Source organism: Campylobacter sp. CNRCH_2016_0050h (genome assembly GCF_025772605.1).
In the GTDB taxonomy this organism is placed as follows: Bacteria; Campylobacterota; Campylobacteria; order Campylobacterales; family Campylobacteraceae; genus Campylobacter_D; species Campylobacter_D lari_D.
In genome coordinates, this window is record NZ_JAKMSK010000006.1 from 1 (window position 1) to 92,524 (window position 92,524).

The 92,524-nt window shown below is 28.8% G+C and carries 90 protein-coding genes and 5 tRNA genes; 44 read left to right on the forward strand and 51 right to left on the reverse strand.

Translation table 11 applies throughout. The features are described from left to right. Positions 1-2,370, reverse strand: a 2,370-nt coding sequence (locus L8X28_RS04085; protein WP_263665609.1) for an inverse autotransporter beta domain-containing protein, incomplete at its 3' end; no start/stop codon positions are given. Between the two features lie 737 nt (positions 2,371-3,107). Between L8X28_RS04085 and L8X28_RS04090 the strand changes: the two genes are divergently transcribed. Then, entirely contained in the window at positions 3,108-3,275 is a 168-nt protein-coding gene (locus L8X28_RS04090) for a hypothetical protein (RefSeq protein WP_263665610.1), read from the forward strand. Between the two features lie 822 nt (positions 3,276-4,097). Continuing rightward, on the forward strand, positions 4,098-4,292 hold the full coding sequence (locus L8X28_RS04095; RefSeq protein ID WP_263662179.1) for a hypothetical protein: 195 nt from the start codon (positions 4,098-4,100) through the stop codon (positions 4,290-4,292). Positions 4,293-4,684: 392 nt separating this feature from the next. Here L8X28_RS04095 and L8X28_RS04100 read toward each other — a convergent pair whose 3' ends face one another. Together L8X28_RS04100 and L8X28_RS04105 are read right to left on the reverse strand one after the other, a co-directional pair. Then, complete coding sequence (locus tag L8X28_RS04100; RefSeq protein ID WP_263665611.1) at positions 4,685-5,209, reverse strand: hypothetical protein; 525 nt, start codon at positions 5,207-5,209, stop codon at positions 4,685-4,687. 108 nt (positions 5,210-5,317) lie between these two features. Beyond that, on the reverse strand, positions 5,318-6,142 hold the full coding sequence (locus L8X28_RS04105) for a KAP family NTPase (protein ID WP_263665612.1): 825 nt from the start codon (positions 6,140-6,142) through the stop codon (positions 5,318-5,320). Positions 6,143-6,463: 321 nt separating this feature from the next. On the opposite strand from L8X28_RS04105, the gene L8X28_RS04110 reads away from it, so the two are divergent. Both L8X28_RS04110 and L8X28_RS04115 read left to right on the forward strand, forming a co-directional pair. Then, the gene (locus L8X28_RS04110) at positions 6,464-6,679 is read left to right on the forward strand and encodes a hypothetical protein (RefSeq protein WP_263665613.1); all 216 of its coding nucleotides are present in this window, start codon (positions 6,464-6,466) and stop codon (positions 6,677-6,679) included. Beyond that, positions 6,679-6,879, forward strand: coding sequence for a hypothetical protein (locus tag L8X28_RS04115; protein WP_263665614.1), 201 nt, complete (start codon positions 6,679-6,681; stop codon positions 6,877-6,879). The genes L8X28_RS04110 and L8X28_RS04115 overlap by 1 nt, the downstream gene beginning before the upstream one ends. 2,465 nt (positions 6,880-9,344) lie before the next feature. On the opposite strand, the gene L8X28_RS04120 is transcribed toward L8X28_RS04115, so the two are convergent. Beyond that, positions 9,345-9,420 (reverse strand) — tRNA-Met (locus L8X28_RS04120). A gap of 13 nt (positions 9,421-9,433) precedes the next feature. Continuing rightward, positions 9,434-9,508: transfer RNA gene (locus L8X28_RS04125), tRNA-Gln, on the reverse strand. Positions 9,509-9,613: 105 nt separating this feature from the next. Here L8X28_RS04125 and L8X28_RS04130 point away from each other — a divergent pair. Next, the gene (locus tag L8X28_RS04130) at positions 9,614-10,636 is read left to right on the forward strand and encodes a bifunctional 3,4-dihydroxy-2-butanone 4-phosphate synthase/GTP cyclohydrolase II (protein ID WP_263665615.1); all 1,023 of its coding nucleotides are present in this window, start codon (positions 9,614-9,616) and stop codon (positions 10,634-10,636) included. Here L8X28_RS04130 and L8X28_RS04135 read toward each other — a convergent pair. From L8X28_RS04135 to L8X28_RS04155, 5 genes are read right to left on the reverse strand one after another with little or no spacing between them, the layout of a single operon-like run. Continuing rightward, positions 10,626-11,576, reverse strand: a complete 951-nt coding sequence (locus L8X28_RS04135; protein WP_318529632.1) for an SAM-dependent methyltransferase — start codon at positions 11,574-11,576, stop codon at positions 10,626-10,628. The two genes, L8X28_RS04130 and L8X28_RS04135, sit on opposite strands and share 11 nt — an antisense overlap. 2 nt (positions 11,577-11,578) lie before the next feature. Next, positions 11,579-12,385, reverse strand: coding sequence for a M23 family metallopeptidase (locus tag L8X28_RS04140; RefSeq protein WP_263665617.1), 807 nt, complete (start codon positions 12,383-12,385; stop codon positions 11,579-11,581). Further along, on the reverse strand, positions 12,382-14,376 hold the full coding sequence (gene glyS / locus L8X28_RS04145) for a glycine--tRNA ligase subunit beta (protein WP_263665618.1): 1,995 nt from the start codon (positions 14,374-14,376) through the stop codon (positions 12,382-12,384). The genes L8X28_RS04140 and glyS overlap by 4 nt, the downstream gene beginning before the upstream one ends. Positions 14,377-14,410: 34 nt before the next feature. Further along, positions 14,411-14,551 carry a hypothetical protein gene (locus L8X28_RS04150; protein ID WP_087685579.1) on the reverse strand — a complete coding sequence of 47 codons (141 nt, stop codon included), beginning with the start codon at positions 14,549-14,551 and terminating at the stop codon, positions 14,411-14,413. Further along, entirely contained in the window at positions 14,551-15,993 is a 1,443-nt protein-coding gene (locus tag L8X28_RS04155; protein WP_263665619.1) for an alanine/glycine:cation symporter family protein, read from the reverse strand. Before L8X28_RS04155 ends, L8X28_RS04150 begins: the two co-directional genes overlap by 1 nt. Positions 15,994-16,231: 238 nt before the next feature. Between L8X28_RS04155 and L8X28_RS04160 the strand changes: the two genes are divergently transcribed. Both L8X28_RS04160 and L8X28_RS04165 read left to right on the forward strand, forming a co-directional pair. Beyond that, the gene (locus L8X28_RS04160) at positions 16,232-16,969 is read left to right on the forward strand and encodes an amino acid ABC transporter permease (protein WP_412175524.1); all 738 of its coding nucleotides are present in this window, start codon (positions 16,232-16,234) and stop codon (positions 16,967-16,969) included. Beyond that, positions 16,962-17,690: an amino acid ABC transporter ATP-binding protein gene (locus L8X28_RS04165; RefSeq protein WP_263659972.1), complete on the forward strand. Its 729-nt coding sequence runs from the start codon at positions 16,962-16,964 to the stop codon at positions 17,688-17,690. The genes L8X28_RS04160 and L8X28_RS04165 overlap by 8 nt, the downstream gene beginning before the upstream one ends. On the opposite strand, the gene L8X28_RS04170 is transcribed toward L8X28_RS04165, so the two are convergent. The 4 genes from L8X28_RS04170 to L8X28_RS04185 all read right to left on the reverse strand — a co-directional run bounded on the left by L8X28_RS04170 (position 17,687) and on the right by L8X28_RS04185 (position 20,158). Further along, on the reverse strand, positions 17,687-18,154 hold the full coding sequence (locus L8X28_RS04170) for a tRNA (cytidine(34)-2'-O)-methyltransferase (RefSeq protein WP_133319272.1): 468 nt from the start codon (positions 18,152-18,154) through the stop codon (positions 17,687-17,689). The two genes, L8X28_RS04165 and L8X28_RS04170, sit on opposite strands and share 4 nt — an antisense overlap. Positions 18,155-18,168: 14 nt before the next feature. Next, positions 18,169-18,245: transfer RNA gene (locus L8X28_RS04175), tRNA-Arg, on the reverse strand. 42 nt (positions 18,246-18,287) lie between these two features. After that, positions 18,288-19,304 (reverse strand): sensor histidine kinase, encoded by a 1,017-nt coding sequence (locus L8X28_RS04180; RefSeq protein WP_263665621.1) that lies wholly within the window; start codon positions 19,302-19,304, stop codon positions 18,288-18,290. Positions 19,305-19,306: 2 nt separating this feature from the next. After that, a complete protein-coding gene (locus tag L8X28_RS04185) occupies positions 19,307-20,158 on the reverse strand; it encodes a DUF234 domain-containing protein (protein WP_263665622.1) in 852 nt (283 codons plus the stop codon). 59 nt (positions 20,159-20,217) lie between these two features. Between L8X28_RS04185 and L8X28_RS04190 the strand changes: the two genes are divergently transcribed. Next, positions 20,218-21,483, forward strand: coding sequence for an aminotransferase class V-fold PLP-dependent enzyme (locus L8X28_RS04190; protein ID WP_133319275.1), 1,266 nt, complete (start codon positions 20,218-20,220; stop codon positions 21,481-21,483). On the opposite strand, the gene L8X28_RS04195 is transcribed toward L8X28_RS04190, so the two are convergent. The 6 genes from L8X28_RS04195 to L8X28_RS04220 form a co-directional block, all read right to left on the reverse strand. Continuing rightward, positions 21,484-22,242 (reverse strand): basic amino acid ABC transporter substrate-binding protein, encoded by a 759-nt coding sequence (locus L8X28_RS04195; protein ID WP_263660600.1) that lies wholly within the window; start codon positions 22,240-22,242, stop codon positions 21,484-21,486. A gap of 190 nt (positions 22,243-22,432) precedes the next feature. Beyond that, positions 22,433-23,596: a putative lipid II flippase FtsW gene (gene ftsW, locus L8X28_RS04200; protein WP_220566762.1), complete on the reverse strand. Its 1,164-nt coding sequence runs from the start codon at positions 23,594-23,596 to the stop codon at positions 22,433-22,435. 69 nt (positions 23,597-23,665) lie between these two features. Beyond that, complete coding sequence (locus L8X28_RS04205) at positions 23,666-24,472, reverse strand: adenylosuccinate lyase (RefSeq protein ID WP_133319278.1); 807 nt, start codon at positions 24,470-24,472, stop codon at positions 23,666-23,668. 18 nt (positions 24,473-24,490) lie between these two features. Then, positions 24,491-25,210, reverse strand: coding sequence for an arginyltransferase (locus L8X28_RS04210; RefSeq protein ID WP_133319279.1), 720 nt, complete (start codon positions 25,208-25,210; stop codon positions 24,491-24,493). After that, a complete protein-coding gene (locus L8X28_RS04215; RefSeq protein WP_012661304.1) occupies positions 25,210-25,470 on the reverse strand; it encodes a hypothetical protein in 261 nt (86 codons plus the stop codon). Before L8X28_RS04215 ends, L8X28_RS04210 begins: the two co-directional genes overlap by 1 nt. Continuing rightward, positions 25,467-26,909 (reverse strand): acetyl-CoA carboxylase subunit A, encoded by a 1,443-nt coding sequence (locus L8X28_RS04220; RefSeq protein ID WP_220566761.1) that lies wholly within the window; start codon positions 26,907-26,909, stop codon positions 25,467-25,469. Before L8X28_RS04220 ends, L8X28_RS04215 begins: the two co-directional genes overlap by 4 nt. Before the next feature lie 118 nt (positions 26,910-27,027). On the opposite strand from L8X28_RS04220, the gene L8X28_RS04225 reads away from it, so the two are divergent. Further along, positions 27,028-27,104 (forward strand) — tRNA-Arg (locus L8X28_RS04225). 1 nt (position 27,105) lies between these two features. Here the strand turns inward: L8X28_RS04225 and L8X28_RS04230 are convergent. The 5 genes from L8X28_RS04230 to folD all read right to left on the reverse strand — a co-directional run bounded on the left by L8X28_RS04230 (position 27,106) and on the right by folD (position 32,091). Beyond that, on the reverse strand, positions 27,106-27,864 hold the full coding sequence (locus L8X28_RS04230) for a CorA family divalent cation transporter (protein WP_263665623.1): 759 nt from the start codon (positions 27,862-27,864) through the stop codon (positions 27,106-27,108). Further along, positions 27,858-28,979, reverse strand: coding sequence for a tRNA guanosine(34) transglycosylase Tgt (gene tgt / locus L8X28_RS04235; protein ID WP_220566759.1), 1,122 nt, complete (start codon positions 28,977-28,979; stop codon positions 27,858-27,860). The genes L8X28_RS04230 and tgt overlap by 7 nt, the downstream gene beginning before the upstream one ends. An 89-nt stretch (positions 28,980-29,068) precedes the next feature. Next, positions 29,069-30,235: a pyridoxal phosphate-dependent aminotransferase gene (locus L8X28_RS04240; protein WP_263662173.1), complete on the reverse strand. Its 1,167-nt coding sequence runs from the start codon at positions 30,233-30,235 to the stop codon at positions 29,069-29,071. Between the two features lie 162 nt (positions 30,236-30,397). Further along, the gene (gene lepB / locus L8X28_RS04245; RefSeq protein WP_220566758.1) at positions 30,398-31,246 is read right to left on the reverse strand and encodes a signal peptidase I; all 849 of its coding nucleotides are present in this window, start codon (positions 31,244-31,246) and stop codon (positions 30,398-30,400) included. Then, the gene (gene folD, locus L8X28_RS04250) at positions 31,243-32,091 is read right to left on the reverse strand and encodes a bifunctional methylenetetrahydrofolate dehydrogenase/methenyltetrahydrofolate cyclohydrolase FolD (RefSeq protein ID WP_133319286.1); all 849 of its coding nucleotides are present in this window, start codon (positions 32,089-32,091) and stop codon (positions 31,243-31,245) included. The genes lepB and folD overlap by 4 nt, the downstream gene beginning before the upstream one ends. Positions 32,092-32,172: 81 nt before the next feature. Between folD and L8X28_RS04255 the strand changes: the two genes are divergently transcribed. The 7 genes from L8X28_RS04255 to L8X28_RS04285 are packed head-to-tail and all read left to right on the forward strand — an operon-like array spanning position 32,173 to position 38,017. Continuing rightward, positions 32,173-32,517, forward strand: coding sequence for a c-type cytochrome (locus L8X28_RS04255; protein WP_263665624.1), 345 nt, complete (start codon positions 32,173-32,175; stop codon positions 32,515-32,517). Beyond that, a complete protein-coding gene (gene hemL / locus L8X28_RS04260) occupies positions 32,514-33,791 on the forward strand; it encodes a glutamate-1-semialdehyde 2,1-aminomutase (protein ID WP_133319288.1) in 1,278 nt (425 codons plus the stop codon). The genes L8X28_RS04255 and hemL overlap by 4 nt, the downstream gene beginning before the upstream one ends. Next, positions 33,788-34,066 carry an AtpZ/AtpI family protein gene (locus tag L8X28_RS04265; RefSeq protein ID WP_039641170.1) on the forward strand — a complete coding sequence of 93 codons (279 nt, stop codon included), beginning with the start codon at positions 33,788-33,790 and terminating at the stop codon, positions 34,064-34,066. The genes hemL and L8X28_RS04265 overlap by 4 nt, the downstream gene beginning before the upstream one ends. Next, positions 34,050-34,535, forward strand: coding sequence for a hypothetical protein (locus L8X28_RS04270; RefSeq protein WP_012661294.1), 486 nt, complete (start codon positions 34,050-34,052; stop codon positions 34,533-34,535). Before L8X28_RS04265 ends, L8X28_RS04270 begins: the two co-directional genes overlap by 17 nt. Next, positions 34,529-35,725 (forward strand): MFS transporter, encoded by a 1,197-nt coding sequence (locus L8X28_RS04275; protein ID WP_133319290.1) that lies wholly within the window; start codon positions 34,529-34,531, stop codon positions 35,723-35,725. The genes L8X28_RS04270 and L8X28_RS04275 overlap by 7 nt, the downstream gene beginning before the upstream one ends. Continuing rightward, the gene (locus L8X28_RS04280) at positions 35,715-37,724 is read left to right on the forward strand and encodes a flagellar hook-length control protein FliK (RefSeq protein WP_263665625.1); all 2,010 of its coding nucleotides are present in this window, start codon (positions 35,715-35,717) and stop codon (positions 37,722-37,724) included. Before L8X28_RS04275 ends, L8X28_RS04280 begins: the two co-directional genes overlap by 11 nt. Positions 37,725-37,726: 2 nt before the next feature. Beyond that, the gene (locus tag L8X28_RS04285; protein ID WP_133319292.1) at positions 37,727-38,017 is read left to right on the forward strand and encodes a FlhB-like flagellar biosynthesis protein; all 291 of its coding nucleotides are present in this window, start codon (positions 37,727-37,729) and stop codon (positions 38,015-38,017) included. Here the strand turns inward: L8X28_RS04285 and L8X28_RS04290 are convergent. Together L8X28_RS04290 and L8X28_RS04295 are read right to left on the reverse strand one after the other, a co-directional pair. After that, positions 37,992-38,801: a phosphatidylserine decarboxylase gene (locus L8X28_RS04290; RefSeq protein ID WP_263660591.1), complete on the reverse strand. Its 810-nt coding sequence runs from the start codon at positions 38,799-38,801 to the stop codon at positions 37,992-37,994. The two genes, L8X28_RS04285 and L8X28_RS04290, sit on opposite strands and share 26 nt — an antisense overlap. Further along, positions 38,802-39,932: a metallophosphoesterase gene (locus tag L8X28_RS04295; RefSeq protein WP_263665626.1), complete on the reverse strand. Its 1,131-nt coding sequence runs from the start codon at positions 39,930-39,932 to the stop codon at positions 38,802-38,804. It lies immediately after the preceding gene. Between the two features lie 70 nt (positions 39,933-40,002). On the opposite strand from L8X28_RS04295, the gene L8X28_RS04300 reads away from it, so the two are divergent. The 8 genes from L8X28_RS04300 (at position 40,003) to L8X28_RS04335 (ending at position 49,225) form a co-directional block, all read left to right on the forward strand. Next, entirely contained in the window at positions 40,003-41,940 is a 1,938-nt protein-coding gene (locus tag L8X28_RS04300; protein WP_263665627.1) for an ABC-F family ATP-binding cassette domain-containing protein, read from the forward strand. 131 nt (positions 41,941-42,071) lie between these two features. Next, positions 42,072-44,375 carry an autotransporter outer membrane beta-barrel domain-containing protein gene (locus L8X28_RS04305; protein WP_263665628.1) on the forward strand — a complete coding sequence of 768 codons (2,304 nt, stop codon included), beginning with the start codon at positions 42,072-42,074 and terminating at the stop codon, positions 44,373-44,375. A 101-nt stretch (positions 44,376-44,476) separates the two neighbouring features. Then, complete coding sequence (locus L8X28_RS04310) at positions 44,477-45,664, forward strand: M48 family metallopeptidase (protein ID WP_263665629.1); 1,188 nt, start codon at positions 44,477-44,479, stop codon at positions 45,662-45,664. Continuing rightward, positions 45,664-46,464, forward strand: coding sequence for a HemK/PrmC family methyltransferase (locus tag L8X28_RS04315; RefSeq protein ID WP_165955269.1), 801 nt, complete (start codon positions 45,664-45,666; stop codon positions 46,462-46,464). The genes L8X28_RS04310 and L8X28_RS04315 overlap by 1 nt, the downstream gene beginning before the upstream one ends. A 30-nt stretch (positions 46,465-46,494) precedes the next feature. Further along, positions 46,495-46,962 carry a DUF4149 domain-containing protein gene (locus tag L8X28_RS04320; protein ID WP_133319299.1) on the forward strand — a complete coding sequence of 156 codons (468 nt, stop codon included), beginning with the start codon at positions 46,495-46,497 and terminating at the stop codon, positions 46,960-46,962. Positions 46,963-46,995: 33 nt separating this feature from the next. Further along, positions 46,996-47,745, forward strand: coding sequence for a flagellin (locus L8X28_RS04325; protein ID WP_263665630.1), 750 nt, complete (start codon positions 46,996-46,998; stop codon positions 47,743-47,745). Between the two features lie 38 nt (positions 47,746-47,783). Beyond that, positions 47,784-48,659, forward strand: a complete 876-nt coding sequence (gene cmoB, locus L8X28_RS04330) for a tRNA 5-methoxyuridine(34)/uridine 5-oxyacetic acid(34) synthase CmoB (protein ID WP_263660585.1) — start codon at positions 47,784-47,786, stop codon at positions 48,657-48,659. Between the two features lie 2 nt (positions 48,660-48,661). Next, positions 48,662-49,225, forward strand: a complete 564-nt coding sequence (locus L8X28_RS04335; RefSeq protein ID WP_133319302.1) for a hypothetical protein — start codon at positions 48,662-48,664, stop codon at positions 49,223-49,225. On the opposite strand, the gene L8X28_RS04340 is transcribed toward L8X28_RS04335, so the two are convergent. Continuing rightward, positions 49,205-49,390 carry a hypothetical protein gene (locus L8X28_RS04340; RefSeq protein ID WP_263665631.1) on the reverse strand — a complete coding sequence of 62 codons (186 nt, stop codon included), beginning with the start codon at positions 49,388-49,390 and terminating at the stop codon, positions 49,205-49,207. The genes L8X28_RS04335 and L8X28_RS04340 overlap by 21 nt on opposite strands. 8 nt (positions 49,391-49,398) lie before the next feature. Then, a complete protein-coding gene (locus tag L8X28_RS04345) occupies positions 49,399-49,923 on the reverse strand; it encodes a thermonuclease family protein (protein ID WP_133319304.1) in 525 nt (174 codons plus the stop codon). A gap of 53 nt (positions 49,924-49,976) precedes the next feature. Between L8X28_RS04345 and L8X28_RS04350 the strand changes: the two genes are divergently transcribed. Further along, positions 49,977-51,245 (forward strand): M20/M25/M40 family metallo-hydrolase, encoded by a 1,269-nt coding sequence (locus L8X28_RS04350; protein ID WP_263665632.1) that lies wholly within the window; start codon positions 49,977-49,979, stop codon positions 51,243-51,245. A 134-nt stretch (positions 51,246-51,379) separates the two neighbouring features. Further along, positions 51,380-52,774 (forward strand): anaerobic C4-dicarboxylate transporter, encoded by a 1,395-nt coding sequence (locus L8X28_RS04355; protein WP_263665633.1) that lies wholly within the window; start codon positions 51,380-51,382, stop codon positions 52,772-52,774. A gap of 33 nt (positions 52,775-52,807) precedes the next feature. Here the strand turns inward: L8X28_RS04355 and L8X28_RS04360 are convergent, their stop codons facing one another. From L8X28_RS04360 to L8X28_RS04375, 4 genes are all read right to left on the reverse strand, one after another. Beyond that, positions 52,808-54,664, reverse strand: coding sequence for an aryl-sulfate sulfotransferase (locus L8X28_RS04360; RefSeq protein WP_263665634.1), 1,857 nt, complete (start codon positions 54,662-54,664; stop codon positions 52,808-52,810). Positions 54,665-54,685: 21 nt separating this feature from the next. After that, complete coding sequence (gene dsbI / locus L8X28_RS04365) at positions 54,686-55,423, reverse strand: protein-disulfide oxidoreductase DsbI (protein WP_263665635.1); 738 nt, start codon at positions 55,421-55,423, stop codon at positions 54,686-54,688. A 13-nt stretch (positions 55,424-55,436) separates the two neighbouring features. After that, positions 55,437-56,099 (reverse strand): thiol:disulfide interchange protein DsbA/DsbL, encoded by a 663-nt coding sequence (locus L8X28_RS04370; RefSeq protein ID WP_263665636.1) that lies wholly within the window; start codon positions 56,097-56,099, stop codon positions 55,437-55,439. 196 nt (positions 56,100-56,295) lie between these two features. Further along, entirely contained in the window at positions 56,296-56,946 is a 651-nt protein-coding gene (locus tag L8X28_RS04375) for a thiol:disulfide interchange protein DsbA/DsbL (protein WP_263665637.1), read from the reverse strand. Positions 56,947-57,119: 173 nt separating this feature from the next. Here L8X28_RS04375 and L8X28_RS04380 point away from each other — a divergent pair, with 173 nt between their 5' ends. Further along, a complete protein-coding gene (locus L8X28_RS04380; RefSeq protein WP_087699453.1) occupies positions 57,120-57,500 on the forward strand; it encodes a YbgC/FadM family acyl-CoA thioesterase in 381 nt (126 codons plus the stop codon). Here the strand turns inward: L8X28_RS04380 and L8X28_RS04385 are convergent. From L8X28_RS04385 to L8X28_RS04395, 3 genes are read right to left on the reverse strand one after another with little or no spacing between them, the layout of a single operon-like run. Next, the gene (locus L8X28_RS04385) at positions 57,478-58,695 is read right to left on the reverse strand and encodes a hypothetical protein (protein ID WP_263665638.1); all 1,218 of its coding nucleotides are present in this window, start codon (positions 58,693-58,695) and stop codon (positions 57,478-57,480) included. The genes L8X28_RS04380 and L8X28_RS04385 overlap by 23 nt on opposite strands. Next, positions 58,692-59,303, reverse strand: a complete 612-nt coding sequence (locus tag L8X28_RS04390; protein ID WP_263665639.1) for a uracil-DNA glycosylase family protein — start codon at positions 59,301-59,303, stop codon at positions 58,692-58,694. The genes L8X28_RS04385 and L8X28_RS04390 overlap by 4 nt, the downstream gene beginning before the upstream one ends. Continuing rightward, positions 59,303-59,776 carry a GNAT family N-acetyltransferase gene (locus L8X28_RS04395; protein ID WP_263665660.1) on the reverse strand — a complete coding sequence of 158 codons (474 nt, stop codon included), beginning with the start codon at positions 59,774-59,776 and terminating at the stop codon, positions 59,303-59,305. The genes L8X28_RS04390 and L8X28_RS04395 overlap by 1 nt, the downstream gene beginning before the upstream one ends. Before the next feature lie 141 nt (positions 59,777-59,917). Between L8X28_RS04395 and rpmH the strand changes: the two genes are divergently transcribed. From rpmH to L8X28_RS04450, 11 genes are read left to right on the forward strand one after another with little or no spacing between them, the layout of a single operon-like run. Further along, complete coding sequence (gene rpmH / locus L8X28_RS04400) at positions 59,918-60,052, forward strand: 50S ribosomal protein L34 (protein WP_012661270.1); 135 nt, start codon at positions 59,918-59,920, stop codon at positions 60,050-60,052. Next, positions 60,049-60,375 (forward strand): ribonuclease P protein component, encoded by a 327-nt coding sequence (gene rnpA, locus L8X28_RS04405; protein ID WP_082018444.1) that lies wholly within the window; start codon positions 60,049-60,051, stop codon positions 60,373-60,375. Before rpmH ends, rnpA begins: the two co-directional genes overlap by 4 nt. Further along, the gene (yidD, locus tag L8X28_RS04410; protein WP_039664776.1) at positions 60,363-60,746 is read left to right on the forward strand and encodes a membrane protein insertion efficiency factor YidD; all 384 of its coding nucleotides are present in this window, start codon (positions 60,363-60,365) and stop codon (positions 60,744-60,746) included. The genes rnpA and yidD overlap by 13 nt, the downstream gene beginning before the upstream one ends. Then, positions 60,710-62,293, forward strand: coding sequence for a membrane protein insertase YidC (gene yidC, locus L8X28_RS04415; protein ID WP_263665640.1), 1,584 nt, complete (start codon positions 60,710-60,712; stop codon positions 62,291-62,293). The genes yidD and yidC overlap by 37 nt, the downstream gene beginning before the upstream one ends. Next, on the forward strand, positions 62,277-63,122 hold the full coding sequence (locus L8X28_RS04420; protein ID WP_263665641.1) for a Jag N-terminal domain-containing protein: 846 nt from the start codon (positions 62,277-62,279) through the stop codon (positions 63,120-63,122). Before yidC ends, L8X28_RS04420 begins: the two co-directional genes overlap by 17 nt. After that, positions 63,119-64,447 carry a tRNA uridine-5-carboxymethylaminomethyl(34) synthesis GTPase MnmE gene (gene mnmE, locus L8X28_RS04425; protein ID WP_263665642.1) on the forward strand — a complete coding sequence of 443 codons (1,329 nt, stop codon included), beginning with the start codon at positions 63,119-63,121 and terminating at the stop codon, positions 64,445-64,447. Before L8X28_RS04420 ends, mnmE begins: the two co-directional genes overlap by 4 nt. Positions 64,448-64,460: 13 nt before the next feature. Next, the gene (purL, locus tag L8X28_RS04430; protein ID WP_263665643.1) at positions 64,461-66,638 is read left to right on the forward strand and encodes a phosphoribosylformylglycinamidine synthase subunit PurL; all 2,178 of its coding nucleotides are present in this window, start codon (positions 64,461-64,463) and stop codon (positions 66,636-66,638) included. Between the two features lie 2 nt (positions 66,639-66,640). Continuing rightward, positions 66,641-67,408: a DnaJ domain-containing protein gene (locus L8X28_RS04435; protein ID WP_133319317.1), complete on the forward strand. Its 768-nt coding sequence runs from the start codon at positions 66,641-66,643 to the stop codon at positions 67,406-67,408. Beyond that, the gene (gene purH / locus L8X28_RS04440; RefSeq protein ID WP_263665644.1) at positions 67,408-68,940 is read left to right on the forward strand and encodes a bifunctional phosphoribosylaminoimidazolecarboxamide formyltransferase/IMP cyclohydrolase; all 1,533 of its coding nucleotides are present in this window, start codon (positions 67,408-67,410) and stop codon (positions 68,938-68,940) included. Before L8X28_RS04435 ends, purH begins: the two co-directional genes overlap by 1 nt. Before the next feature lie 15 nt (positions 68,941-68,955). Beyond that, positions 68,956-70,548 (forward strand): methyl-accepting chemotaxis protein, encoded by a 1,593-nt coding sequence (locus tag L8X28_RS04445; protein WP_263665645.1) that lies wholly within the window; start codon positions 68,956-68,958, stop codon positions 70,546-70,548. Between the two features lie 17 nt (positions 70,549-70,565). After that, positions 70,566-70,979 carry an META domain-containing protein gene (locus L8X28_RS04450; protein ID WP_133319320.1) on the forward strand — a complete coding sequence of 138 codons (414 nt, stop codon included), beginning with the start codon at positions 70,566-70,568 and terminating at the stop codon, positions 70,977-70,979. Between the two features lie 10 nt (positions 70,980-70,989). On the opposite strand, the gene pyrF is transcribed toward L8X28_RS04450, so the two are convergent. The 6 genes from pyrF to L8X28_RS04480 are packed head-to-tail and all read right to left on the reverse strand — an operon-like array spanning position 70,990 to position 75,659. Continuing rightward, positions 70,990-71,673 carry an orotidine-5'-phosphate decarboxylase gene (gene pyrF / locus L8X28_RS04455; RefSeq protein ID WP_263665646.1) on the reverse strand — a complete coding sequence of 228 codons (684 nt, stop codon included), beginning with the start codon at positions 71,671-71,673 and terminating at the stop codon, positions 70,990-70,992. Beyond that, positions 71,670-72,068 (reverse strand): transcription antitermination factor NusB, encoded by a 399-nt coding sequence (gene nusB / locus L8X28_RS04460; RefSeq protein ID WP_220566732.1) that lies wholly within the window; start codon positions 72,066-72,068, stop codon positions 71,670-71,672. Before nusB ends, pyrF begins: the two co-directional genes overlap by 4 nt. Position 72,069: 1 nt before the next feature. Continuing rightward, positions 72,070-72,540 (reverse strand): 6,7-dimethyl-8-ribityllumazine synthase, encoded by a 471-nt coding sequence (ribE, locus tag L8X28_RS04465; RefSeq protein WP_263665647.1) that lies wholly within the window; start codon positions 72,538-72,540, stop codon positions 72,070-72,072. 12 nt (positions 72,541-72,552) lie between these two features. Next, a complete protein-coding gene (gene kdsA, locus L8X28_RS04470; RefSeq protein WP_220566730.1) occupies positions 72,553-73,356 on the reverse strand; it encodes a 3-deoxy-8-phosphooctulonate synthase in 804 nt (267 codons plus the stop codon). 19 nt (positions 73,357-73,375) lie between these two features. Further along, positions 73,376-74,737, reverse strand: coding sequence for a uracil-xanthine permease family protein (locus L8X28_RS04475; RefSeq protein WP_263665648.1), 1,362 nt, complete (start codon positions 74,735-74,737; stop codon positions 73,376-73,378). Further along, the gene (locus L8X28_RS04480) at positions 74,727-75,659 is read right to left on the reverse strand and encodes a DMT family transporter (protein WP_263665649.1); all 933 of its coding nucleotides are present in this window, start codon (positions 75,657-75,659) and stop codon (positions 74,727-74,729) included. The genes L8X28_RS04475 and L8X28_RS04480 overlap by 11 nt, the downstream gene beginning before the upstream one ends. A gap of 99 nt (positions 75,660-75,758) precedes the next feature. On the opposite strand from L8X28_RS04480, the gene der reads away from it, so the two are divergent. The 5 genes from der to L8X28_RS04505 are packed head-to-tail and all read left to right on the forward strand — an operon-like array spanning position 75,759 to position 82,236. Then, positions 75,759-77,141: a ribosome biogenesis GTPase Der gene (der, locus tag L8X28_RS04485; protein WP_263665650.1), complete on the forward strand. Its 1,383-nt coding sequence runs from the start codon at positions 75,759-75,761 to the stop codon at positions 77,139-77,141. Continuing rightward, positions 77,125-77,622 carry a shikimate kinase gene (locus L8X28_RS04490; RefSeq protein WP_263664758.1) on the forward strand — a complete coding sequence of 166 codons (498 nt, stop codon included), beginning with the start codon at positions 77,125-77,127 and terminating at the stop codon, positions 77,620-77,622. Before der ends, L8X28_RS04490 begins: the two co-directional genes overlap by 17 nt. Further along, positions 77,619-78,578 (forward strand): tryptophan--tRNA ligase, encoded by a 960-nt coding sequence (trpS, locus tag L8X28_RS04495; protein ID WP_263664759.1) that lies wholly within the window; start codon positions 77,619-77,621, stop codon positions 78,576-78,578. The genes L8X28_RS04490 and trpS overlap by 4 nt, the downstream gene beginning before the upstream one ends. An 11-nt stretch (positions 78,579-78,589) precedes the next feature. Continuing rightward, positions 78,590-79,825 carry a serine--tRNA ligase gene (gene serS, locus L8X28_RS04500; protein ID WP_263665651.1) on the forward strand — a complete coding sequence of 412 codons (1,236 nt, stop codon included), beginning with the start codon at positions 78,590-78,592 and terminating at the stop codon, positions 79,823-79,825. A gap of 8 nt (positions 79,826-79,833) precedes the next feature. Beyond that, positions 79,834-82,236, forward strand: a complete 2,403-nt coding sequence (locus L8X28_RS04505) for a tetratricopeptide repeat protein (protein ID WP_263665652.1) — start codon at positions 79,834-79,836, stop codon at positions 82,234-82,236. 103 nt (positions 82,237-82,339) lie between these two features. On the opposite strand, the gene L8X28_RS04510 is transcribed toward L8X28_RS04505, so the two are convergent. The 7 genes from L8X28_RS04510 to secA form a co-directional block, all read right to left on the reverse strand. Next, positions 82,340-82,414: transfer RNA gene (locus L8X28_RS04510), tRNA-Asn, on the reverse strand. Between the two features lie 67 nt (positions 82,415-82,481). Beyond that, the gene (locus tag L8X28_RS04515; RefSeq protein ID WP_263665653.1) at positions 82,482-83,390 is read right to left on the reverse strand and encodes a radical SAM protein; all 909 of its coding nucleotides are present in this window, start codon (positions 83,388-83,390) and stop codon (positions 82,482-82,484) included. Next, complete coding sequence (gene hemE / locus L8X28_RS04520) at positions 83,387-84,409, reverse strand: uroporphyrinogen decarboxylase (RefSeq protein ID WP_263665654.1); 1,023 nt, start codon at positions 84,407-84,409, stop codon at positions 83,387-83,389. Before hemE ends, L8X28_RS04515 begins: the two co-directional genes overlap by 4 nt. A gap of 14 nt (positions 84,410-84,423) precedes the next feature. Then, entirely contained in the window at positions 84,424-84,930 is a 507-nt protein-coding gene (locus L8X28_RS04525; RefSeq protein WP_087699510.1) for a YqhA family protein, read from the reverse strand. An 11-nt stretch (positions 84,931-84,941) separates the two neighbouring features. Continuing rightward, positions 84,942-85,958 (reverse strand): aspartate-semialdehyde dehydrogenase, encoded by a 1,017-nt coding sequence (locus L8X28_RS04530; protein WP_263665655.1) that lies wholly within the window; start codon positions 85,956-85,958, stop codon positions 84,942-84,944. 12 nt (positions 85,959-85,970) lie between these two features. After that, positions 85,971-87,260: a sigma-54-dependent transcriptional regulator gene (locus tag L8X28_RS04535; RefSeq protein WP_263659321.1), complete on the reverse strand. Its 1,290-nt coding sequence runs from the start codon at positions 87,258-87,260 to the stop codon at positions 85,971-85,973. Positions 87,261-87,268: 8 nt separating this feature from the next. Next, positions 87,269-89,860, reverse strand: coding sequence for a preprotein translocase subunit SecA (gene secA, locus L8X28_RS04540; RefSeq protein WP_263665656.1), 2,592 nt, complete (start codon positions 89,858-89,860; stop codon positions 87,269-87,271). A gap of 119 nt (positions 89,861-89,979) precedes the next feature. Here secA and lolA point away from each other — a divergent pair, with 119 nt between their 5' ends. Continuing rightward, positions 89,980-90,486 carry a LolA-like outer membrane lipoprotein chaperone gene (gene lolA, locus L8X28_RS04545; RefSeq protein WP_263665657.1) on the forward strand — a complete coding sequence of 169 codons (507 nt, stop codon included), beginning with the start codon at positions 89,980-89,982 and terminating at the stop codon, positions 90,484-90,486. Here lolA and L8X28_RS04550 read toward each other — a convergent pair whose 3' ends face one another. Together L8X28_RS04550 and L8X28_RS04555 are read right to left on the reverse strand one after the other, a co-directional pair. Beyond that, a complete protein-coding gene (locus L8X28_RS04550; RefSeq protein WP_263665658.1) occupies positions 90,487-91,137 on the reverse strand; it encodes a flagellar basal body-associated FliL family protein in 651 nt (216 codons plus the stop codon). After that, positions 91,134-92,486, reverse strand: coding sequence for an ATP-dependent DNA helicase (locus tag L8X28_RS04555; protein WP_263665659.1), 1,353 nt, complete (start codon positions 92,484-92,486; stop codon positions 91,134-91,136). Before L8X28_RS04555 ends, L8X28_RS04550 begins: the two co-directional genes overlap by 4 nt. Positions 92,487-92,524 lie beyond the last annotated feature (38 nt).

Below are 92,524 nucleotides of genomic sequence, written 5' to 3' on the forward strand. Positions count from 1 at the left end.
TTCTCCACTTACTTCTTGAGTGCTAGCTGCGCTTTGATTATAAGTAGCAATGATTTGTAATCTTTTAATATTAAAATCTTTTACTCCTTCAAATACTACCTTACTCTCACCTTTATCATCAGCTGTACTTTCTTTATCGTTACTAATTCTTAAAGTTTTATTGCTTTGTATATCTTTAGCCTTCCATAAAACTTTTGTTTTTGGCATTAAACCTTTAAGTTTTACTTCAAAGTCGCTTTTATAATCAATCATTCCTTTTTCAAAGTCTTGATGAGTCACAGGATCTTTTCCAGTAGGAAGCTCCATAGTGGCTGTATAATTTTTAATCTCTAAATCTTTACTTCTTTCTTTTACTAATTCATCACTCATATTCTTAGCAATGATTTTTACTTTTTCATTTCCACTAAGTCCTATAATTTCTACATTACTCTCACCTTTATCATCAGCTATTAAATTAAGCTCCTTAGTAGTTTTATCTTTATCAACAAATAAAGCATTATCTCCTTGTATACTCCATTTAACTTTTGTAGAATTAGCTTTTAAGTTTTTATAACTTGCATGAGTTTTTTCTTTATTACCTATAATAGCTTTATCTAAGATAATATCATTATCTCCATAAATTGCTATTTGAACAAATGTTTTTAAAGTAACTCCCAATACATTAGCAATGATTTCAGCTTTTTCTTTATCTTTCATGTTTACATCAGGTTTATAAATGATATTTGAATTTCCATCTTTATCAGTTTTATCTGAATTTGGCGTTTTTTCTAAACTTCCTTTACCATTTAATTTCCAATGAATTGCCAAATCGCCTGCTAAATCATTTCCTGTAAATGTGATTAGAGATTTTTCATATCTTTGTATATTAGAAGGTTTAGCAAATATCCTAAAGTCTTCTTTTGGAGCTATGATAGTAATAGGGAAACTTTCTTGAGCATTCCCTGCTTTAGCAATTAAATTGGTTTGATGGACTCCATAAGAATGGATTATTTTTACAAAAACTTTTCCATTACTATCAGTAATATAATGATTTCCATCTTTTAAGATTACACTTTTTTGTTCAGGAGTTACACTCATAGCAACATTTTTAACTGCTTGATTAAAGCCATCTTTAAGCATAATACAATGAGTATTACCTCCCAAATTTCCGCAATAAGAAATATGATAAGTATTGTTAATAGCTTTATATTCAAGCACTATAGAATAATCTCTATCTATAAAATGAGTTCTAGAGCCTTCAATGGTATTATTTATACCTGCTAATTTTGTATCAAAAGCGTGTTTGAAGGCATCTTTATCTAAAGGTATGTTAAAATTCATAGCTATATTTGTGCCTTGTTTATCACTTTCATTACTTTTTTTATGGCTTAGCGAAAAAGTTAATGCAGGACAGGGTGAGTAAGTAATACCTCCTTCATACACTAAAGGATTTTTTTCTAAATCTTCATAGCAGTTTACATTGCCAAATGGAGCTACTTTTTCTCCATACCATTTACTCATATTAGCAAAAACAGCTACATTGCTCATAGAAGGAAAAGCATATTTAATACCCATGTCCCAGCCATTAGCAGGGCGTTCTAAGAAAGTTAGATCATTATTTGCATTTTTAAAATCATAACTACTAATCCAATCACTTAATCTTTGATAAATATTAGCATGAAAAGCTAGTGTATCTAACATACTTTCAAAGCCCAAAGATATTCTTTTATGCTCTCTACTAAAATCATGATCATAAACTAAATTTAATCCTAGCATGATATTTCCTGAATTATCTAATGCTAGTGCATTAGGATAATATCTTATACCACCGCCAAAATGACCTATGATTCTATTATTATCATATCCACCTATACCGCTTTGTAGAAAATAAGATATTTTTGGATTATCTTCACTCATAATAGGTAAAAGAACTTTAGCATTACCACTTAAACCACCCCTATCATTATAGTTTAAATTAAACTCACTATTAATGGAGTGATTAAGAGTATGTAAATATTCTTGGATTAAAGTATTAGCTTGTAAGCTTAAATAATTGCTTGCTAAATCTCTTATAAGCTCATCTCTTTCTTTACTATCTTTGGCATTATATACATTACCTATAGTTTGAATAACATTAACAACCTTACTAGATAATTCTTCATCTTCTTTACTAAGATTAGAATCCTTCTTTGGTTTTTCTTCTAATAGCTTTTTGACTCTTGAGTCAATGTTATTATGTTCTTTAAGTATTTGCTTTTGATCATGGTTTACATGATTAAGTGCAAGAGTTTGATTGTTATCTATAATGATTTTATCTTGATTTTTTAAAATCATTATTTGAGAAAAAAGAAAAGTGTGAATGAGTAAAACAAATAAAAGCGTTTTTTTCATATCCCCCCCCCCCGAATCCTTTGCATAAAATTTTTTATTTGTGATGAGAATATGATAACACAAAAAATACAAAAGTGATAAAAAAGTTATAAAAATATTGAAAAATAGCCAAAAAATTAATAAATATAATAATTATTTATAAATTATAATCAAAATTACTTTTATTTTTTATTAAAAAAATGCAAATAGATTTATTATTATTTAAATATATATGAAAAAAACTTATCATTTACTTTTTAAAAACAATGAAAAATAAGCTTTTTGAATTTTTATATTTATATTTTATTATACTATTTAACATTTTTAAAAGTATTAGCATTTAGTATTTTAGATAACAGTGTAAGGTGTATTTATCATATTTGGTATATAAAGTATAAATACTAAGCTTATATATAGTAATAAATAAAGAGTATAAATACCTTATTATACTCTTTAGATAACTACAATATAGAGTTTTTGTATAAATTTGATAATAGTTGTTATAATCTTAAAATTACTTATTAAAAAAATATATTTAATTATAATTTGTATGTTTTTATAATTTGGATAATAGGTAAAAGAATATATATAATATTTAACAGAAAATAAAAAGTGATTAAATAAAGTTAGATATATAAAGATATTTATAGTTTTATATGTTATTTTTATAAATTAAAACAAACATATTTCACAATTAAGCAAGATTAGCACAACCAAGAATTATTTAGAAACAAAAATTTTTTGAGAAATATAAAAAAATGTCTTTAAGTAAAAAAGAATTTGCTAAAGTATTAGGCGTTTCTTCAGGAATTATTGATAATCTAAGAAGAAAAGGTAAAATACAATCTATGGAAGTATCTTGCTATGTATTATTTTCCATTGAAGAAATAGCTAAAGTTGTATCAGGGATTAAATCTTTAAAATGAGATTTAACTATACAAATTATTGAATTTTCAAAAGTATATGTTATTTAGATATTTAATTTCTAAAGTATGGATACTTAGGTGTTTGATTAATAAACCATACGCTTTCTAAATCCACCATTACTTCTCTATCACGAATTATTACCACAATTAAAATCTTTTGACAAATTAAAAAAAATATTTTTTGTACACACTTTAAAGGAAAATCAGTGATTAAGAGCTTAAAAAAATTTAACTGTTGATAAAAAACTTATATCAAAGTGCTTGTACTAAAAATTTATATATTGAAGCTAGGATTTTTCATGGAAATATTGATAAGAATTTTTATTTTAGATATAAACTTAATAAAAAGGGTATTCTTTTAAAATAGGAAAATATCCTATAACCATATTAACACGAGCGAGAGAGATTGCAAATGATTATAACGACATGCTATCATAAGGCATTAATCCAAAAGAACATATTCAAAAAGAAAATACTAAAAATCAAAATATAAAAAAGCACTTTATGGTACTAATAAAGTTCAAAGTCATAAAACTTCACAGATGAAGCAAGATTTAAAGAATTACTACTTGCGATTAATAAGTATTTTTACAAAAATTTCTTTGCAAATTAGTCCATATTTATTTTTTAAGAAGTGCTAATATTAGAAATTTAGAATAAAAAGAAGTAGATTTTGAGAAAAAAATTAATAAAGTTAAAGCAAGAGAGGATTTTATTATTCCGCTAAGTCAGAGTGTTTTAGGCTTGCTTTTATATGTTAAAAATTTTTCTTACTCAGATTCAAAATATGTTTTTTTCAAATGATATAAGTAAATCTAAAAAATGAGTAAAAACACATTAAATCAAGCCATTAAAAGATTAGGTTTTGGTGATGAAATACTATATCATGGTTTTAGAGCTACTGCTTCAACTTTTCTTTATGAGTATAAAAATATTCATAAACAAGATAGTGAAGTTATAGAACTATGTTTAGATCATAGGGAAAGAAATAAAGTAAAAGCGGTATATAAGACTTGATGATAGAAAAGAGAGTTAATGCGATGATGGAGTGATTTTATTGATAAATTAAAAAGAGATAAGTAGTTTAATTTTATAATGTTTGTAAATTATAAACACATAAGAACTTTTTAATTTTTGTAAATTTAATAGTATTTTATTGAATATCTTTAACGCAATTATTCTATTAGTAACTTTCTTAATACGCTATTTTGTGAATTTATATATTCTAAAACAATACTTTTTTTATTTTATTTTCATCTAAATTTAAAAAATCTAAATAAGCTTGGAATAAATTATTATTTAAATCATCGTCAAATTTATGACTTGCAACCATATTCATAGAAAAATGATTAAAAAATTTCTTACAAAAATTGTTATTATTTTTAAATAGCTGTATTAATTCTTCTTTTTTAAAAAAAATTATACTGTTTGATCGCTTCAGGATAAAAACTACTTTCTATATTTTCATAGCTATTGATAAAATCATTAATATTTTCATACTTGCTTGTTTTGTATTTTTCTTTGGTATCTTCATAATAACGCTTCCATTTTTCATCTTTTAATAATTTTAAAAGATCTTTATCTGATTTATAATCATCGCGAAAATCAAATTCTAATTCTTCCATAACAAGAGCTTCTATATAGTGCTGATTGATTTTTTCTTCTATGTTGCTTAATTTTTTCTTTGTAATTTGTGTGTAGGTTGAAAGTAAAATTTGATAAAAACCATAAGGAAAGTGTGTCATTCCATTTTTTAAATAAAAATCTATTTTTAAAAGTGAATTTTCAATATCTTTTACGAATTGCTCATCGTTTAAATTACCTACTAAATATTCTATCTTGCAGTTTTGAAGTTTGTAATAAAGATCAATTTTTAAAGTTTGATAAAAATCGCGTCTTAGTTGGTATTTTTCTTCTTTACTTAAATGAAACATATTTTTTAGGTATTTTTCGTAAAGATGGTAGTTTGAGGAAAAGTCATTTTTTTCTATTGTAATAGAAAGATTTTTTAATTTGAAATATTAATGATTTATAACTTAATTTTAGAGCATCTGAAAATGTTTTTTATTTTCATACTTGCAAAACAATAAAAAACATTGCGTATTAAAATAATCTATATGCTCTAACACATGATATAATAATCTTAGATTTCCATTGCATTGTTCTTTATATCTTTCGAAAATAATATTTTCAATAATATTTCTTATCTCATCTGTAATTTTAGTATATTTATTTATTCTATCTTTTATGATTGCTTTTGCTACTTCATCATTGTCTTTTATCGTTATTTCACAATCAATAACCTTCTCTTTGTATATTTGATACCAGTTTTTACTATTATATTGTTTGGCTTGTTCTTCTTTATTATTTTCAGTCAAAATGCCATCTTGTTCTTTTAATTCTTCCTCATGAAAAATCACAACAACATTACATTCTTTTTCTTCTTTAAGTAAATTTACAAGTCCTAAAATTTCTTTCAAAGAAAGATTATCAGATCTTCTTTCTATGTTATCAAAACACACAATAATATTATAAAAGTCTTCCTTTTTTAAAAAGGAAAAAATAGCATCACTATCTATATCTATTAAGCCGCCACTTATACTTTTAACCAAACCTTCTAAACCTTTAAAAGTTGTTTTGGTAATTTTATTATAATCTCCATGTAGGCTTACAACTATTTCTTCTAATATTTGCTTATAACTTTCTTTGTCAAAAAGATCTATATAAACAACTTTTTTATCTTTAGAAAGTTTATTTTCAACTTCTTTCCATAAATAAGTTTTACCTATACCCCAAGATCCATTTATAGCTAAACATTTTTTAGATTTTTTATTTAAAAAATTTGCGATAGTGTCAATCTTATTCATTATACACTCCTATAAAATATTTATGTAATTATATAAAATTATTTAAGTTTTCTATGTAACTATCCTCCAAACCTTAAAGCTATAGATAGTTACATATTCTTTTTAAAATACCCCTTACAGCTACGCACTCAGACAGCCTTTCTTTTTTTAAAAAATATATAAAAATACATACGCATACGCGAGAAAAAAAACAAAAAAAGTTGAGTAATTTTTTTTCAATGTTTAAACAAATTTTTGTTTTTTCTGTTATTTAATATTAAATTAATTTTTTGACTTTTATAATTATTCATATATCAAAAATAATCATAGAAAGACTCAAAAATGAAAAAAATTATCTTAGGTTTAGCAGTTATTGCTTCATTATCTAGCCTTGTTTCAGCTTCAAATCATAGTTATCATAGCAAGAAAAATTTTAATAATTCACAACAAGAATATATAGAAGGTAGAAGTATAACTTGTGCAACTTTTCATAATTGCCAAACAATACATCAACCTATTTATCAAGATGCTTTTTGCAAATGGACAGGATATTGTTAATGTTTGTTAATACTTGTCACGGCTTGGTAGATACCAAAGTAGAATATCGAGATAAACCTGCATTAGAAGAGGCGATTGCTAAACAGCAAGAAGATACAAAAAAAGTAGAAGCTGAAGCTAAAAAAGAAGAACAAAGTAATTCTACAAATACAGATAAAGCAGACAATAAAAAAGATCAGCTTTTAGATATATCTGTTTAATCTTAATATTAAGCGGCAGACTTTGTCCGCTTTCCGTGCTACACACTTAGACAACCCTAGCACCCATTTTAGTACAAAACATATAGCACCTATAAGGTGTATTTTATTTAGAGAAGAAAAGAAAAGGTGCTTCTTTTGAAAACCTTATCTTGCTTCTTCTCTTCTTCATCACGGTGATTGCTATTTAATGGCATTAAAAGCCGTATTTTTAAAAGTGTTTAAAAAAGATTTTCTAAATCATTCATTGGTGTAGTTTCTTTGATATTTACAACCGCACTCCATTTATAGTTTTTTACTTAAAAATTTTATCCTATAAGTTTGATATATTTTTCATAGCATTATTTATGATTTCATTTTTTAACGCAATTGTTTGTTTAAAATAACTAAGTGATGAAAATCTTTATTATGTTGGATTTGTATAAAATTGGATTTTAAAATTAATACTATATATTTATCTCATTGTCATGTTTGTCTATAATTATTTTAAAATAATTGATAATTTTTTCAGGATTTTTATTCCATTTCTTCAAATGTTTAAAAATCAAAACTACCATATTTATTTTAAGTTTCATTGCAATTGGTTTTAACAAGATCAAATCAGTGATTTACATATAAATATGGCTTAGTTATATCAATCAAGTGATGAAGAAGATCATATTTTTTAAAAAAGAAAGAATTTTACTTGTAGTTCATACTATATAGAAGGCAATACGGCATACATTATTTCAACATCAAACTTAATCAATATTTTTTAAAGATTATTGCAGTGGTTAGATATTTATTATCTTTAATATTCAAGAAGAGTATAAAATAAATATTATTTCATGTTATCAACTTAGAAAACAAGAGTATAATTTATTCTTATATCATTTAATGACTCATAAAAAAAGAGAGAGTAATCATTAAATAAATCTTGATTATTATTACAATAACATAATAATTGCTACAATATACCTTAGAATAATTATACAAAATATTTTAAAATTAATTTCTTATACTTATTTTATATTGCTTCAATGTGAAGATTAAAAACATCAAGATAAAATATTATCACACAAGTTCGAACACATTTGGCACTTTCTTAGTTAATAAAACTACTATCTTTTATTTACCAATCAAGAAATATTTGATTAATAAAACTAACTAAGGAATATTTATCCAAACAGATTATTTATTTAGATGTATAAAAGGATTTGCTAAATTAAGAGAATATAGTTATATTTTTGAAATAAAACATAAAATAATAGAACAAAGAATAAAAATTATATCTTTCATAAGCATCATGGTTTAAAAGCTACTTTAGAAGCTTTTAATATAGATAAAAAGACACTTTTTAGAAAACAAGAAATTTATCACAAAAATAATGATAATTTAAATACCCTAAATACAAAATACACTAAAGTAAAAAATATAAGAAGTTCTTTTGATTTGGAAATTACTTTAAATATTAAAATACTTAGGCATATTTATATAAATTTAGATAAAGAAAGATTGTATTATTTTTTAAAGCCTTTTTTATAATAAAACCTCCTAGTGTTTCCACCATAAGAAGAATCATCTCTAAAGATAAAATGAGAATAACACTTACAAGAATTAATTATCTAGGCCAAAATAAAAGCTACAAGAGAGAGTTAAAAATAGATAACTAAAAAAATCTTAAAACAACTCCTATGAATACTTGGGCAATAGATACTATAAAATATGTCGATAATAAAATAAAAATATATACTTACTATGATAGATTTAGTTACAAGAATTGATTATACTGTAGCTTTATCTCCTAAAAAGACAAGATATACTAGCATATCTTAAAAGTTTTGTTATTATCTTAAAAACTAATAATACTCATAAAAGAATTTAGTATACTCACAGATAATGGCTGTGAATTTAAAAAACTATGAATGTTTTATTAAAGAACTTAACACTACTCATTATTATACTTATCTAAAGAATCTTAGAATGAATATTCATAATGAAATATTTAATAAAACCTTAAAAAAAGCATTTGCTAATCATTATAAAGATTTATTATTTATAGATCTTAAAGAATTTAATCAAGAAATGATTAAGTAGTTAGCAGCTTATAATACTATCTTGTTATATCCAGCTTTAAAATATAAAGTTTCCTCATTTGCTCTTCATCAATTAAGAAATATTTTTCTTTGTTAGACTTTAAATCAATATTGTTTTTTCTTGCACTCTAAAAATTTTAATACATTACCTATTTAGCAAAAAAATATCATTCTTTTGCATTTTTACAATAAAATACAAAGCATGTGCAATATTAATTAATAAATCATACGCCTATTAAACTCGCCATTTATTCTTGTTAAATATATTTTATCTATTTTATTCTTTGTATTGTATTTTTAAAATTTCAATAATTTTAGAAATTTTAAATTAATTCGATTTCAATATTGCTAAAAAACATCTGTTGAAATAGATTATAAATTATTTTTATATAATGGTTGCGAAGGGGAGATTTGAACTCCCGACCTTCGGGTTATGAGCCCGACGAGCTAACCACTGCTCTACTTCGCGGCATCATATGAAGTGGATGGGGTAAAGGGATTCGAACCCCTGAATGACAGGACCAAAACCTGTTGCCTTACCGCTTGGCGATACCCCAATAGAAATTTTTTATTTAAATTAAAAGTGATATTATATATTATTTTTTATACAATGTCAAGAAAAATGCTATAATATTTTTAAAATATTTTCAAGGAATGATTTTATGGGATATATAAGTATAGAACAAGCTATAAAAGAACTTCAAGATGGTAAGATGTTGGTAATGGTGGATGCAGAAGATAGGGAAAATGAAGGGGATTTGATTTTCCCTGCACAATTTAGCTCACAAGAAAAAGTAAATTTTACCATCACTCACGCAAGAGGTGTAGTATGCGTAGCGTTAAGTGAGAACTTAGCTAAAAAATTTGAACTACCTTTAATGGTACCTAAAAACACATCAAATCACGAAACAGCTTTTACCATCACTGTCGATGCAAAAAATGCAACAACAGGAGTAAGTGCCTACGAAAGAGATATGACTATACAAATTTTTGCTGATGATAATGCAAAGGCGAGTGATTTTGTGCGTCCTGGACATATTAATCCTTTGATAGCAAAAAAAGGTGGAGTTTTAGAAAGAACGGGCCATACAGAAGGAACAGTGGATTTATGTCGTTTGGCAGGATTAAAAGAAGCATGCGTGATATGTGAGATTGTTAAAGATAATGGAGATATGGCTAGAAGAAGCGATTTGCTTGAGTTTTGCAAAAAACACGATATTAATATGATTACTATTTCAGATTTAATCGAGTATCGTTTAAAAAATGAAAGTTTGATTTCTTTAATTAAAGAAGAAGAAAGTATTTTAGCAGGTTTTAAAGCTAAAAAAATGACTTTTAAAGATCACAATGAAAATGAACACATAGTTTTTAGTTTTGGCACTTTGAAAGAATGCGAGAATGTTAAATTTTATCTTAGTGGAAGCGACTTTGAGCTTCTAACTTCTAATAAATTTAATGAGTTATTAAAACAAATTGAATTTTTAAGTCAAAAAGGTGGTGTAATCATTTTCATGAAAAATGAAAAACAAGAAAACATACAATTTAAAAATTATGGCATAGGGGCGCAAATTTTAAGGTATTTAAAAATTTCAAAAATCAAACTTCTAAGTCAAAATACCGATAAAGAATTTATAGGCTTAAAAGGCTTTGGGCTTGATATTACAAGCAGTGATTTTAAAGCTTAAATTCTAAAAACTTAAACTTATCGCCAAAGTTAAACATCAAATTTTTACTTTGGTTGATAAAGTTTTTATAAATTTGGAGGTTAATATTTTTAACTTGCTCGATAATTTCTTCCAAACCAAAATCAATTAAGGCTTGATTTTGATTTTTATATTCTAAAACCTCAAAGCCCTCTTCTTTTAAAACTTGTAAAAAATGATCAAAATTTACATTATATGTAATATCGCTTTTAGCAAAAAAATCTTTTAAGTTTTCTTCAAAAAGATTATACACTTGGTGATTTTTATACATTCTAATACTAATTTTTTCTTCTTTTTTTGCATAATCAAAACACGCAAAAGTTAGTTTTTCACAGGTTTGTTTTAATTTGGATAAAAAGGGTTTATAAGAAATACAAAGCTCGCTATTAGTGATAGAATATTTTTCACATTCTTTTAAAAGATCTTCATTCATAGCTTTAAAAATAATGTTTAAATCATCATCAACATATGCCATTGTTCTATCTTTTATAAGCTCACACGCAAAACAATCAAATAATTCATTAGCGTAAAAAAAGGCGTTTTTAAAATGACATTCTTCCAAAGAATTATAAATTTTTACATCCAAATCATACTCATCAAAAAGTTTTTTTTGAACACATTTTAATTTTTCATGTGGCTCTATGATAAAACACTCAATCTGCTCTAGAACATCGGCCCTAAGAGTGTATAGAGCTTGTATAAAATCAAGCATTAAATACCCTTCATTTGCCCCTATTTCTACAACTTCAACCGGTAAAATTAGCTTTTTATCATCTATAAGTTTTAAAAAATGATTAGCTAAGAGCGTTCCAAACAGATTTCCCACGCTAACTGCGGTATAAAAATCTCCATTTTTACCAACACTCACAGCTTGGGAGTAATATTTATCAATCCAATTTTGAAAAAACTCACTAAAAGCTATCATTATAAAGCATTAAATTTGGCTATAAAATCAAGTGGATCAACTTGCACACCATTAACTAAAATTCCAAAATGCAAATGTGGCCCTGTAACCCTACCGCTAGCTCCACTCAAACCTATAAGCTCACCCTTTTTTACCTTTTGTCCTACTTTTACATTAAGTTTTGATAGATGATAATACTGAGAATAAATCCCATATCCATGATCAATTACCACTGAATTTCCTGCATAATAACGATTTGAAGCAATCCTTACAATACCATCATTGCTAGCATAAATTTTTGTCCCACTTGCTGCTCTAAAATCAGTTCCGCTATGATAACTTTTAAGAGTATCATTAAACAATCTTGCTTTTCCAAAAACACTTGTAATTTTACTTTCTAAAGGGTATGTAAAATTGCCTTCAAATAAAGCCATATTGGTATAAGTATTATAAACCTTAATAGCTTCTTGATATTCTTTGCTAATGCGATCAAGTGTTTCTTTAGGTGGATTAACCTTAGAAGCACTAACTTTTAAAAATTCTTTTTTATAGTTTCCTTCGCTAAATTTTATGTTAATTTCTTCTTTGGAATTATCTTTAAATTCAGCTATTAATTTTCTATCTTTAGGATTTTTATAAGGTATAGCTATACTAACAATGACTTTATTTTTATACTCAAAAAAAGGAAGTTTTTTAGAATTTGAGCTAATTTGTAAAAAATTATTTTTATCAAATTCTAAAAAAACTACTTGACCTTTTACAAGCTCAATCTCTCTAGCTTCTAATACAAATACCAAAAAACAAAGTAAAAAAAGAATTTTTCTCATACGCTAAGCTCTTTAATATCAGCTATTTTTAAAAACCCACGATAAATTGCACATACTAAAGCTTGACGATTGTTTTTAATATTTTCATCTTTGTCATTAATCATTACTTTATCAAAAAAAGCATCAATTTGTGGTTTTAGCGCAAAAAGGCTTTCTAAAAGCTCTTGGGTGTTATTTTCTTTTGTTTTACACTGCATAAAAGCTTGGTATAAATCTTTTTCCTCTTGAGTGTTAAACAAATTTTCATTAATTTGAACTTCACTTAATATTGCAATATTTGCCAAGCGCTTAAAAGTAGCAAAATTTTGACTAAAATCTGCCTTATTTGCACTTTGTATTAAAGCTTTAATACAAGAATCAATATAAATAACATCATAAGTTTTAGAGCTAAGTACAGCTTTAACAAAAGAAGCATTTACTTCATAAAAAGTATATAAACGCTCTAAGATAAAGTCTAGTAAAATTTTCAAATCAAAGCTTTTATACTCACTAGCTATTGTTTCTAAAAATATCTTAAGATCAAAATTTTTATTTAAAGCTAGAATAATTTTTAAAACACCATTTGCTGCTCTTCTTAAAGCATAAGGATCTTTTGTACCACTTGGGATTTTCCCCATTGAAAAAAGCGCCATGAGTGTATCAAATTTATAAGCCAAAGCTACAATAGAACTAAATTCATTACTTGGCATAGCTGAATTATCGCCATTTGGAAGGTATTGTTCTTTAATCGCCAAAGCAAGCTCATCGCTCATACCCATAGCCTTAGCATAATAAGATCCCATAATACCTTGAAGATCAGTAAATTCATACACCATTTGAGTACTTAGATCAGCTTTTGAGTATTCTATAGCTTTTAAAATTTCATCTTTTTGAGTATTAGCAAAAACCTCACAAAGCTTAGTAGCAATTTTTTGTTCTCTAATAATTTTATCTTTTAAGGTTCCAAGTCCTTCAAGATAAACCATTTGGCTTATTTTATCATTATTTAAACCCTGCGCTAAGTCATTTTTCCAAAAAAACATCGCATCACTTAATCTTGCTCTTAAAACTCTTTCATTTCCATTAATGATTTTAGAATAATCTTCACAAACCGCATTAGAAACTACAATAAAATGATTGCTTAAAGTATTGTTTTTAAATACTGCAAAATAGCGTTGATTTTCTCTCATAGAAGTAATTATCACTTCGCTTGGGATTTCTAAATACTCTTTTTCAAAATGCCCTAATAATGCCTTTGGATACTCTGTGATAGCTACAACTTCAGCTAAAAGCTCATCATCTTCTGCAATAGTAATATCATTTTCTTTTTCGAGTATTTTTAACTGTTTAATGATAAGCTTTTTTCTTTGTTCTTGATCTAAAATAATATAATTTTGCTCTAAAGTTTTAAAATACTCATCAATATTCGCAAAAGCTATCAAATCATAACTAACACTTCTATGCACAAAAGTACTTTTTGCACTTTTAACGCCATAGCTTTCAAACTCAATCAATTCATCATTTAAAATACAACAAAGCGAGCGAATAGCTCTGATAAATTCAAATCTACCATCACCCCATCTCATAGTTTTACCAAAACTCAAGCTTTTTAAAAAAGCCTCGATCATTTGAGCTAAAACTGCTTTGCTTTGCAAGCCTTGTACTTGTTTTTGACAATACAATACTTCTTTACCCTTAATTTCTTTAAATTCAAGCTCTTCTTCTTTTAAACCACTTTTTTCTAAAAAGCTAAATCCTGCTTGAGTAAGCTTTCCATCTTTATAAGCTATCGCCTTAGGTGCGCCTATAAATTCCACAAAAGAATCATCTTGTTTTTCTTTAAAATTTTCATGGATAAAAACCAATCTTCTAGGAGTATAGAAAAATTTAAATTCAGATTCTAAATGATACTCTTGTAAAATCTTTTCCCATTTTTTAGTAATATTTGGAAGTTCTTTTAATAAAGGAATAGCAGGAAGTTCTTCTGTACCTATTTCTATTAACAATTTCATTTTACACTCTTTTTTAAAAATTTTTTAGTGTATTTTACCTATTTTTTTTAAAATCTTTCTTTGTTTTTAATTTTTCTTCTCTTTGTTTGGCTTTTTCTTGCATTTGGCGGTTAAAGCCAAACACAAGAAAAACCATAAAAGCTACAAACAAAGCAATAATAATATAATCTATCATTAGTCCCAACACTCTGCGTTTTTAATACCAAGCTTTGAAGCACTAAACACTGGATCTCTACCTTGTCTTTTTTGCTCGCTAAAATCTTTTAATACCTTTTTCACTATACCACCAAGCAATAAAATAGAAATGATATTAATCGTAGCCATAAACGCCATAGTAGTATCAGCTAAATCCCACGCAAATTTTAAATCCATATTTGCACCAATAAAAATCATAAGCACGGCACTTGCTTTAAAAAGATTGATAATAATAGGATTTTGAGTAAGGTATTTAATATTTGCTTGAGCATAATAATAATTTCCTATCAAAGAAGTAATAGCAAATAAAACTATACTAACAGTAGTAAAATGCACACCTAGATTTCCATAATATTCTTTCATGGATTCTTGTACCAAAGGTAGTGCTGTTAAAATAGGCTTACCGTCTACACCAATATTATTAGCATAAGCAAGTGAAAATAATACCAAAAATCCTGAACTTGTACAAATAATCACATCAATTAACACAGAAAATGCTTGAATAACCCCTTGTTTTGCAGGGTGAGTTGTAAGAGCAGAAGCTGCTGCATTTGGTGCTGAACCCATACCTGCTTCATTAGAAAATAATCCTCTTTTTATACCTATAACCAAAGCAGAACCTGCAAATCCACCAAAAATAGCTTCAAAATCAAAAGCGCTTTTAAAAATCATAGAAAACACTTCAGGAATTTTATCAAAATTCATAAACATCGCTATAATAGATAAACCAACATAAATCATCGCCATAATAGGAACGATGACCGAGCTTACTTTACCTATTTTAGTATGATCACCAAAAAACATATAAGCAGCAAAAATAGCCAAAATAACCCCTATTACAATAGGCCACCAACTTTGCGAAAAACTTACTTCGCTAGCATCAACCATACCTTTATAATAAAACTCAAATGCTGAAGTCATAGTTTGACTTTGAAGTCCATTAAATCCATAAGCATAAGTAATGATTAAAATCACCGCAAAAACAGCTCCAAGCCATTTTAAATTTAAAGCTTTACTAATATAATAAGCAGGGCCACCTTTAAAACTTTTTCCATCACGACTTTTATAAACTTGTGCTAAAGTGCTTTCTGCAAAAGCCGAAGCGCCGCCAAAAAATGCCATAGCCCACATCCAAAACAAAGCACCAGGTCCGCCCAAAACAACCGCTACTGCAATACCTGCAATATTTCCTATACCAACTCTTGAAGCTGTTGAAATCATCAAAGCCTGAAAAGGAGTAATATGGTGTTTTTCATGTTTTTCTTGCTTTTCTGTCAAAATGTCAAACACATAAGGAAGCATTCGAAATTGCACAAAACCCGTCAAATAACTATAATAAAACCCTACAATAATAAGCAAAATAACCAAAATGGAATAATACTGATTATTTACAAAGCCAACAAATTGGGATATTAAATCCATATTTATCTCCTTTTTATAATTTAATCGAGTGTAAATTTATCATAAAAAAATGAATTTGCTACAAAAAAATATAATTTTATATTAATTTTATTTTATTTTTTACAGCTATGTGAAAATTTAACTCACGATATTTACCAAAAAAACACATAAAAATGCTTTTAAGTAAAAAGAAAACTTAATTTTTATACACTTAGTTTTTTTAAAATTTTATAAGGTGTTTAAATTGAAACAAAATACGATGAAAATTTTTGTATTTTTTGCCATTATTGTTTTTTGGGCTTATTTTTCATTTCCTATTGAAATTTTACAAGTTAAAGATCAAAATGACTTAGCTACAGGAGAATATGCTTATACTATAGAAGCCAAAGCTTATGTTCATAGTTATTTCACAACACTTGGTTTAACAGTGGGTGGAATTTTAATAGGAATAGCACTTGGTTTTTTCCTAGCATTTTTAAGATTTTTAGAAATTCAAAGTTTAAATTTCATCATAGATGAATACATAGACATTATACGCGGAACTCCTCTGCTTTTACAGCTTTTGATTTTCTCAGTAGTGATTTTTGCCACTTGGAGTGATAATTTTTATGTAGCTATTATTGCACTTGGACTTAATAGTTCTGCTTATGTAGCTGAAATCGTAAGAAGTGGAATTCAAAGTGTAGACAAAGGACAAATGGAAGCATCTAGAGCAATGGGGCTTAATTATTCTGCTTCTATGAGACTAATCATCTTTCCGCAAGCAATTAAAAATATCTTACCTTCTTTAATGAATGAATTTATTTCTTTATTTAAAGAAACTTCAATAGTGGGCTATATTAGTGTTATGGATATTACCATGCAAAGTAAAAGCTTACAAGCAATTTATTACAACCCTAAACCTATTATTTTTACAGGACTTGTATATTATGTAAGCGTTAAAATTTTAACACTGATTGCAAGATTTATAGAAATGAGATTAAATAAACATGATTAAAATAGAAAATTTGATTAAAAAATATGGAGATTTAGAAGTTTTAAAAGATATTAGTGTTGAAGTGCATAAAGGCGATATTATTGCTATTATAGGGCCTAGCGGGGGTGGGAAAAGTACTTTTTTACGCTGTTTAAATAAACTTGAAACACCAGATAGTGGTAATATTTATATCAATAACATTAATATACTTGATAAAAAAACAGATATCAATAAAATTCGTCAAAAAGTTAGCATGGTATTTCAACATTTTAATCTTTTTAATAATAAAAATGTTTTGGAAAATTTATGCCTAGCGCCAGTACAAACAAAAATCATGGGTAAAGATGAAGCAGTAAAAAAAGCACGAGAATTACTCAAAAAAGTTGGCCTAAGTGATAAAGAAAATTATTTTCCTCATAAGCTTTCAGGTGGACAAAAACAGCGTATTGCCATAGCAAGATCATTAATGATGAATCCTGATGTGATTTTATTTGATGAGCCAACTTCAGCTTTAGATCCTGAAATGATAGGTGAGGTTTTAAATATCATGAAAGAAGTGGCTAAAGAAGGTTTAACTATGCTTGTAGTTACACATGAAATGGGATTTGCAAGAAATGTAGCTAATAGAATTTTTTTCATGGATAAAGGCATTATAGCAGTAGATGAATGTCCTAAAATAGCTTTTGAAAACCCAAAGAATGAAAGATTGAAAGAATTTTTAAATCAAGTTTTAAATCATTAAAATTTTTCAAAAGAGGCAAAATTTTGCCTCAAAGCTTCATAGCTCACTATACCCACACTCGTAGCTAAATTTAAACTTCTACCACAATCTTTCATCGGTATAGTAATAGTATTTTCCCATTTTTTTTGCATTAAATCCATAGGCAAACCAAAACTTTCACTTCCAAAAAATAAAAAATCACCTTTTTGATAATTTACATCAAAATAAGCTTGAGTAGTTTTAGTTGTCGCAAAGAAAAATCTATCTTGAAATTTTTCATACTCTTTTAAAAAATCTTCTAAATTATCCCATAAAAAAGGATTTAATTTTTTCCAATAATCAAGTCCTGCTCTTTTAACTGCCTTTTCATCAATACTAAAAAGTGGATTGATAATATGTAAAGCAAAACCTGCATTAAAACACATTCTGCCTATACTTCCTGTATTTTGTGGTATGCGAGGTTCAACTAAGACTATATGAAACATCTTTTTCCTTGAAATGGTGTCCCCAGCAAGGTTTGAACTTGCGACCTCAGAATTAGGAATTCTGCGCTCTATCCAGCTGAGCTATGAGGACAAATATTTTTATTATTTTAAGAAAAAATTTATTTTATAGAGCTTAAATTTTAAGCTCTATAAAAAAACATTTTGGATTTTCATCAAAACCTAAAACTCCATTATGCGCATCAATAATTTGTTTTGATAAAGAAAGACCTAAACCATTACCTTTTAATTTAGTTGTTTTAAAAGCCTCAAAAACCATTTTTTTATCTTTGATACTTACACCATTATCATAAACTTTAATAAAAACCCTATCTTCTTTTTGTTCGCACTTAACCTTTACATAACCATCATCATTTTCGCTTTCTTCAATAGCATCTATGGCATTATAAAGTAAATTTTGCAAAACTAAAGCAAGTAAAGATTTATCTGCATTGATTTTTAAATCTAAAAATTCAAATTTAAAATCGATATTAGCTAGATAATTATAAGCTCCAATAGCTTGCTCACACTCATCTTGTAACTCCTGTAAATTAAACTCATTTAAATTAACATGTACTCCTTTTGTAAAAAGTAAAGTAGAATTTACAATACGCTCTACTCTTGAAATTGCTTTTTGGATTTCTAAAACTATATGCTTATTTTTTAACTCACTTCTTTCAAACAAAGTAGAGCTTAATAAAGAAATAGAACCTATAGGATTGCGTATTTCATGCGCTAGGTGTGCTGCAACTGTTCCCATGCTAGCCAACCTTTCATTTCTTTTTTCATCACTAATATCTGTTGCATTTACTATAAGTTTATCAGTATGAGAGGTGATTTTGATTAGATAAAATTTATGATCAAACTCAAGCTCATAATGTGTTTTATCAAGATCAATGCATTCTAAAAGCTTTGGCTTTTGTGTAGCTAGGTTGTTTTGCAAAATAATATTTTTATTTGCGTCTAAAATCCACAAAGCCATAGGTAAAACCTCTATAATCTCACTTACCATTTGTCTTAATGCAGTGTAGTTTTCATTAAGTTGCTTATATTCATTTTCTATAACATAGGTTTGCTCTATTAAGGCTTTTAATCCTTGTTGTAAGTTTTCTTTTTCACTAGAATCTAAACTTTTTAAAATATTTTCATCCACACTTAATCCTTAATTAAAAATTGAAAATCTTCTAAAGTATATAAAAGCAAATTACGCTCCTTATTTAGAATAAGCTCTTTACTAAAGCCACTCTTTGAAAAAAGCACATATAAATTAGGTTGAATTTGCAACTGTTTTGCTTTACTTTTCAAAATATTTAAAACATTTTTACATATTTTTCTTTCTTTAAATTTAACTTCACCTAAAACACAAAAATTGTTTTCATGATAATACAAGTCTATTTCATGATAATAATTCCAAAAACTATACACTTGATCCACTTTAAGTTTTTTTGCTAAAAATTCTTTGCATAAAAGTTCAAAAGTAAAACTTTGGTATTTTTCCAAATTTTCTTGGATAAGTTCTATTAATTCATTGTATTTTTTCATCGCGATTAAATTAAGTTTAGGATATATAAAATAAAAGAAAAATCTTAATCCTTGATTTTTAAAAACAACCTTATCTTGTATATTATAAGAGCGCAATTCTTTTTTAACTTTCTGTCTTTTGTTTTTTATAATTGGCTTTTCTTGACTTTTTTCTAAGATCAAAATATTTTTCTCTAAAAGTTTATTAATAATTCCTAGAGCCTGAAAATGCGGAATAGATTTATTAATAGAATAGCGTTTTCTATCGTTTTTGCTTAAGACGCTCAAAGCTTTTAAAGCATTCTCATCTAAATTTAAAGAAACTAAAATATCAAAGGCTTTCAAAATAAAAACATTTAAGATATTTTCATATAAACTTAATTTCAAATCAAATTCAAACTCATCAAAAATACTATAAAAATCAAAAATACTTTCAAGCTCCAAAGTTTCACAGCGTTTTGAAAAATCACCAAATTTTATAATCACATCCTTAAAAATAAATATTTTGTATGTTATAATTTTAACAAAAAATTAGAGGATTTTTTTTGGATATTGAAAAACTAAAACAAGATATTATTTTAAAAAAAGGAATATATTATTTTGATTTTACAGCTAGCGCTTTAGCACTAAAAAGCATAGAAAAAGAAATTAAAAAAATTCTTACCACCTATGCAAATACACATTCAGATAGCTCTTTAAATTCTTTTATCACACAACAGCATTATGAAAACGCAAGAATAAATTTAAAAAAATACCTTGAATTAGATGATAGTTTTGCTCTTATAGCTTGTGGGAATGGATCTTCAGCAGCTATAAAAAAATTTCAAGAACTTTTAGGTCTATATATACCACCACTTATTAAAGAAAAATATTTTAAAAATACAGACAAAAACACCTTACCTTTGGTTATAGTTGGACCCTATGAACACCATTCTAATGAACTTTCATTTAGAGAAGCTTTGTGTGAATGCGTTCGAGTGCCCTTAGATAAAAATGGAGAATTAGATTTTAATTTTTTAGAAAAATTATTACAAAAATCCAAAAACAGACAAATCATAGCAAGCTTTAATGCAGCTTCTAATGTTACAGGAATTTTAAGTGATTATAAAAAAATTTACACTTTAATCAAACAACACAACGGTATAGTTGCTTTTGATATTTCCACTTTAGCTCCTTATGCTAATTTAGATCCTAAATTTTACGATGCAGTGTTTATTAGCTCTCATAAACTACTTGGAGGTGTAGGATCTTGTGGCTTACTTGTTATCAAAAAAAATCTATGTGGCAATACCCCTAGCTTTGCAGCAGGTGGAACTGTGGGCTATGTTTCAAGAACATCTCAACAATATTTATGCGAAGTTGAAAATTTAGAAGAAGGTGGCACACCTGGAATTATTCAGCTTATTAGAGCAAGTTTGGCTTTTAAAATACGCAATGAAATAGGTTTAAAAAATATAGAAAAAAAAGAAAAAGAACTTTGTGAATATTTTTTCAAACAATGTACAAATTTTCCAAAAATGATCTTATATGCAAAAAATATCACTAATAGATTACCTATTTTTGCTTTTAATATAGAAGGAATTTCTCCTTTTGATTTAGCTTATAAACTAAGTAAAACTTATAAGATAGAAACAAGAGCAGGTTGTGCTTGTGCAGGACCTTATGGGCATGATTTACTCAATCTAAAAGACAATCAAGAATTAAAATCTAAACCAGGTTGGCTAAGAGTGGGTTTTCATTATACGCATACAAAAGAAGATATGGAATATTTTTTTAAAGCCTTGAATATAAGTATCAAGGCTTTAAGTTAATTATTGTAAATCGTATTTTTCTACGATTTTTTGGTAAGTACCATCAGCTTTAACTTTTTCTAAACCTGCATTAATTTTTTGAATAAGCTCACTTTGTTTTCCTTTATCAAAAGCTATACAAAACCCTGAACTTCCATCATTTTCTTCTAAAAATGCTTCTAGCTCTTCATTAGTTTTTAAATAACCTTTACCAATATCTTTATCCGTTAAAACTGCATCTACTTTGCCAGCTTTTAAAGCTAAAATTGCTGCTAACATTTCTTCGCTTGCAACTACTTGAGCATTTGGAATAGTCTTAGCAGCGCTTTCTTGAATAGTTCCAAGTTGAACACCTATTTTTTTACCTTCCAAACTTTGTTTATCGCTAATACTAGAATCTGTTTTTAATTTTAAATATAAATTTTTAGTATTGAAATAAGTATCACTAAAATCCATACTTGCTAATCTTTGAGGAGTTGAACTCATAGCAGAAGCTATCATATCAATCTTTCCAGCTTTTAAGGCAGGAATTAAACCATCAAAACTCATATTTACCCATTCAAGTTTTAAATTTTCTCTTTTAGCAATTTCTTCCAATAAATCAACATCAAAGCCGGTAATTTTTGCATCTTTAATAAAATCAAAAGGAGGATAATTTGCAGCTATACCTACTTTATAAACTTTTTCACCAGAAGCACTAGCTTGATTTTTATCGCTTGAACAAGCACCTAAAGCTAATATACCAAATAATGCTAAAACAACATATAATATTTTTTTCATTTTTTTCCTTTGTTAAAATTAAAATAAAATTGATAAATGATTATAATGTGTTTAAACGCCTGTATTTCTTCATATCCGCCTCCTTTATAATAAATGTGAGCATAATTATAGCAGAAAAAAGTTTTTTGTAAAGAGTTGTTATAGAATATTTTTTATTTAAGTTAATTTTTATATATTTTAATTAATGAGTTTAAATTTTTACCTTCTTGCTAATCATTAAAACATAACCTATTCCAAGACAAATAGACCACATAGAACTGCCACCATAACTTAAAAGTGGCACAGCAACTCCTTTTAATGGAGTTAAAGAAATAATTCCAAAAGCATTCATAAAAAATGAAAACAATAAAAGTAAAGCTACACCTGAACAAAATAAAAAATGGACCTTATTTTCACAGCGTCCAGCAATTCTAAAAATTCTAAGTATGACCATCAAATAAATCAAACATATAATGCTCAATCCCAACAATCCTATTTCCTCAGTAATCCCTGATAAAACAAAATCCGTATGTACCTCACTTAAAAATCCCAATTTGAAAGTTCCAAGACCCAACCCTTCTCCAAAAAATCCACCATGAGCTATAGCATTTAAACTATGTGAAATTTGATAAGGTTCTGAGTTATGGCTTACTCTTAAAGCACTTGCTAGCCAATCAGGAAAAAAAGGTAAAAACGCATCTTGGATATTTCCCCACCAAGCAGAAATACGCTGAATTCTTCTTTGATTACTTAAAATCACCAAAACCCCAATCATTCCAACAATAACCACGCCAAAAGCAAAAAGTCTTTTACTAGCTCCTGCAAAAAATGCTAAAGCAAAAACCAAGAAAAAAGAAATAACACTTTGGCCTAAATCATTTTGTGTCATATAAATATAGCCAATAACAAAAGCAGCTAAAATAAAATAAGGAATTAAAATTAAAACTTCGTGTTTGATTGCTTTTTTGCTATCATCAATTCTTCTTGTATAAGACCAAGCAAGGAAATAAATCAAACCTATCTTAAAAAATTCAACAGGAGAAATAGATAAAGGGCCAAGCCTGATCCACCTTTTAGCACCACCTGCTGCAGTAGCAAGAAAGGTAGGTAAAAAAGGCAAAATAAGTATAAATAAAAAAGAGATTAACAAAACACTTATCATTAAATAATGTGCCATTTTACTATCAGGATTTAATCTTGAAACAAAATAAATAATAGCTATACCACTAAGTCCAAAAAAAAGCTGCCTGATAAAAAAATGAAATTCATTATATTCTAAATAAAGCACAGTAAAAGCACTTAAAGAATATGAAAAAAGTATCCCTATAGTTATTAGAATGCAACTTAAAAAAAATAATTTTCTATCAGCAACCAAAATTTCTTCCTAGAATTTTATAAAAATTAATTTTAATAAATTGCAACTTAAAATGATGTTATTTGGAGATTATGTATTGTTTTTATATAAAGATTTTAAACTCTCATAAGCAAGCTGAATTTTTTCAAATTCCTCACGACAATAAGCTTGTTCGATTTTGCTTTTACCTTGATGGCGATCAGGATGATAAATTTTAACTAAATTAAGATAATTTTGTCTAATAGTAGCAAAATCATCACTAGAATTACATCCTAAAGTTTGGAAATAATTCTCAAAAAGTTTAGCCAAAGCATTAAATTTCCAATTAGTATTGGCTTTATTTTTCATTTTATTTCTAAATTCTAAAAGCTGAGTTTCATTGATTGTAAAATCCACACAATATTTTAAATGCTCATTTACGCTTGCTAAAATTTCTAAAAGATTTAAAGTATTATCATCTTTGTATTCTACTGAAAAAATACAATTTTTCTCATCATACATGCTTTTATGATCTTTAAAATATTGCTCTAAATATACAGCAAACATTTTTTCATTAGAACTTAAAGTTATTAAGATATTTTTTTGTGCAAAACCTATTTTAGCAAAGATTACAGGCTTTAAAGTATTTGCTTGAGCAAGATTTAATTTAAAGGTCTTATAATGCGCAAAAGCAAGATTATCGATTTGGTTTCCAGTATTTTTTTTATACTTGTGATTAACAAGTTTTAAAAAATATCTTCTTTGAGGAATTTCATTTTCCACAAAAAAAGATAAGGTTTTGTTTTTATTTCCTATGACTTTAGAAAAATTTTTACGGATAAGATCTTGAAAATATTTAAACATTAAAAAATCATCAGTATTAACACTAACAGATTCTAAAGTTTGCACTACTTGCATAAAATCCTCTCTATAAACCTAACTCCACAAAAATGCCTGTTCATCTAAAGCACTAGTGTGTTTTAAAATTTCATTTGGACTATAATCGGCTTTATACGATAAAGATTGACACCCTTTTACAAAATATCCTAAATAAATATATTTTAATTTTTTTAATTGTGCAAGCTTGATTTCTGTTAAAAGCGAGTATTTTCCAAGACTTAGATGTGAAAAATCAGGATCATAAAAACAATATATACTAGAAATTCCATCTTCTAAAATATCAATCAAATCAACACAAACTAACTTATTATCTATATAAAAATCAAGTTCATATCCAAAAGTACCTGCATTATCTACATAAAGATTGTAATATTTTCTAAAATTTAAATCATAAATTTTCCAATTTCTTTTATCTTTTTGATAATGGTGGTATTTTTCATAAAGCAATAAATGCTCATCACTTAAAGAAGGTTTTTGTAAGATTATTTTAGTAGCTATATTTTTTTTTAAAACCCTACGATAGCTTTTACTAAAATGGAAATTTTCTACCAAAATACGCAAATTTTGACATTCATTACAATCATTACATATTGGTCTTGAAAAATATGAGCCAAAGCGACGCCAACCTCTTGAAACTAATTCTTGATTTTGCGCTTTGTTAATAAAAGATATATAATTATACTCATTTCTACAATATCTATTTTCAAGATAAGGACATTCTTCTTCTAAAGTACAAAAACCAATAATATTATTCATTAGATCTTTTTAATATCACTATTTTTTACAAATTCCATAAATTCATTAGCTAAACGCTCTTCTTTTAAAAACATATCTTCAAATTCTTGTTCTTGCTTTTTATCTTCATTTTGCTTAGCTAAGTCTTTTTGTATAGCATCTAAGTCAGTATTTTTCATACTAACTCCGCTTTTACTCGCTTTAACCTTTTCTTTTTTTGTTTGACCTTGTTCTTTTTGGAGTGCTTTTTTTATATCTTTTAATTCGTCTAAAAAACTCATGATTGCCTACTTTCTTTTATCTTTTGTAAGGCTGCAGCTATAGCAGCAATTACTTCTTCTTTATTTTCTTGGTGTCTATCTTCTGTCTTTTCCAAAAGCTCTTCCATATGTGTTTCTATGAAAGAAGTATCAAAATACCCTCTTCTAAATTCTCTTATTTTGGTAATTGCAATCAAAAATGGAACAGTTGTTCTAATATCATCAATCACAAATTCTTTCAAAGCTCTCTCAAGTCTATTAACTGCACTATCATAACTTGAACCCTTAACAATTAATTTTGCAAGTAAAGAATCATAATAAGGTGGTACAGTATAGTCTTTATATAAATGACTATCCACTCTCACAGATGGCCCTAAAGCTGGAAAATACTCTGTAATTTTGCCTGGACTTGGAATGAAATTTTTCCATACATTTTCTGCTGTAATCCTAGCTTCTATCGCAAAACCTCTTGGTTTTATATCGCTTTGCTCAAGATCTAAAATTTCCCCATTTGCTATACGAATTTGTCTTGTGATAAGGTCAATCCCCGTGATTTCTTCAGTAATTGGGTGTTCTACTTGAATTCTTGTATTCATTTCCATAAAATAAAATCTATTATAATCATCAAGTAAAAACTCAACCGTCCCAACATTAGTATAGCCCACAGCTTTTGCAGCAGCTACTGCAGTAACTCCTATGGTTTTTCTTAGTTTTTCTGAAATACTTGGGCAAGGTGCTATTTCAATGATTTTTTGATGTCTTCTTTGTATTGAGCAATCTCTTTCACAAAGATGAATGATATTACCATAATTATCTGCTAAAATTTGAAATTCAATATGCCTTGGATTAATAACATATTTTTCCATAAAAACTTCATCATTTTTAAAAAAACTTAGTGCTTCTCTTTTGCATGCTTCAAAAGATTTTTCCAAATCCTCTTCTTTATGTACTACGCGTATGCCTCTACCGCCACCACCACCACTAGCTTTTAAAATTACAGGATAGCCTATTTTTAAAGCTTGAAGTTTGATTTCTTCTAATGTGCAATGATTTAATTTTTCAGTACCTGGAACTACAGGGATTCCATTTTTTTTCATTAAATATCTTGCTATGTTTTTATTACCCATTTTACGGATAACATCTGATTTTGGACCTATAAAGATAATTCCTGCTTCTTCGCATTCTTTTGCAAATTCATAATTTTCACTTAAAAAACCATATCCAGGATGTATAGCATCAGCTCCACAAGCTTTAGCAATCTCAACTATTCTTTTACCATCTAAATACCCTCTTATGGCATCAGTTCCTATTCTATATGCTTCATCAGCAACTTTTACATGCAAACACTCATAATCAGGTTCAGTATAAACAGCAACACTTTGTATATGCAAATCTCTACAAGCACGGATCACCCTTACTGCAATCTCACCTCTATTGGCTATTAAAATCTTATGTATCATGACTTTGCCTTAAGCTAAAATATTAAAAAGAAGATTAGCATAAAAATATAAAAATTCTATAAAAATATTTATTTTTGCTAATTTTAAGAATTTTTTGATAAAATTACTCTTTATTTTTGCGCCCATAGCTCAGCTGGATAGAGCATTTGATTGCGGTTCAAAAGGTCAGAGGTTCGAATCCTCTTGGGCGTACCACTTACTTCTTTTTTACAGAAAATTCATCCAAATCCAATTCTTTTTTATCTTTAAATTGATACCATAAAAATAAAATAAAAAATATCGTTAAAATCACAGCTAAAATATAGTAAGTTCCGTATTCATTTTCAGATAAAAATAAATTTTTGGTATTCATACCAAAAAATCCAACAATTAAATTTAAAGGTAAAAAAATTGCAGACATAATACTTAAAAAGTAAATATTTTTATTTATTTTTTCATTTCTTGCGGTATTAATATAAGTGTAAATCCCTTCTAATCTTGATATATTTTCTTTAATATTTTTTTCCAAAACAGCTAAATTTAAAACAATTGTTTTTAAACTTTTCTTTATAAAATGATGCTTACTATGACAAATTTTACAAGCCTCTAAAACAGAAGAAACCATGTTATAACTTTTACTAAGCTTGACTTTTAATATAAAATATTTTGTCAAGAAATTCTTTACTTTTTTATTTTCTAAAATCAACTCCTCTCTTTTTTCTATAGAAAGGTTAATGGTATTATTTTTTTCTTTTTCATTTTGCAAAATTTCTTTTAATATAGCTATAAATTCCGTATTAGAAAATAAAATCAAATTTTCATCTTTATACTCAAAAATTTGATTTTCTTTAAAAACAAATACACTTTTAGAATTTTTAGTTATATCTAGAGTGAAAATATCAAAATCATCAAATTCATAATAAGCATTTGATACATTAATATTGCTAATAATTTGTTTTAAAGTATCATTTAACACATTCTTTGCCTATAAAATTCTTTTCTAAAATTTTCAAATTCATCTTTAATAATAGCTTCACGCATTTGCTTGACCAAATTTAAATAATAGTGTAAATTATGAATACTTGCAAGTCTAAAAAAGGTTAATTCTTTGGCTTTAAATAAATGATTTAAATAGGCCCTTGAAAAATTCTTACATGTATAGCAAGAACATTTGCCGTCTATAGGAGCATGATCAGTGATAAATTCTGCTTTTTTGATATTAAATTTTCCAAAGCTAGTAAATAAGGTACCATTTCTTGCATTTCTTGTTGGCATCACGCAATCAAACATATCCACACCTCTTGCTACATTTTCTACTAAATCTTCAGGCGTGCCAACTCCCATTAAATATCTAGGGCGATTGTTATCCACATAAGGCATCATAGCTTCAACCGTATCATACATAGCCTCATTTTCTTCTCCCACGCTTAATCCACCTATAGCAAGTCCATCAAAATCCATCTCACAAAGTGCTTGAGAGCAAATTTTTCTAGCTTCAAAATCAGTCCCACCTTGGATAATACCAAAGATATTTTGCCCTATTCCCACACCTTGACTTTGTTTTAACTTATGATAATCAATAGCTTCTTTTGCCCATTTTATAGTGCGTTTTAGAGAAAGTTCTATCCTTTCTTTACTTGCAGGTAAGGCCACTAAATCATCTAAAATCATCATAATATCTGAATTAAAATCATATTGTGCATCTAAAACACTTTGCGGGGTAAAATAGTGCAAACTTCCATCGATATGACTTTTAAATTGAATACCTTTTTCATCAGGTTTTGAATTTTTACTTAAAGAAAAAGCTTGAAAACCTCCACTATCTGTTAAAAAAGAGCCTTCAAATTTACTAAAACCGTGCAGACCACCCATTTGCTTAATCACTTTAGAACCAGGCCTTAAATACAAATGATAAGTATTTGCTAAAATAATTTTTGCATTTAAAATCTCACTCATATCAACAGCATCTAAACTTTTAATCGCAGCCAAAGTTCCAACGGGCATAAAAATAGGAGTTAAAATTTCACTATGTGTAGTTTTTATACGACAAGCTCTAGCATTTGCACTTTTATATTGAACTTCAAATTCCATTATTTTTCCTGTATTTTTTGCATAATCATACCAAAGACTTGCTTATAAGTTTTTTTGAAAGAAAGCCTGTTTTTAACAGGCTTAAGAAATTAGTAGTTTTTTACAAATTCAACGATTTTTTCACAACCTTCAATAATATCTTTTTCATTAGTTGCATAAGAGAGCCTAAAATACCCTTCCATGCCAAAACCAATACCTGGCACCAAAGCTACTTTTTGCTCTTCTAGTAGTCTTTTACAAAATCTCATAGAATCATTATCAACTTCTTTGCAAGATATAAATAAATAAAAAGCTCCTTGTGGAATTTGTTCTAATTTTAACTTATCGCTTTTGGCTAAAATTTCACAAGCTAATTCTCTACGCTTTAAAAAGGCTTGTCTCATCATTTCAATATCATTATCTGCTTTTCCAAGTAAGGCTGGTAAAGCTGCGTGTTGGATGATTGAACAAATATTTGATGTACTTTGCCCTTGTAGTTTTTTAACAGCATTATTAAACTCGCTCATTTTACTTGCCATGTATCCAAAACGCCACCCTGGCATAGCACCACATTTGCTAAGACCATTAATACTTACAGTTCTATTTAAAGCATCTTCACTAACTTGCGCAAAAGCACAAAATTCTCCATCATAAACTAATTTTTCGTAAATTTCATCACTTAAAACTACTATTTTAGTTCCTTCTAAAACCTTAGCTAAAGCACTTATTTCTTCTTTAGAATATATAGCTCCTGTAGGATTTGATGGAGAATTAAACATCAAAACCTTAGTTTTTGAAGTAATAGCTTGTTTTAATTGTTCTGGGGTGATTTTAAATCCATTTTTTGCTTCACCTTCTATAAACACAGGAGTTGCGCCTGCAAATTTTACCATTTCAGGATAACTCACCCAATAAGGACTTGGAATGACAACCTCATCACCTTCTTCAACTAAACACTCAATCGCCATAAACAAAGAATGTTTAGCACCAACATTGGTAATGATTTCACTTGTTTTATAATCTAAACTATTATCATTTTTAAATTTATATTGTATAGCCTCTATAACTTCTTTTATACCCACAACTGGCGTATAAGCTCCACAACCTTTTTCAATAGCTTCAATTGCTGCTTTTTTAATGATTTCTGGAGTATCAAAATCAGGCTCACCTGCCGAAAAACTAATAACTTTCTCACCATTTGCTTTTAAAGTTTTGGCTATATCAGTCATTACTAAAGTTAAGGATTCTCCTAAATTTTGAGATCTTTGGCTTAGCATTTTCTATCCTTTTATCTTATACTAATTTTAATTTTTGTAATTGTTACAACTTGGAGCTTAAAAAATTCTACGAGTAAAATCAAGATTGTATATTTTTAAAAAATTTTGTGTAGAAACTATACATTTTCTACACAAACTATTTTTATTTGTTTCTTTGGGTAATTATTCTAAAGCTTCTATGTCGCTTTCATTATGATGAATAAAGCGTTCATCTTTTTCTATAGTTTCAACTAAACGCCCTACTCTTTCCCATCTAACTTTTTTATTTTCATCCCATGAAAAATAAATAAACCAAGGTTGCCCAACTATATATTTATAATCTACACTTCCCCAAAATCGACTATCGCTAGAATGATCACGGTTATCGCCCATCATAAAATATTCATTTTCAGGTACTTTATAATAATAAGCATTAAAACCATAAATATTATTAGCACCTAATTCATCAAAAGAAGCAGGCTTCATAGCAAATTGCCCCAAATTTAAATAGCGAAAAAATACACTGTCTATATCCACTCTAGAATCATAATGTATTCCTTTTTCCACAAAAGGCTCTTTTACAAAAAGTCTTCCGCCTATAATTTTTGTTTTATTAGGATAATAATCTTTCATATATTCATCACCCTCAACCATACGCACATATAAGGTTTTATTTGCAAAAACTACTTCATCTCCGCCTTTGGCCACACATCTTTTTACATAGTGGATTTTTGGCTCATGCGGATATCTAAATACCACAATATCCCCTCTTTTAGGACCTTCACCACTTACTAAATGTCCATTTTTATTAAAATCAGGTAAAACAGGAATTTCCACCCAAGGAATATGCGGGGTTGGAATACCATAAGAAAATTTTTTTACAAATAAAAAATCCCCTACTAATAAAGTATTTTTCATAGAACCGCTTGGTATAGTAAAAGCTTGTATAAAGAAAAATATAATCAATAAAACAACTACTAAAGTTCCCGTCCAAGATTGTGTAAATTTATAAATTTTCTTCAAAAATTTCATTTTTTTATCCTATTTTTAGCTGATTTTATAGTATTTTCTAAAAGCATGGCAATAGTCATAGGCCCTACTCCACCTGGTACAGGAGTGATATAACTAGCTTTTTTACTAACATTTTCAAAATCGACATCGCCTACTATTTTTCCATCAACTCTATTAATCCCAACATCAATTACCACCACACCTTCTTTAACCATATCTTCTTTTAAAAGATTTGGACAACCTGCTGCTACGATAACAATATCAGCATTTTTTGTATAAGCTTTTAAATCTTTTGTATAAATGTGACAAATACTCACACTAGCATTAGCATTTAACAAAAGAGTAGCCATAGGACGGCCTACTATATTTGAAGCTCCTATTACAACTACACTAGCTCCTTGTAATTTTATATCATAATGTTCTAAAATTTTCATAACGCCTAAAGGTGTACATGGTAAAAAACCACCTTTTAAATTAAGATTTAAATTTCCGACATTAAAGGGGTGAAAGCCGTCTACATCTTTATTAAAGTTAATACTTTCTAAGATTATATCTTTATTAATATGCGATGGCAATGGAAGTTGAACTAAAATTCCATCTATACTATCATCATGATTTAAAGTATTAATCAAAGCCAAAAGCTCATTTTGGGTTGTATTTACATCAAGTTTATAAACTAAAGACTTAATTTCACATTGCTCGCAAGCTTTTGCTTTAGAACCCACATAAGTAGCACTAGCAGGATCCTCGCCTACTAAAATTACAGCCAAACAAGGCTCTATACTTTGAGCTTTAAGTTCTAATACTTCTTGTTTTAAATTTTCTTTTAACTTATCACTTAGCTTTTTACCATCTAAAAGTGTCATTTCTTTCCTTAAATTTTATAGCTTTCTTTAACTTAAAAAATTGTATCATAACAAAACTTCTTTTTTTGTTAAAGGCAATGAATGAAAATTGTATTATTTTTATTTTTTATAATTTATGGTGCTTGGGCTGAAGATTTTATCTCTCCTAAAGAATACCAAGAGTCCCTTTACAAAAATCCAAGAGGCATAAGTTGTGCTAAATGTCATGGCAATGGAGGTCAACAAATACTAGGTTATTACACTAAAAATGGAGAAAAAATTCCTTTTATTGTGCCAAGTATTAAAAACATTCCTTATACGCGTTTTAGAAAAATTCTAAATCAACCTCAAGAGGCAAAAAGCATTATGCCAACTTACTCGCTAACAGAAGATGAAATAAAATCACTTTATGATTATATTACTAGCAATAAAAGGAGTAAAAAATGAAAAACAATAAAAAAGCCTTTGAGGAAGCTTGTGAGCATATAGCAGGTGGGGTAGATTCCCCAGTGCGTGCTTTTGCAAGTGTAGGTAGCAATCCTTTATTTATCAAACAAGGCAAAGGTGCTTATATTAGCGATATAGAAGAAAATACTTATATAGATTATGTGCAAAGTTGGGGACCTTTACTTTTTGGACATTGTGATGAGGATATTGAAAAAGCTTGTAAAAAAGCATTAGAGCATGGCTCGAGCTTTGGTGCGCCAACTTTAGCTGAAACTAAATTGGCCAAATTTATCTTAAAAGATTGGCCACATTTGGATAAAATCCGTTTTGTAAGTAGTGGCACTGAAGCTACTATGAGTGCTATTCGTCTTGCAAGAGGATTTAGTAAAAAAGATAAAATCATCAAATTTGAAGGATGTTATCATGGGCATTCTGATTCTTTATTAGTAAGTGCTGGAAGCGGTGCAGCTACTTTTAACACCCCAAGCTCACTAGGAGTTTTAACCGATGTAGCTAAAAATACTCTAGTAGCCGTTTATAATGATATTGATAGTGTTAAAAACTTAATCAATAATGATGATAATATAGCTTGTATCATCATAGAGCCAATTGCAGGAAATATGGGTTTAGTACCTGCTAAAATAGAATTTTTGCAAGAGCTAAGAAAACTATGTGATGAGTATCAAATTCTTTTAATTTTTGATGAAGTTATGAGTGGCTTTAGAGCTTCATATCTTGGCTCTTTTGGGATTAATAATATAAAAGCTGATATAGTAACTTTTGGTAAGGTTATAGGCGGAGGTATTCCTGCAGCTGCTTTTGCTGCAAGAGCTGAGATTATGGATTTATTAAGTCCTTTAGGTGGAGTATATCAAGCAGGAACACTAAGTGGCAATCCTCTTGCTATGGCTGCAGGTTATGCGAGCTTAAAAAAAGCAAGAAATTATGAAGGCTTGTATGAAAAATTAGAAAAACTAGGCAAAAGACTCACTCAAGGCTTTAAAGAAGCTGCAAATGATTGCAAAATTCCTTTGCAAGTTAATTGCGTTGGTTCTATGTTTGGATTTTTCTTTTGTGAAAACCCTGTTAATAATTATCAAGACGCTTTAAAATCAGATACTAAATTATTTGCCAAATTTCATGCACAGATGCTAAGCAAAGGTGTATATTTAGCACCATCTCAATTTGAAACAGGTTTTATATGTGAATGTATGGATAAAAAAATCATTGATAAAACTATACAAGCAGCACAAGAAAGTTTTAAAGCATTATGAATAAAAGACAAAAAATCATTCGCAAAGGTATAGAAGCTGCAGATGGATTAAGCCTTGGTATATCCATGGTTGTGGCTGTTTTAATCGGAGTTGGTATAGGCTATTTTTTAAAAAACTTAACCGGTATTGTTTGGCTTTTTTGGGTAGGAGTGTTTATAGGGGTAGCTGCGGCGATTTTAAATGTTTACAAAGCCTATAAAGCACAAGTAAAAAGTTACGAAGAATTTAAAGAAGAAAATCGCTATAAAGATTTAAAAAATGATCCTAAAGCCTAAAATTTTATTAAAACTCTTGCTAGGATTAAATTTACTTTTCTTAGCAGGAGTTTTTTTTTACAAAGAATTAAGCTTTAAAACCTTTATAAGCTTTGAATTTGGCTTTTTAGCTCAAAATTTAATCATTCTAATATCTTTTTTAAATTATAAAAATTTTATTTTTAAAGCAGCTAAAAATTATGATTTTACGCAAAGACCTTTACAAATTTTTGCTAAAAAACAATATTCTTTGCCAAAAATTATAAAATTTATCCATATAGATGACGATTTAAAACCAAAATTTAAAAGTATTTTTAAAAACGCGTTAGCTTTTTTTTCTTTATTTAAAATTTTTGCTTATGTGTTTTTAATAGCAGGATTTTTATTTTTAGAGTTTCAAGGTTTAATGAGTATTTTTGCCTTGTTTTGTGCAATGTTTGTCACACCCATAGCGGTATTAATATATAATTTTTTAATAAGAAAATGTTAAGCTCAAAAAGAACGATTAGATCACTAACAGCATTATTTCTTGGTATGATTTTTGTTTTCATAGGAAGTGCTTTAACAGTAAATTCCATAGCTATTATTTTAAAGCATAATAATGTTAGTAATTTTTATATAGGCGTAATAGGAAGTTGTTATTTTCTTGGTGCTATGGTAAGTACAATTAGTGCCCATAGAATAGTTTCTAAAGTAGGACATATAAGATCATTTGGAATTTTTGCTATTATTTTTGGTATAGCCACTATGCTTCATAGTTTAAATTCTAATCTTTATTTTTGGATGTTTTTAAGATTTTTGCTAGGTTTTTGCTATTATGCACTTTTAATGGTAATAGAATCATGGCTTAATGAAAAAGCAAAAAACACTATTCGCTCAAGAGTGATAGCCTTTTATGAGGTTGTATTTTACTCATCGTCAGGTTTTGGAATTTTACTTATGTCTTTTGACTTTCCAAGTAATACAGTATTTATTTTAAGTGCTAGTTTTATTATGTTTGCTTCCATTCCTTTATTTTTAATCCGCATTAAAGAGCCTATTTTGCCACAAAAAACAAAAATTTCCATTCCTAAGGTTTTTGATATAGTGCCTTTAGCCTTAGTAACAAGTTTTATAGCGGGCATGCTTTTAAATGGCTTTTTTTCCATGGCTTCTTTATTTGTACTTATACAAGGATTTGGCGCAAAAGAAGCTTCTATTTTTATTTTCTCTACTATGGTAGGTGGCTTTATTTCGCAACTTTATATCGGAACTCTTTCTGATAAAATTAGCAGAAAATTTGCCATTATATTGTGTGCTTTTATTGCTTTAAGCGCTATGCTTTGCATACTACTTTTAGAATATAATATTTATCTAAAATACTTTTTTGGATTTTTGCTAGGCATGGGTATGTGTTGTTTATACGCTCTTTCTTTAGCAAGAGCAAATGATATGCTTGATAATCCTAGCAAAAGAGTTGAACTTGGCAGAGCAGTTCTTTTTACCTATTCTTTTGGTGCTTTATTCGCGCCTGCAGTTTTGGGAACTTTGATGTATTATTTTCAAGCTTATGGCTTTATGTATTTTTATATAGTTTTATTAAGTATTTTGATACTATTTGCCATAGATAAACCAAAATTTAAAAAACTTACCAAATTTAAAAGAAAACCTGGTAATATGGTAATGCTAGATGATAACTAATATCTCTAATAATCAAAATCAGTTTGCAAAAAATGAAACAAATAAAGAAAATAAAAGTGAAAAATCAGACAAAAAAACCTCTCTCAATGAAGCGTTAAAAAATCCTTTATTTTCCAAAAGCGATTCTGAAGTTAAATTACCCAAAGATTATGTTAGCAAAATTGATCAAAAACTACAAGAATTACTTAATAAACTTTTAAATCAAATCAAAACCAACAAAGATCCTGATTTAGTAGTATTAAAAAATCACAAAGATTTAAATTTCGCACCTAATTTTGCCAATGAAGTAAAAAAACTCCAAGCAGAGCTTTCAAAAAATCCTGAATTTGAAAAACTACTTAAAATTTTAGAAGATTTAGTCAAGCCTGCCAAAGATATTAATAATAAAAATCTTTCATCTTTAGTGAAAAATTCAGGCATATTTTTAGAAGCAAAGCTCAATCATTCTTTAAAAGAACAAAATTTACCACAGAGTTTTTTTAATCTTTTAAGTACTATAAAAGGCGCTACAAGTGAAAATTTAAAACACGATATAAGTAATTTAGATCTTAAAAATCTTGATACTACAAGCACCTTAAAAGAGCTTATTCACATCTTACAAAATCACAAAAAAGATAATAAAATTTCTTTGGAAAATACAAACTACAAAACACTTTTTAAGCTATTTGATAAAATAGAAAATTTTAAAAATTATATCAATAAAAACCCAAGTTCTATTAGTCAAGAAAAACTCCAAAATATTGCGGATAATTTTATCAAAAATCTTAATAAAAATTTAACACTTATCAACAAAGAACTAGCTAAACCCGAAAACATAAAAATTCAAAACACTCATATACTAAAAGAGCTTAGCCAAAATATAAAAGATTTTATAATACTTTTAAAAGATATAAAAAATCACAAAAACAAAACCGAAACAACGCAAGAAAATTTAAATAAAACTCCACACACTAAAGACATCAAAGAAGAGTTAAAAGAAGAAATAAAAACTCCACAAAAAAGCACAGAGGATAAAAAAGAAACTCAACAAAAACAAGAAAGCATAGCAAAAGATAAAGAAATTCAAAACACAAAAGAAGAAAAAATACCACAAAGTAAAGATATCAAAGAAAATCCCAAAGAAGAGCCAAAAACACCACAAAAAAATACTGAAGATTTAAGTAAAAATGATAATAAAAGTCAAAATTTGCAAACAAATAATACTAAGTTAGAGGATATATTTAAAAGCACTTCAGGCAAAATTTTACTAGAAGATATTTTCAAACAAAATGTAAGTAAAAATCTTAATTTTAGCCAAAATTTACAAGAAGAGCTTTTAAACAATCTAAACAAAGAACTAGGCTTAATAGGAAGAAAACTCAATGAGGTTTTAAAAGCTTTAGATCCTAAAAATTATGAGGCAAAAAATTCTTTAGATGATATAAAAAATATAGAAAAAAGATTAGAACTTTCTATAAAAGATCTTGGAAAAATCACCCAAAAAGATAGCACAGAAATTTCTTCAGAATTACAAAAAGATATTAAATCCACTCTTTTGCAAGTTTCTAATCTAGCCAAAAATTTAGACAATGAAAGCATACTAAATCAAGCAAATCGTCTTATAGCTCAGCTTGAATTTAATCAACTTTTATCTTTAGCCAATAATAGCATTCATACTTTTTTACCTTTCTTTTGGGATGATTTAGAAAAATCTAATGTAGTTTTTAAACGCGGTAAAAAAGATAAATTTTATGCACAAATTAATCTTGAATTTGAAAAATTAGGAAAAATCAATGTATTTTTATCTCTAAGTAATGATAAATACATCGATATAAATATGATGATAGAAAATGCTAATTTTAGAAAAAAACTTTATGAAAGAGCACATGAACTAAAAAAAGCCTTAGTTAAAGTAGGACTTCTAAGCTCTAATTTTTTCATCAGCGATATAATTAAAAGTAAATTTCACAATCAAGAAGAATATAATGACTTTAATATGGGTTTTGACACAAGGGCTTAAAAATGGCTAAAAAAACAAAAAAAGCCGTTGCACTAGGCTATAATAAAGAAGAACAAAATGCACCAAAAATCCTAGCTAATGCCAAAGGTGAAAACGCTGCTAAAATCATCTCTTTAGCCAAAGAAAATGGCATACCCATAAAAGAAGACAAAGACTTAGTAGAAGTGCTTAGCAAACTTGATCTAGGCGATGAAATCCCACCTAATATGTATAAAGCAGTGGCTGAAATTTTTGCCTTTTTATATAAAGTTGCTAATGAAGATGAGACTAAGCAAAGTCCGCAATCTTCTTAGAAAATTCAACTTGCTCATAAGCATTTTTACTAAATTTTAAAAACCCTTTTTGAGCGATTAAAACTATAGTTGAACCTAGCTCAAAATTTCCAAGTCTTTGGCCTTTTTTTACAAAAAGATCTTCATAGGTATGAGTAAAATCAAAATTTGCTGCATTAGTTTGTATGCTAGTATCAAAGCTAAAGTGCATTTTACCGACATTTAGCGCACCCACAAATACCATCCAAAGTATAAATTTTCCTTCCACTAAGCACTTTAAAACTACTCTTTCGTTTTTAGTATAAAGGTTTATAATTTTAGCTAACTTTGCCTCACTCACACTAAATAAGGCCCCACTCATATAAGTAGCACTTAAAATTTGCATATTACAAGGTGCATGATAATGATGATAATCTTTTGGAGATAGATAAATATTTGCATAATCTATGCCATTTTCTAATTCTTCTTTACTAGCTGAGTTTTTTAAAAGCTCTTCTATACTATAACTTGAACCTTTAATGCTAAAGGCTAAATTTTCTTTTAAATCATTTTGAAAGCTACTTCCAAGTTCTAAAATTTTACCATCACTTGGACTTATAAAGCCATCTTCTAATTCTCGCTCATTTAATAAAGTTCTTGTAAATAAAGCATTTAAACTCTCATATTCTTCTAAAGGTTTAAATTCACTCATATTGATATTAAAAGCATTTACATAAGCTTTATTAATATTTTTTTGTATGATTTTTGGAAATTTATATTTTGCTATGATTCCAAACATTTTTGAAGCACTATTGCTAAATCCCACTCATTCTCCTTTTAATCTAATCAAAGCTATCTCACTAGGGGCTAAAAATCTCACAGCAGGCCCCCAAAATCCAGCTCCACTACTTACATAAAGCAAGCTATCTTTGCTTAATTTATAAAGCCCATACACAAAACCTTGTTCTAAATATACTAGCAAAGAAAAAGGGAAAATTTGTCCTGCATGTGTATGTCCTGATAAAATCAAATCAAACCCACTTACATCATAAGTTTTTACATACTTTGGTTGATGAGTGATTAAAATATTAACCTTTTCTTGATTGATTTGAGTTTTGATTTTTTCTATATTGCTTTCTTTAAAACCCAAACGCTTGGCAGCCAAATCCAAAGTCCCACTTAAAGTAAAATCCCCAAAATCAATACTTTCATCTTCCAAAACTTTGAAATTTTTAAGAGTTTTAAGCTTTTTGCTTATTGCATTTATATCATTATAATACTCATGATTTCCATAAACAAAATAAGTACCATATTTTGATTTAAAATTTTCTAATAAATTAATATAAGGCATACTAGCAATATCTGCATCGATTAAATCCCCAGCTATAATGACCATATCAGCATTTAAAACATTAACTTCATCGATTAAAGTTTTTAAAAAATCTTCTCCTAAATTTTTTCCCAAATGCACATCAGAAATTAAAACTATATTTAAATCTTCTTTTAAATTTTTAATTTTAATATCTACTTCATTGACTCTAGGTGTGCTAATAGCATTTACAAAACCTTTAAATACCATACTAACGCTAAGTATAATAAGCCAAGAATCAAAAATTAATTTTAAAAACTTTCTTCTTTGGACACTGAAAATTTGCTCTTTTTTATTTTCATTAAAAAAAATCCAAGAGCCAAATTCAAAAATCACTCCAAAAAGCAAGAAAAAGCAAGTAACAGTAGGAAAAATAGCTAAAATATAATAAAACTTTTCATGTAAAAAGTCCCCGCGCATATTTATAAAAAAGATTAATTCACATGCAAAAACTATTAAAACAAAAGCTAATACAAACTTCTTATAAGGTTTTAAAAAATCAACCCTGCTTAAAAATCTTTTATAAATATACCAATTTGCCAAAGCAAAAAATAAAACTAATAAAGTAAAAAAAACAAATGCTCTCATGGCGTAATTTTATTTAAGCAAAATTAATACTTTTTAAAGTAAAATCGCAAAAAACATTTGGGAAAGAAATTTGGCTTTAATAGATTTAATCGATGCAAATAAGAAATTTAATACAAAAATAGTTTTAGAAAATGCAAATTTTAGTGCAAATTTAGGAGAAAAAATCGCCATTATAGGCAAAAATGGCGAAGGAAAATCAAGCTTTTTAAAAGCCCTTATGGGAACTTTAAAACTAGATAGCGGTAGAGTAATTAAACAAAATAACGCTAGTATAGGTATGTTAAGCCAACAAGTAAGCTTTGAAAGCACCTTAAGCGTAAGCGAAGCCATCAAAAAAGAACTTGAAGAAATTTACCAAGCCTTGAAAGAATTTGAAAGCTATAATGAAAAACTAGCTTTTGATCCTGAAAATAAAGAATATTTAAAAAAAGTAGATGAATTAAGTTTATTTATAGATTCAAAAGACGCATGGAATTTAGACCAAAAAATACAAAGAATATTAGAAGAATTTAAACTATTAGAATACAAAGACAGAACACTTTGCTCTTTAAGTGGGGGCGAAATAAGACGCGTAGGGCTTTGCACACTTTTGCTAAAAAATCCTGATATATTATTGCTTGATGAACCAACTAATCATCTAGATGTATATATGAGTAACTTTTTAGAAGAAAGGTTAAAAACCTCTAAAATGTGTGTTATTTTCATCTCTCATGATAGGTATTTTATCGATGCTATAGCGCAAAAATGCGTAGAAATAGAAGCGGGAAAATTAAGCATTTTTGAGGGTGGATATACGCAATATCTAGAAAAAAAAGTAGCTATTTTAGCTTCCTTAGCTAAAAGCCATGAAACCTTGCTTAAGCAACTAAAAAGTGAGGAAGAATGGCTAAGAAGAGGAGTCAAAGCTAGGCTTAAACGCAACGAAGGACGCAAAGAACGCATTTTTAAAATGCGTGAAGAAGCTAAGAAAAACCCAGGAGCTATCAAGCGCTTACAACTTGAAATCAAAAGAGCAAGTAAAAATTTTAACCAAACTCAAAGCCAAAACCGCAAAAAAATGCTTTTTGAACTTAAAAATATCTCAAAGTCTATTGCCAACAAGACACTTTTTAAAGACTTTAATGCACGAATTTTACAAGGTGAACGCATAGCCATAGTAGGTAAAAATGGCTGTGGAAAATCTACTTTCTTAAAGATTTTACTTGATCAAATTCCGCTTGATAGCGGAGAGATTAAAAGAGGTGAAGTTAAAATAGGCTATTTTGATCAAAGCAGGAGCTTATTAAATACTGATAAAAAACTTTTAGAAATTTTTTGCCCAAATGGTGGCGATCACATTCAAGTGCGTGGTAAAAATATGCATGTTTATGGGTATTTAAAACAATTTTTATTTCCAAAAGAATTTTTAGAGCAAAGTGTGAGTGTACTAAGTGGGGGTGAGAAAAACAGAGTTGCTCTAGCCTTGCTTTTTACCAAAGAATATGATGTATTAATCTTAGATGAACCAACAAATGATTTAGACATAGCTACGATTAATATCTTAGAAGAATACTTACTTTCTTTTGAAGGCGCGATTTTGCTTGTCTCACATGACAGATATTTTGTCGATAAAATAGCAACTAAACTTTATGCTTTTGAAGATAATGCAAATATTAATATAGAAGTTCTTTCTTATAGTGAATATTTAGAAAATGAAAAAGAATACAAAGACTTTGAAGAATTTTCTAAAAGCTTAGAAACAAACACCACCGCAAGTGTAAAAACAAAAGAAAAATCGAGTAAAAAACTAAGCTATAAAGAAAATGAAATTTTAAACTCATATCCTGATAAAATTCATAAATTAGAAGAAGAAATAAAAGAAATAAAAAATGCTCTAAGTAATCCTATAATCTATCAAGAGCTAGGTATAAACACTCTTTATGAAAAGCTAAATTCATTAGAAAATGAACTTAGTATTTTAGAAGAAGCTTATTTTGAGGTTTTGGAAAAAAGTGAGGATAATTTATAATAATTTTTTATTATTCTATTTACTCTATTTAATAGTTATAAATTTTATTTGTTTTTAATTGACTTTTTTTGTTATTGTTGTTATAATATTTTTTCAATAAAATTATAATTTTATTAAGGAGTTTCAGAACAATGAAAAAGTTGAATAGAAAAATTTTTCTTTCCGCTTGCGTTGCTACTTTTGTAGCTAGTTCGGCCATGGCTATAGAGCCATCCAATCCTATTCCTGGTGCAATTGAAGATAGTCAGCTAACACACCTAGGGGAGGGGGAATATCAATTTGTAATTTCAAAACCACAAGAACAAACATTCTATATTAGTAATCATCTAGGTGATAATGATTATGGACAAGGTGCTGTATTAGAAACACCTATTAAGCACTTAACAATAAATGCAGCTAACAACACTATTGTAGTTGGAGGTAAAGATGTTCCTTTTGGCTCAATAGGTGGTATAAAACCTCATTATTCTTTTGCTATCAAAGCTAAAGAAGTAAACTTCATAGGCAAAAAAAATCCAGATAATATAGTGATAGCAAACCCAGATCCTGGTTTTGGCTTTCCAGGAGTTCCTGGCTTAGGAGCTCAAGGTGGCAATAATGTAGATGATGGATTTGGTGCTATGTTTGATCCAGATACAGGTATAAATAGCGGCGCCTTAATCGATAGAAATCCATGGGGACCAACTTGGATTCAAGACTCAAGAGAAAATGTTTCTCTAAATGTTTTCCATGATGGCTTAATTGATGGTAATGTTAATATGGATCATGCGAACTTTAAAATCATAGCAGGTGATTTTAATGGTATTAACTATAATGGTGCTTTAACTATCAATGGAGACCTTTTTGCTCATGATTCATTATTTACTCTACATGGACCACATCAATTTACAGTAAATGGTAATGCAGTAATTAGAAATTCTGTGTTTGAGCTTGCAAACTTTAGTAACCCTGTAACAGAAAAAGGCGTTTACTTAATGAGTGCTACAAACTTCAACAAAGAATTTGCAGAAGTAAATACCGTTAGAAATGTATTATTAATTCCAGAAGGAAAACTTTTAGGTCTTAAAGGTCATGCACTAGCAGAATACGAAGGTGAAGTTGTAAAAGTAATCGTAGATCAAGATAAAAAATACTTCAATTATAGACTTAATGTAATTGGAAATGATGCTTATGCTCAAGGTGGCTTAACAAATAATATTAAAAATATTAGCATTAGTAAGCTTCTAAAAGAAATGAGAATAGAAGTTCTAACTCAATTACATGATTATTACGCTCAAAAAGCTTTTGAACAAAACCAAAACAATCCTGGTATTGATCCTAAAGAAGTTAATTATGATAAAATTCTATCCGATATTAAAAAAGAAATGGATAATATAAGCAACAACAAAAAAGTTATTACTTATGGACACAAAATTGATTCAGTTTTAGCATCTTTAAAAAATTCTGATAGACATTTAGCAGCTAACTCGGCTTTAGTTAACGCTATCAAAGGCGATGTAAGACAAGCTCAAGCAATAGTTGATTCAGCTAGAGAAAGCGCAAACAATTCTAACCGCCAAGGTGCTATTCAAGTTATTAACTTGGCTAACGAGATGGCTATTGCTACTAGAATGGCACAATCAAGAAGCGCTGGTGAAAATAGCGTATGGGCTAATGCATTTGGTGGTGCAAATATAATTGGTAGCGAAAGCGAAGGCGTATATGGAACTACTATAGGTATTGATAGACAATTTAGCGATGCTATTTTCTTTGGTGCATATTTAACTTATGCTGATTCACAATTAAATCATAATTCTTTAAATCAAGATTCTAATAATTTACAACTAGGTCTTTACTCAAGAATTACAAATGGTCAACATGAATTTGATATTAAATCTTATGCACAATTTAGCTTTGCAGATCAAGAAAGATTTGTAAATGGCTCAGTGCAAAAGTCTGATTTTACACAAACCTACTTAGGTGCAAGTGGTAACTATGGTTATGTATTTGATTTTAGTGATAGCTTTTCAATCAAACCTTTAATTGGACTAAATCTTTATTATAGCCACACTCCAGATTATACAGAAAATGGTCTTTGGGCTCAAAAAGTTTACTCAATGGATAGTTTTGCAGCGAGTGCTGAAATTGGAGCAGAATTTAGAAAATTCTTTGACGGTGGTAGCTATTTCTATGTAACTCCAAAAATCGAACAATTTTTTGCTATGAGTGGGGATGATTTTAAAGGTCGTTTCACAGGAAGTGATTTTAGCTATAATGTAGCTGGTGCTGAAAAAGATAAAACTTTCGGTAAAATCCTTATCGGAAGCAATATTAGCGTTACAGATAGATTTTCTATTGATCTAAGTGTAGGCGCTAAACAAATCTTAGGCAATAAAGATGATAACACTGATGAAACTTACCTAACTGGTAATATTGGCGTTAAATACTCATTCTAATTGACATAAACAAGAATTCTTCTTATATAGCATAGGTAATTTACCTATGCTTATTTACTTTCTTATTGCATACTTTCACAAAAAAATTACACGGAAAAACTATGACTTTGATAACTATTTTATGTGTTTACACAGCTTTTTTGGTTTTTATATCTTATGTGCAAATTTCTTTTTTAAAAAAAGAAAGAGAAAAACAAGCAATTATTTTAAGTAAGTACGATTATAAAAATGCTGCAAATATCGCCATAGAAAATGAAAAATACAAAATCTTTTCTAATCTTTATAATCTGATGATTAACATTTCTTGGATTAGCTTTGGCTTTTTGTATTTAAAAGAAATTTTTATAAAAGAAAATTCTACCTTAGAAAATACTTTATTTTTGCTTACATTTTTATTGATTATTAGTATTTTAAATTTACCACTTAGCTATTATGAAAGCTTTATAAAAGATAAAAAACACGGCTTTTCAAATATGACTTTAGCACTTTTTGTTAAAGACAGCATTAAATCTTTAGCTCTAATGCTTGTTTTTGGCTTTTTAATCATCTATGCCTTAGTATTTTGCTTTGAATTTTTTAACACATACTGGTGGGTAGTGGCTTTTGCTCTAAGCTTTATAATTATACTTATTATAAATCTTATCTATCCTACACTTATTGCACCTATGTTTAACAAAATGAAAAAACTTGAAGATGAAAATTTATTAGAAAAAATCACTAATTTAATGCAAAAATGTGGCTTTAGTGCAAATGGTGTTTATGTTATTGATGCAAGCAAAAGAGATAAAAGATTAAATGCTTATTTTGGTGGCTTATTTAAAAGCAAAAGAGTAGTACTTTTTGATACACTTTTAAATGCTTTAAAAGAAAAAGAACTCATTGCTGTTTTGGGTCATGAGCTAGGACATTTTGCGCATAAAGATTTGATAAAAATGTTATTTGCTAGTGCTTTGATGCTTTTTGCTTTATTTTTCATCTTTGCACATTTACCAAGCTTTTTTTATATTGAAAGTCATTTAGATGGAGTGAATGCTGGAGTTTTTGCACTTTTATTGATTTTTGGAAATATTTTTACTTTTATTATTTCTCCACTGCTTAATAAAATGAGTCAAAAAAATGAATTTAATGCTGACTTACACGGAGCAAAACTAAGCTCTAAAGAAGATATGAAAAATGCCCTCATAGCTTTAGCAAAAGAAAACAAAGCCTTTGTTAAAACAAGTAAAATTTATACTTTCTTTCATCTAAGTCATCCTTGCATTTATGATAGAATCAAAGCTTTGCAATGATTTCAATCAAACAAGCTTTAAAGCAAGCTTACGCAAAAGATCCTACTCACAAAGAATATATACTTTTTATTCTTTGTGAGCTTTTGCAAAAAGATAAAGCTTGGATTTTTTTAAATCCTGAATTTCAAATCAATGAGAAAGTTTTTTTAGAATATATAGATAGATTTTTAAATGGTGAGCCTTTTGAGTATTTATTTCAAAAAACACAATTTTATGGTTTTGATTTTTTTACTAAAAAAGGGGTTTTGATACCGCGTTTTGATAGTGAAATATTACTTGAAAGATGTTTAGAAATTTTAGATCATAACTCTTTTAAAAATATACTTGAAATTGGCTTTGGAAGTGGAATTTTAAGTATTTGCTTAGCAAAGTTAAAACAAATTTTTATACAAGCTTGTGATATCAATCCAAAAGCATTAGAGCTTGCTAAAAAAAATGCAGATTTTCATAATGTTTCAAATTTAATCAATTTTCAACTTTGTGATTTTAAAAATATACAAGGAAATTTTGACTTTATTTTTTCTAATCCTCCTTACATAAAAAATGACTATCCTTTAGATAAATGGGTTCAAAACGAACCACACAATGCTTTATTTGGTGGAGATAAAGGTTGGGAAATTTTACATGAAATTATTCTTTTTGCCAAAAATCACAACACAAAAGTCTTAGCATGTGAGTTTGGCTATGATCAAAAAACAATTTTAAATAAAATTTTAAAAGAAAATGATTTCAAGGCTACTTTTTATCAAGATTATAATGGATTTGATAGAGCCTTTGTTGCATGGAATTTAAAAAATTAGACTATAATTATCTTTATTATAGGAGAAAATATGAAATCAATATATTTATTTTTACTAGCAAGCTTAATTGGGATTGAAATTAGCATAGGTGTGTTTTTAGCTCCGACTATATTTTATCCTGCTAAATTCATAGGTGAAGGGGTTTTAACTCATTTTCAAAGTGGGCTTTTAATGACACACATTTTTGTGCAATTTGGCTATGTTTTGTTAGGTGTGAGTGTTTTGTCTATTTTAATAGAAATTTTTTCATTTAAAGACAAAAATTTAACTTTTAAAATAAATTTTTCAAAATTTATGCTTTCTTTGATCATTTTGGCACTAAGTTTGCTTTTTGTATTTTACTTCACTGCTTATGTTTTAGAAGCACAAAGTTTAGGAGAAGAAGCAACTAAAACTCAAGAATTTATAAAAATTCATGGTGCAAGTGAAGTTGTGATGAAAATTATCATGTTATCACAAGTAATTTTGTTTTTCTTAAATTTTAAAACAAAAAAATGATATAATAAAATAAGTCTTTAAAAGGAGTCAAAGATGAAAATAGGCGATATAGGAACAACTCAACAAAATCACTACTTAAATCAAGCTCAAAAAAGCCAAGAAAAAGCTTTAGAAAACATAGCCACAATCCGTGCTATAGATGGGAGCGATGGAGCAAATTTAGCCATAGCTGATTCTTTAAGAAGTCAATATAGCACTATAGATCAAGGTATTTTAAATGCCTATGATTCCATAGGAGTTTTACAAATTGCTGATTCAACTTTAAATAACATTTCAGCTACTGCAGATAAACTTAATGAACTTTCAGTGCGCTCAAACAATGCTGCTTTAAATGACAGACAAAAAAGTATGCTAAATTCCGAAGCAAGCAAACTTGTAACTTCAATCAATGATGCTTTTTCTAATGCGACTTTTAATGGAAAAAATGTATTTCAGAGTATGGATTTTGTTGTTGGTGCTGGGGTTGAAAGTATTAATTTAAATCAACCAAGCACAGCAAATTTAAGCCTTGAAAATCAAGACGGAATTCGTGATTTTCAAGATCAGGTAGGTTCTTTACGCGCAGATATTGGTGCTGGAATTAACGCTATCCATTCTAATATCAACTCATCTTTGCAAACTAGTATTAACACTAAAGAAGCTGAAAGCAAATTACAAAATAATGACTTAGCTCAAAATATCAATGATTTTAATGCAAATTACCTAAAAGAAAATGCATTTTTATTTGCAAATGCTCATTCAAATGTAATGTTACAAACTAAACTAGCAAGCCTACTTCAATAATAAAAACTCCCAAATAAGGGAGTTTTTCAAGGAAAAATATGCAAAATAATGCTTTATTTAAGCAAGTTTTAAAACATCCTTTATATGAAAAAATCCAAAAACTTAGTGAAAAAATTCAAAATTCAAATTACCTTATAAATGAAAGTTTTGATATTTTTTGTGATAAAAGTTTAGATGATGAGATCAAGAATATCACTTTAGAATTAAAACCTTGGCGTAAAGGACCTTTTAAAATTAATGATTTATTTATAGATACAGAATGGCAAAGTTTTATCAAATTTAATATTTTAAAGCCTTATATGCAAGAAATAAAAGGCAAAATAGTAGCAGATATTGGCTGCAATAATGGTTATTATATGTTTAAAATGCTTGAATTTAATCCTTCAAAGCTCATAGGTTTTGATCCTTCTATTAAGTATTATTTGCAATTTTTACTTTTAAACTCCATTGCAAAAACTCCTATACAATATGAGCTTTTAGGCGTAGCTGATGTACCAAATTATGGCATAAAATTTGATGTGATTTTTTGTCTTGGAGTGATTTATCATCGTAGTGATCCCATAGCCATGCTAAAACAACTCAAACAATCTTTAAATAAAGATGGCATAGTCTTTTTAGACACTATGTATATAGAAGATGAAAGAGAAATAGCACTTATTCCTCAAAAAACTTACTCAAAAATACCAAATATTTTTTTCATTCCGTCGATATTAGGTTTAAGAAATTGGTGTTATAGGGCTGGATTTAGTGAATTTGAAGTTATAACAACTAAACAAACCGATCTTTTAGAACAAAGAAAAACACAATGGATTGATTCTTATTCTTTAGATCAATTTTTAGATAAAAATGATTCAAATTTAACTTGCGAAGGCTATGAAGCGCCAAAAAGAGTTTATGTTAAATTAAAGGTGTAAAAATGGCAAGAACAGTAAGTGCTGTTACTATAGAAGAATTAATAGATCCAGAAGAGTTAAATCGTATCAAATCAGAACTTATCACTTGTCCAGGGATAAACAATACTTTAGCAGGAAGTATTTCTCATATAGAAAAAAATTTCGCCAAAGGTATTTTAATCACAACCCATGATATGGCAGTAGATGAACTAGGATTAGTGCATAGTGGCTTTGTATTTAATGCAGCAAATTACATAGCACAAGCTGCAATTAATAAAGAATTTAGCGTCTTAATAGGCTCAAGAAGCTTTTTTTATGCTCCTTTAAAAGTGGGAGATATTTTAAATCTTGAAGCGAGTGCTTTATTTAGCGATGACTCAAGAAAAAGAGAGGTTAAAGTAGCTGGTTTTGTAAATGAGATTAAAATTTTTGACGCATCTTTTCAAGTTATTACTACAGATGATCATATATTTAAACTTAAACAAAATCAAGCCGCTACAAATAATAATCAAAATCAGCAAGAAACAACTAAACAAGAATCAATGCAAGAAGAACTTAATGCAGTCTTAAAAGGAATCGGGGGTTAAAGGTAAATCCACCCAATTCTTTGGACATTCTTTATGATAAGTCCCACTTGCATCATAATATTCCTTACAATCATCGTAAAAGCGATTTGAAACCCCTCTTTCATTGACAAAACAACCACTAAAAAATAATACTAAAAATCCAAACAATAATATTTTTTTAAACATCTTATATCCTATTTTAATCTTATTTGTTTACGCCATTTATAAGGCTCTATAGGATTTTCACTTTCCCATAATCCTTTTTTATTTATCTTGGCATAATTTTGCTCATTTATATATAAATCACTATAATGCTCATATGCCCAAGCAAAACCATTTTTAACCATAACTTGATTAATATCTTTATCATTTAAATATACAATGGCTAAAATTCTACCATATTTATCCTCATCTTTTACATTTAAAACTACTTCTTTATTTAATACAATAGCTTTTAGAAATTGCGTAGCCATCTTTCCATAAGCTTGATCGCTCTCAGGCGCATCTATACCAAAAAGTCTGATTTTAAGCTTTTCATTTTCAAATTTAGCCTCAATAGTATCTCCATCTACTACACGACTTACTTTAGCATTGATATATGAACCACTATCATAGTTTAAAACATAAGCAAAAGCAACTAAAAAAAGTGCGATTAAAAATTTCTTCGGATCTTTTAATAAGTTTATAAATAATTTAATTTGTTTCCTAGAAAATTTCATTTAAACCTCATCTATATAAAAATATGCCATAATTACAATAAAAAGGAGAATTTATGCAAGAAATTATACAAAATTTTAAACAAATTGCTCAAATACCTCATTGTAGTTTCAAAACCGAAGAATTGAAAAATTTTCTCATTGATTTTGCTAAAAGTCAAAATTGCCAAGTAAGCGTTGATGAAGCAGGTAATATCCACGCACACAAAGGAAATCCTAAAATTTGTTTACAAAGTCATTATGATATGGTTTGCATGGGAGAAGCTCCAAGTATACAAATATATGAAGAAAATGGATATTTAAAGGCTAAAAATTCAAGCTTAGGTGCAGATAATGGCATAGGAGTATCACTAATGATGCAAGCTTTAAAAGATTTTGAAAATATAGAATGTCTTTTTACTAATGATGAAGAAGTTGGACTTTGTGGAGCAAACAATCTCACCCATACTTTGATCTCAAGCAAGCTTTTAAATTTAGACCACGAAAGCGATGATGAAGTTGTTATAGGTTGTGCTGGCGGGGTAGATATTTTTGCTAGTTTAAACTTAGAAATAGATGAAAAAGAAGAAGATTGTTATGAGATAGAAGCAATTGATTTTAAAGGTGGGCACTCGGGAATCGATATTGTTAAAAATATTAAATCTTCTATTAAAGAAGTGAGCTATTTTATCACTCAAAATCAAGGAGAACTTTGCGAATTTAAAGCAGGTGAAAGAATAAATTCTATACCAAAACATGCTAAAGTTATAGCATTTTTTAAAAATCCTCCAAAAGAGAATGATCATTTTAAAGTAAATTATATAGGTAAAATCAAAAGAACATATTATAAAAATTCTCAAGTTATTTTAAATCTCATTAATGCTTTTGCACAAGGAGTTAGAACTTTTAATCATCAATTAAATTTAGTTCAAACAAGTATCAATCTTTCACTAGCTTATGAAAAAGATAACAAATTTCATTTTGAGCTTTTTGCAAGATCTAATGATTTACAAGAACTTAAAAACATAGAATTTGAAACCTTAACTTATTTTAAGATGCAAAACTGCGAAGTTTCAAGTGCAAATTTTTATCCACCGTGGGCTAATAAAGATACTAAATTTGGAGAAGAAATTCTAAGTTATTTTAAAAAAGAAAACCCAAATGCCAAGCTTTACACTATACATGCTGGTTTAGAATGTGGTATTATAAGTGAAAAACAACCTTTAGAATGTTGCTCAATAGGACCAAATATCCATAGCCCTCACTCAACAGATGAAAAATGTGAAATAGCTTCTATTGAAAAAATCAGTAAAATTCTTTATGCAATCTTAAAATATTATCAATAAATATAAAATAACCAATATTTTGATAAATAAATTCAAAATATTGGTAAATATTTATTTAAATAATAAAAAATTTTATTTACTATTAATAAAACTTGGATTATACTCTCACATATTTCAAAAAATAAGGAGAGAGTATGGAAATACTAACTAGCCTTAGCGAAGGTGTTCAATTTAGTATCCAACTAATTGTTGTTCTCATTTGTCTTTTTTATGGGGCAAAAAAAGGCGGTATCGCTCTAGGCTTATTAGGCGGTATAGGTTTATTAGTTTTAAGTTTTGGTTTTGCTGTAGCACCTGGAAAACCTTCTATTGATGTTATGCTTACCATTTTAGCTGTTGTTGTTGCTAGTGCAACTTTACAAGCTAGTGGTGGTTTGGATGTAATGTTGCAAATTGCAGAAAAAGTTCTAAGAAAAAATCCTAAATTCTTAACTATTTTGGCGCCATTTGTAACTTGCATTCTTACCATGCTTTGTGGAACTGGGCATGTTGTCTATACTATGATGCCTATTATTTATGACATTGCTATTAAAAATGGTATTCGCCCAGAAAGACCAATGGCTGCTTCTAGTATTTCTTCACAACTTGGTATTATCGCAAGTCCTGTTTCAGTTGCAGTTGTAAGCTTAACAGCCCTACTTTTAAATCCAGAAATTAATAAACATCCTTTAGCAGGATTTGATGGCTATGTAGATTTACTTGCTATTACTATACCTTCTACCTTAGTAGGTGTTTTGGCTATAGGAATTTTTTCTTGGTTTAGGGGAAAAGATCTTGATAAAGATAAGGATTTTCAAGCTAAGATTAAAAATCCAGAACAAAGAGAATATATCTATGGCGATAGTAAAACTCTTCTTGGACAAAAACTTCCAACTATCCAATGGGTAGCTATGTGGATTTTCCTAGGTGCTATTGCTATAGTAGCTATACTTGGAGCTTTTCCAGAGCTTAGACCGCAATTTACCTCAAAAGGCGTTATCAAACCTATGAATATGGTAGCAACTATTCAAATGTTTATGCTTTTAGCAGGTGCAGCGCTAATCATTTTTACCAAACTTGATGCAAGCAAAATTGCAAAAAATGAAATTTTTAAATCCGGTATGATAGCCTTAGTAGCTGTTTTTGGAATTTCTTGGATGGCAGATACAATGTTTGCAGTGCATACTCCTATGATGAAAGAATCTTTAGGTAATATCGTTATAGAACATCCTTGGACTTATGCTATTATGCTTTTACTTATTTCTAAATTTGTTAATTCTCAAGCAGCAGCAATTGCAGCTTTTGTGCCACTTGCACTAGGAATTGGTGTTGAACCAGGTATTATCATTGCTTTTGCAGCAGCTTGCTATGGATACTACATTTTACCAACTTATCCAAGCGATCTTGCAACTATACAATTTGATAGATCAGGTACTACAAAAATAGGTAAATTTGTTATCAATCATAGCTTTATCTTACCAGGATTAATTGGTGTGATTGTTTCTTGTATAGTAGGTTATTTTTTAGCTTTAGGTGCAGGATATTTATAAAAATTAAAAGGGCTTTAAAAAAGCCCTTTTTTCTTATTTAAATGCTTTTTCTAAATCAATAGGCATAGCTTGATAACCAGTACTTGCTCCGCTAAAGCGAATTTGTACTGAAGGTTCTTTAGCTCCCCATTTAAATTCATCTATTTCAGGTTTTGGCTCACCTACAGCAGCACCCTTACTTAAGTCAAATGACATTCCAGCAGTAGCACTATAAACCATGATGGAATTTTTATCTTTATGGTATTCTGCTAAAGAAGTGACAGGTGAAAACCATTCATTGCCTCTTTGCTTTCCATACTCCCAAATTTGTTCTACGGTTTTATTTTTTTGATCTATTTTATACACAACTGCTCTTGAGTATTTCATTGAAGCAAAAGCAGGTTGCTCTATACCTCTTGCATCGCCATTATCAAAAGCTGTGATATAAATATATCTTTTGTCAGATTTTTCATCTATTCTAAAAGCAGTATGCTGTGTCCATGTAAAATCAAAACCACCTTCTTCGTTTTCATATCCTGGACATTTGCTATACTCATCTTCACAAACTATCTTTTTGCCATTTTTATCAACAGGTTGCAAAAGTGTTTTTTTATATTTTTCTCCCCATCCTTTGTGTGCTCCTAATATCCATTTTACTTTTTTATCGCGTCCTATTTTTATAATAGCACTTTGATGACGACTTGAAATAATAATACTATCATCACTTGGATCATAATCTACGCTATTTACATGAGCCCAGTTACGCCCTACTCCAGTACCTGCTATATCACCAAAAGAATCACTTGCATCCATTTTAGCTAAATCCTCATCACTTAAAGTAACCCCTGCTTTACTCGCATCAATATTTAAACAAACCGCACCTTGATCTAATGCTTTGATTACATTTGCTCTATATGGATCTAAAATTTCAAACAATCTCCACTCATCTACTACATTACCATTTTTATCAACTTCTACTATCACATCGCGCACTGAACGCACATTTTTACCATCAGGACGCTTAACATTGGCAGAAGCCACCCTTAAAAGATAATTTCCATTTTGCATATTGTCCATAGAATGAGAAAAATCTATATAAGAAGAAGGTAAAAGACGATTAAAAATTTCTCTACCCATTAAATCATATTTAACATATCTTTGTCCAAAACCCCAAGTTAAAGCTCCATCAGTATTTTGCCTAAATCCCATCATAATACCACGATTGTAAATATTATTCCAATCCATCAATTTATCATTGTCAAAATACCAACGAATTTCACCTTTTGTATCAATGATAAATGCATTTGAATTCTCATCCCATTCCATTGCACCACCTGCTGGGTTATTCCAAACAGATTGAGAGCCTTTTCCACTTTGTTTCCCTGGAGCATTATTAATCAAATACAACCTATCTTCAAAACCTTTATCTACTTTAATCACTTCTACTTTTTCAAAAGGCACACCTCTTTGCATAATACTTCCACTTGGCTCTATATTTACTCCACCAGTTGCTATTTTATATACCTCATCTACTACTTTTTCACTCTTTCCAAAAGCAGTTTTGGTGTAACTTACTTTTACCGTATTAAAATATGATGGATAAAGTCCAAAAATAGGAATTCCTCCATAAGTTTTAATTTTACTAAGGCTAACCTTATAAGATATAGTTTGCCCATTTGGTTTTGGAACTATAGTTACGCTTACATCACTTAGTTTGTATCCACCATCCATAATTACAGCACTAAGCGGAGATAAACCATAAGGATTCATCTTTACTGCGCCAATTTTGCCTTGAATTTCCCAATCAATTTTAGCACCACTAGGTCCACCCATAGCCAAAGAAACACTAGGCACTACCATAACAACACTGCTAGCAAGCAAAATACTACTTACAATTTTACTAATCTTCATTTTTTCTCCTTTTTTATATTATTAAGCTATTTGCACACTTGGCTCACCTAAAATTTTTAGCAAAACTACTAATATTAAAACAATCAAAGCATAAAATTTAGCCTTAGAATGTGAAAATGTATAAGAAACAAACATGCTTCCTAAAATCACCAAACAAACAACAAAAGCCAACAAACAACAAATCGCCATATTCATAAATTCCATACTAGGAATCAAATACCAACCATTACTATACAACCCATCTTCAAAATTTGGAGGATTTCCAACAAAAAATTTCTGAAAAGCATTTAAACTACCATAAACATCTTCAGGCACTATAGGTGTATCCATACCACACTCACCTGTTGGTAAAAACCATCCTGGTGCCCATTCATGCAATGGTAAATTAAAAGGATATATAGGAATTTCTCTACATCCATCAACACCAGCAAAAGGATTTTCTGAATGCACTACCTCATGGATATGATTAAGAGTAACACAATACTCTATACCAAGCCATATACCCCAAAATACAAAAGTATAAGCAAAAATTTTTAGATAATCATTTTTAGGATCTATCAAAGCTAATATACCACCAAAAGCCATAGTTAACATAGCAAATCTTATATAAACACACTGCTCACAAGGCTCCATATAAAGGTATTCTTGAAACAAAAAGTGTGCTATAAAAGTTAAGCCTACCATAGCTATAACCATTATTAACCAAGGCATTCTAGTGTTTTGCCAAGCACTAACTCTACTAACAGGACAAGAACTCATAAAATACCTCAAATCACATCTTGCTTAATTCTTCTGTTATTTCCATCAAAGCTTGTGGAGATGTGATAGCTTGTGGTATGATTTGGTATTTACCATTTACTACAAATGCAGGCGTACCATAGTTTTTAGAGATATCATTAGCATATTCATAAGATTTTAAAATTTCACTAGCTTCAGGAGTTTTTAAAAAGTTATCTAAATCTTCTTTGCTTGCTGAAATTGCTTTTAATCCTACTTCATAAAACGCTTCAGGATTGGCTCCATTTCCCCATCTTTGTTTTTTCTTAAAATAAGCATTAAAATATGCTTCAGAAGCTTTATGAGTTAAACTATTTTTATCGCTTTGACTTACTTTATTTTGCTCATCTTTAAAAGCAGCAAAAGCAAAAATTTCATTAGCTTGCTTACCATAATCACCCATAGAGCTAACAGGATAAAATTTATAAGTTAATTGTGGTAATTTTTCTTTGACTTTTGACATGGTATTAAACTTATGATGATCATAACAATGTGTGCAACGATAAGAAAATACTTCTATTAAAGAATTTTGAGCATTTGGGATAGGTGTTTTTAAAACCACATACTCTTTACCCTCACTAAGTGCATTTGCACTCACACCAAGAACAAAAGCAGCTACCGCCATTGCTTTTGACAAATTATTTAAGTTAAATTTCATTTTATTTCTCCTATTTGTATTTTATATATAATAAATATTTGCAATTTATTATAAACATGCTAAAGTTATATTAATATAACTTAAATATTAATTAAACAATAAGAAAAAATTTCAAAATGAAAATATAATTATTAAAAAAATAAAAAATAATAATACTTTATCACAAAAATTACAAAAAGCAATGCTTAAAAAAGCATTACTTGGTAGAAAGTTCTTTAACTATACGGATTAGTTCTTCTAAAGAAGTGATATACTCAGGATTGATTTGATATTTGCCATTTACTACAAAAGCAGGCGTGCCATAATTTCTTGAAATTTCATTAGCTACATCATAAGCAACTAAAAGCTCTTTGGCTTCTTTAGTTTGTAAAAATTTTTGCAATTCTTCTTTACTAGCACCAATAGCATTTAAACCTATTTTATAAAATAAATCAAGATTATTTAAATTTAATTTTTTTTCAAAATGACTTACAAAATACACATCAGCAAGCTTATAAGTAAGACTTTTTTCACTAGTAACATCTAAACCTAAAACTTTTTCTTTAAAAGAAGCTAAAGCAAACATCTCATTTAAAGCACCACCATACTCGAGCATAGAACTTACCGAGAAAAGATCATATTTTAAATTTGGTAAAGCTTGTTTAACTTTTGCTAGAGTGTGAAATTGATGATGATTATAGCAATGAATACAACGATAAGAAAATACCTCTATTAGAGAATTTTGTGCATTTGGGATAGGTGTTTTTAAAGTAATATACTCTTTACCCTCACTAAGTGCATTTGCACTCACACTAAAAACAAAAGCCATAATAGCTAGCAATTTAAACATTTTTTGCAAAACTTGCATGATTTTCCTTTTTTTGATGATATAAAATACAATTTTAACATAAGATATAAAATCAAGAATGTTTTATGCTTTTCTTATGACATTTTAAGTAGAATTTCAACAAATTTATCAATAAAAAAGTTGATTGCAAGCGATATTTTCCAATCAATATATAATAAAATAAAAGGTCTAAAATGCAAATACGAATTTATTATGAAGATACCGATGCAGGTGGAGTGGTATACCATAGCAACTACTTAAAATTTTGCGAAAGAGCAAGAAGTGAGATATTTTTTCAAAAAAATGCAAAAATTTTTGATAAAAATACAGGACATTTCCTACTTACTAAAGCAAATTGTAACTTTTTAAAACCCGCTAAACTTGGAGATCTTATAGAAGTAAAAACATTTATCACAAAGCTTAAAAAAGCCTCAGTTTGTATAAAACAAGAGATTTATAAAGAAAATACCAAGCTTTTTGAAGCTGAATTTACCCTAGCTTTTTTAAAAAATGAAAAAGTAGCCCCTATAGATGAGACTATAACTAAGGTTTTTACTGATCTTGCAAAGGAGTAAAACCTAAGCCTTGCGAGCGAATGATTTTAACCTTATAGTCAAATTGATTATCATTTAAACCCTCATCAAAAATTCTTTGAGAATCTTTATCTAAAAACTGCGTATAAAAATAATCAAGGCCCACGCTAGTTGCATAAGCTATCCAGTTGTAATTAATATTTTGCGAAAAAAGCTCATTAAGATAGCTTAGAGTTTGATCCTCATTAGAAATGGAATTTGCTAGCAAAAGTTTTTTTCTATCATTAATTTGCGTTAAACTTAGCAAGATAGGATTATAATTAATCTGAGTTGATAATAATACAAAAGGCTCTATATCATAAGTTCTTATTTGTGAGCTTATGAGTGCTGTTTTAATCAAAGAAGTATTTAAAATAATACTAGAATCTTGAAAACTTCTATTTTGATTTAAAATGCTTCTAAAATCAAATTTAGAACTATTAATAGTATAAATTTTCTCACTACCATTCCCTGCGTTTAAAACGTTTTCATCTAAGCGATTTGCCAAAGGTGTTCCATCTGAAAAAATAATATTTTTACCATTGGAGTATTCCAAAAGTTTTTGGATTTGTTTTTGATAGTCTATACTTCCAAAATACACATTTTCATTTTGCGTATCAAAATTTCTTTTATGTGCAGTAGGAATAAAAACTTTTACATTAGAATCAAGGCTTTCTTTTAATAAATTTTTCACACCTTTATCTGTAAAACCTGCGATAATATAATTAAATTTCTCATCTTGAGCTTGTTTAAAAGCTTTAGTTATCTTGCTCTCATCTTCTGTACCTATTAAAAACACCTTTACTTTTATTTGCGCTCTTTGTCTTAATAAATACGCTATGCTTGAATTTATAACAGTATTAGAATAACTTTTAATCGTTTGCTCAGGTATAATAATAGCTAGTTTTATGCTAGCATTTTTTTGAATTCTTTTTTCAAAATCTATAATAGAATTTAAAAGTTTGGTATAGATATTGACTAAAAGCTCATTTGCATTATCATTATTAAATCTTGATAAAAAATTAAAATAAAGTCCTGTTTCCAACAAAGTAAATAAACAATCATTATCACAATTTTGAAATTCTAAATTAGGATAAAAAGACTCACTAGGTTCTATGGGCGATGGTTTTTGCTCTTTCGCAAAGACATTTAAAGTTAAAACAAAACTCATCATCAAACAAACTAAACTTTTTCTCATAAATAACCTTTTATTTTTTTAATATCTTCTATAAATTCAGCATAAAAGCTAGGATTTTTACTCAAAAAATTCAAATCATAACTTGGCAAAAGTAAGGCATTATTATAATACATACATTGTCCTTTATATTTTTGAAAATTCTCAAAACCCAAACTTGCAAAAGCTTCTTGGCCAAGACATAAAATAATCTTTGCTTTTATAAAATCAAGCTCGTTATAAAAATACGGCAAGCATAATTTTAATGCTTGATCGTCTATTTTAAAATTACTAAAACATTTAAACATATAAGAAAAATATATCTCATCATCTTTTAAATTTAAAAGCTCCTTGCATAATTTCAAAAGTTCTTGTTTATTTTTAGAAGCAAAAAACTTTCCACTTTCATTCTCTTCCTTGTCAATAAAGGCCTGATAAATCAAAATTTTAGCATTTTTGGCTTCTTTTTCCATTAAACTATGCTTTCTTAGTCTAGAAAAATGACAAAGATTGCAGGTTTTTACCCTTTCGTTTAATTCTTTAAAACTTAAATTAAAATGCTTAATTTGTTTTTGCTCGTTAAAATATTCATAACCAAAAGCTTTTAAATAATACAAATTACGCTTATTCATTACATCAATGCTTCTAAATTTTCACCCTCTAAACGATAAGTTCTCCACTCATTCATATGCTTTGCATTTAATTTAGTATAAAACTCAATCCCTAAATCATTATCGTTCAAACATACCCATTCTAATCTTTTAAGATTTTTTTCTTTACAAATTTGTGCTAAATATTTAAAAACAGCTTTTGCATAGCCTTTTTTTCTATATTTTGCTTGTATATAAATATCTTCTAGATATAACCCACCTAAACCCCAAAAAGACGAAAAAGTAAAATAATACATTGCATAACCTATGATTTTACCATCAACTTTTAAACTTAAAGCCTTAGCATATTTATTTTCAAAAAAAGATTCTTCAAGTTCTTTAGTTGTGCATTTTACATCTTCAAGCATATTTTCATGGATAGCAAGCTCTTTAATTAATTCTAAAATTTTTTCTAAATCTTCTTTTTTACTCTCACAAATTTCAAAACTCATGATTTTTCCTTAAAATACATAAAAATAAAACAAAAATTTAGCAAAAACTTTTAAAACAACTCTTAATTAAAAGCAGATTTAAGTAAGATTTTGATAAAATACACGCTTATTATTTTGTTTTTTATTTTAAGTTAAGGAAAGAATATGAAAAGAACATATCAACCACACAAAACTCCTAAAAAAAGAACTCATGGCTTCCGCGTGCGTATGAAAAGCAAAAATGGTCGTAAGGTAATCAATGCTAGACGCGCTAAAGGTAGAAAAAGATTAGCGGTATAAAAGATTTTCTAAGTATTAACGACTTAGGAGAGTTTGCAACAATTTATAAAGAAGGTAAAAAGTGGCACTGTGAAGGTGTAATCATCTTTTATACTTTAAGTAAAGAAAAAAAATTTGCTGTTGTTGCTAGTAAAAAAGTTGGAAAAGCTGTCGTTAGAAATAGAGCCAAAAGGCTCTTAAGATCAGCTTTTTTTCAGGTTAAAAATCAAGTCGAAAACGGGAAATACATACTTGTAGCTAAGACAAGTATTACTGAAATTCCTTTTTTAAAATTAGAAAAAAACTTGAAATGGGGTTTGAAAAAAATAGGATGTATAAAATAGCTTGTTTAAAACTTATTAGATTTTACCAGCTCTTTATCAGCCCTTTTAAGCCACAATGCTGCAGGTATTATCCAAGTTGTTCTGAATATGCCTTATGGCAATTTAAAAAAAATAATATTTTTAAAGCATTTGGTGCAGTTTTTTTAAGAATTTTAAAATGCAATCCGTTTTTTAAAGGTGGTATTGATTATCCTAAAATACGCAAGAATACTCTAAACTCAGGTGTATGTTTTAAACCTAGTTTTAATGCTTTAAAACAACTCAATTATTTTTATATCCCTTGCAATGATAATCAATTTTTTTTAATTAAGATTATATTTCCAAAGGACAATCCGTGTCAGAAAATTTATCCCAGCAAAAACGCATATTAATTGCCGTTGTATTATCATTTTTATTTTTTGTAGTTTATGATTATTTTTTTATTCCAAAAGCACCACAAAATGAGCAAAATATCACTCATATAGAACAAAACAATTCAGCTCCACAAACTACAACCGCAAATACAAATACACAAGCTCCAAAGACAGAACTTAGTGTTAATCAAAAAGAAGAAATAGCAGTTGTTAAAAGTGAGCATTTTGAAGCACATATTGACTCTTTAGGTAGAATAGCTAAATTTTATCTAAGCGATGAAAAATATAAAGATGAAAATGGTAAAAGCATTAATCTAGTAGATACTTCTTTATCACCTTTGCCACTAGAAATAAGATTTAGTGATACAAAGATAAATCAAGAGGCATTCAATACAGTATATACAGCTAGTCAAAAAACTATCAATGTAAATGATGAAAATACAACATTAATTCTTACTCAAAATTTAAATGATCTAATAATAACTAAAAAAATCACTTTTCACAAATATGGAAATTATGATTTAGAAGTAAATCTAAGCAAAGATACAGCTTATTTTATCACTCCAGGTTATCGTCCAAATATAGCAGTTGATAGTTATACAGTACATGGGGTTTTAATCTTAGATAAAGATGATAAAATAACAATGTTAGAAGATGGTGATGTAGAAAATGATGAAAGTTTTTCTAATGTAACCCTTATGGCAGCTTCAGATCGCTATTATAGTGCTTTCTTTTATAATTTCGAAAAACCTTTAAATGCAGTAGTTACTAAAGATAATCACGAAAATTCTATCGTTTTTGCAAGTGCAACTAACAATTTTAAAGCAACCGGATATATAGGTTCAAAAGAGCATGAAATTTTAAGAAGCATTCATGCAGATTTAGATGATGTGGTAGAATATGGTTGGTTTACTTTTATAGCTAAACCTATGTTTGAATTTTTAAATTTCTTACATGGTTATTTGGGTAATTGGGGTTGGGCTATCGTAGTGATGACTTTAATTGTGCGTATTATTCTTTTCCCACTTACTTACAAATCAATGATTTCTATGAATAAACTCAAAGATTTAGCACCAAAAATGAAAGAAATTAGAGAACGTTACAAAGGTAATCCACAAAAAATGAATTTACATATGATGGAACTTTATAAAAAACATGGTGCAAACCCAATGAGCGGATGTTTACCTATACTCATTCAAATTCCAATTTTCTTTGCAATTTATAGAGTTTTACTAAATGCCATAGAACTTAAAGCTGCACCTTGGGCTTTTTGGATTACAGATTTATCTGTGATGGATCCATGGTTTATTTTACCTATATTTATGGGTCTAACTATGTTTATCCAGCAACTTATTACACCAATGGCTATACAAGATCCTATGCAAGAAAAGATTATGAAATTCTTACCATTAATTTTCACTTTCTTTTTCTTAACATTCCCAGCAGGTTTAACTTTGTATTGGTGTGTAAATAATATATGCTCACTTATCCAACAAGTAATTGTTAATAAGCTTTTCAAAAACCATAAAAAAGAGGAAATAGCTAAACATGAACATAGAAGCTAAAGACTTACAAACTGCACTCATAGAAGCCTCAAAACAACTTGAGTGCTCTGTGATTGACTTAGAATATGAAGTTATTCAACATGCTAAAGCAGGATTTTTTGGCCTTTTTAAAAAAAATGCGATAATCTGTATTAAAGGACATAAAAAAACTCAAAAAGTCCATAATGAAAAACCTAAAAAAAATCAAAATGAGAAATTTAACAAATATTCTCAAAAAAATTTTGAAAAAAATGAATATAAAAAAGAATATAAAGAAAATTTTCAAAAACCAATTGAAAATATTGCTCAACCTAAAGAACATTACAAAGTAAAAAATGATGCTATTTTTGATTCTTTTCATAAGGAGTCTTCAGAAGAAAAAAACATTGTTTCTTATATTAATGAGATAAAAATTTCACTAGAAAATTTACTAGCAACTTTTGATTTTGACATTAAAGTTGTGCAAGTTAGCGTTTGGGATGAAACCTGTGTTTTAATTAAACTTGATGGAGAAGATGCAGCCTTGCTTATAGGCAAAGAAGCTCACAGATATAAAGCTTTTTCATATTTACTTTATAATTGGCTTAATGCTAAATATAAAATTCAACCAAGACTAGAAATAGCACAATTTTTGGAAAACCAAACCCAAGCTATTGATAGTTATTTAAAAATTCTCATAGAAAAAGTAGAGAACACTGGAAGAGTTCAAACAAAACCACTAGATGGAATTTGGCTAAAACTTGCTTTAGAAAAATTAAGAGAACGCTTTCCTGATAAGTATGTAGCTATCAAACAAAATGACGATCAAAGATATATCGTTGTGAATGATTTTTTGAAGAAAAATGAATGAATGACACGATAGCTGCTATTGCTACAGCTCACGGAGTGGGCTCTATAAGCATCATTAGAGTAAGTGGAAAAAAAGCTTTAGAACTTGCATTAAAAATTACCCACAAAAAAGAACTCACACCACGCTATGCGCACTTATGCAAACTTTATAAAAACAATAGTGACTTTTTAGACGAGGCCTTAGTAATTTATTTTAAAGCACCCTACTCTTTTACAGGAGAAGATATTGTGGAATTTCAACTTCATGGCGGTTTTTCTTTGAGTGAAATTTTACTCGATGAGCTTGTTTTAGCAGGCGCGCGCCTTGCTAATCCTGGAGAATTTAGCAAAAGAGCTTGCTTAAATGGCAAAATGGATCTTTTAAAAGCTTTAAGCATACAAGATGCTATCATGTCAAAATCAACAAGTGCTGCAAATATCATAGCAAAAAATATTAAAGGTGATTTAAGTAAATTTTTAAACACCATTCGAATAGACCTTGTTCAAACTCTTGCTTTTGTAGAAACTAGCATTGACTATGCAGATGATGATTTACCACAAGATCTACTTGATCAAATCATTACTATGTGTGAAAGAAATTCAAAACTTTTAAGCGATATAGTAGATATTTCCTTAAGTAAAAAAGGTCTTATAGATGGCTTTAAAGTTGCTATTATCGGCAAGCCAAATGCCGGAAAAAGCTCATTGTTAAATTCGCTTTTAGCATTTGATAGAGCCATTGTTTCTGATATTGCAGGCACCACAAGAGATCGTATCGAGGAAAGTTTAAAAATAGGCTCACATTTAATTAAAATCATCGACACAGCAGGTATAAGAAATGCAGATGATGAGATAGAAAAAATCGGAGTCAACTTAAGTTATGAAAGCATTAAAGAAGCAGATATCATTATAGCTGTTTTTGACGGATCTAAAGAATTTGAAGAAGAAGATGAGCATATTTTACAAGCTTTAAAAGATTGTGATAAAAAAATCATTTATGTTTTAAATAAAAGCGATTTAGCTACCAAATTTAAACATGAAATTAGCACTTCTTGTATACGCATTTGCGCCCAAGAAAACACCCAAGCCATTAAGGAAAGTTTAAATGAATACTTAAATACTTTAGATGGCGATGGAATGCTAATTAGCAATACTTTAATACTCAATGCTTGTAAAAATGCTAGTGAAGCTATTTTGCGTGCAAGAGATTTATTAAAGGAAAGTTCTTTAGAACTTTTTGCTTTTGAATTAAATTTAGCCATAGGAGAAATAGCTCAATTTACCAAAAATTTTGAAAGAGATGAAATTTTAGATGCAATGTTTAGTAATTTTTGTTTAGGAAAATAAAAAGGAGATAATTATGGATAAAGAAGTTATAAAACAACACAAAATTAGCGATGAGGAATATCAAGAAATTTTAAATATACTAGGTAGAGAACCTAATTTATTAGAACTTGGAGTGATTTCTGCAATGTGGAGTGAACATTGCTCATATAAATCAAGTAAAAAATACCTTAATGGCTTTCCAACTAAAGCTCCTTGGGTAATCCAAGGTCCTGGTGAAAATGCTGGAGTAATAGATATAGGCAAAGGAATGGCTGCTGTATTTAAAGTAGAAAGTCATAATCACCCAAGTTTTATAGAGCCATTTGCAGGTGCAGCTACTGGTGTGGGTGGAATTTTACGCGATGTTTTTACCATGGGTGCTAGAGTTGTTGCAGGTATGAATTCTTTAAAATTTGGTAATATCCATGATGAAAAAATAGGTAAACATCAAAAATATTTAGTTAAGGGTGTAGTAAGTGGAATTTCACACTATGGTAATTGTATGGGTGTTCCTACTATAGGTGGAGAATGTGCTTTTGATGAGTGCTTTAATGGAAATATCTTAGTTAATGCTTTTGCACTTGGAACTTGCAAAATCGAAGATATTTTTTATGCAAAGGCTGAAGGTATAGGAAATCCTGTAATTTATGTAGGCTCAAAAACTGGTCGTGATGGACTTGGTGGAGCTGTAATGGCAAGCGATAGTTTTAATGAATCTAGCAAAAGCTTAAGACCAACTGTTCAAATTGGTGATCCATTTGCTGAAAAATTATTAATGGAAGCTTGTTTGGAACTTTTCAAAACTGATTATATAGTTGGAATTCAAGATATGGGTGCAGCAGGACTTACTTCAAGCTCTTTTGAAATGGCAGGACGCAGTGGTAGCGGGATGAAACTTTACCTTGATAAAACTCCTATGAGAGAAGAAGGTATGGCTCCTTATGAGTTAATGCTAAGTGAATCTCAAGAAAGAATGCTAATTTGTGCTAAAAAAGGCTATGAAGAAAAAGTTATTGAGATTTTTAATAAGTGGGGGCTTGATGCAGCCATTATAGGCGAAGTTACAGATACTGGCAAAATGGAATTATTTTGGCATGATGAATTAGTTGGTCTAATCCCTATTGAACCACTAAGCGAAAAAGCACCTATACTTGATAGACCTGTGGCTAAGCCAAAATACTTAGATGAAATAAAAAACTATCAATTTAAACTTAGCATTCCCACTCAAGAAGCCTTTGAAAAACTTCTTGCAAATGAAAATATCAGCAATAAAGCTTATATTTATGAGCAGTTTGACTCAAGCGTACAAACTAACACCTTAAAAAGCGATGGGGCTTTAGGAGCAAATAGTATTAGAATTAAAGAAAATAATTGCTTACTTTCTATGGCCATTGAGTGCAACTCAAGATTAAACTATGTAAATCCAAAAATCGGTGCAGCAGCAGCCGTTGCAAGCGCAGGAAGAAAAATAGCATGCTCGGGAGCTAGACCTTTGGCAATTAGTGATTGTTTAAACTATGGCAACCCACAAAACCCTGAAGTAATGTGGCAATTTGCTCAAGGCTGCGAAGGTATTAAACTAGCTTGTAAAGAACTCAATACCCCTGTGGTAAGCGGAAATGTTTCTTTATATAATGAAACCGATGGAGTAAGTATTTTTCCAAGTCCAACCATAGCTTGCGTTGGTATTCACGAAAAAGCAGAAAATGTTTTAAAATCATACTTTAGTAAAGAAACGCAAGCTATTTATTTAATAGGAGAAAGTAAAGGTAGTTTTGGTGGATCTTTGATTGCTAAAGTACTAGATCAAAAAGTCGCAGGAGAGCTTGAAGATATAGATTTTAAAGCAGAATTAAAACTATGGGATTTCTTACTAAAAGCAAACGAAGCAAAGTTACTTGATTGTGCTAATAGCATAGGCATAGGTGGTCTTGCTATGACTTTAGCCAAAATGAGCGTAAAGGCGAATTTAGGTGTAAATGTAAAAACAAATTTTGAAAACAGAAGTTTTATTTTTGAAGAAAGTCCAACTAGAGTTGTAATTGGTGTTAAAAATGAAGAAAATTTTATTGAATTTGCAAACAAAATGAAAATTAATTTTGCAAAACTTGGAATTTTAAATGAAAAAGATTTCGTTTTAGATGATATTAAGATATCTTTAGTAAAACTACAAAAAATTTATTTTGATAAATTTAAAGAATATTTAGGATAGAAATGCTTTTTGTTTTATTGGTATTAGCAATTCTTGCATTTTATTGGTATTACAAAACTTGGGGTAAAGATGATCTTTTAGGCTCTTTCAAAAAAGGAGCTAAAAGCTTCTCCCAAGGTTTTAAACAAGGCTATCATGAAGAAAGGATTGATGGCTTTAAAAGGAGATTAAACTATTATGTTATAGCGCTTTTAGCAAAAATAGCAAAAAGTGATGGTAGAGTTAGCGAGAACGAAGCAAATATGATCTCACAAATTCTTGATTATAATGCTAAAGATAAAAAAGAGAGAGATTTTTTAAAACAATGTTTTAATGAACATAAAAACACTTTAAATGATACTTTTGATATAGCCAAAGAGTTTATCAAAGAAGTGCCTTTACCACAACAAGAAAGAATTAATATTTTAAATGTCTTAGTAGCAATGGCTTTGATTGATGGAGAACTTAACAATACCAAAAAAGATGTCTTAAGAGCTATCATTAGAGCTTTTGAGCTTGATGTAAATATACTTGAAAAACTTTTAAACTCTATGCAAACACAAAATACAGGTATGAATTTACAAAAGGCTTGTGAAATTTTAGGCTTAAATGAAAATGCAAACTTGCAAGAGCTTAAAAAACGCTATAGAGAACTTGCCAAAAAATACCACCCTGATATTTTAAACGCAAACAATAGCGATGAAGAAAAAATCAAAGAAGGTGTTAAAAAATTTCAAGAAATTAATGAATCATATGAATTTTTAAAACAATATATAGAAAGGAAAAATTAATGAAAGCACTAATTAGTGTGAGCGATAAAGAAGGTGTTGTAGAATTTGCTAGCGAACTTACTAAATTAGGTTATGAACTTTTATCCACCGGAGGTACTTATAAGCTTTTAAAAGAAAATAATTTACAAGTACAAGAAGTTAGTGAATTTACTCAAAGCCCTGAAATGTTTGAAGGGCGTGTTAAAACATTGCACCCAAAAATTCATGGTGGAATTTTATACAAAAGAGAAAATGAAGATCATCAAAAACAAGCCAAAGATTACAACATCGAAAGTATAGACTTGCTTTGTGTGAATTTATATCCTTTCAAAAAAACTACAATTTTAACCCAAGATTTTGATGAGATTGTAGAAAATATCGACATTGGTGGTCCTGCTATGATACGCAGTGGTGCAAAAAACTTTAAAAATGTCATTGTCGTTTGTGATATTTTAGACTATGATAAAATCATACAAGCTTTAAAAGATAATACCTTAGATCTTGATTTTAGAAGAGCATTGATGATCAAAGCTTATGAGCATACAGCAAATTATGATGCTTACATAGCAAATTATATGAATGAGCGTTTTAATGGTGGCTTTGGTGCAAGTAAATTTATCGTAGGTCAAAAAGTATTTGACACAAGATATGGAGAAAACCCTCATCAAAAAGGTGCTTTATATGAATTTGATGACTTTTTCACACACAATTTTACAACCTTAAAAGGTGAAGCAAGTTTTAATAATCTAACCGATATTAATGCGGCTTTAAATTTAGCAAGTGCTTTTGATAAAGCTCCAGCAGTAGCCATAGTCAAACATGCAAATGCTTGCGGATTTGCCATAAAAGAAAACTTACTCCAAAGCTATATCCATGCTCTTAAATGCGATACCTTGAGTGCTTATGGAGGAGTTGTTGCTATCAATGGAACCTTAGATAAAGAATTAGCGCAAAAAATCAATGAAATTTATATAGAAGTAATCATTGCAGCAAATGTAGACGATGATGCTTTGGAAGTTTTTAAAGATAAAAAGCGTATTAAAATCTTTACACAAAAAGCGCCATTTTTAACTAGAGCTTATGATAAATATGATTTTAAACACATAGATGGTGGTTTTGTATATCAAGATAGTGATGAAGTTAAAGAAAATGAATTAAAAAATGCGATTTTAAAAAGCGAAAGAAAAGCTAATGAACAAGAATTAAAAGATCTTGACATAGCTATGAAAATTGCTGCATTTACTAAATCAAACAATGTAGTTTATGTAAAAAATGGAGCTATGGTAGCCATTGGCATGGGTATGACAAGTCGTATTGATGCAGCTAAAGCAGCTATTAATAAAGCCAAGGAAATGGGGCTTGATCTAAATGGTTGTGTTTTAGCAAGCGAAGCTTTCTTTCCATTTAGAGATAGTATAGATGAGGCTAGCAAAATAGGAGTAAAAGCCATCATTGAGCCAGGTGGAAGCATAAGAGATGAGGATATTATTCAAGCTGCTAATGAGTATGGTATCGCATTATACTTTAGCGGCATAAGACACTTTTTACACTAATAAAAGGAGTTTTAAATGTTTAAAAGCATAGGTGCAAAAATATCTTTAGCAATGATTTCTACATTGCTAATTAGTTTTATTATCATGCAGATTATCTTACAAAAAGATTCTCAACAAACTACAGATAGAATCAGCCGTGCACATTTAGATACTTTAAGCACTTCTGTTTTTCAAACATTAAGAATGGCAATGAATTTGGGCGATCCTGCTATTATAGAGCAAGCTATAAAAGATGCTGGTGAAATAGAAGGTATAAAAGATATTAAAATTTATCCTTCAAAAAGCACAATTGAGCTCTTTGAAATACAACATTTTACAAAAAGTGATGAGAGTATTATCAACGAGCAATTTAACAAGCCAGAAATTAAAGCCGTTGAAATCAATAACGATCAAGGACATTATCTAAGACTTATACGCCCACTTATCGCCAATAAAGGTTGTCTTGCTTGTCATGCTAATGCTAAAGAAGGCGATGTTTTGGGTGTTATGGATATGTATAATGATTTAAAACATGTAGATGATGATTTGGCAAGTTCAGCTAGAACTTATATTATAATCTTTAGCGTTGCTTTACTTTTTACCGTTTTTGCCGTACTTTATATCTTGAAAATAGTTGTAGGTAATCCTGTTTTAGATCTTTTAAAACATGCTAAAGAACTAGCTAGCGGCGATGGAGATTTACGCGCAAGAATTAATATAAAAAGCACCGATGAAATAGGTAAAGCTTGCACCTACATCAACCAATTTATTGAAAAAATTCAAAATGCAGTAGTTTCTACTAATAAAAACTCTCAAATGGTAGATAAACAATCTAAACTTTTAAATGCTAATGCACTTGATCTAGCAAATAGAACTAAAGAAGGTCATACAAAAACTGATGAATCTTATCATTTAAGTGAGCAAATTCATACAGAATTACAAGATCTTGCTGAACTTTCAAATAACGCAAATAAAGCCAATACAAAATCTTTTGAAGTTTTAAACACCATGCTTGACTCATTAAATCAAGTAGTAGATAAGGTAAAAGTTGTAGCTGAAAATGAAGATATATTATCTCAAAAAGTAGAAGTTATGGAAAAACAAGCAGAAGAGATTAAAAAAGCTTCTGACATGATGGGAGAAATTGCTGATAAAACCAATCTATTATCTTTAAATGCAGGTATTGAAGCTGCGCGTGCTGGAGAATTTGGTCGTGGCTTTTCAGTTATTGCTGAAGATGTAAGAAATCTTGCTCAAAATTCAGAAGAATTTTTAAAAAATATTGCCATCGTAACCAAACAATTAGTAGATAGTATCAATGAAGTTTCTAAAGAGTTAAAACACAATGCTAACGAAATTAACTCTTTAAATCAAGATGCAAAAGAACTTGTAGAAGGAACCAATGAAGTAAAAGTTTGCAATGAAAATGCAAGAGATTTAGCAAATGCTTGCATGCAAAAAATTTCAAGTACACAAGAAACTTTACAATCTTTGCTTGATAAAATGCAAGAAACGGTAAAATTAAGTGATAAAAATGAAGAAATTTCAAAAATTTTATTAGATGTTGCTCATGAGTTAAATATAGTTTGTCAAAATTTAGAGGATGAATTAAAACATTTTCATGTATAAATCAAAGGAGTATAAAAATGAAAAAAATAATCACATTAAGTATAGCGAGCTTAGCTATTTTTAGTGGGTGTTCTGTGGCAAATTTAAGTGTTGATGATTTACAAAATAAAGAATTTACTATAAGTTCTTATGAAGCTAATGGAAAAAACCATGAACTTCCTCAAAATACTAAAGCGAGCATTAGTTTTGATAATAAAGATAAAAGAGTTTTTGGTGTATCAGGATGTAATAGATTTTTTGGAAACTATAAAGATCAAGGAAGTAGTATCAAAATAGAAGATAATCTTGCTTCGACAAAAATGCTTTGCGATCAAGAATCTATGAAATTTGAAAACGACTTCTTAAGATATTTTAATGGAGAATTTCAAATTATTAGTGATGATGATGGAATTATTTTAGAAAATAAGAAAATGAAAATTTATTTAAAATAAGCCTCTAGGCTTATTTTAAATGCTCTAATATATTCTCACAAACCATTCTAGGTTCTTTTGCCTTATAAATAGGTCTTCCAACCACGATAAAATCTGACAGATTATCCTTAGCACACTGTATATCAGCTACTCTTTTTTGATCATCTAAATTTTCTTTAAAAGGACGAATTCCAGGAGTTAGTGTAATAAAATTTGTATTTGTATTTTCTTTAATCAATAAGCTCTCATATACCGAACAAACCATACCATCAAGACCGCTTTCATAGCTAATTTTAGAAAATTCCTTAACAGCTTGTTTGATATCTTGTTTGTATATACTAAAAAATTCTTGCTCATCAAAACTAGTTAAAGCAGATACAGCAAGCACCAAAGGTCTTTTGCTTAAAGCACTTAAACGCTCCATAATCATACACATGGCACTTTTACCTGCACTTGCGTGGATATTAAACATATCCACATCAAGTTTAGCAAGCTCTTCGCAAGCATCTGCCATGGTATTTGGTATATCATAAAGCTTTAAATCTAAAAAGATTTTAAAATCATCCACTTTTTTAATCGCCTCTAAAAGCTTTGCTCCATCTCTTAAATATGATCTAAGCCCTATTTTAACCCAAAGATCTAAACCTTTTAATTCTTTAGCCAAACTAATACACTCATCATAACTTGACACATCAAAAGCCACACAAAGTTTCATTGCTTTTCCTTGTTAATTTTATCCAACACCCCGTTGATAAATTTAGGAGCATTATCTCCTGCCATTTCTTTTGCAAGCTCTATAGCCTCGTTAATGATAATCGCTTTTTGTGTAGAAGTAAATAAAATCTCATAAGCACCTAAACGCAAAATGGCCTTTTCTATACTAGCTACTCCATCTAATTTGTGCTCTTTTAAACACTCATTGATTTTCTCATCAAGCAAAGTAAGTTGCTCATTGATACCATCATATAAATCTAGAGTGAATTTTCTTTGGTCATTGCGAATTTTTTTCTCATCTAAAAATTCATTAATAAAATCTTTATTTTCTTGATTTAGCTGTGCTGCATAAAGCAAAGAAACAATACTTTGTCTTACTTGGTGTCTAGTAGCCATTTTAAGCCTTAATTTTTTGGATTAAATTAAGCATTTCAACTACAGTAAGCATAGCTTCAAAGCCCTTATTACCTGCTTTACTACCTGCTCTTTCTATGGCTTGCTCTAAGGTATCAGTTGTTAAAACTCCAAAACTCACAGGCACATTAGCTCCAAGCCCTACACTTGCTACACCTTTGGTAGTTTCAGCTGCTACATAATCAAAATGTGGTGTACTTCCACGAATTACTGCTCCAACACAACAAATTCCATCAAATTTTTTACTCTCACAAGCTTGTTTTAATGCAAAAGGAATTTCAAAAGCACCTGGCACTAAGATAAGACTTAAGTTTTCTTCCTTGCCCCCATGTCTTAAAAAAGCATCTTTAGCACCTTCAACTAAACGATCTGTGATGATATGATTAAATCTTGCATTGATAATCGCAATTTTCTCATCACCTTTTAAACTTAAATTTCCCTCTATTATCTTCATAATTTTCCTTTTTTAAATGATTTCTTGAATTTTTAAAAGCGTATTTACGCAGTTTTTAAGTCTTGAAAGATCAAGCATATTTGGTCCATCGCATAAAGCTTTGCAAGGATCAATGTGCGTTTCAAAGAAAAATCCATCTACGCCTACACTAGCAGCAGCTCTTGCTAATGGCTCTACAAATTCACTTTTACCTCCACTACTTCCACCATTTGCTCCTGGCATTTGCACACTATGAGTAGCATCAAAAATAACTGGAGCATATTTTCTCATGATAACCAAACTTCTCATATCTACAACCAAATTTCCATAGCCAAAACTCGAACCTCTCTCAGCTACAAAAACTCCATTTTCTTTGGCTATTTCAAAACCTTCTTCATTAGTGCCTCTAGTTTGTAAAATTTTAGCTACGCTGTATTTAATATCTTCAGGATTTAAAAATTGCCCTTTTTTTACATTTACCTTGGCTTTTGTTTTAGCAGCAGCTACTAATAAATCAGTTTGCCTGCATAAAAAGGCTGGAATTTGTAAAACATCTACAACCTCAGCCGCAACACTTGCTTGAGAACTCTCATGAATATCAGTAAGAATTTGCATGCCAAATTTGTCTTTAACTTTTTGCAAAATTTCCAAGCCTTTTTCAATGCCTGGTCCTCTAAAACTATTAATACTAGTTCTATTTGCTTTATCAAAACTTGATTTAAAATAAAAATCAATTCTATCATCTTTTAAAAAGCATTCAAGCTCTTGTGCAACTTTAAAAACAAGTTCTTCATTTTCTATTACACAAGGACCTGCTATTAGTATCATTTTTTTCATTATTTTTCCTTATTTTTTATTATTTTACTTTATTTTTTTCATTTTCTTCAAGCGGAAAAACGCAATTTAAAATAATAGCCGTAATCCCACCTGCTGCAATCCCTGAAGAAAATAAAGTTTTAAACCACATTGGCATAAATTCTAAAATATCAGGATTATTAGAAACTCCAAGTCCTATACCCAAACTCATAGCTATGATGATAATAGAACGACGATTTAGATTTTCCTTAGAAATAATCCTAACTCCCGTTGCAGCTATAGTACCAAACATTACTAAAGTTGCTCCTCCTAAAATAGGTTCTGGAATTTGCAAAGTAATATCAGCCACAATAGGAAACAAACCCAAAATCATCAACATAAAAGCTACAATAAATCCAACATATCGACTTGCAACACCTGTTAAAGCTATAACGCCATTATTTTGCCCAAAACATGAATTTGGAAAAGTATTAAAAAAGGCTGAAACAAAGGAATTAAAACCATTAGCCAAAACCCCGCCTTTTAATCTTTTTGCATAAAGTTCGCCTTTAACTGGCTGATTTGAAACTTCACTAGTAGCACTAATATCGCCGATAGTTTCTAAAGAAGTTACCATAAAAACTAAAATCAAAGGTAAAATAAGATTATAATCAATACTCAAACCATAATGTAAAGGATCGGGTAAAAACACTAAAGGTAAATTTTCATTAAAATTAAAACTAAAATTTTCAAAAGTCATAGCTACTAAAAGCCCTATTATCATAGCTATAAATAAAGAAGAAATTCTTATATAGGCATTATTAAAACGATTTAAAACAATAATACTTAAAATCACAACTCCGGCTAATAATAAATTTTGCAAAGAACCAAATTCACCACTTACCTTAGCCGCAAATCCACCTCCTGTACTCACAAGGCCAACATTAATCAAACTAAGACCTATAATCATCACAACTATACCTGAAACCAAAGGTGAAATCACTCTTCTAATAAAAGGTAAAATTTGTGAAATAATCATTTCAGTAGTAGAACAAAGCATTAAAGTGCCAAAAATGGCTCCAAGCATTGCTTCTTGCGATAAACCATTATTTTTTAAAACAAGCCCACCTAAAATAATAGGTGCAACAAAGTTAAAACTAGTCCCCTGAATAGATAAAAGTCCACTCCCTATAGGACCCCAAGTTTTAATCTGCAAAAGCGAAGCAACACCTGAAGCAAAAAGCGACATACAAATAATTCTAGCCGTATTAGTATCATCTATCCCAAGACCTTTGCAAATTAACAAAGCAGGTGTAATCACAGCAACAAACATAGCCATTAAATGCACTAATGCAGCAAAAAATGCCTTAGCAAAAGGTGGTCTATCTTCTAAATCATAAATTAAATCTGTTTTATTTTCCATTTTTCTTTCCTTTTGTTTGCTTACTAACCAAAATAATTCCTCCTAAAATAATGCTAAAAATTCCTATAAAAACCATTAAGCTAGGAAATTCATCTCCTAATAATATGCCCAAAAATAAAGTAAAAACTACATCTATATAGCTAACTCCTGCGACAACTCCTGCCTTTTTTGCTACTCCATAAGCTTTAGTAACATGAATTTGATACATTGCTCCAAAAATTCCCATCAAAACAATAAAAATCCAAGCTTTAAGACTAGGCATAACAAAAGGAGCAATTAAAAAATCAAGCTCTTTTATTTCATAAAAAGAACCTACAATCATAGACATTAAAGGCATCAAAGTACCAATTAAAACAAAAGATAAAGCTATAAATGGCGCTGGGTATGATTTTCTAAGCTCTCTTACGCTAGTTAGCGCCAAGGCTGCACAAAAACCGCTTAAAATTCCTAAAATACTATTTTTGAAATCAAAACCTGAATGCGTAGTGCTATCTGCAAAAGGCTGACAGATTAATAATACTCCTATAAAAGCAATCAAAATCCCAAAACAAGCTTTTAATCCCAAACTTTCTTTAAAAAACAAAAAAGCAATCAAAGCTATAAAAATAGGCGCTGTTTTTTGAAAAGCAAAAGCTCCACCTAATGAAATATTAGAAACATTATAAAAGAAAAGATATAAAGCGATCGTTCCTATAATACCTCTAAAAATAAGCAGTCCAAGATGTCCGCCACTTTTATGAAAATTTAATTTTGAAAGCGCATAAAGCATAAAAGCTGTGCCTATAATATTTCTAAAAAACATAATTTCAATCGATGATAATTCTTCACTAAGAATTTTTGCACAAGCACCTACAAATGCAAATTCTATAGAAGCAATAATCATAAAATATATACCTAAATTCTTTTTAACTATTCTTAACATATAAATTCCATATAAAATTCCTGTTATTTTAGTCTTTTTTGCTTAATTTTAAGGCAATTTTTATATAATCACAAATAAAAATTTAAAAAATGAGTATTAATGCAAAGTATTATTTTAATAGGAAAACCAAATGTTGGCAAATCAAGTCTTTTTAATAGACTTGCAAGAAAGCGCATTGCAATAACTAGTGACATAAGTGGAACTACAAGAGATACTAATAAAATAGAAGTAGAAATTGATGGCAAAAAAGCTTTGTTGATAGATAGCGGCGGGCTTGATGAGAGTAATGAGCTTTTTAAAAATGTCAAAGCAAATTCGCTTAAAGCTGCTAAAAATAGTGATATTATCTTTTATATGGTGGATGGAAAATTTTTACCTGATGATGAAGATAAAGCTTTTTTTTATGAAATGAAAGAACTCAACAAACCCATAGCTTTAGTAATCAATAAAGTCGATAACAAAAAAGACGAGGAAAGATCTTGGGAATTTTCTAATTTTGGAGTAAAAGAAGTTTTTAATATCTCTGTAACACATAATATAGGCATTGATGAGCTTTGTATGTGGGCTAGTAAGTTTTTAGATGAAAGTTATTTAAATACAGATGAAGAAGACTTTGAAAGTTATTTAGAAAATTTTGATGAAAATAGCGGAGATTTTAAGCTAAAAACTATTAATGAAAAACATATTAAAGTAGGAATTATCGGCAGGGTTAATGTAGGAAAATCAAGTCTTTTAAATGCTTTAGTAAAAGAAGAACGTAGCGTGGTAAGCGATATAGCAGGCACTACAATTGATCCTGTTAATGAAAGCATTATGCATAAAGATAAAATCATCGAATTTGTAGATACTGCGGGTATTAGAAAACGCGGGAAAATACAGGGCTTAGAGCGTTATGCACTTAATAGAACTGAATATGCCCTAGCCAATGCTCAAATTGCACTTTTAGTACTTGACGCAGCTGAAGGTTTTAACGAACTTGATGAGCGTATTGCAGGACTTGCTGCTAAACATTGTTTAGGTGTGATTCTTGTACTTAATAAATGGGATAAAAGCGAGCTTGATTTTGATAAAACTTTAAAAGAATTAAAACTAGATCGTTTTAAATTCCTAGCTTATGCACCCGTTGTAAGCGTATCAGCTTTAAGTGGAAAAAGAATACATGTGCTTTTGGATAAAATTTTAGAAGTTTTTGCAAATTTCACCCAAAAAATTCCAACAGCAAAATTAAATGCTTTGGTAGAAGAAGCCACAAGAGCCCACCCGCTACCACATGATTATGGTAAATTAGTGAAAATTTATTATGCGGTTCAATACGACTTAGCACCTCCAAAAATAGCTCTAATTATGAATAGACCAAAAGCTTTACATTTTAGTTATAAACGATATTTACAAAATCAAATTAGAAAACAATTTAACTTTGAAGGTGTACCTTTAATTTTAGCTTCAAGAAAAAAAGGTAGCAAAGATGAGCAAGAAAACTAACCTCCTTTTTGTAGGATTTATGGGCTGTGGTAAAACAACTATAGCAAGGGTTTATGCAAAAAAATATGATAAATTCTTTTTAGATACAGATGTTTTAATCAAAGAAAAATTTAATCTTGAAATTAGTGAATTTTTTAAAACATATGGAGAAAAAAAATTTCGCAAAGAAGAAAAAAAACTTGTTTCGTTTTTAACTTATGTGCAAAATTGTTCTATTGCAAGCGGTGGTGGCTTCATAGAACAAAAAAAAATAAAAAATATTGGTACTATCGTTTACTTAAAAGCAAGTTTTGATTATCTCTTGCAAAGACTAAATAAAGAAGAATTGGCCACAAGACCCTTATTTTCAAACACAAACAATGCTAAAATACTATTTGATCAAAGAATTAAAAAATATGAAAAAAAAGCAAATATCATTATAAACATTGAAAACAAAAATATCCAAGAAATAATTAAAGAAATCAAAAAAGAGGTAAAATGAGAATTATTACAGGATTACAGCCAAGTGGGGATTTACATATAGGAAATTATTTTGGCTCTATAAAACAAATGTTAAATATGCAAGAAGAAAATCAAATGTATATGTTTATAGCAAACTATCATGCTATGACTTCAAATTTTAATGGAGAAAAACTTAAACAAAATTCACTCAAAGCTGCGGCAGCTTTTTTAAGTTTAGGAATTGATCCACAAAAAAGCGTATTTTGGTTACAAAGTGATGTAAAAGAAGTGATGGAGCTTTATTGGATTCTTTCTCAATTTACCCCAATGGGACTTTTAGAAAGAGCACATAGCTATAAAGATAAAATTGCCAAAGGTTTAAATGCCAACCATGGGCTTTTTTCTTACCCTGTTTTAATGGCTGCAGATATTTTACTTTTTAATGCTCAAGTAGTTCCTGTAGGTAAAGATCAAATTCAACATGTTGAAATAGCAAGAGATATAGCTTTAAAAGTAAATAATGAATGGGGTGAAATTTTTACCCTACCTCAAGCTAAAGTTAATGATGAAGTTGCAGTAGTACCTGGTACTGATGGAGCTAAAATGAGCAAGTCTTATCAAAACACAATCGATATTTTCAATACACCAAAAGCTATTAAAAAACAAATTTCTTCTATTGTTACAGATAGTACAGCTTTAGAAGATCCAAAAGATTGGCAAAATTGTAATGTATTTAAAATCGCAAAATTGTTTTTAGACAAAACAAAACAAGAAACTTTAAAAAGCCGTTATGAAAAAGGTGGTGAAGGCTATGGGCATTTTAAAATGTATTTAAATGAAATCATTAGTGAGTATTTTGCCTCGGCTAAGGAAGAATATGAAAAATTACTAGCTAATCCTTCTAAAATCGATGAGATTTTAGAATTTGGAGCAAGCAAAGCAAAAAAACAAGCCCGAGAAACAATGGAAAAAATTTATGCTAAAATAGGACTATAAAAGGAGTTAGAATGTTAGATTTAAAACTTTTGCAAAATAATTTTGATGAAATTGCACAAAAACTAAAAGCTAAAAAAGTAGATGAAAATTTACTCAAAGAACTTAGCGACTTATTTATAAATTTAAAAAAAGAAAAAGCGCTTTTGGAAGAATTTCAAGCTTTTCAAAATAAGTTTAGCAAAGAGCTTGCAACAGCACAAGATAAAGAAAGCTTAAAGGTACAACTAAGCCAAAATAAAGAAAAAATCAATACTCAGTCAAAAATCGTTAGCACGCTAGAAGAAAAACTAGAACAAATTGCCCTAGCAATACCAAATATCCCTGATGATTGCGTGCCTTTTGGAGAAGATGAAGATAAAAATATAGAATTAAAAAAAGTTCTGATACCTCCTAGTTTTGATTTTGAAATCAAAGAACATCATGATTTGGGAGAAAAATTAAACTGGCTTGATTTTACAAGAGGGGTTAAAATCTCACAAAGTCGTTTTTGTGTGCTTAAAAATGAAGGAGCTTTACTAAGTAGAGCCTTGGTAAATTATATGATTGATTTTAATAGAAGTAGAGGTTTTGAGCTAGTCAATGTACCATTTTTAGTAAATAGCGCAACCATGTATGGCACAGGACAGCTTCCTAAATTTAAAGATGATATGTATAAGGTAGAAAATGATGATTTATATCTCATCTCAACTTCTGAAATTCCTGTAACTAATCTTTATTCTAATGAAATTTTAACTCAAGAAGAACTACCCTTAAAAATGACCTGCTATAGTGCTTGTTTTAGACAAGAAGCAGGAAGCGCGGGTAGAGACACAAGAGGTATTATAAGGCAACATCAATTTGAAAAAGTAGAGCTTGTTAGTATATGTAAGCCTGATCAAAGTGAATTGATGTTTGAAGAAATGTTAAATTGCGCCAGTGATTTACTAAGCTCTTTGGGTCTAGCACATAGGCATTTAATGCTTTGCACGGGAGATTTGGGCTTTTCTGCTGCTAAAACAGTAGACTTAGAAGTATGGCTTCCATCGCAAAACAAATACCGTGAAATTAGCTCTGTGTCAAATTGTAAAGATTTTCAAGCAAGACGTGCAAAGATCCGTTTTAAAAACGATAAGGGCAAAAATGAATTAGTTCACACACTTAATGGTTCTTCACTAGCTGTTGGTAGAACCTTGGTAGCTATTATGGAAAATTATCAAGAAAAAGATGGAAATATAAGAATTCCTGATGTATTAAGAAAATACTTTTAAGAGAAAACATGGCCGAAGAAGTAACACCTAAAGAACAAGATAATCAAGAAAAAGCTTTTTCAGAGATTGATGAAAATCCAGGAGTAGAAGAACAAACTATCCCTCCTGGCACAATACCTCCTGAATTAGAGGAAGAAGAAAGTACTTTTCAAAGAGTAGAGGAAGAACCTCAAACATCACAACCTGAAGAAAAGAAAAAGCTTTTTGATAAAAAATTTCTTATTTTGATTTCAACACTTGGTGCTCTTGCTCTAATTTTATTTATTATTTTAGTTTTACTTCTTGTTTTTAAGGAAGATAAAAAAGTAATCACAAATAATCCAATTTTAGAAGATAATGTTAGTACAAGTATCACAAAGGTGAAACAATCTGCTTTAGATCTTGTAGTACAAAAGGCAAATTTATTATATGAAAAAGGTGATATAGAAAGTGCTTTAGAGCTTTATAATAATATTAATATTTTCAATCAATCTTTATCTAGTTATAATCTTGGTGTAGCTCAAATGAAACAAAAAGATTATATTAGTGCTGTTGAGAATTTCAAACAATCTTTAGAATTAGAAGAACACAAAGTTGCAGCAGCTATTAATATAGCTGTGTGTTATTTTAATCTAGGCGATAAAGAGAAATTTAAATATTATCTTGATTTGGCAAGAGTACATTTACCACAAGATTCTAAATCTTCTTTGTATGATTATTATCTAGGATTAATTAATTACTATCAAGGATTTTATCCAGAGGCTTTACAAATGTTCATGCGTTCAAGTAATATCAACAGCTATCAAGGGGAGTCTTATTACCTTGGGGCAAAAATTTACGCATTATTAAAATCTGATCAAAACGCCATTAATCTTTTGCAAAAGCAACAAGATTATGAAGCAAGCTTACCCTTAGGTTTATTATATGCAAAACTGGGAGAATATAAAAAAGCTAAAGAATATCTTGAAAAAGCATCAAAAATAGAAAATCAAGCCATAAGAAGCAAAATGGCTCTAGCTTTAGTAGAATTAAAAACAGGCCAATTTGACAATGGTGCACAAATTTTAAAAACTTTATATGTAAAAGATAGAGCTATTGGCTCAAAATACTATAACATAAAAACAAGACTAAAAAGAAATTTTTCAAATATTGATATAGCGCAGCAACATTTTGCCAAAAGTTTAATCACAGGAAAACAACAAATTTATGATTTACTTTTTTATTTTTCACCTTATCGCGTTTTTGATATAAAACAAAGCATGGAGCTCATCACAAAAGCTGATTTGGGAAATTTCATACAAGGGTATGAGTATGAAAATGAATTGCTTGTTAAAAGCAAAGCTTTATCAGGCGTTAATGTGGAATTATCTCATGCTATCAATCTAGCTTTCAATTTTCATCTAAGAGAAGCAAATCAAGAATTTAAAAATTTAAGTGAAATTTATCATGCTCACGATGTAATTCATTATAATCTTGCTTTAACTTATGCACAACTGCAAGATTATAATAATGCATATAAACATTTTTCAACTGCTTATCATTTAAATCCAAAAAATTATATTGCAGGTATTTTTGCCATATATTGCATGGATTTAGTAAAAAAAGATTACACCAAACTTGCTAATGAACTTTTGGAAAATTTACAAGCAGATAATAATATCGATCAAAATCATAATATCTATAAATATTTACTATATCTAGTTAAAAGTGACTTTACTGCTATGATTCCTTATTTAGACAACCTTTCAAATAGCAAAAATACTCCTTTAGAATTAATGTTTGCTATAGTAGCTGCTAATGGCAATAATCTTGAAATTTTAAGAAATCAAAAAATAAAAGAATTAAAAGATTTGCTCGGTGAGGATATTATTAGCAATATTTTATATTTTAATTCTAAAAACACAAATCTTGATATTAAAGAGTATGCCAAACAAGCACAAATGTATTTTTTAACAACCAAGCTTGATTATAATTCTTTATTTGGTGGAGCTGGTATAGTTAAAGACAGCTATGTGACACTTATGCAAATTACAGGCTTATTAAATCATGTTAGAAATGACATAAAAAAAAGACTTGCTATGAGTAATAAAAATTCCATCGGGCTGATTTTTGCTCTAGCTTACGTTGATATTTTTGCTAAAGAATACCAAGAAGCATATACGCTTTACAATATCTTAATAGATGATTATAAAATCAAAGATGCACAAACTTTATTTTTAGCCGCAGTAGCAGCGATAGGTTCTAATAATCCAAATTCAGCCATAGCTTTACTAGAGCTTGCAAAATTAGAAAATGAAGAAACCTTAGAAGCAAGACTTGCACTAGGACTATTATATCATGAAGTCCAAAATTTAGAACCTGCTATGTTTCAATATGAAAAAGTAGGGAATAATTTTGAAAGTAAATTTTTTACTTTTGATATTAAAAATTAGTATTTTCATAAAATAAGAAAATACTAATTAACTATCAAAAAAATATAATTATAAATTACAAATTAGATTATTATAAAATATACATGAGGTTAACTTTATGAAGTGGCTCCGGATGTAGGATTCGAACCTACGACCAATCGGTTAACAGCCGACTACTCTACCGCTGAGCTAATCCGGAACATCAATAAATAAGAAATGATATTATATAAGAAAAAAACTTTTTTGTCAAGATTTTTTATAAAAAATTACGCTTTTTTGTAAAATTTTACTCCTGCTAAATTTTCTACAACAACTTTTCGTTCTTTAATTAATTTTTCTAATATATCTTTACTATGCTGACTAAATTTGTTTTCTATATCAAATTCACTTTGCGCTCTAAGCTGCAGCATCTTCAAGAGCTCTTGGATATTAAAATCAATTTTTTCACCTTTGTAATAATGTTTAGCAAGCACAACAGGCACACTAGTGATATACATACTTAATTCTTCCAACTTTTCCAAAGATATACCTTTAACAGGATACGCAGGCGGTCTATCTATAGTGCTAAAATCCACTCTTGATGGTCTTATCTTGTCAAATGCCTCATTTAAAGCCAACATCTCATCTTTGTTATCATTCAACCCCTTGACAATTAAAACTTCCATAACAAGCTCACCCAAAAATTTCTCTCTAAAGGTGATCATTTGTTCTATCATTGTTTCAAGTTTTATTTGTTTTAAAGCCCTATCAACTCTATAAAAAGTTTTTTCCATTGCACTATCAAGACTAAATTTAACCACATCAATATACATTAAAGCATCAAAAATATCCGAATTTAAAACTCCACTACCATTGCTTAGGATTAAGAGTTTTTTATCTTGTTTTATTTTATTTAACTCATAAACTAATTCTTTTAAATGAGGATATAAAGTAGGCTCACCATTTGCAGTTAATGTTAAAAAATCAAATTGCACATTACTTTTAAATACACTTTGTACTTCATCGATAATATTTTTTATTTTAGGATAAATTAAAGATTTTTCCAAAGGTTTTGCAGCTTGTAATTCACAATAAACGCAGTCAAAATTACATTGTTTTTGATTTGGACTTAAATCAATTCCCAATGAAAGTCCAAATCTTCTTGAACTTATAGGCCCAAAAGTTATTTTACTCACTTTTTAGATTTCTCTTGAACTAGCTTGATAAAATATTTAGCATTATCAACAGGAATATCAGGTAAAATTCCATGTCCGAGATTAAAAATATGTGCACTATCTTGCATAATATTTAAAATTTTATCCACACCTTGTTCAATAGCTTTTTTATCATAGAGTCTACAAGGCTCCATATTACCCTGCAAAGTATATTTAGCGCCTAGTTTTTCCTTAGCCAGCTCTAAAGGGGTACTCCAATCTACTCCAAAGACATCAAAATTTCCATTTATATCATCTAAGAACCCACTTACCCCTTTAGGAAATAAAATCACAGGAATATGCGGATATTTTTCCTTTATAAAATCAGCAATTTCAAGCATATATTTAAAAGAAAACTCAAAAAACATTTCTTTTTCTAAAGCACTTGCCCAACTATCAAATATCTGTATAGCATTAGCACCTGCTCTAATTTGCTCTTGAATATAATACTTTAAAACAAAAGTAAGTTTAGATAAAATTTGATGTAAAAATTCAGGATTTTGATAGACTATTTTTTTACACTTTGCATAATTTTTACTACTACCACCCTCTATCATATAAGTAGCAATAGTCCAAGGACTTCCACAAAAACCAATCAAAGCTTTATCTTGTGTAAGTTTTTCTCTAGTAAATGCTAGTGCATCATAAACATAAGAAAGATTTTTAATGCTTTTTTCAACATCTAATCTTTCCAATTCTTCTTTTGTTTTAATAGGATTTGAAAATATAGGGCCCTCGCCTTTTTCAAATTTTAAATCCATACCCATTTCTAAAGGTACTACCAAAATATCTGAAAAAATAATAGCTGCATCAACACCCAAAATATCTACTGGTTGTAAGGTAACTTCACTCGCTTTTTTATAATCTTTACAAAGTGATAAAAAATCTCCAGCACTTGCTCTAACCTGCATATATTCAGGTAAATATCTTCCTGCTTGGCGCATCATCCAAACTGGAGTATAAGAGGTTGACTTTTTAAAACATGCATCAATAAAAATCATTTTTATTCCTTATTTTAATGATCACTTTTGTGTAAAAAATAAAGTCCTATACAAAGAGCTAAAATAGAACCTGCAAGATAAGTCATATCCAAAACCGTATTTAGTTGCATTTGTAAAATTCTTTGGAAAAAATTTACAACTAAGACCATAATAATAACTTTTGCAAGTTTATCTTTTAGTTGATCTAAACTGTGCACTTCTAAAACTTTTGATTGTTTAGTTTGTTTAAATTCTTCTATTTCACTAATAAAAAGTTCATAAATTCCAAAAGAAAATATAAATAAAACTAAAGCCATTAAATATAAATCTACAGCCCCTATAATCAAACCAACAATATCTTCATGCAAATCCACCGTAGAATTAGGCAACATAAAATACTCAAATACATATTTTAAAACTTTAATCACATCATAACTTGCAATAAAAAATAAAACAAAAGCTCCTATAAGGCCAAAAATTACAGGCAAAATAGTGACTAAACGACTTTTAACTAATAAATTTTCAAAAAATCTTTCTAACATTTTTCTCCTTTTTAAACCAATTCTAACCATTTTTGCGCAATACGCACTGCATTTGTAGCAGCTCCTACACGAATTTGATCAGCCACGCACCATAAGTGTAAAATATTTTTATGATTAATATCACGTCTAATTCTTCCTACATAAGTTTCATTAGTATCGCTTGTAAAAAGTGGCATAGGATATTTTTTATTTTCTATATCATCAATCACAACAACACTTGGTGCTTTAGAAAGTATCTCTCTAACCTTAACAACATCAACATCTTTTTCAAAATGCATAGTAATAGCTTCACTATGACTTCTAAGCACAGGAACTCTTACGCAAGTTGCTGAAATTTCAAGTTTTTTATGCAATATTTTTTGCGTTTCATTTACCATTTTTAATTCTTCTTTAGTGTAGCCATTTTCACTAAAAACATCAATTTGAGGAATTAAATTTAAAGCTAAGGTATATGGAAAAGTTTTTGCCTCAAATTCATCTAATTTAAAAGCAAAAAAACTTTGCATTCCTTGAACTAATTCTTCCATACCTTCTTTACCTGCACCACTTGCTGCTTGATAAGTACTTACATCTACTCTTTTTAGATTAAATACATCATCAAGTGGTTTTAAAACATGCACCATTTGTATAGTAGAGCAATTTGGATTAGCAATAATTCCTGTTTTTTCCCAATCTTTAATATCTTCGCTATTGCATTCAGGAACTACCAAAGGAACATTTTCATCCATTCTAAAATGACTAGTATTATCAATCACTACAGCACCACACTCTACTGCGTATTTTGCATACTCAGCACTTATGTTTCCTCCGGCACTAAAAAAAGCAATATCTACAGGATTTTCTTTAAAAACATTTGGAGTTAATTCTTTTACTTTATAACTTTTTCCTCTAAATTCTACTTCACTACCTGCACTTTTTGCGCTTGCTAATGGCAAAATACTTTCAACCGGGAAATCGAGCTCATCTAAAACATTTAAAAGTTCTTCGCCAACCGCTCCTGTTGCACCTACAATGGCTATTTTTTTCATCATCCATCCTTTTTAAGTAATATTGTATTTTTTCATTTTTTCACTAAAAATTTTTTCACTCATCCCTATAAGCTTAGCTGCTTCTGCAATATCTTGCGAATTTTTTAAAGCTTCTAAAATCAATTCTTTTTCAAGATTTTTAATATCTTTACTTTTTCTACTTTCTAAAAATAAATCTTGAGCGCTAATCTCATCATTTTCACTTAAAATACAAGCTCTTTGTATAATAGAAATCAATTCTCTAATATTACCTGGAAAATCATAAGCTAGCAAAGCACCTTGTGCTTCTTGACTTAAAGTTTTTTCATTAAAATCATATTCTTTACATGTATCAAGTAATACCTTTTGTGCAATTTGCAAAATTTCTTCTTGACGCTCTCTTAGTGGTGGTATATTAATAGGAATAGTATTAAGCCTATAATATAAATCTTGTCTGAATTCATTATCTGTAATCTTTTTTTCTATATGAGCATTAGTTGCACTAATAATTCTTACATCAATCTTTATACTTTTAGTACTTCCTAATCTTGTAATTTCTTTTTCTTGCAAGGCTCTTAATAATTTTGCTTGAATTTCATAAGGCATTTCACCTATTTCATCTAAAAACAAAGTGCCTTCATTAGCAAGCTCAAACAACCCTATTTTAGTAGTATTAGCATCGGTAAATGCACCTTTTTCAAAACCAAAAAGCTCACTTTCTATCAAATTTGATGGAATTGCTGCCATATTAATAGCCACAAAAGGTTTTTGTGCTCTTTTTGAATTTTTATGCACAAAATTTGCAAAAACTTCTTTACCTACCCCACTTTCTCCAAAAAAAAGCACACTTGCATCTGTCTTAGCAGCCTTAGTAGCCAATTTTAAACAATCTTCCAAAGCTTTAGAAGTGCCATAAAAATCTTGATTTTCTTCTTTTTTGATAATCTTTTTGTTTGTTTTTTTAGAAGTCTTTTCTTGAATTATTTTTGCGCGTTTTATCGCAGTTACTAAAGTATTAATATCAAATGGTTTTACTAGAAAATCTTTTACTCCAAGTCTTACTGCTTCTATGGCACGATTTAGCGTTGCATTACCTGTGATAATAATAAAATCATATTTATTCTCACAAGCTTGCACAAATTCAATACCATCCATACCCGGCATATTAATATCTGTAATAATCAAATCAACATCATCATTTAGTTTTTTTAAAGCTTCAGTTGCTGATTTATAAGATTTTATAGCAAATTCTTCATACTCACTCAAAGCAATTTCGAGTGATTTTCTCATATTTATATCATCTTCAACTATAACTAAATTCATTTCAAACCTTAAGCTAAAATACCCTTTTTAGGACCACTTTTACCATGACATTCTTTATATTTTTTACCACTACCGCAAGGACAAGGTGAATTTCTAGGTACTTTAGTAATTTGTGCTTCACCATTTTCATCAACACCACTTTCTGTGGTATTAGCTAAAAACTGCTCGTTTTGTTCGTGGCTTTTTTCTTCAAAATTTTGTGCTTCTTTTTGAGTGAAAACTACATTAAATAGTAATTTCAAACTATCAAATTTAACACGCTCAACAAGCTCCATGAAAAGATTATAACTTTCTTTTTTATATTCTACTAAAGGATCTTTTTGATTATAACTTCTTAAACCTATACCAGTTTTCAAAATATCCATTTGATATAAATGCTCTCTCCATAGATTATCCAAAATTTGAAGATATAGAATTCTTTCAATTCTTCTAGCTTCCTTATCTTCAATAATATTCATTTTATCTTTGTAAGCTTTTTCTAAAATTTCACTTAATTTATTTTCTACTTCAATTACACCTAAATCTTTAAAATCAGCTTCGCTAAGCTCAAGATTACACTCATAATTTACTTTTTGCTTTAAGCTTTCAAAATGCTTAACATCATCTTCAAGTTCTGCATTTAGATAAATTTGGCTTACTAAGTAATTACTATACTCAGCAATATTTTTTAAAATTTTATCTTGCAAGTCAAATTCTTCATCTAACAATTCATTTCTATAATTATAAATAGTCTTTCTTTGTTCATTTGCCACATCATCATATTCAAGCAAATGTTTTCTGCTCTCAAAATGCAAGCTTTCAACTTTTTTTTGCGCATTCTCAACAGCTCTTGTAACAATACGACTTTCTATATGCTCGCCCTCTTCTATACCCAATCTTTCCATGATATTTTTTATGCGATCACCACCAAAAATTCTCAAAAGATTATCCTCTAAACTTAAGTAAAATCTACTTACACCAGGATCACCTTGACGCCCTGCACGACCACGAAGTTGATTATCTATTCTTCTGCTTTCATGACGCTCAGTTCCTATAATATAAAGCCCGCCTAAAGCTCTTATTTCATCATCTATTTTTATATCAACCCCACGACCTGCCATATTAGTAGCTATAGTCACTGCACCTTTTTTACCTGCATCTTGGATAATCAAAGCTTCTTGCTCGTGATTTTTAGCATTAAGCACATGATGGGGAATGCGTTCTTTTACAAGCATATTATGAAATACTTCACTTCTTTCAATACTTGCAGTTCCCACTAAAACTGGCTGACCCTTTGCATTTGCTTTTTTTATCTCTTCAATAACTGCTTTAAATTTTTCTTCTTGAGTTTTATAAATCAAATCATCTTTATCTATTCTTGCAATTGGTATATTTGTAGGTATAGAAACTACATCTAAATTATAAATTTGAGAAAATTCCGTTGCCTCAGTTTGTGCAGTACCTGTCATGCCTGCTAACTTTTTATACATTCTAAAATAATTTTGGAAAGTAATATCTGCTAAAGTTTGACTTTCTTCCTGAATTTTTACCCCTTCTTTAGCTTCTAATGCTTGGTGTAAACCATCACTAAAGCGTCTTCCCTCGCTTAATCTTCCCGTGAATTCATCAACAATTACAACTTCTTTATCTCTTAATACATAATGCACATCTTTTTCAAATAAATTATGCGCTTTTAAAGCCTGATCAAGCTGATGGGCCAATATTGCATTATCTAAGCTATATAAATTTTCTACTCCAAATAATTTTTCAGCCTTAGAAATTCCAGCCTCTGTAATCATAATAGTTCTATTTTTCTCATCGACAACAAAATCACCACTTGGCAATTCTTGAGGAGTAGTAGCTGCTTGGCCTTTTTGCATTTGTTTTGCTACTTCATTTGCTTTAACATAGCCGTCTAAAGTTCTATTTGTAGGCCCACTTATAATAAGCGGAGTTCTTGCTTCATCTATTAAAATACTATCCACTTCATCAACTATAACAAAATTATGCTCTCTTTGTACTTTTTCAAGCTTTGAAAATTTCATGTTATCGCGTAAATAATCAAAGCCAAATTCATTATTTGTACCATAAGTTATATCACACTCATAAGCTTTTTTATGTGCCTCATCACTATTTTGTTCTGAAAGTATCACACCTACACTAAAACCTAAAAAATTATAAATAGCACTCATTTGCTCTGCATCTCTTTTAGCCAAATAATCATTTACGGTAACCACATGCACACCCTTACCACTCATAGCATTTAATACAACAGGTAAAGTTGCAACCAAGGTTTTACCTTCCCCAGTTTTCATTTCAGCAATTTTTCCATCATGTAAAACCATACCACCAATTAATTGCACATCAAAATGACGCATATTAAGAGTTCTTTTTCCTACTTCTCTAACTATCGCAAAAACATCATTCAATATTTGGTCTAAAGTTTGTTCTTCTTTTTGAATTTGTGTTTTAAATTCTATAAATACTTGTTTTAATTCATCATCGCTTAAATTTTGGTATTTTGATTCTAAAGCATTAATTTGTGCAACCCTCTTTAAATATTTTTTTACTTCTCGATCATTTTTTGTGCCAAATATTGCTTTAAATACACTAGAAAACATTTTTTTACCTTTAATTACAAAAATATATGCTAGATTATACCTTGAATTTAATTAGAACTATATAAAAAGTTTTGTTTGGATAAATTTTATATAATTTACAAAATTTTTAAAGGATAATTATGAGATATTTTATATTTTTAATGTTATTTGCTTGTAGTATTTTTGCTTTTGATATAAATTTTAAAAATTTTAGTAGTGATTTTGAACAAAAGGTGCAAAGCAATAATTCTTCACTAAATTATAAAGGAAATTTTATCATTACTCAAAATAAAGCCTTTTGGAATTATACTAAACCAAATAAAAAACAAATTTATATCAATCACAAAGAAGTTATTATCATAGAGCCTGAGTTAGAACAAGCCATTTATACTCAATTGCAAAATTTACCAAATCTTCAAGAAATTTTTAAAAATGCAAAATTAATATCTCATGAAAATTATGAAGCAAAATACAAAAATATCACATATAATATCAAACTAAAAAATGATAATCTTAGTAATATTTCTTATAAAGATGAGTTAGGAAATTTAGTTAGTATTTATTTTTATAATCAGAAATTTGATCAAAATATCAACGAAAATATTTTTATACCAAAAATCCCAAGCCATTTTGATATTATTCAATAATCAAAATGGTATTTCATTAAACAAATCTTGCTGTTCTTTACTTGGAGCTAACATTTGCATTTGAGTTTTTTCCATGGTTTTTAAAATCATATCCATAGTCTCTTTACTTGTGTTAGTATCTTGATTAAAACTTTTATTATCATCTTTATCATTGTTGTTTATTTGATCGGTATTTATATCTTTTGATTGAGTATTATTTTGATCCGTATTTTTTGCAACTTTGGAATTATCTTGAATTTCCTTTTGTTTGATAGTTTTTATTGTATTGTCATCTTTTTTTTCCAAATCATTTATAAAACGCTTAAATTCTTCCAAGTCAAACTTAGCTACCGAATTAATTTTTAAAATATAAATATTTTTAATTTGAGTTTTATATTTTTTATTACTAAATTTAAGCAAGGTTTCTTTAAAATTATTTTTACCAACTTCTGTAAATAAATCTTCATAAAAATAACTAGATACAATGGTATTTAAAGCATCTATAATTTTCTTTTGATCTAAATTTTCTCCTTCAAAATCTAAATTCATTTCAATTTTTTTTAAAGTATTATTTCCAACCTTTGAATATAAATCAGTTCTAAAATTTTCTATACTCAAGGAACTAGCATGGATATTAAAAAACATTAAAAGCAAAACTATAATCCATTTCATATTATCTCCTCATCTTCTTCTAAATCTATAAATTTTTCTTGTAAATAAAATTTTTTCACTTCTTTATCGGTTTTTAAAATTCTTAAAAAATAATCCTCAAAAGGCATTTTATAATTATATATGATTTTTAAATTACAAGGATTAATGGCCCTTGATAAACATACATATAATTGTCCTTTTTCAAAAATTCCATCAATATCACATATGAGCTTATTTATACTCATACCTTGAGATTTATGGATTGTTATAGCATAAGCTAGTTTTATAGGAAATTGAACAAATTTAGCTTTTATCTTAACTTCTAGTTTTTCATCTTTGTCTAACTCATACTCTTCTAAGGTATATTCATATGGTTTTAATTTCAATCTTTCACCATTATTTTTCTCTATCAGAATATATTCTTGCTCTTTATCTTTTATAAAATCTAAAACAATTCCTTGTTCTCCATTGTAATAATTTTCCTCTTTATTATTTACACAAAAAATAATCTTAGAACCTATTTTTAATTTTAACTCCTCTAAAGAATTTAATCCTTTAATCCACTGCTCATAAATTTTATCATCTAAAGTATAATCTAATTTTTCCATTCTTGATTTAAATATTTTTTCTTTACCTTGCAAAAGATTTAATTTTTTAGCATTTATACAATTAGCTTTTTTATTTGTAGCACACAATAAAGTATACTCATCCATATATTCAAGTAAATTTTTTGAACTAATTAACATTTTTTTAAAGAAATTTAGCATTTCTTCATTTACTTCACCCATTCTAAGAAAAAACAAATATTCATAAAATTGCTTATCTAAAGTTCTTTTTGTAATACTAAGTCTTAAATTAATAAATTTAAGATCATTCCAAGCTTGCGAAGAAAAAGCATATAAAGTATTTTGAAATAAAGTGCTTTGAATTTGATTTTCTCTATAATTAATCACAGGTGGAAGTTGAAAAAAATCTCCAACTAATAAAATTTTACCATTAAAACCACTTCTTGATAATCTATAATAAATCATTTCCATCAATGAAGCACTCACCATAGAGATTTCATCAATAACCAACAAATCACATTGCTTTAAAATTCTCTTTAATTTTTCTAGTTTATCCCTTTGCTTTCTATCTTCATAATATAACTCATCATAATTTTGACATCTTTTAAAAGCAAAAAAACTATGTAAAGTAACTCCTCCTATATTAAATGCACTTAATCCAGTAGAACCTAATACAACAACAATTCTACCTTGTTTTCTATATAATTTAACAAGTTCTGTAGTTAAGAATGATTTACCAACTCCAGCAGAACCACTTAGAAATATATTATTATCTTTTAAGAAAAAATCTAATTTATTTAACATCATCCTAATATTATATTATAATCTACTAAAACTCAACT

Bases quoted from the DNA above. Each gene is read 5' to 3' on its own strand.
- L8X28_RS04380 (WP_087699453.1), top strand. From the start codon at position 57,120: ATGCAAATACGAATTTATTATGAAGATACCGATGCAGGTGGAGTGGTA.
- L8X28_RS04210 (WP_133319279.1), bottom strand. From the start codon at position 25,210: ATGAATAATATTATTGGTTTTTGTACTTTAGAAGAAGAATGTCCTTAT.
- L8X28_RS04325 (WP_263665630.1), top strand. From the start codon at position 46,996: ATGAAAATAGGCGATATAGGAACAACTCAACAAAATCACTACTTAAAT.
- L8X28_RS04150 (WP_087685579.1), bottom strand. From the start codon at position 14,551: ATGATAGATTATATTATTATTGCTTTGTTTGTAGCTTTTATGGTTTTT.
- hemE (WP_263665654.1), bottom strand. From the start codon at position 84,409: ATGATTTTTATTGATGCATGTTTTAAAAAGTCAACCTCTTATACTCCA.
- L8X28_RS04360 (WP_263665634.1), bottom strand. From the start codon at position 54,664: ATGAAGATTAGTAAAATTGTAAGTAGTATTTTGCTTGCTAGCAGTGTT.
- L8X28_RS04475 (WP_263665648.1), bottom strand. From the start codon at position 74,737: ATGGAAAATAAAACAGATTTAATTTATGATTTAGAAGATAGACCACCT.
- L8X28_RS04160 (WP_412175524.1), top strand. From the start codon at position 16,232: ATGAAAATTTTTGTATTTTTTGCCATTATTGTTTTTTGGGCTTATTTT.
- hemL (WP_133319288.1), top strand. From the start codon at position 32,514: ATGAAAAACAATAAAAAAGCCTTTGAGGAAGCTTGTGAGCATATAGCA.
- L8X28_RS04205 (WP_133319278.1), bottom strand. From the start codon at position 24,472: ATGCAAGTAGTGCAAACTTTAGAATCTGTTAGTGTTAATACTGATGAT.
- secA (WP_263665656.1), bottom strand. From the start codon at position 89,860: ATGTTTTCTAGTGTATTTAAAGCAATATTTGGCACAAAAAATGATCGA.
- L8X28_RS04255 (WP_263665624.1), top strand. From the start codon at position 32,173: ATGAAAATTGTATTATTTTTATTTTTTATAATTTATGGTGCTTGGGCT.
- serS (WP_263665651.1), top strand. From the start codon at position 78,590: ATGTTAGATTTAAAACTTTTGCAAAATAATTTTGATGAAATTGCACAA.
- L8X28_RS04165 (WP_263659972.1), top strand. From the start codon at position 16,962: ATGATTAAAATAGAAAATTTGATTAAAAAATATGGAGATTTAGAAGTT.
- L8X28_RS04110 (WP_263665613.1), top strand. From the start codon at position 6,464: ATGAAAAAAATTATCTTAGGTTTAGCAGTTATTGCTTCATTATCTAGC.
- mnmE (WP_263665642.1), top strand. From the start codon at position 63,119: ATGAATGACACGATAGCTGCTATTGCTACAGCTCACGGAGTGGGCTCT.
- L8X28_RS04420 (WP_263665641.1), top strand. From the start codon at position 62,277: ATGAACATAGAAGCTAAAGACTTACAAACTGCACTCATAGAAGCCTCA.
- L8X28_RS04280 (WP_263665625.1), top strand. From the start codon at position 35,715: ATGATAACTAATATCTCTAATAATCAAAATCAGTTTGCAAAAAATGAA.
- L8X28_RS04240 (WP_263662173.1), bottom strand. From the start codon at position 30,235: ATGCTAAGCCAAAGATCTCAAAATTTAGGAGAATCCTTAACTTTAGTA.
- L8X28_RS04535 (WP_263659321.1), bottom strand. From the start codon at position 87,260: ATGAATTTAGTTATAGTTGAAGATGATATAAATATGAGAAAATCACTC.
- L8X28_RS04270 (WP_012661294.1), top strand. From the start codon at position 34,050: ATGATCCTAAAGCCTAAAATTTTATTAAAACTCTTGCTAGGATTAAAT.
- L8X28_RS04370 (WP_263665636.1), bottom strand. From the start codon at position 56,099: ATGAAATTTAACTTAAATAATTTGTCAAAAGCAATGGCGGTAGCTGCT.
- trpS (WP_263664759.1), top strand. From the start codon at position 77,619: ATGAGAATTATTACAGGATTACAGCCAAGTGGGGATTTACATATAGGA.
- L8X28_RS04345 (WP_133319304.1), bottom strand. From the start codon at position 49,923: ATGAAATTTTCTAGGAAACAAATTAAATTATTTATAAACTTATTAAAA.
- der (WP_263665650.1), top strand. From the start codon at position 75,759: ATGCAAAGTATTATTTTAATAGGAAAACCAAATGTTGGCAAATCAAGT.
- L8X28_RS04375 (WP_263665637.1), bottom strand. From the start codon at position 56,946: ATGCAAGTTTTGCAAAAAATGTTTAAATTGCTAGCTATTATGGCTTTT.
- L8X28_RS04170 (WP_133319272.1), bottom strand. From the start codon at position 18,154: ATGTTTCATATAGTCTTAGTTGAACCTCGCATACCACAAAATACAGGA.
- purL (WP_263665643.1), top strand. From the start codon at position 64,461: ATGGATAAAGAAGTTATAAAACAACACAAAATTAGCGATGAGGAATAT.
- L8X28_RS04295 (WP_263665626.1), bottom strand. From the start codon at position 39,932: ATGAGAGCATTTGTTTTTTTTACTTTATTAGTTTTATTTTTTGCTTTG.
- L8X28_RS04155 (WP_263665619.1), bottom strand. From the start codon at position 15,993: ATGGATTTAATATCCCAATTTGTTGGCTTTGTAAATAATCAGTATTAT.
- L8X28_RS04490 (WP_263664758.1), top strand. From the start codon at position 77,125: ATGAGCAAGAAAACTAACCTCCTTTTTGTAGGATTTATGGGCTGTGGT.
- lepB (WP_220566758.1), bottom strand. From the start codon at position 31,246: ATGAAATTTTTGAAGAAAATTTATAAATTTACACAATCTTGGACGGGA.
- dsbI (WP_263665635.1), bottom strand. From the start codon at position 55,423: ATGAGTTCTTGTCCTGTTAGTAGAGTTAGTGCTTGGCAAAACACTAGA.
- L8X28_RS04215 (WP_012661304.1), bottom strand. From the start codon at position 25,470: ATGAGTTTTTTAGACGAATTAAAAGATATAAAAAAAGCACTCCAAAAA.
- L8X28_RS04100 (WP_263665611.1), bottom strand. From the start codon at position 5,209: ATGTTTCATTTAAGTAAAGAAGAAAAATACCAACTAAGACGCGATTTT.
- folD (WP_133319286.1), bottom strand. From the start codon at position 32,091: ATGACACTTTTAGATGGTAAAAAGCTAAGTGATAAGTTAAAAGAAAAT.
- L8X28_RS04385 (WP_263665638.1), bottom strand. From the start codon at position 58,695: ATGAGAAAAAGTTTAGTTTGTTTGATGATGAGTTTTGTTTTAACTTTA.
- L8X28_RS04090 (WP_263665610.1), top strand. From the start codon at position 3,108: ATGTCTTTAAGTAAAAAAGAATTTGCTAAAGTATTAGGCGTTTCTTCA.
- purH (WP_263665644.1), top strand. From the start codon at position 67,408: ATGAAAGCACTAATTAGTGTGAGCGATAAAGAAGGTGTTGTAGAATTT.
- L8X28_RS04285 (WP_133319292.1), top strand. From the start codon at position 37,727: ATGGCTAAAAAAACAAAAAAAGCCGTTGCACTAGGCTATAATAAAGAA.
- lolA (WP_263665657.1), top strand. From the start codon at position 89,980: ATGAGATATTTTATATTTTTAATGTTATTTGCTTGTAGTATTTTTGCT.
- L8X28_RS04105 (WP_263665612.1), bottom strand. From the start codon at position 6,142: ATGAATAAGATTGACACTATCGCAAATTTTTTAAATAAAAAATCTAAA.
- kdsA (WP_220566730.1), bottom strand. From the start codon at position 73,356: ATGAAAAAAATGATACTAATAGCAGGTCCTTGTGTAATAGAAAATGAA.
- L8X28_RS04095 (WP_263662179.1), top strand. From the start codon at position 4,098: ATGAGTAAAAACACATTAAATCAAGCCATTAAAAGATTAGGTTTTGGT.
- L8X28_RS04195 (WP_263660600.1), bottom strand. From the start codon at position 22,242: ATGAAAAAAATATTATATGTTGTTTTAGCATTATTTGGTATATTAGCT.
- ribE (WP_263665647.1), bottom strand. From the start codon at position 72,540: ATGAAGATAATAGAGGGAAATTTAAGTTTAAAAGGTGATGAGAAAATT.
- L8X28_RS04525 (WP_087699510.1), bottom strand. From the start codon at position 84,930: ATGTTAGAAAGATTTTTTGAAAATTTATTAGTTAAAAGTCGTTTAGTC.
- L8X28_RS04130 (WP_263665615.1), top strand. From the start codon at position 9,614: ATGGGATATATAAGTATAGAACAAGCTATAAAAGAACTTCAAGATGGT.
- glyS (WP_263665618.1), bottom strand. From the start codon at position 14,376: ATGAAATTGTTAATAGAAATAGGTACAGAAGAACTTCCTGCTATTCCT.
- L8X28_RS04445 (WP_263665645.1), top strand. From the start codon at position 68,956: ATGTTTAAAAGCATAGGTGCAAAAATATCTTTAGCAATGATTTCTACA.
- L8X28_RS04335 (WP_133319302.1), top strand. From the start codon at position 48,662: ATGGCAAGAACAGTAAGTGCTGTTACTATAGAAGAATTAATAGATCCA.
- L8X28_RS04340 (WP_263665631.1), bottom strand. From the start codon at position 49,390: ATGTTTAAAAAAATATTATTGTTTGGATTTTTAGTATTATTTTTTAGT.
- L8X28_RS04265 (WP_039641170.1), top strand. From the start codon at position 33,788: ATGAATAAAAGACAAAAAATCATTCGCAAAGGTATAGAAGCTGCAGAT.
- L8X28_RS04350 (WP_263665632.1), top strand. From the start codon at position 49,977: ATGCAAGAAATTATACAAAATTTTAAACAAATTGCTCAAATACCTCAT.
- L8X28_RS04140 (WP_263665617.1), bottom strand. From the start codon at position 12,385: ATGAGAAAAATTCTTTTTTTACTTTGTTTTTTGGTATTTGTATTAGAA.
- L8X28_RS04115 (WP_263665614.1), top strand. From the start codon at position 6,679: ATGTTTGTTAATACTTGTCACGGCTTGGTAGATACCAAAGTAGAATAT.
- L8X28_RS04305 (WP_263665628.1), top strand. From the start codon at position 42,072: ATGAAAAAGTTGAATAGAAAAATTTTTCTTTCCGCTTGCGTTGCTACT.
- tgt (WP_220566759.1), bottom strand. From the start codon at position 28,979: ATGGAATTTGAAGTTCAATATAAAAGTGCAAATGCTAGAGCTTGTCGT.
- pyrF (WP_263665646.1), bottom strand. From the start codon at position 71,673: ATGAAACTTTGTGTGGCTTTTGATGTGTCAAGTTATGATGAGTGTATT.
- L8X28_RS04220 (WP_220566761.1), bottom strand. From the start codon at position 26,909: ATGATACATAAGATTTTAATAGCCAATAGAGGTGAGATTGCAGTAAGG.
- L8X28_RS04530 (WP_263665655.1), bottom strand. From the start codon at position 85,958: ATGAAAAAAATAGCCATTGTAGGTGCAACAGGAGCGGTTGGCGAAGAA.
- L8X28_RS04320 (WP_133319299.1), top strand. From the start codon at position 46,495: ATGAAATCAATATATTTATTTTTACTAGCAAGCTTAATTGGGATTGAA.
- rpmH (WP_012661270.1), top strand. From the start codon at position 59,918: ATGAAAAGAACATATCAACCACACAAAACTCCTAAAAAAAGAACTCAT.
- L8X28_RS04275 (WP_133319290.1), top strand. From the start codon at position 34,529: ATGTTAAGCTCAAAAAGAACGATTAGATCACTAACAGCATTATTTCTT.
- nusB (WP_220566732.1), bottom strand. From the start codon at position 72,068: ATGGCTACTAGACACCAAGTAAGACAAAGTATTGTTTCTTTGCTTTAT.
- L8X28_RS04505 (WP_263665652.1), top strand. From the start codon at position 79,834: ATGGCCGAAGAAGTAACACCTAAAGAACAAGATAATCAAGAAAAAGCT.
- L8X28_RS04550 (WP_263665658.1), bottom strand. From the start codon at position 91,137: ATGAAATGGATTATAGTTTTGCTTTTAATGTTTTTTAATATCCATGCT.
- L8X28_RS04390 (WP_263665639.1), bottom strand. From the start codon at position 59,303: ATGAATAAGCGTAATTTGTATTATTTAAAAGCTTTTGGTTATGAATAT.
- yidD (WP_039664776.1), top strand. From the start codon at position 60,363: ATGTATAAAATAGCTTGTTTAAAACTTATTAGATTTTACCAGCTCTTT.
- L8X28_RS04480 (WP_263665649.1), bottom strand. From the start codon at position 75,659: ATGTTAAGAATAGTTAAAAAGAATTTAGGTATATATTTTATGATTATT.
- L8X28_RS04355 (WP_263665633.1), top strand. From the start codon at position 51,380: ATGGAAATACTAACTAGCCTTAGCGAAGGTGTTCAATTTAGTATCCAA.
- L8X28_RS04435 (WP_133319317.1), top strand. From the start codon at position 66,641: ATGCTTTTTGTTTTATTGGTATTAGCAATTCTTGCATTTTATTGGTAT.
- cmoB (WP_263660585.1), top strand. From the start codon at position 47,784: ATGCAAAATAATGCTTTATTTAAGCAAGTTTTAAAACATCCTTTATAT.
- L8X28_RS04555 (WP_263665659.1), bottom strand. From the start codon at position 92,486: ATGTTAAATAAATTAGATTTTTTCTTAAAAGATAATAATATATTTCTA.
- L8X28_RS04310 (WP_263665629.1), top strand. From the start codon at position 44,477: ATGACTTTGATAACTATTTTATGTGTTTACACAGCTTTTTTGGTTTTT.
- L8X28_RS04450 (WP_133319320.1), top strand. From the start codon at position 70,566: ATGAAAAAAATAATCACATTAAGTATAGCGAGCTTAGCTATTTTTAGT.